Origin of the sequence: Paraglaciecola arctica (assembly GCF_018861065.1) — a bacterium.
In the GTDB taxonomy this organism is placed as follows: domain Bacteria; phylum Pseudomonadota; class Gammaproteobacteria; order Enterobacterales; family Alteromonadaceae; genus Paraglaciecola; species Paraglaciecola arctica_B.
Genome location: NZ_JAHKQO010000036.1, coordinates 664,580 through 779,922, shown reverse-complemented (window position 1 = coordinate 779,922; position 115,343 = coordinate 664,580). Strand labels below are relative to the sequence as shown.

The 115,343-nt window shown below is 41.5% G+C and carries 93 protein-coding genes (2 of these 93 running past the window's edge); 51 read left to right on the top strand and 42 right to left on the bottom strand.

Annotation, left to right across the window (positions count from 1 at the left end):
• The 12 genes from tssB to KO534_RS16595 all read left to right on the top strand — a co-directional run.
• Positions 1–97, top strand: partial view of a type VI secretion system contractile sheath small subunit gene (tssB, locus tag KO534_RS16650; RefSeq protein WP_215931063.1) — the end only. 410 nt of this gene lie to the left of the window's left edge; 97 of the gene's 507 nt are visible here — the last part of the coding sequence; its start codon lies off the left edge, out of view; the stop codon is at positions 95–97.
• Between the two features lie 3 nt (positions 98–100).
• Positions 101–1,594 carry a type VI secretion system contractile sheath large subunit gene (gene tssC, locus KO534_RS16645; protein WP_215931061.1) on the top strand — a complete coding sequence of 498 codons (1,494 nt, stop codon included), beginning with the start codon at positions 101–103 and terminating at the stop codon, positions 1,592–1,594.
• Positions 1,595–1,633: 39 nt separating this feature from the next.
• Positions 1,634–2,116: an Hcp family type VI secretion system effector gene (locus KO534_RS16640; protein ID WP_215931059.1), complete on the top strand. Its 483-nt coding sequence runs from the start codon at positions 1,634–1,636 to the stop codon at positions 2,114–2,116.
• A 72-nt stretch (positions 2,117–2,188) separates the two neighbouring features.
• Positions 2,189–2,977 carry a type VI secretion system accessory protein TagJ gene (locus KO534_RS16635; RefSeq protein WP_215931057.1) on the top strand — a complete coding sequence of 263 codons (789 nt, stop codon included), beginning with the start codon at positions 2,189–2,191 and terminating at the stop codon, positions 2,975–2,977.
• The gene (tssE, locus tag KO534_RS16630) at positions 2,977–3,477 is read left to right on the top strand and encodes a type VI secretion system baseplate subunit TssE (protein ID WP_215931056.1); all 501 of its coding nucleotides are present in this window, start codon (positions 2,977–2,979) and stop codon (positions 3,475–3,477) included. The genes KO534_RS16635 and tssE overlap by 1 nt, the downstream gene beginning before the upstream one ends.
• Before the next feature lie 6 nt (positions 3,478–3,483).
• Positions 3,484–5,355: a type VI secretion system baseplate subunit TssF gene (gene tssF / locus KO534_RS16625; protein ID WP_215931055.1), complete on the top strand. Its 1,872-nt coding sequence runs from the start codon at positions 3,484–3,486 to the stop codon at positions 5,353–5,355.
• Complete coding sequence (gene tssG / locus KO534_RS16620) at positions 5,319–6,335, top strand: type VI secretion system baseplate subunit TssG (protein ID WP_215931054.1); 1,017 nt, start codon at positions 5,319–5,321, stop codon at positions 6,333–6,335. The genes tssF and tssG overlap by 37 nt, the downstream gene beginning before the upstream one ends.
• A gap of 27 nt (positions 6,336–6,362) precedes the next feature.
• Positions 6,363–9,095, top strand: a complete 2,733-nt coding sequence (gene tssH, locus KO534_RS16615; RefSeq protein ID WP_215931052.1) for a type VI secretion system ATPase TssH — start codon at positions 6,363–6,365, stop codon at positions 9,093–9,095.
• Positions 9,096–9,308: 213 nt separating this feature from the next.
• Positions 9,309–10,730 (top strand): hypothetical protein, encoded by a 1,422-nt coding sequence (locus tag KO534_RS16610; RefSeq protein ID WP_215931050.1) that lies wholly within the window; start codon positions 9,309–9,311, stop codon positions 10,728–10,730.
• A 188-nt stretch (positions 10,731–10,918) separates the two neighbouring features.
• Complete coding sequence (locus KO534_RS16605; RefSeq protein WP_215931048.1) at positions 10,919–11,401, top strand: hypothetical protein; 483 nt, start codon at positions 10,919–10,921, stop codon at positions 11,399–11,401.
• A 62-nt stretch (positions 11,402–11,463) separates the two neighbouring features.
• Complete coding sequence (locus KO534_RS16600) at positions 11,464–12,861, top strand: type VI secretion system contractile sheath domain-containing protein (RefSeq protein WP_215931046.1); 1,398 nt, start codon at positions 11,464–11,466, stop codon at positions 12,859–12,861.
• Between the two features lie 123 nt (positions 12,862–12,984).
• The gene (locus tag KO534_RS16595) at positions 12,985–13,788 is read left to right on the top strand and encodes a hypothetical protein (RefSeq protein WP_215931044.1); all 804 of its coding nucleotides are present in this window, start codon (positions 12,985–12,987) and stop codon (positions 13,786–13,788) included.
• Between the two features lie 7 nt (positions 13,789–13,795).
• Here the strand turns inward: KO534_RS16595 and KO534_RS16590 are convergent, their stop codons facing one another.
• The 3 genes from KO534_RS16590 to KO534_RS16580 all read right to left on the bottom strand — a co-directional run bounded on the left by KO534_RS16590 (position 13,796) and on the right by KO534_RS16580 (position 16,342).
• Positions 13,796–14,290: a hypothetical protein gene (locus tag KO534_RS16590; RefSeq protein ID WP_215931042.1), complete on the bottom strand. Its 495-nt coding sequence runs from the start codon at positions 14,288–14,290 to the stop codon at positions 13,796–13,798.
• 131 nt (positions 14,291–14,421) lie between these two features.
• Entirely contained in the window at positions 14,422–15,876 is a 1,455-nt protein-coding gene (locus KO534_RS16585; protein WP_215931040.1) for a hypothetical protein, read from the bottom strand.
• A 28-nt stretch (positions 15,877–15,904) separates the two neighbouring features.
• On the bottom strand, positions 15,905–16,342 hold the full coding sequence (locus tag KO534_RS16580) for a hypothetical protein (RefSeq protein WP_215931038.1): 438 nt from the start codon (positions 16,340–16,342) through the stop codon (positions 15,905–15,907).
• Between the two features lie 493 nt (positions 16,343–16,835).
• On the opposite strand from KO534_RS16580, the gene KO534_RS16575 reads away from it, so the two are divergent.
• From KO534_RS16575 to KO534_RS16535, 9 genes are all read left to right on the top strand, one after another.
• Positions 16,836–17,027 (top strand): hypothetical protein, encoded by a 192-nt coding sequence (locus KO534_RS16575; RefSeq protein ID WP_215931035.1) that lies wholly within the window; start codon positions 16,836–16,838, stop codon positions 17,025–17,027.
• A 129-nt stretch (positions 17,028–17,156) separates the two neighbouring features.
• The gene (locus KO534_RS16570; protein ID WP_215931033.1) at positions 17,157–17,942 is read left to right on the top strand and encodes a putative hydro-lyase; all 786 of its coding nucleotides are present in this window, start codon (positions 17,157–17,159) and stop codon (positions 17,940–17,942) included.
• Positions 17,943–17,953: 11 nt separating this feature from the next.
• Positions 17,954–18,682: a 5-oxoprolinase subunit PxpA gene (locus KO534_RS16565; RefSeq protein WP_215931031.1), complete on the top strand. Its 729-nt coding sequence runs from the start codon at positions 17,954–17,956 to the stop codon at positions 18,680–18,682.
• Positions 18,670–19,368: a 5-oxoprolinase subunit PxpB gene (gene pxpB / locus KO534_RS16560; protein WP_215931029.1), complete on the top strand. Its 699-nt coding sequence runs from the start codon at positions 18,670–18,672 to the stop codon at positions 19,366–19,368. The genes KO534_RS16565 and pxpB overlap by 13 nt, the downstream gene beginning before the upstream one ends.
• On the top strand, positions 19,365–20,321 hold the full coding sequence (locus tag KO534_RS16555) for a biotin-dependent carboxyltransferase family protein (RefSeq protein ID WP_215931027.1): 957 nt from the start codon (positions 19,365–19,367) through the stop codon (positions 20,319–20,321). Before pxpB ends, KO534_RS16555 begins: the two co-directional genes overlap by 4 nt.
• Positions 20,322–21,182: a DUF4392 domain-containing protein gene (locus KO534_RS16550; RefSeq protein ID WP_215931025.1), complete on the top strand. Its 861-nt coding sequence runs from the start codon at positions 20,322–20,324 to the stop codon at positions 21,180–21,182. It abuts the gene before it with no gap.
• A gap of 16 nt (positions 21,183–21,198) precedes the next feature.
• On the top strand, positions 21,199–24,081 hold the full coding sequence (locus KO534_RS16545; protein WP_354667948.1) for an FAD-binding and (Fe-S)-binding domain-containing protein: 2,883 nt from the start codon (positions 21,199–21,201) through the stop codon (positions 24,079–24,081).
• A gap of 297 nt (positions 24,082–24,378) precedes the next feature.
• On the top strand, positions 24,379–26,172 hold the full coding sequence (locus KO534_RS16540) for an acyl-CoA dehydrogenase C-terminal domain-containing protein (protein WP_215931023.1): 1,794 nt from the start codon (positions 24,379–24,381) through the stop codon (positions 26,170–26,172).
• A gap of 59 nt (positions 26,173–26,231) precedes the next feature.
• A complete protein-coding gene (locus KO534_RS16535; RefSeq protein ID WP_215931021.1) occupies positions 26,232–27,797 on the top strand; it encodes an AMP-binding protein in 1,566 nt (521 codons plus the stop codon).
• Positions 27,798–27,841: 44 nt separating this feature from the next.
• Here KO534_RS16535 and KO534_RS16530 read toward each other — a convergent pair whose 3' ends face one another.
• Positions 27,842–28,777: a winged helix-turn-helix transcriptional regulator gene (locus KO534_RS16530; protein WP_215931019.1), complete on the bottom strand. Its 936-nt coding sequence runs from the start codon at positions 28,775–28,777 to the stop codon at positions 27,842–27,844.
• A 114-nt stretch (positions 28,778–28,891) separates the two neighbouring features.
• Here KO534_RS16530 and paaN point away from each other — a divergent pair, with 114 nt between their 5' ends.
• The 9 genes from paaN (at position 28,892) to KO534_RS16485 (ending at position 42,822) form a co-directional block, all read left to right on the top strand.
• Positions 28,892–30,565 (top strand): phenylacetic acid degradation protein PaaN, encoded by a 1,674-nt coding sequence (gene paaN, locus KO534_RS16525; protein WP_215931017.1) that lies wholly within the window; start codon positions 28,892–28,894, stop codon positions 30,563–30,565.
• A gap of 70 nt (positions 30,566–30,635) precedes the next feature.
• Positions 30,636–31,886 carry a thiolase family protein gene (locus tag KO534_RS16520; protein WP_215931015.1) on the top strand — a complete coding sequence of 417 codons (1,251 nt, stop codon included), beginning with the start codon at positions 30,636–30,638 and terminating at the stop codon, positions 31,884–31,886.
• A gap of 34 nt (positions 31,887–31,920) precedes the next feature.
• On the top strand, positions 31,921–33,105 hold the full coding sequence (locus KO534_RS16515) for a CaiB/BaiF CoA transferase family protein (protein WP_215931013.1): 1,185 nt from the start codon (positions 31,921–31,923) through the stop codon (positions 33,103–33,105).
• A gap of 582 nt (positions 33,106–33,687) precedes the next feature.
• Positions 33,688–36,039: a TonB-dependent receptor gene (locus KO534_RS16510; RefSeq protein ID WP_215931011.1), complete on the top strand. Its 2,352-nt coding sequence runs from the start codon at positions 33,688–33,690 to the stop codon at positions 36,037–36,039.
• A gap of 72 nt (positions 36,040–36,111) precedes the next feature.
• Positions 36,112–37,095 (top strand): NAD(P)H-dependent flavin oxidoreductase, encoded by a 984-nt coding sequence (locus KO534_RS16505; protein WP_215931009.1) that lies wholly within the window; start codon positions 36,112–36,114, stop codon positions 37,093–37,095.
• Entirely contained in the window at positions 37,092–38,753 is a 1,662-nt protein-coding gene (locus KO534_RS16500) for a class I adenylate-forming enzyme family protein (protein ID WP_215931007.1), read from the top strand. The genes KO534_RS16505 and KO534_RS16500 overlap by 4 nt, the downstream gene beginning before the upstream one ends.
• A 52-nt stretch (positions 38,754–38,805) precedes the next feature.
• A complete protein-coding gene (locus KO534_RS16495) occupies positions 38,806–40,293 on the top strand; it encodes a carotenoid oxygenase family protein (RefSeq protein WP_215931005.1) in 1,488 nt (495 codons plus the stop codon).
• Between the two features lie 35 nt (positions 40,294–40,328).
• Positions 40,329–41,570 carry an acetyl-CoA acetyltransferase gene (locus KO534_RS16490; protein WP_215931003.1) on the top strand — a complete coding sequence of 414 codons (1,242 nt, stop codon included), beginning with the start codon at positions 40,329–40,331 and terminating at the stop codon, positions 41,568–41,570.
• Positions 41,571–41,622: 52 nt separating this feature from the next.
• Complete coding sequence (locus tag KO534_RS16485; RefSeq protein ID WP_215931001.1) at positions 41,623–42,822, top strand: acetyl-CoA C-acyltransferase; 1,200 nt, start codon at positions 41,623–41,625, stop codon at positions 42,820–42,822.
• Between the two features lie 111 nt (positions 42,823–42,933).
• Here the strand turns inward: KO534_RS16485 and KO534_RS16480 are convergent, their stop codons facing one another.
• Positions 42,934–45,141, bottom strand: coding sequence for an endo-1,4-beta-xylanase (locus KO534_RS16480; protein ID WP_215930999.1), 2,208 nt, complete (start codon positions 45,139–45,141; stop codon positions 42,934–42,936).
• Between the two features lie 232 nt (positions 45,142–45,373).
• On the opposite strand from KO534_RS16480, the gene KO534_RS16475 reads away from it, so the two are divergent.
• From KO534_RS16475 to KO534_RS16465, 3 genes are all read left to right on the top strand, one after another.
• Complete coding sequence (locus KO534_RS16475) at positions 45,374–46,150, top strand: polysaccharide deacetylase family protein (RefSeq protein ID WP_354667954.1); 777 nt, start codon at positions 45,374–45,376, stop codon at positions 46,148–46,150.
• 82 nt (positions 46,151–46,232) lie between these two features.
• The gene (locus KO534_RS16470) at positions 46,233–46,853 is read left to right on the top strand and encodes a 3'-5' exonuclease (RefSeq protein WP_215930995.1); all 621 of its coding nucleotides are present in this window, start codon (positions 46,233–46,235) and stop codon (positions 46,851–46,853) included.
• Between the two features lie 111 nt (positions 46,854–46,964).
• Complete coding sequence (locus KO534_RS16465) at positions 46,965–47,888, top strand: DUF2608 domain-containing protein (protein WP_215930993.1); 924 nt, start codon at positions 46,965–46,967, stop codon at positions 47,886–47,888.
• Between the two features lie 179 nt (positions 47,889–48,067).
• Here the strand turns inward: KO534_RS16465 and KO534_RS16460 are convergent, their stop codons facing one another.
• The 5 genes from KO534_RS16460 to nagB form a co-directional block, all read right to left on the bottom strand.
• Entirely contained in the window at positions 48,068–50,746 is a 2,679-nt protein-coding gene (locus KO534_RS16460; RefSeq protein ID WP_215930991.1) for a family 20 glycosylhydrolase, read from the bottom strand.
• Between the two features lie 101 nt (positions 50,747–50,847).
• Positions 50,848–52,161, bottom strand: a complete 1,314-nt coding sequence (locus KO534_RS16455; RefSeq protein WP_215930989.1) for a sugar MFS transporter — start codon at positions 52,159–52,161, stop codon at positions 50,848–50,850.
• A gap of 35 nt (positions 52,162–52,196) precedes the next feature.
• Positions 52,197–53,324: an N-acetylglucosamine-6-phosphate deacetylase gene (gene nagA, locus KO534_RS16450; RefSeq protein WP_215930987.1), complete on the bottom strand. Its 1,128-nt coding sequence runs from the start codon at positions 53,322–53,324 to the stop codon at positions 52,197–52,199.
• Positions 53,325–53,439: 115 nt separating this feature from the next.
• Positions 53,440–54,333: a BadF/BadG/BcrA/BcrD ATPase family protein gene (locus tag KO534_RS16445; protein WP_215930985.1), complete on the bottom strand. Its 894-nt coding sequence runs from the start codon at positions 54,331–54,333 to the stop codon at positions 53,440–53,442.
• A gap of 507 nt (positions 54,334–54,840) precedes the next feature.
• Positions 54,841–55,647 (bottom strand): glucosamine-6-phosphate deaminase, encoded by an 807-nt coding sequence (gene nagB, locus KO534_RS16440; protein ID WP_215930983.1) that lies wholly within the window; start codon positions 55,645–55,647, stop codon positions 54,841–54,843.
• 490 nt (positions 55,648–56,137) lie between these two features.
• Here nagB and KO534_RS16435 point away from each other — a divergent pair, with 490 nt between their 5' ends.
• Positions 56,138–57,178 carry a LacI family DNA-binding transcriptional regulator gene (locus KO534_RS16435; RefSeq protein WP_252732187.1) on the top strand — a complete coding sequence of 347 codons (1,041 nt, stop codon included), beginning with the start codon at positions 56,138–56,140 and terminating at the stop codon, positions 57,176–57,178.
• Positions 57,179–57,186: 8 nt separating this feature from the next.
• On the opposite strand, the gene KO534_RS16430 is transcribed toward KO534_RS16435, so the two are convergent.
• Positions 57,187–58,014: an AraC family transcriptional regulator gene (locus KO534_RS16430; RefSeq protein ID WP_215930979.1), complete on the bottom strand. Its 828-nt coding sequence runs from the start codon at positions 58,012–58,014 to the stop codon at positions 57,187–57,189.
• A 129-nt stretch (positions 58,015–58,143) separates the two neighbouring features.
• Between KO534_RS16430 and KO534_RS16425 the strand changes: the two genes are divergently transcribed.
• Positions 58,144–61,242 (top strand): beta-galactosidase, encoded by a 3,099-nt coding sequence (locus KO534_RS16425; protein WP_215930977.1) that lies wholly within the window; start codon positions 58,144–58,146, stop codon positions 61,240–61,242.
• 128 nt (positions 61,243–61,370) lie between these two features.
• On the opposite strand, the gene KO534_RS16420 is transcribed toward KO534_RS16425, so the two are convergent.
• Entirely contained in the window at positions 61,371–61,727 is a 357-nt protein-coding gene (locus KO534_RS16420; protein WP_215930975.1) for an FHA domain-containing protein, read from the bottom strand.
• Positions 61,728–62,044: 317 nt separating this feature from the next.
• Between KO534_RS16420 and KO534_RS16415 the strand changes: the two genes are divergently transcribed.
• The 4 genes from KO534_RS16415 to KO534_RS16400 are packed head-to-tail and all read left to right on the top strand — an operon-like array spanning position 62,045 to position 67,668.
• Positions 62,045–64,294 (top strand): cyclic nucleotide-binding domain-containing protein, encoded by a 2,250-nt coding sequence (locus KO534_RS16415; protein WP_215930973.1) that lies wholly within the window; start codon positions 62,045–62,047, stop codon positions 64,292–64,294.
• Between the two features lies 1 nt (position 64,295).
• Positions 64,296–65,213, top strand: a complete 918-nt coding sequence (locus tag KO534_RS16410) for an efflux RND transporter periplasmic adaptor subunit (RefSeq protein WP_215930971.1) — start codon at positions 64,296–64,298, stop codon at positions 65,211–65,213.
• Positions 65,214–65,230: 17 nt separating this feature from the next.
• On the top strand, positions 65,231–66,379 hold the full coding sequence (gene devC / locus KO534_RS16405) for an ABC transporter permease DevC (RefSeq protein ID WP_215930969.1): 1,149 nt from the start codon (positions 65,231–65,233) through the stop codon (positions 66,377–66,379).
• The gene (locus KO534_RS16400) at positions 66,379–67,668 is read left to right on the top strand and encodes an ATP-binding cassette domain-containing protein (RefSeq protein ID WP_215930967.1); all 1,290 of its coding nucleotides are present in this window, start codon (positions 66,379–66,381) and stop codon (positions 67,666–67,668) included. Before devC ends, KO534_RS16400 begins: the two co-directional genes overlap by 1 nt.
• A gap of 80 nt (positions 67,669–67,748) precedes the next feature.
• Here the strand turns inward: KO534_RS16400 and KO534_RS16395 are convergent, their stop codons facing one another.
• Both KO534_RS16395 and KO534_RS16390 read right to left on the bottom strand, forming a co-directional pair.
• Positions 67,749–70,925: an efflux RND transporter permease subunit gene (locus tag KO534_RS16395; RefSeq protein ID WP_215930965.1), complete on the bottom strand. Its 3,177-nt coding sequence runs from the start codon at positions 70,923–70,925 to the stop codon at positions 67,749–67,751.
• Positions 70,926–70,935: 10 nt separating this feature from the next.
• Positions 70,936–72,084 (bottom strand): efflux RND transporter periplasmic adaptor subunit, encoded by a 1,149-nt coding sequence (locus KO534_RS16390; protein ID WP_215930963.1) that lies wholly within the window; start codon positions 72,082–72,084, stop codon positions 70,936–70,938.
• 216 nt (positions 72,085–72,300) lie between these two features.
• Here KO534_RS16390 and KO534_RS16385 point away from each other — a divergent pair, with 216 nt between their 5' ends.
• A complete protein-coding gene (locus KO534_RS16385; protein ID WP_215930960.1) occupies positions 72,301–73,161 on the top strand; it encodes an ATP-grasp domain-containing protein in 861 nt (286 codons plus the stop codon).
• Between the two features lie 220 nt (positions 73,162–73,381).
• On the opposite strand, the gene KO534_RS16380 is transcribed toward KO534_RS16385, so the two are convergent.
• Entirely contained in the window at positions 73,382–74,599 is a 1,218-nt protein-coding gene (locus KO534_RS16380; RefSeq protein WP_215930958.1) for an Nramp family divalent metal transporter, read from the bottom strand.
• A 165-nt stretch (positions 74,600–74,764) separates the two neighbouring features.
• Here KO534_RS16380 and KO534_RS16375 point away from each other — a divergent pair, with 165 nt between their 5' ends.
• Both KO534_RS16375 and KO534_RS16370 read left to right on the top strand, forming a co-directional pair.
• Positions 74,765–75,058 carry a putative quinol monooxygenase gene (locus KO534_RS16375; protein ID WP_215930956.1) on the top strand — a complete coding sequence of 98 codons (294 nt, stop codon included), beginning with the start codon at positions 74,765–74,767 and terminating at the stop codon, positions 75,056–75,058.
• Positions 75,059–75,271: 213 nt separating this feature from the next.
• A complete protein-coding gene (locus KO534_RS16370) occupies positions 75,272–76,018 on the top strand; it encodes a ferredoxin--NADP reductase (RefSeq protein WP_215930954.1) in 747 nt (248 codons plus the stop codon).
• 121 nt (positions 76,019–76,139) lie between these two features.
• On the opposite strand, the gene putA is transcribed toward KO534_RS16370, so the two are convergent.
• Both putA and KO534_RS16360 read right to left on the bottom strand, forming a co-directional pair.
• Complete coding sequence (gene putA, locus KO534_RS16365) at positions 76,140–79,925, bottom strand: bifunctional proline dehydrogenase/L-glutamate gamma-semialdehyde dehydrogenase PutA (protein ID WP_215930952.1); 3,786 nt, start codon at positions 79,923–79,925, stop codon at positions 76,140–76,142.
• 175 nt (positions 79,926–80,100) lie between these two features.
• Positions 80,101–80,448: a winged helix-turn-helix transcriptional regulator gene (locus tag KO534_RS16360; protein WP_215930950.1), complete on the bottom strand. Its 348-nt coding sequence runs from the start codon at positions 80,446–80,448 to the stop codon at positions 80,101–80,103.
• A 106-nt stretch (positions 80,449–80,554) separates the two neighbouring features.
• Here KO534_RS16360 and KO534_RS16355 point away from each other — a divergent pair, with 106 nt between their 5' ends.
• On the top strand, positions 80,555–81,328 hold the full coding sequence (locus tag KO534_RS16355) for an SDR family NAD(P)-dependent oxidoreductase (protein WP_215930948.1): 774 nt from the start codon (positions 80,555–80,557) through the stop codon (positions 81,326–81,328).
• 23 nt (positions 81,329–81,351) lie between these two features.
• Positions 81,352–82,014: a cupin domain-containing protein gene (locus KO534_RS16350; protein ID WP_215930946.1), complete on the top strand. Its 663-nt coding sequence runs from the start codon at positions 81,352–81,354 to the stop codon at positions 82,012–82,014.
• A gap of 43 nt (positions 82,015–82,057) precedes the next feature.
• Here the strand turns inward: KO534_RS16350 and cysG are convergent, their stop codons facing one another.
• Positions 82,058–83,446: a siroheme synthase CysG gene (gene cysG, locus KO534_RS16345; protein WP_215930943.1), complete on the bottom strand. Its 1,389-nt coding sequence runs from the start codon at positions 83,444–83,446 to the stop codon at positions 82,058–82,060.
• Between the two features lie 169 nt (positions 83,447–83,615).
• Positions 83,616–85,358, bottom strand: coding sequence for a DEAD/DEAH box helicase (locus tag KO534_RS16340; protein ID WP_215930941.1), 1,743 nt, complete (start codon positions 85,356–85,358; stop codon positions 83,616–83,618).
• Between the two features lie 343 nt (positions 85,359–85,701).
• Here KO534_RS16340 and KO534_RS16335 point away from each other — a divergent pair, with 343 nt between their 5' ends.
• Positions 85,702–86,958 (top strand): TMEM143 family protein, encoded by a 1,257-nt coding sequence (locus KO534_RS16335; protein ID WP_215931252.1) that lies wholly within the window; start codon positions 85,702–85,704, stop codon positions 86,956–86,958.
• 96 nt (positions 86,959–87,054) lie between these two features.
• The gene (gene prsT / locus KO534_RS16330) at positions 87,055–89,823 is read left to right on the top strand and encodes an XrtA/PEP-CTERM system TPR-repeat protein PrsT (RefSeq protein WP_215930939.1); all 2,769 of its coding nucleotides are present in this window, start codon (positions 87,055–87,057) and stop codon (positions 89,821–89,823) included.
• 126 nt (positions 89,824–89,949) lie between these two features.
• Here the strand turns inward: prsT and KO534_RS16325 are convergent, their stop codons facing one another.
• The 10 genes from KO534_RS16325 to KO534_RS16280 form a co-directional block, all read right to left on the bottom strand.
• A complete protein-coding gene (locus tag KO534_RS16325; protein WP_215930937.1) occupies positions 89,950–90,336 on the bottom strand; it encodes a DUF1304 domain-containing protein in 387 nt (128 codons plus the stop codon).
• 166 nt (positions 90,337–90,502) lie between these two features.
• Positions 90,503–91,387 carry a protease modulator HflC gene (gene hflC, locus KO534_RS16320; protein WP_215930935.1) on the bottom strand — a complete coding sequence of 295 codons (885 nt, stop codon included), beginning with the start codon at positions 91,385–91,387 and terminating at the stop codon, positions 90,503–90,505.
• 3 nt (positions 91,388–91,390) lie between these two features.
• Complete coding sequence (hflK, locus tag KO534_RS16315) at positions 91,391–92,548, bottom strand: FtsH protease activity modulator HflK (protein ID WP_215930933.1); 1,158 nt, start codon at positions 92,546–92,548, stop codon at positions 91,391–91,393.
• A gap of 83 nt (positions 92,549–92,631) precedes the next feature.
• Positions 92,632–93,921 (bottom strand): ribosome rescue GTPase HflX, encoded by a 1,290-nt coding sequence (hflX, locus tag KO534_RS16310; RefSeq protein ID WP_215930931.1) that lies wholly within the window; start codon positions 93,919–93,921, stop codon positions 92,632–92,634.
• A 19-nt stretch (positions 93,922–93,940) separates the two neighbouring features.
• Positions 93,941–94,186, bottom strand: coding sequence for an RNA chaperone Hfq (hfq, locus tag KO534_RS16305; protein WP_215930929.1), 246 nt, complete (start codon positions 94,184–94,186; stop codon positions 93,941–93,943).
• A 76-nt stretch (positions 94,187–94,262) separates the two neighbouring features.
• Entirely contained in the window at positions 94,263–95,216 is a 954-nt protein-coding gene (gene miaA, locus KO534_RS16300) for a tRNA (adenosine(37)-N6)-dimethylallyltransferase MiaA (protein ID WP_215930927.1), read from the bottom strand.
• The gene (mutL, locus tag KO534_RS16295) at positions 95,209–97,014 is read right to left on the bottom strand and encodes a DNA mismatch repair endonuclease MutL (RefSeq protein WP_215930925.1); all 1,806 of its coding nucleotides are present in this window, start codon (positions 97,012–97,014) and stop codon (positions 95,209–95,211) included. The genes miaA and mutL overlap by 8 nt, the downstream gene beginning before the upstream one ends.
• Before the next feature lie 34 nt (positions 97,015–97,048).
• On the bottom strand, positions 97,049–98,383 hold the full coding sequence (locus KO534_RS16290) for an N-acetylmuramoyl-L-alanine amidase (RefSeq protein ID WP_215930923.1): 1,335 nt from the start codon (positions 98,381–98,383) through the stop codon (positions 97,049–97,051).
• Positions 98,384–98,393: 10 nt separating this feature from the next.
• Positions 98,394–98,885 carry a tRNA (adenosine(37)-N6)-threonylcarbamoyltransferase complex ATPase subunit type 1 TsaE gene (gene tsaE / locus KO534_RS16285; protein WP_215930920.1) on the bottom strand — a complete coding sequence of 164 codons (492 nt, stop codon included), beginning with the start codon at positions 98,883–98,885 and terminating at the stop codon, positions 98,394–98,396.
• On the bottom strand, positions 98,882–100,429 hold the full coding sequence (locus KO534_RS16280; RefSeq protein WP_215930918.1) for an NAD(P)H-hydrate dehydratase: 1,548 nt from the start codon (positions 100,427–100,429) through the stop codon (positions 98,882–98,884). Before KO534_RS16280 ends, tsaE begins: the two co-directional genes overlap by 4 nt.
• Between KO534_RS16280 and queG the strand changes: the two genes are divergently transcribed.
• A complete protein-coding gene (gene queG / locus KO534_RS16275) occupies positions 100,429–101,574 on the top strand; it encodes a tRNA epoxyqueuosine(34) reductase QueG (protein WP_215930916.1) in 1,146 nt (381 codons plus the stop codon). The two genes, KO534_RS16280 and queG, sit on opposite strands and share 1 nt — an antisense overlap.
• Before the next feature lie 44 nt (positions 101,575–101,618).
• Here the strand turns inward: queG and KO534_RS16270 are convergent, their stop codons facing one another.
• The 4 genes from KO534_RS16270 to KO534_RS16255 form a co-directional block, all read right to left on the bottom strand.
• Positions 101,619–101,996 carry a hypothetical protein gene (locus KO534_RS16270; RefSeq protein WP_215930914.1) on the bottom strand — a complete coding sequence of 126 codons (378 nt, stop codon included), beginning with the start codon at positions 101,994–101,996 and terminating at the stop codon, positions 101,619–101,621.
• A gap of 72 nt (positions 101,997–102,068) precedes the next feature.
• Complete coding sequence (locus KO534_RS16265) at positions 102,069–102,782, bottom strand: tRNA1(Val) (adenine(37)-N6)-methyltransferase (RefSeq protein ID WP_252732185.1); 714 nt, start codon at positions 102,780–102,782, stop codon at positions 102,069–102,071.
• A 1-nt stretch (position 102,783) separates the two neighbouring features.
• The gene (locus KO534_RS16260) at positions 102,784–103,407 is read right to left on the bottom strand and encodes an NAD(P)H-binding protein (protein ID WP_215930912.1); all 624 of its coding nucleotides are present in this window, start codon (positions 103,405–103,407) and stop codon (positions 102,784–102,786) included.
• 88 nt (positions 103,408–103,495) lie between these two features.
• Complete coding sequence (locus KO534_RS16255; protein ID WP_215930910.1) at positions 103,496–103,870, bottom strand: PH domain-containing protein; 375 nt, start codon at positions 103,868–103,870, stop codon at positions 103,496–103,498.
• Positions 103,871–103,989: 119 nt separating this feature from the next.
• Here KO534_RS16255 and KO534_RS16250 point away from each other — a divergent pair, with 119 nt between their 5' ends.
• From KO534_RS16250 to KO534_RS16240, 3 genes are all read left to right on the top strand, one after another.
• A complete protein-coding gene (locus KO534_RS16250) occupies positions 103,990–104,985 on the top strand; it encodes a serine/threonine dehydratase (RefSeq protein ID WP_215930908.1) in 996 nt (331 codons plus the stop codon).
• A 73-nt stretch (positions 104,986–105,058) separates the two neighbouring features.
• Entirely contained in the window at positions 105,059–105,442 is a 384-nt protein-coding gene (locus tag KO534_RS16245) for a hypothetical protein (protein ID WP_215930906.1), read from the top strand.
• Between the two features lie 131 nt (positions 105,443–105,573).
• Positions 105,574–107,223, top strand: a complete 1,650-nt coding sequence (locus tag KO534_RS16240; protein ID WP_215930904.1) for an amidohydrolase — start codon at positions 105,574–105,576, stop codon at positions 107,221–107,223.
• 13 nt (positions 107,224–107,236) lie between these two features.
• Here KO534_RS16240 and KO534_RS16235 read toward each other — a convergent pair whose 3' ends face one another.
• Positions 107,237–107,737 (bottom strand): GNAT family N-acetyltransferase, encoded by a 501-nt coding sequence (locus tag KO534_RS16235; RefSeq protein WP_215930902.1) that lies wholly within the window; start codon positions 107,735–107,737, stop codon positions 107,237–107,239.
• A gap of 17 nt (positions 107,738–107,754) precedes the next feature.
• Complete coding sequence (locus tag KO534_RS16230; RefSeq protein WP_215930900.1) at positions 107,755–108,618, bottom strand: MBL fold metallo-hydrolase; 864 nt, start codon at positions 108,616–108,618, stop codon at positions 107,755–107,757.
• Between the two features lie 94 nt (positions 108,619–108,712).
• Here KO534_RS16230 and KO534_RS16225 point away from each other — a divergent pair, with 94 nt between their 5' ends.
• A complete protein-coding gene (locus KO534_RS16225; RefSeq protein WP_215930898.1) occupies positions 108,713–110,440 on the top strand; it encodes a Na+/H+ antiporter NhaC family protein in 1,728 nt (575 codons plus the stop codon).
• A gap of 17 nt (positions 110,441–110,457) precedes the next feature.
• Here KO534_RS16225 and KO534_RS16220 read toward each other — a convergent pair whose 3' ends face one another.
• From KO534_RS16220 to KO534_RS16190, 7 genes are all read right to left on the bottom strand, one after another.
• A complete protein-coding gene (locus KO534_RS16220) occupies positions 110,458–110,829 on the bottom strand; it encodes a LytR/AlgR family response regulator transcription factor (RefSeq protein ID WP_215930896.1) in 372 nt (123 codons plus the stop codon).
• Complete coding sequence (locus tag KO534_RS16215) at positions 110,822–111,946, bottom strand: sensor histidine kinase (RefSeq protein ID WP_215930894.1); 1,125 nt, start codon at positions 111,944–111,946, stop codon at positions 110,822–110,824. Before KO534_RS16215 ends, KO534_RS16220 begins: the two co-directional genes overlap by 8 nt.
• A 67-nt stretch (positions 111,947–112,013) precedes the next feature.
• Positions 112,014–112,223, bottom strand: coding sequence for a DUF1653 domain-containing protein (locus KO534_RS16210; protein ID WP_215930892.1), 210 nt, complete (start codon positions 112,221–112,223; stop codon positions 112,014–112,016).
• 11 nt (positions 112,224–112,234) lie between these two features.
• Complete coding sequence (locus KO534_RS16205; RefSeq protein WP_252732228.1) at positions 112,235–113,416, bottom strand: MFS transporter; 1,182 nt, start codon at positions 113,414–113,416, stop codon at positions 112,235–112,237.
• Positions 113,417–113,488: 72 nt separating this feature from the next.
• Complete coding sequence (gene dinB, locus KO534_RS16200; protein ID WP_215930888.1) at positions 113,489–114,550, bottom strand: DNA polymerase IV; 1,062 nt, start codon at positions 114,548–114,550, stop codon at positions 113,489–113,491.
• Positions 114,551–114,669: 119 nt separating this feature from the next.
• Entirely contained in the window at positions 114,670–114,903 is a 234-nt protein-coding gene (nqrM, locus tag KO534_RS16195; protein WP_215930886.1) for a (Na+)-NQR maturation NqrM, read from the bottom strand.
• A gap of 29 nt (positions 114,904–114,932) precedes the next feature.
• A protein-coding gene (locus tag KO534_RS16190) for an FAD:protein FMN transferase (protein ID WP_436836588.1) crosses the window boundary here: on the bottom strand, positions 114,933–115,343 show its final stretch. 615 nt of this gene lie beyond the right edge of the window; 411 of the gene's 1,026 nt are visible here — the last part of the coding sequence; its start codon lies off the right edge, out of view; its stop codon occupies positions 114,933–114,935.

Genomic DNA, 115,343 nt, shown 5'->3' with positions numbered 1-115,343 from the left:
AGGTGCTGAGCAATTGATTGCCAAGGCTCTTACAGATCCAACCTTATTAGCAACACTAAGTGCAGCACCAAAACAAGAAGAGAGTGGGGAGGAATAACAAGTGGCTGAACAAGAAACAACACAAGCAGAACAAACCGCGTGGGAAGATCTAGACCAAGATAGCTTTGCATCTTTGTTACAAAAAGAATTTAAGCCAAAATCCGATCATGCTAAATCGGAAGTGGAAAAGGCTGTAAACACTCTTGCTGGTTATGCACTGCAAGATGCAAATATGATTTCTGAAGACACGGTTCATTCAATCGAAGCCATAATTGCCGAAATTGATAAAAAATTATCTGAACAAGTTAATTTAATTTTGCATCATGAAGATTATCAACAATTAGAAGGTTCATGGCGTGGGTTACACTATTTAGTTAATAACACCGAAACAGATGAAACCCTTAAAGTACGTGTTTTCAATATTTCTAAGAAAGAACTCGGTAAAAACCTCAAAAAGTTTGCAGGTACAGCTTGGGATCAAAGTCCTATTTTCAAGAAGTTCTATGAAGAAGAATACGGACAATTCGGTGGTGAACCTTTTGGTGCCATAGTAGGTGATTACTACTTCGATAATAGTCCAGCTGATGTCAATTTACTTTCCAATATGTCTAAAATATGCGCGGCATCTCATTCTCCTTTCATCACAGCTGCGGCTCCGGGTTTGTTGCAGTTAGATAATTGGGATCAATTGAGTAATCCCCGTGATTTAACCAAAGTATTTTCGACACCTGATTTTGCATCATTTAGATCTTTGCGGGAAACAGAAGACGCCAAGTATGTTTCATTGACTATGCCTAGGGTATTGTCGCGACTACCCTATGGCGACAAAACAGATCCTGTAGAAGAGTTCGATTTTGAAGAGGATGTCAGTGGTCCAGATTCATCTAAGTATGCATGGACAAATGCAGCTTATTCAATGGCGGTTAATATTAATCGTTCATTTAAAGAATACGGTTGGTGCTCGCGTATTCGTGGAATCGAATCTGGTGGTGATGTTCAAGGTTTACCTGTGCATACCTTCCCAAGTGATGACGGTGGCGTGGACATGAAATGTCCCACTGAAGTGGCGATTAGCGATCGCCGCGAAGCGGAACTTTCAGCCTGTGGTTTAATGCCATTGATACATCGCAAAAATAGTGACATGGCGGCCTTTATTGGCGCCCAATCGTTACAAAAACCGGCTGAATATGATGATCCTGACGCTACTGCAAATGCAGCATTAGCAGCTCGTCTACCATACTTATTCGCATCGTGTCGATTCGCCCATTATTTAAAATGTATTGTGAGAGATAAGGTGGGTTCATTTAAAGGGCGTGATGAAATGAACAAGTGGTTGCAGGGATGGGTTAATAAGTATGTTGATGGTGACCCACAAAATTCGTCTGAAGCAACAAAAGCACGTAAACCGTTAGCGGGCGCAGAAGTAGTCGTTGATGAGGTAGAAGGAAATCCTGGGTATTATAGTGCTAAATTTTTCCTTAGACCCCATTATCAGTTAGAAGGACTGACAGCATCATTACGCTTGGTGTCTAAGTTACCTTCGGAAAAACAGTAAATTTAAAATACTTAATAGTAAAATCAAAGGAGAGTTATTATGGCTGTTGATCAGTTTTTAAAGTTAGATGGTATAGATGGCGAAGCCCAAGATAAGGTTAAGGCGAAAGAGATAGACGTTTTAGCTTGGAGCTGGGGTATGTCACAAAATGGTACGACCCACATGGGTTCTGGTAGTGGTGCTGGAAAAGTAAACATTCAAGATCTTTCTATTACTAAATATGTTGATCTGGCATCCACAGTATTAATGCAAAAGTGTACGTTAGGAGAGCACATCAAAGAAGGTACATTAACCGTTCGTAAGGCCGGCGGTGAGCAAATGGAGTATATCGTAATTACAATGAAAGATATTATTGTTACTTCTGTGTCCACTGGTGGTTCGGGTGGAGAAGATAGACTGACAGAAAATGTTTCATTGAATTTTGGCGAGTATAAAATTGTTTATACTGAACAAACGCCACAAGGTGGAAAAGGTAAAGAGCCTGAATTCGCTTACAACATCGCTGAGAATGCAGTGGTGTAATAGTATTACAGTAATAGTTGGCCGCTCTTTAAGAGTGGCCAAATTTTCTAAAAAACAATAAGAAGATTAACAATGAACGCAGAAAGCCTATTAAAATCTGGCGACTTGGCTTCGTGTAAAATCCAGCTATTCAACGAAATAAAGAAAGACCCAAGTAATTTACAGTTGCGCATATTTTTGTTTCAACTGTCTTGCATTAGTCGCGACTGGAAACGGGCAGTGACGCAGTTAGATGTTCTTAAAGATTTATCAGATTCTACATTGGCAATGGTTAGTACCTACAAACAGCTAATTGAATGTGAATTTAGGCGTGAAAAAGTACTTACTGGTGATATTCAGCCCATTTGTTTTGGGGAACCTTCAAACTGGTTAGCTAGTTATATAGAGGCTTACAAACAATACTGCGATAACAATATCGAACAAGCACAAACTTTGCTTCAGAGTGCCGCTGAGCTTGCTCCAGCGATTTCAGGAACGATTGATGATGAGCCGTTTGAATGGATAAGTGATGGAGATTTAAGGTTTGGTCCTGCAATAGAAGTGATGCTCAATGGCGGATATTATTGGTTACCTCTAGAGTATATTTCTGAAATCAAATTTGAAGCGGTCGAGGACCTTCGAGATTTAGTATGGCGTCCAGCCAATTTAACCTTGAAAAATAAAGGACAACTCGTCGTTTTTATGCCTGTGCGTTACCCTATAACCGAGCAAACGACTGATGCGCAATTGTTAGCCAGAACATGCGATTGGCAAGAGCCCTTAGAAAATTTTTATGTAGGTCATGGACAACGGGTTTTTATTACCGACAAAGCCGAATATCCGATACTCAATATCACATCAATTAAACTTCAGCACGACTAATGCCAGAGCTATCCCAAAAAGAGCGATTACAGCTTTCTTTGCTTGATCGCCTATCGGATGATGAACCTGATAAAACCAGTGAAGCTCGAGAAAAGCGGGTTATTTCGGTGTCTCGGTTAAAAGAATTGGTGCAAAGAGATTTAGCTTGGCTGTTAAATAGTGTCGCCGCTTCGGCAAATATGGATTTCACTGATTATCCGGAAGTCGAAAAGTCCACTTTAAATTACGGAATTATCGATTTGTCGGGTTATGCCAGTATGATATTTAATCCTAAACATATCGAAAGAGAATTAATTAAAAGTATCAAAAACTATGAACCGCGCATTATTCCTAAAACCTTAAAAATTAAAGTGTCGGTAGCGAAAAAAGAAATGAATAGTAATACCTTGTCTTTCGAAATTTCTGGTGATCTTTGGGCGCAACCTTTGCCGTTGCAGCTATTTTTAAAAACTGACGTTGATATAGAAAACGGAAGCGTAACGCTCAACAACTGGAATTAATAGAAGATGGAAGCCAAGTTCTTAGAGTTTTACAATCAAGAATTAAAGTTCATAAGAGAAACTGGTGCCGAATTTGCGAAAGAATATCCCAAAATAGCAGGGCGCTTGGGTTTAGAAGGTTTTGATTGTTCTGACCCTTACGTTGAACGTTTACTTGAAGGTTTTGCATTTCTCTCTGCTCGCATTCATCTAAAACTCGACGCTTCTTTTCCAAAATTTACCCAGCATTTAACCGAGCAGCTTTTCCCAACTTTTTTGCAGCCTTCACCATCAATGATAATTGCGCAGTTTAGTCCTGATTTTGAGGAGGGAAGCTTAGCTCAAGGTGTGACTATTCCCAGACAAACTGCTTTGCATAGTTTATTGGGTAAAGGAGAACAAACCTCGTGCGAATACCGAACATCAAGCGAAGTTACTTTATGGCCAATAAAACTAACTAAAGCGGAGTATATAAACGCTCAGGATTTGACCTCTTACATTTCTAAGACATCACTCAACTATACGCCTAAAAGCGGCGTAATGATTACTTTAGAAGCCGCGCCTGGTGTGAAGTTTTCTGATATGTCGTTAGATTCTTTGATGTTACATATACGTGGAACAGAGTCATTTCCACTTTACTTATTTGAAGCTATTTTTAAAGGCTTCCAGGGTTGTTTGTATAAAAGCAGTGGCAATGTATGGAGGACTCAACAAACACCTACAAAAGTGACCCCTCATGGTTATGAAAAAGAAGATGCGTTATTACCTTATTGTAATCGTCAATTTGATGGATTTCGGTTACTAAAGGAATACTTTGCTTTTGCAAATCGATACTTATTTTTGTCTTTGGATAATCTTCAAGCAACGATCAAAGAATGTAATGAAGAAAAGCTGCAATTAATACTATTACTTGACCACAATGAACCGCGACTAGAAAACTTGGTGTCAGTGGAGAATTTTTCACTACATTGTACGCCTGCTATCAACCTATTCCCTAAGCGCGCTGAAAGAATTAATGTTTCTCGCATAACTAACGACTTTCACGTTGTGCCAGATAAACTACGGCCATTAGATTTTGAAGTCTGCTCTATTACTAATGTTAAGGGTTTTACCTCAGGCATTGAGCCAACCACCGAGTTTTTACCGCTCTATGGTGCCGATGAAAGTCAGGATAAAAAGCACAACGCTTTTTATACAATAAATAGAAACACTCGAAACCTTAATGTTAATCAAAGAAAGTTCGGACACAGATCGAGTTATATAGGCACAGAAGTGTACGTTTCCTTGGTTGATCCTAAGAATGCTCCGGTAGCGGATAATTTACGGCAATTATCGGTAGATACTTTATGTTGTAACCGCGATTTACCATTGATGATGCCTTTGGGCAAAAGTAAAACAGATTTTACCATAGAAACAGGTGCCCCTTGTGAGTCGGTTCGCTGTGTGGGAGAGCCTACTCGTCCCAGTTCACCTTTAAGTGAAGGAAGTGTTTCTTGGGATCTTATTCATCAATTATCTATTAACTTCCTGGGCATTAATGACCACGACTCAACTTCAGCACTTACTAAACTCAAAACCTTGCTTGGTTTAATGATGAACAAAAAAGACCATGCTCAGCTTAAACAAATTGATGGCCTTATAGGGCTTAAAACACGTCAAATTACTAGCCGTTTACCTTTCGCTGGCCCTATTTGTTTCGGGCGCGGCGTTGCCGTAGAGATCACGGTTGATGAATTGGCGTATGAGGGGAACAGTACCTTTATGTTAGGTATGGTTTTAGATCAGTTTTTTGCTCATTACGTTAGTATTAATTCATTTACTCAACTAATCCTTAATTCATCAGATCGCGGGGAAATCTATCGATGGCCAATTCGAATCGGCTTGCGAAGCTCTATTTAGATGAGTTAACAAAAGATCCTGACGAACTTTATCAACAAGGATTCGCGCCCTTATTAAGATACTTGGACGCCAACGCGCCGCTCAGTGCTCGAATTGGCTATTCGGTATCACCCAAGCAAGATTGTGTTCGATTTGGACAGTCGGCTTTATTACACTTCCATTCATCAGCTTTTACAACGGTAAGATTTGAGCCTAAAACCGGCGATTACAAGCTTAAAAATAGTTACTGGGGAATGCTTGGAATAAATGGTCCACTACCGAGCCATTTGACTGAATATGCAATTGAAAGAAATTATCGCCTTAAAGATAAAACATTCACTGAATTTTTAGATGTCTTTAACCACAGATTCATCTCTTTGTTCTACCGAGCTTGGGCCGATTCAGAACCTACAGTCAGTCACGATAGACCTGATAACGATACCTTTAAAAAAAGGCTCAATGCTTTCTCAGGTGAAGCAAATGTTTACCGAGACACTTTCGGTCAAAACGGAAACGTGCATCAATATTTGTCAGGCCTATTTAGTCATAAAAATCGCAGTAGCAAAGTATTGAGTCAATTGTTGTCAGAACATTTGCACCTAGAGGTGTCAATTTCAGAGTTTCAGGGGCAGTGGTACCAGTTAGAGGAAGGTGAACAAACTCAATTAGGTAAAAATAACTCTGCACTAGGTGTAAACAGTATAAGTGGGAATCGTACCTTTCAACGAAGCTTCAATTTTGCCATCAACATTGGACCTGTAGATTATTCTGATTACATAAGCTTACTGGATAATAAACAACGATTTGAAAGTATTGTTGAACTGACACAAAAGGCTGTTGGACAAGAGTATGAATTTACAATAAACATAATATTAAAGCCTCAGCAATCTCGACCTAGTCGTTTGGGCTTAGCAAAACTCGGAATCAATTCATGGTGTCAAGATAAGTCTAGCCACTTAGCGCAGCAAGACCCCATTTTAGTCTATAACAAAGCATGTTAATAACTACGGAATAAGGGAGTAAACACTATGGCTGAAATTAGTCGCGTCAATCTTTTTGGAAAACTAAACCCTATTGGTTATAAAGCGGTAGAGAGTGCTACGGTTTTTTGTAAACTCAGGGGAAATCCTTATGTTGAACTAGTACATTGGTTTCAGCAAATCTTGCAACTCCAAGACTCTGATTTACACAAAATCATCCAACACTTTAATCTTGACCCATCTGTTTTAGCCAAAGACATGACCAATACTCTCGATGCCTTACCTAGAGGAGCAAGTTCCATCTCCGACCTGTCTAGCCAAATCGAAGATTCAATCGAGCGTGCTTGGGTTTACGGAAGTTTGGTTTACGGTGACACCAAAGTCAGAATGGGCTACGTTGTCCTGGGTATGTTAAAAACGCGAGAACTAAAAAACAGTTTGCTCAACATGTCTGGCGAGTTTGCGAAAATTAAAACTGAGCAGCTAGGCGACGAACTCGTAGATATATTATCAGGTTCCAGTGAAGACAATACAAACGCCACAGACGGTTCGGGTGTGGGCGGTGGAGAACCTGGTACCTCAAGCGATGCAATGGCTCCTGCTGCTATGGGCAAACAAGAAGCCTTAAATCAATTTACCACTGATTTAACTGAGCAAGCTGCAAAAGGTGAGCTAGATCCCATTATTGGTCGTGATGAAGAAATAAGACAGCTCATCGATATATTGATGCGTCGTAGACAAAATAATCCGATTCTAACAGGCGAAGCTGGTGTCGGGAAAACGGCAGTAGTAGAAGGTTTTGCTCACCGCATCAACAAAGGGGATGTGCCGCCAGCCTTACAAGGGGTAAAACTGCTCTGCTTAGACATAGGTTTATTGCAAGCCGGTGCGAGCATGAAAGGGGAGTTCGAAAACCGCCTCAAGCAAGTTATCGAAGAAGTGAAGTCTTCCACTACACCTATCATCATGTTTATTGACGAAACCCATACTTTGGTTGGAGCCGGCGGTGCAGCTGGAACCGGAGACGCCGCCAACCTATTAAAACCAGCTTTGGCTCGAGGCGAGCTGCGTACTATAGGCGCTACAACATGGGCTGAATATAAAAAACACATTGAAAAAGATCCCGCATTAACCCGTCGTTTCCAAGTGGTTAAAGTGGATGAGCCAAGTGAAGAAAAAGCTATATTAATGATGCGAAATATAGCGGGAATGTTAGAAAAACATCATAAAGTAGAGATGTTAGATGCGGCAATTGAGTCGGCTGTGAAGCTTTCTCACCGTTATATACCTGCCCGTCAGTTGCCTGATAAAGCCGTTAGTCTATTAGATACCGCAGCCGCCCGTGTGGCAGTGAGCCAATTTGCTACACCAGCAGAGTTAGAAGACTGTAAACAGCGTATAGAGAATCTCACAGTCGAACAAAATCTATTGGAAAAAGAAGCGGCTATTGGTGTGGTTAATCAAAAACGTATGGACATGATAGTAGAATGTTTAGTTGCTGAGCGAGAGAAGGAACAGGCATTAACTGAAAAGTGGCAATCTGAAAAAACAGTGGTAGATGGTGTACTACAAGCTAGAAAAACTCTGCGTGACTTGATTACAGAACAAAAATTATCAGAGCAACAAGTAGCAGAAGAAGCGCTCAATGATGATGGCACTGCCGTTGAACTAGTAGACAACTCAGATGCAATAAAAGAAGCAAAAGCTGCGTTAGAACAGCAACACCAGCAACTTGTTGAGTTACAAGGTGAAACTCCGCTAATTCTGCCAGCTTGTGACGAGCAAGCAGTGGCTTCGGTAGTCGCCGATTGGACCGGGGTGCCAGTCGGTAAAATGGTCAACGACGAAGTGAAAACTGTACTTAATTTAGCCAATGTCATGAAACAACGGGTAATAGGTCAAGATCACGGTATGGAAATGATTGCTAAACGTATCCAAACGTCTAGGGCAGGGTTAGATAATCCTAACAAACCCATAGGTGTGTTTATGTTATGTGGTCCGTCAGGTACAGGTAAAACAGAAACTGCATTGGCTTTAGCGGAAGCCTTGTATGGTGGTGAACAGAACGTCATCACCATAAATATGAGTGAGTTCCAAGAAGCCCACACAGTATCCACCCTTAAAGGGGCACCTCCAGGTTACGTGGGTTATGGTGAAGGCGGTATTTTAACTGAAGCGGTGCGCCGCAAGCCTTATTCAGTGGTTTTGTTAGATGAAGTAGAAAAAGCCCATTCGGATGTGCATGAAATTTTCTTCCAAGTATTCGATAAAGGTGTAATGGAAGACGGAGAAGGTCGAATGATCGACTTTAAGAATACCCTTATTTTGCTTACTTCTAATGTAGGTAGTGAGCTAATTATGAACATGTGTAAAGACCCTGATCTTATGCCAGAACCAGATGGCATCGCAAAAGCATTACGTGAGCCTCAACTTCAAGTATTCCCGGCAGCATTGCTTGGTCGCATAGTGACTATTCCTTATTATCCATTGTCTGATGAGATGATTAAATCCATCACTAAATTGCAATTGGATCGAATTAAAGATCGTGTTGAAAGTGGTCAAGGTATCGACTTTGTTTACGACGATTCGGTAGTCGACTTAGTCGTCAGCCGTTGTACTGAATTAGAAAGTGGTGGACGTATGATCGACTCCATACTGACCAATACTTTATTGCCTGAAGTCAGTCATAAGTTCTTGACGCATATGCTAGAAGGCCAACCCATTAGTAAGGTTGAAGTGAGTGCTAAAGACGATGAATTTGTCTATGAGTTAAGTCATTAGTTGCTAAAAATCTACAAGTAACCCTCGAGCATTTGGTTGTTTGAGGGTTACGCTTTAATCTAGATTACTCAGGTAGTACACACACATTTAAATTAAAGTAAATATGCCCTGTTAATATGATTCTGCCAAATTGTCTCATTTTACATGAAGTCACGTTTGTAAAAGTTGTTATGGCGAAACTTAATTGGTTCTTAATACCAAAAGGAGAATACCGTGTCTTTCAACTCAAAAACTTGTCTGGACCAGTTCTATACTGCTATGGCAAAACCCCCCTTCGATTTTCAGTTCCATTGCCAAAATAAATTTTTTCCCGAATTGAAAAAATCGTTTTTAAAGGGCGGACCTTATAAATCTACCCGCAAAAAAGTCATTCAAGAGGCGATAGACGCTATGCAGGTCTATGGCAAGCTCAGCCCTAAAGCAGCAGCTGGAATGCGTTATACTTTTGAAACAACCTATCGAAGTTTCTTTACGAGTCACCTGCCAGCCAATACCCCAAGTGCAGCTGTGCAAGCCACAAAGATGGAATTAATTGATGCGAAATACTATGTGCTCACAGAGAAATTTTTGCTACTTGATTACTGGCAGGCAGTAGCCGCAGGCACTACCGAACCCAACTACCCAGATGACGGTGGTCATTGGGCTATGCATGAACTTATGCAATTTGATCCCGTTAAAGTTCGTCCAATACTCGAAATATTACTTGCTGATGCCGCAGTTGTGCTTAAAAAACAGCATTTTACAACTGAGATGAGCCTGTGGAAAGGTGCAGATTACCAAGTCAAAAAGTCCTATACAAAAACAGGAATGGCTAAAACATTATGTTTCGATGCTAGTGCGCGAGCAGGAATGGAAATGAAGGGCCAATTGGACATGCAATATTCAGGGTTAAAGGTGCATGCCGATGCAGAACTGTTTGCAGGTGCCCGAGGCAGAGTGCAAGGCAATGTCAATGTCTCACAAAGTGGCTTCAGCGCTAAAGGGAAAGTGGAAGCCGAATTGAGTATACATTTCAAGACCAATGTGAGCTGTGACGTATTCGATGTGCTGGAAGCTGGGATAGAAATCGACGCGTTAGCAGGGGCGCTCGCTAGCGCCGAAGCTGAATTCACAATTGACTACAATGGGGTCAAAGTTAAAGTAGGTGCCGAGGCTTTCGCTGGAGTCAAAGTAACCGCAGCAGCCCACGGTACCCTAAAGCTGGGAGGCCGTGAAATAACAAAAGCTAAAGTAACTGCTACGGCTATGGCAGGCATAGGTGGTAGCGCTGGGGCACACTTTGAATGCAGCCTTTTCGGCAATGTTAGTTTCGGCGCTAAGGCAGGCGCTGTCATGGGAGTGGGAGCTTCAGTCGACACCGCCATAAGTATTGATTTTCACAATATTCATTGGGGTGCTGCCAACCTTTTTTGGACCTATGTCAACGAACATGGATTCAAGAACAAGGGAAAAATATGGTTCTTGCCGGTAAAAGAAAATGTGGAAATGTGCCTTTTGGCGCGACAAGCACTATTCAAAATGATGGGCGACTTATACGCAGAAAATGAATCAGAGCTCGTTCTTCTCGAGCGCTGGAAAATGATTGAACGAAACGTACCTAGAAAATTAAACAACCCGCATTTATCTATTGTTTAAGCATTTTCTATTGAATTTACGTTGCTTATAAGTTGCAATGAATGCCGCCCGAATAGGAAACAAAGGTTTAATTTGACGCGGCATAAACACCATGGCTTTTGGTAAATGCTGCTGCGTTTAGTTTTATCTGAATTACGACTACTAGCAACTACCAAATAGATCACTAGTTATTTTCAAGGATAAACAAAATGCTTCGTAACCCAGTCACTATTGCGCCTTTAGCTGATGAAGACATAACGGCAGTGCAAGGGTTGTCCGTTAAACCATTCCAAAACGTTTTTGCCGATCTGAGTTTCGATATTTCGGCCGGACCAGAGGCTGGTTTTAGTGTGCATGTAATTAAGAAAAAGGGCTCTGTTGTTGGCATGTTTCGTGTCGATACTCGGTTTCATTTTAATCTTGCTTTTGCTTCAGCCGACACGCCTGGGATTCGCTCTTTTATTATTGACCAAGATAAACAGGAGCAGGGGCTGGGGACTGAAACTTGCCGCATGATGTCTTTTTACCTACGTGGTGTTGTTCCTATGGCGCGAGGTGCCTACATGTTAGTTAACGTTAATAACACAGGGGCCTATAAGTCATGTTGTCGAGGCGGCTGGTCTGATACTGGAGAGAAATATATCCTAGGTCACACAGGGCCACAGCATATCTTGTGGTTGCCATTGAGATAGTAAAGTGAGTGCTCAATTGCAGCCAATAGTTAATTACATACATTACTCTTTGGGGAATAAAAATGTCAGGTAGACTCGATTTTGAATTTGGATTTAATAGTAACAACGCTCAACCTATTGGTGCGAGCAAACCCATGAGAATGTATTTTTTAGGTGATTTTAGTGGCAATTGTTCACAGGAGTCCAATAGCTCCGGTAACAAAATACTAAAAATTGACATCGATAACTTCGATCAAGTGATGGCTAAATTATGCCCCACTATTACACTGCCTTCTGGTCAGCAGCTTAGTTTTAGTGAATTAGAAGATTTTCACCCAGATAGTTTATTTGAAGAGCGTATTTTCAGTCACTTACGCCGTTTAAAGAAGGAATTAAGCAATTCAACTACCGCAGAGAAAGCGGCACAAGAGATTATTTCAACCTTCCAAATTGGCGCTGAATCACAACCTACAGATGATATTGACTCTGATAAAGCATCAGGGCTAGAAAACAACGACGATATGTTTGAACGTCTCTTAGGTCAAAAACAATCAGCACCCACACCCAGTTCAACTCCTCAAACCAAAGGAAACATAGATAATTTCTTAGCTAGTATACTTAGCCCACATATTATTAAAGATGCCAAGCCAGAGCACCAAAGTTTGCTGGTGTTTATTGATACCGCAATAGAGGAACTGATGCGTTCAATAATACATGGCGAGGAATTTCAAGGATTAGAGGCCTTGTGGCGGTCCGTTAGAGATGTCATCTTCAATGAAGAGTACGATGATGAAGAGCAACTTTTTTATATTATCAATTCTAATAGTGAATCTCTCAAAAATGCCGTTTCTGGTGATCCGGATTTGCTAGCAAAATTAAGCCAACATATAAAAGATTGCGATATTGACACTTACGATGTCATCATTAGTGATCATCAGTTTGCAGACAGTAGTGATGACGTAACTACCTTGAATTATTTAGCGAGTGTTGCCGAATCCCTTAATTGCCAACTTGTGGCTGGCGCAACAGATAGTCTTGTTAATGCTGATGAAGCGTCACTGTGGCAGCAATTTCGTAAGACGCCTCAGTCCCGTCATGTTGCACTAACTTATCCTCGAATGTTATTCCGCATTCCTTATGGCGAAAAACATGAAGAAGTTGATGTTTTTAGATTTGAAGAGTTTCAGCATCAGCATCAACACAGTCAATTGTTGTGGGGGAGTAGCGCCTTTGCCTGCGCGCGATTATTGATCCGCCAATACCATGGCAATGTCCCATTTGATTCCCATATAACTGAACTTCCTGCATTTGTTTACGAACAAGACGATGAGCAAAAACTACACCCTTGCGGTGAGTATTTGTTGTCTGAAAAACAGCTCACGAGCATTCAAACACAAGGAATCAATCCTTTTGTTAGTTTCAGAAGTAAAAATTGCGTTCGGATATTCGGTGATAAGATCAAAGTTGTCCATGAAATGTAAATTGTTGACTAGCTTTTTGATTGTGTATCGATAAGGAATATCGATTAATAGCCTAGCTGTGGTTTTTAAAGCTTAGGTGGGTATTGGGTAAAACGTCAGCTCGATAAAAAGGAATATTTTGTTATGCCAGACTACCAATGTCATCATTGCAATGTGGCTTTATCTAATACCCAATATGCTAGAAGCCACTATTGTGAAAAGGGTGCTTGTCAGCGTGCTAAGGTTCGCAAGTATTTGGTCGCAAAGAAACAGCGACTATCAGAACAATTAAACACACAAATCCAAGATTTCACCCAAAGCGCTGCGACTAACGACCTACCTTCAAGGCTTGTTATTGATATAGAAAACATCACTCCCGTAGTCGCGCTATTACCGGCAAACACCAATATATTGGAAGATTCAAATCCTGAAAGAAAACAGATGTTCTTGCATCATTTAAGTGCTATTTATGAGGATAGTAAAGAAAATAATTCACAAGGGAGTGAAGTTTATTGCGAAACCTTATTGCCCCCGACACCAGAAAAAGAAGCGGAGTTAATTGGGAAAGCATGCGCTACTTGTATGGGAAATTGTTGTAACCTTGGAAAAACACATGCTTTCTTGGACTATCCATCGCTAAAACATATTTTAAGCTTACAATCAGCAGCACTCACCGAAAATGAACTTCTAACACTATATAGTGAGCATTTTCCTGACCAGAGCTATGAATATTCTTGCGTGTTTCTCGGTAAAAATGGGTGTACGTTACCAAGGGATTTACGTTCCTTCACATGTAATAATTATCTATGTGATGAGATTGCCAACTACCGTATTGCTTTATCACAAGCCGATTCAGACTTGACCTTTGCCGCTGCTATTCATAACGATACCATAGTGCATAGCAGTGTTTTTGATGAGGATAGTTTTATTCGAGTAGTAGAAAAATAACCTTCCACTATTTGCGACTTATTTTGACTTCTACAACATTCGATTTTACCTGCCCAATCTGCACCAAAATTTTGTAAGTGGCCTCTGCTATTGGCAAATCTACATACTGAACCAAGTTTGGATTAAAATAAGCAGAAAGCAATTGCCCCTCGAGATCTTGTGGTTGTAATTCTGGCTCATCAAATGGCATAGGTTCTTCTGTACCCGCATCTTCTTCGATTAGATTGCCGCGATACACTTGTTGAGTTTCAACGTTCATGGCAAACAATTGTATAACAGAGTCTTTGCTTAGTTCGGCTAAATCTAGTTGGTAAAATCCACATATTGGAATAACAGTAAAACTGCCATCCTCGGCCGGTTTTGCTGCTTCAAATTCAACCTCAGTTGGTACGTTAATGGCTACGCCTATAAAATCAGATTGAGTACTGATATCAGGTGAACAAAGGTTTTTTGAATCTGAATTTAATTCAATACTTTTGAAATCCGCATTGTTATTTGCCACGAATTGGCTCCTTGGAGTTGAATATGCCTGACATGCTGACAGTGTTAATAAGCTAAATGCTAGACACGCACAATGAAACTTAATACTCATTTATAGCGAGTCTGTATTGGTCAATTTAGGGTTAGTCATACCTAGAGCGCCGGCCAGCCCGAATTGATGTCTTGTTTCTTGGCAGCAACACTACAGTGTTCACAAAATGCTGAATGACTATTGGTTGAGCCATACATCACACAATCAGACAATGCAGCATCAGTCGCCGAATCATAACGTGCTTGTCCTGCAGGTATACCATGATGACAGTGGGTGCCCACATGACCCTTACTGGAGTCATAAAAAGTGTCAGTTTTGTCTGGTAACTTGCCGGTTCCTCCTGGAACCATGCCAATTTTGTGGCCAATCTCGTGAATGATGACCTCGTTTTGTTGCGCTGAGCTTTTGTTTTTCCACCAAGCTTTAGTGCAAACACATATAAGATTGCTGCCCCCAAAAGACAAACCCGCACGCATTCTGTCTACCCAAGTGACCTTTAAGGTAACAGTGCCGGTTCCCCTAGGTAATTTACTCACATCTATCTTTACTTTAGAGCTAGCGTTGGGATTGGCCGCGTTAACAGCAATAGCGGTGCAATATTTTTCATCAATAGCGGTGACTACTCCACTAGTCGCATCTTTAAATGAAGCACTTTCAAACCAACTTTCACCGCTAACGATTTCTTGCCATAGGTACTTTGTTCTTACGGCTGGATTGGTTTTACCTGGGCCGGCAACATTGATGGTAATAGCTGAACTGCCTGGACCAACTGATACATTGGTTTTTGATAACTGCCTACCGCTGGTTTTTACCGCTAAGTGACTGGTATACCCCACTACTAAACTATAAGGCTCTTTTTTCTTGCCGTCTGAGCTTTGGTACGCTTTTTTTACGGCACTTTTATAAGATGCAGAATCGTTGGCTCCAATATTTTCCATTTCAGGCATGGTTTTTTCTGGCAACGATTCAATAACAAAACCTTGTTTTTTATACTCGGACTCAACAGTACCAATAGAGCCCGCTGCAGACTTTCCAGCATCACCGGTCATTTTAATTTGCTGTACAAATATTTTCCGTAGTGTCTCGAGTTTTTTGGTTTGAAGCGTTGTTCCTTGAGTGTCTTTAATCTCAAAATGAAAAGTGCTTTTACCCCCGACGCTAAGAAAAGCATCGCTGATAACTAGTTCACCGGAACTTTCTGTTTGATAGGTTTTTTCTTCTTCAATAAATTTAAACAGACTGTTGCGGGTTTTTTCGTCGTCTGTATAGCTAGGGTTTTTGCCATCAGGTATGGCTTTTAGCGTAAATTCGCTAACACCTGGTAAGTCAAATTTTACATAAATTTTGGGTTTAAACCCTAATCGCCCCAAACTCGTTACAGATTTATTGTCGACCCACTTATTGTCGCGGTCTAAGTTAACAAATTGAGATCCGTTATTGGGCAGAAACTTGTCTTCTGCGCCATCCAATATTTCAACTTGAATAAGCTTAGCTTGTTTAACAACGAAGGTATGTTCTTTACCAGAGGCACATTCGAAGCTTTTTTTTCCTGTCATGTTATTGCTTCCCTAAGGGCATTCATTGCTACTGCGCAGAAACGCTGTCGTCTTCTAAGTTTGGAAAACGGACCTTACATTGACCCGCTTCAAAACCCTCTACCTTAGCTGTTCCATCTATATCCAATGTTCCGCTGGACACACTGCCATCTGGCAATACAACTTCATATTTTTCGCCTACTACCGCGTTACCTTTCTCATCAGATAATTTAATAGCAATAAAAGTTGTCTCTTTTTCTTCTTTCTCCGACTCTTCTTCTGCGCCTTTATTGTCTTTTGCAGAACTATCAGTCTCTTTAGGCTTAAAAGCTGTAATTTTCGTTTGGCCGTATTTACCTTTTTGAGCTTTTATTTCTTTGGCTTTAACTTTTGCAACCTCGCCAGGATTGGCGTCATCGGCAACAAATGCTTCTGCAGGTTTGGTTGGCTTTACAGCTTCAATTTTTTTTCCGCTTTTCGGTTTCATACTTACTTATAGTTAGTTGCAAAATTAATCAAAACATATGGAATGAATCGCTTCTTTTTTAGAATCCTTAACAAACTATTTAAAAGATATCAAAGTCGCTATAATAATTCCGGCATTGGGTAATGAAACCTCCCAAAGGTAACCAAAACCTAGCCCACTTACACCAACACTCTACTACATTATGCCAAGCAGGTTTAGCTAGAAATACAATTTCGCTTGTTAAATGTACAAATTTTAGATTCGGTTATCCATACCCAAGTCGTTAATATTCTTAACTTAAATTGATGATAGGTTTAATCAAAAATCGCTGTGACACCTAATCGGTACACCACGAATTTTTAAGAAAGCAAGATTCTAAAATCGAAGAAATGGCTTTGTTTTCGACACCAGCTGTTCATCCGGGAATTGATATTGACCCAAATGGTAGAGAGCAGTAAAAAATCTCAATCTAAAAGCAAAGGCTTATCAATTTGAAACACGCAAAACCCTGATCATGTCAGGTAAATACATTGGTTATATGCCACAAAGTCAAATTCAAGAAGAGTTAAGAGTTAAGAAAATTCGATTAATCAATCCAGATAAACACTACTACGAATTTAAACTCGATTTTGTCACAAAAAAAAAAGCTAAAGATCCGAATAAAGTGAATTTCATTCGCTCCAAGTTTCAAGATGTTTTCAAATAAGCTTGGTATTTGACCTCAAAATTATTTAAGTGTAGGTATGATTACCACAGTTACGAAACTATTCCATTTTGAATAAAGCACAATTGCTCTTACACTAGAGTTTCAATCATTATCAAGTAAGACTCATTAATGAAACAAGACACAGCATACAATTTACGTCAGCAGATACGTAGAGGCGAATTACAGCAGAATACCTCGGGTCTCGCACCTGGTTACGTGCAATGTAATTTGGTTATTTTACCTAAACAGTTCGCCGATGACTTCCGAGAGTTTTGTAAACTTAACTCACAATCTTGTCCGCTTATTGGAAGTAGTGAATTTCCCGGCGATTTTTGCCTTAAAATGTTAGGTGAGGATATCGATATTCGCACTGACATCCCATCATATCAGGTCTTCAAAGATGGCGTCTTTTCAGTAGAAGTCACTGACATCAAAGATATTTGGAAAGATGACTTTGTGGCATTCTTGTTGGGCTGCTCTTTTTCTTTCGAAGAAGCATTGATAGCGGCAGGGTTAGAAATTAGAAATATTACCGAATCTAAAAATGTGCCCATGTACAAAACTAACATTGATACTCAGGGAGTGGGACAATTTACTGGTAAAATGGTGGTAAGCATGCGCCCTTTAAATCCTACAGATGCCAATAAAGCCATTGAAATTTGTAATCAATATCCTAAAGTTCATGGCGCTCCGGTTCACCTTGGTAACCCATCGGCAATTGGTATTGACGACATTACTCAACCCGATTTTGGCGAGGCAGTTACCATTAATGCTGGTGAAGAACCCGTATTTTGGGCCTGCGGTGTCACTCCGCAACTTGCCATTGCCAACGCAAAACCCACAATTTGTATTACTCACAGTCCAGGTCATATGTTAATAACAGATATATTAAATAGCAGTCTACGAAGCGCTTGAGGAAACAAAGAATGAAACTAAATTGTGATTTAGGAGAAAGCTTCGGTATTTGGCAATTAGGTCAAGATGATAAGTTGATGCCGCATATCGATATGGCCAATATTGCCTGTGGCTTTCATGCTGGTGATGCCCACGTTATTAACAAAACTTTGCAATTAGCTAAACATTATAATGTTGACGTTGGCGCCCATCCAAGTTACCCAGATAAATTAGGGTTTGGGCGTAGAAGTATGCTTTGTTCATCACAAGAAATTATTGAGTTAGTTCATTATCAAGTGGCGGCCCTTGATGGCATGGCGAAAAACTTAGGTATCAGTATTTCCTACGTAAAGCCTCATGGAGCCTTATATAACGACATGATGAGTAATGAAAATGTCTGTGATGCCATTTTTGAAGCTGTCAGTAGTTACCATCGCCCGTTAAAGTTGATGTTGTTGGCCACAACTAATCAACAAAGTTATCGAGACAAAGCTGCAGCTAGTGGTATCTCACTTTTATTCGAAGCGTTTTCTGATCGACGATATACAGAAAGTGGCTTTCTTATGTCACGCAAAGAGCCTCAAGCCGTATTAAATCAAGAAGAAATGATTCAGCAAGTGAAAAGTTTAATGTCTAGTGGCGATGTGGTTTGTGCTTCTGGTAAAAAAATCAATCTTCAAGCGGATTCCTTATGTGTTCATGGAGATAACGAACAAGCTATCAATGTAATAAAAGAGCTAAAGCAACTATGCAGCAAGTAGTTCACTACCCTCAAATAGAAATCGCAGGTGAGGGAGCGGTAATTATTTATCTAGATAAAGTGGCGAATAACACCACCATTAAAAAAATTTCCCAGTTAAAACATAGTATTGCTAGGGTTCTCGCAGACTCTGTGGTTGAGTTAGTGCCGTCATATGCGTCATTGTTAGTGATATTCGATCCAATTAAAACCGATTATTACGCAGTCAAAAAAGTGTTAAGTGCGCTGTTAGAAGAAGACACTAGTGAGATTGAAAGTACCCATAAAACTATTGAGCTTCCGGTGTATTACTCCCTAGAAAGTGGTCCTGATTTGCAATCATTGGCGAACCGTTCAGGTTTGAGTGTTGAAGATGTTATTGAAATTCATCAAAAAACAATTTACCACGTGTATGCCATAGGTTTTGCACCCGGATTCGCTTTTTTGGGGGAAGTGGACGAGCGTATTGCTTGCCCAAGATTAGCGTCTCCAAGAGCAAAAGTGGCCAAAGGTTCAGTGGGGATTGCTGATCGACAAACTGCTATTTATCCCAATGTATCTCCAGGAGGATGGAACCTAATTGGTCTATGTCCTCAGACTTTGTTCGATCCTGACGTGGCGCCTTACCTAACCTATCAAGTTGGTGATAGCGTTAAATTTGATGCCATTACCCGACATGAATTTTTAGCGCTGGGGGGCCAACTGTGAACCCAAAAACCACTAGCTACTTTGACGTTATTCATCCTGGTATTTTAACTACCATTCAGGATTTAGGGCGCTATGGACAAAGTCATTTGGGCTTAACCTCTGGTGGTCCAGCAGATAAACAAGCATTTCTGTGGGCCAATCGTCTTTTGAATAACGCTGAAAATTGTCCAGTATTAGAAGTTAACGTTGGTGGTCTAAAATTGATTGCCACAACCGCCACCACTATTGCAGTAACAGGAGCAAATGCACCTTTGACTATAAATGGCCATAGTAAAGATACATGGCGAAGTCATAGAGTTAACCCCGATGATGAAATTGAGATTGGTTTTGCCACACAAGGCTGCAGAATTTATTTAGGTGTAGTGGAGGGATTTGTTGTTGAATCCCAATTTAATAGTGTTTCTACAGTTATTAGAGAAAAAGTCGGGGGGATTAATGGTGGTGCATTAAAAGCGGCAGACCGATTGTTTTATGAATCAAGCCCTAAGCAACCTCTTTATGCGTTATATGCGAACGACATACCTCGTTATGCAAATTTGATAACGGCACGAGTAGTGACGGGATATCAATTTGATTTATTTGAGCGCTCAGAGTTAGCTAAGTTTTTCTCTAATGAGTATCAGGTAAGCGCCCAATATGACCGTATGGGTTATCGACTCAGCGGGCCTGCTATTCAATCAAATATCTCACAATTACTTTCTGAAGGTATTTGTAATGGCGCGATCCAAATTCCGCCCGATGGTCAGCCTATCGTTTTGTCTGTAGATCGCCAAACCATTGGTGGCTATCCAAAATTAGGTTCGGTGTTATCATTGGATTTAGATTTACTGATGCAAACTAGCCAAGGCGCAACAGTACATTTTGAACCTATCTCTATTCATTACGCCCATACGCTGCTGCATTTAGCAAAAGCAAAGTATACCGAAACAAAACTCATCAAGGTTGCCCTGTAAATGACAAGTCATTTAGCATTACTAACATTAAGTGAAAAAATTGAATCTTTGTTGGTGCAGCGCAACTTACGGGGCATGAAAAAGGTACAACCTGCTCTAAAAGTCGGTTATTACTTAAGAGCTGCCCAACAATTGATGGAGACAAATGGCTGTATTTTAATTGGTACAGGTTTTCCCGTAGCTGGCACATTTGAGACTGACGGCCCAGTTGGTGCCATTGCGCTATATAACTGTCTAACGTCACTTGGGAAAAAGCCAATTTTAGTCTGTGGTGAACCGCTATACAGCGCATTACAAAACGACTTTGCTTGTTATCCTATCCCGATAAATGATATCGATAATGCGCCAACTTATACTCAAAAAGCCCTCAAAGAATTGCAGCCTGAACTGATAATTTCAATTGAGCGCCCCGGGCTCAGCCAACAAAACTGTTATTACAATATCCGTGGTGAAGATATCTCTGAAAAATGCGCCACCTTTGACTTTTTTATGTCCCTAGCGAGCTGCCCAACCATTGCCATTGGAGATGGTGGCAATGAAATTGGAATGGGTAATATTTATGAGGCAATTGGAGCATTGGATATTGTGCCTTCCGTAACACGATGTGATGAATTATTAGTTGCTGATGTGTCAAATTGGGGGGCTTATGGCTTAATCGCGTTTGTTTCGTTGTGGCGTAAACAAAACCTATTAGCTGATATTAAGCCAAAAAATATTCTAGCGTATTTGTCTAAATTAGGCAGTGTCGACGGTCTCACTCGTAAAAACGAACTGACTGAAGATGGGTTATGTTTTAGCTGCGGTGAAGAGGTTATTTTGCAATTGGAAAAAATATGCGGGTTGGAAGCTAACAACTTATGAGAATTGCGATTTTACTATGATGTCGGCCCAAGTATCATTGTTTACCAATGCAATCGCGCAATTCGTCGCGCCTGAAAGTATTATTACTGAATACAGCAAACGTTATGCCTATGGCATAGATGCCAGTTTTTATCAGCTTACACCGCAACTGGTGTTAGTGGTTAAAAGTAAAAAGCAGCTCGTCAAAATTGTAAAACTTGCCGCTGAACATCAGGTAGCCATAACTTTTAGAGCCGCGGGTACAAGTTTATCGGGGCAGGCTGTCACAGATTCTGTGCTCATTCTTTTGTCTGATGATTGGACTGATTTTGAAATATACCAACAAGGTCTAAAAGTGACCTTACAACCTGGTATTATTGGTTCAAAAGCCAATCAACTACTTAAACCTTTTGGTCGCAAGATTGGACCCGACCCTGCTTCAATAAACAGTTGTAAAATTGGTGGCATTGCTGCGAATAATTCATCGGGCATGTGTTGTGGTGTACACCAAAATAGTTATCACACAGTCGCAGATATGACGATTATTTTTGCAGATGGCACTGAATTAAATACTGCGTCTGAGCAAAGTTGCGCGGCGTTTTTAACTAGTCATCAACCCCTAGTAGATAAACTCTTAGCCTTGTCTGCGAGCATTAACAATAATGAGGTACTTAAACAAAAAGTTATTCAAAAGTATCGATTAAAAAACACCACAGGTTATGGCATTAACGCATTAGTCGATTTTAGTGATCCTATTGAAATTATTAAACATCTAATGATTGGCTCTGAAGGCACCTTAGGCTTTATCGCTGACATTACTTTTCATACTGTGGATGATAATCCATTTAAAAGTAGTGGCTTTTTCATTTTTGATAATACTAATCTGGCGTGTCAGCTGGTGGAGCAATTGGCAGACTTAGACGTCAATGCTGTGGAATTATTAGATAAACGGGCGCTGCTGTCGGTTGCAGAACATGACATTATGCCTCGAGGTATCGAATCCTTTCCAGATGACGCTGTGGCGTTGTTAATAGAAATTCAGGAGCCTAGTGCACAATTTTTAACTGATAAAGTTGCGATTGTTACTCAGGAAATTTCAAGATTTGAACAAGCGTTAGTCGCTGACATTGCCTTTGATATTGACCCACTGCGGAATCAAAAGTTATGGAATATTCGCAAAGGTACATTTCCCGCTGTAGGTGCAATGCGCGATTCTGGCACCACTGTAATCATCGAAGATGTGGCATTTCCACTACCATCACTTGCTCATGGCATTGCAGAATTACATCGATTGTTTCAACAGTTTGGTTACAGTGAAGCGATTATTTTTGGTCATGCTCTAGCGGGAAATTTACACTTTGTGTTTACCCAAGCATTTGATAGCCAAGAAAAAATCCAAAGGTACGATGCTTTTATGGCAGCTGTTGCAGACCTAGTGGCTGTGCAATTGCAGGGGTCCTTAAAAGCAGAACACGGCACGGGGCGGAATATGGCGCCTTTTGTTGAGCTTGAATGGGGGGCTGATGCCTATCAGATAATGAAAGCCCTTAAATCAATATTTGACCCCAATAGTATTCTGAATCCGGGTGTGATTATTAATAGTGACGATAAGATTCATATTAAAGATCTTAAAGTTATGGCAACCACTCACGACATAGTTGATAAATGTATCGAATGTGGTTTTTGTGAATCTGTATGCCCATCCCAGGGCCTCACTTATACTCCCCGGCAACGAATTAGTGTCGCTAGGCGGATTGAACATTTAAAAAATTGTATAAGTTCAGCCGAAACGCAGCGTGAAAAAACGCAACTAGAAGAGCAGCATCAGCAACTAGTTCATGACTATCAATACTTAGGAATTGATAGTTGCGCCGCAACCGGAATGTGCGAAATACAATGTCCAGTTGGGATCAATACTGGCGAATATATCAAAGCATTACGAACACAAAGTTTTCAGCAATCTAGGGTTAAAAAACAACTTGCTAACCTGAGTGCCAAACATTTGTCCAAGGTGACCAAAGTTGCCAGATTGGGCTTGAATGCCGTTAATGCAGGTAGGTCTCTGGTCGGTGAGTCCGCAGTCACAAATAGTTTCAAAGTTTTAAATAAATTAAGCGCTGGTTATGTGCCTTTGTATTTTTCTAACTGGCCTAAAGGTGAGCGAAAACTCGAAAGCGGGTTTTATGCATCTCAGCAAAACCAAAGGCGTGATTCTACTCATAATAACAAAGTTATTTATTTTCCAGCTTGTGCCAGTAGGGTGTTTGCTGCGACTCCGGGTAATGCTAAGTCTTTGCCACAAGTAATGGTCTCAGTATTAAACAAAGCTGGTTTTGACGTGGTTATTCCATCTGAAAGTGCGTCACTTTGTTGTGGTATGGCTTTTACCAGCAAAGGTGATGCAAAACATGGCAGCGAAAAACTCAATCAAGCCCAAGACGTTTTGTTGCGCTACAGTGAAAATGGAAAATATCCCATCATAACCGATGCAAGTTCTTGTGCGTTGCCATTAAAACAAGGCAATCATGGCTTGAGCTTTTATGAATCAGCGGAATTTGTGAGTAAGTTTATTCTGCCACATTTGCACATTAGCGAGAAAAAAGCCCACGTAATGTTGCATGTTACTTGTAGTAGTAAGCGCGGAAATATTCAGGAACAACTTGTGAATATTGCCCATCATTGTGCCAAAAAAGTGGAGATCCCTGCGGATATTGCTTGTTGCGGGTTTGCAGGTGACAAGGGTTTTTATCAGCCAGAGTTGAATCAACATTCGCTAAGGCATTTGAAAAAACAACGCCCTGCCGATTGTAGTTTTGGCTACAGTAACAACAGAAGTTGTGAAATAGGTTTAACCCACCACAGTGATATTCCATATCAGTCAATTTTGTATCTGCTTGATGAAGTGAGTCAATCTAAGTGATTCAAGGGTAGTGAGTAGTTACTAATTTATTTCCACTAGCTAGTGGTTTATTTGTACCCTATTCATGCTTGCCTCTTCCCAGTCCCCGTTGTTCTAACGAATGTAACAAGCATAATCTTCTGCCATTGTCGAAATCCAAATAATCATACTTGCTTTATAAGACCCTCTGATTTATTGTAACTTTCATTAATGAACCGTGGGGTTCAATGTGAACTCGACATGAGTTCAACATGAGTCGATTTGTGGGTTCTAGCAATACTCATGTTCTTAAAAATAGATGTAATGGAGAACAACAACATGCCAGCATATAAAGCACCACTGCGCGACATACGATTTGTGATGGACGACCTACTTGACTTCACAAGCCATTACCAAGAATTGCATAGTGCCACTGAAGTCGATCATGAAACTCAGTTTGCCATTATAGAAGAAGCCGCAAAGTTTTCTGAAAACGTATTGTCGCCGCTAAACGCCATCGGAGATCAAGTCGGTTGTACTTGGCATGCAGACGGCGTAACCACACCTCCGGGATTTAAAGAGGCGTACCAACAATATTGTGAAGGCGGGTGGCCAGCCTTAGCCATGCCCGAAGCTTTTGGTGGTCAAGGCCTTCCTGAGTCTATGAATATAGTGGTCAGTGAGCTTGTTTCTAGTGGTTGTGTGGCATGGTCGGGTTATCCGGGCTTGCGAGAAGGCGCCATAAAAACCTTGCTGAGTTATGGTAGCGAAGGATTACAGAATACTTATCTGCCCAACTTAGTGAGCGGTAAATGGACAGGAACAATGTGCCTGACAGAGTCTCATTGTGGTACCGATTTGGGGCAACTTAAAACTAAGGCGATACCTGTTTCAGAAACTGAATATGAACTTTCAGGTACAAAAATATTTATATCATGCGGCGACCACGATGTTGCTGAAAATATTGTGCATATTGTGCTGGCTCGTTTACCAGATTCTCCCCAGGGAAGTGCCGGCATTTCTTTATTTGTTGTCCCTAAATTTGAGGTGAACTCAGATGGTAGTTTAGGAAATAGAAACCAAGTTAATTGTGGTTCGATAGAGCATAAAATGGGGATCCATGGTTTTGTGACTTGTGTCATGAACTTTGATGGCGCTAAAGGTTTTCTAATAGGCCAGAAAAATAAAGGGCTTGAGGCCATGTTTACCTTTATGAATTCAGCTCGTTTGACCACAGCGTTACAGGGGTTAATACATGCTGAAGTTGCTTATCAAGGTGCGGTTCCTTATGCACAAGAAAGGCTCGCCATGCGCTCTCTCAGTGGCAGCAAAAATCCAAACGGCCCAGCGGACCCAATTATCGTGCATCCAGACGTACGCCGTATGTTATTAACTATCAAATCTTTCTCCGAGGGTTTTCGCGCCTTTGCCTATTATGTCGCGCAACAACTTGATTTGTTAGAGCACGGCAAAACAGACGAATCAAAAACACAGGCAAAACAGTTACTTGCACTGTTAACTCCGATCTGCAAAGGGTTTATGACTGAACTGGGTTTTGAGGCTGCTCATCATGGCGTTCAAGTCTTTGGTGGACATGGCTATATAAGAGAATGGGGTATGGAGCAAAACCAAAGGGACAGTCGTATTTCAACTTTGTATGAGGGCACAACAGGCATACAAGCGTTGGATCTCATTGGTCGAAAAGTATTGGGCACCAAAGGGGTTTTATTAAGTAATTTCAGTACTATTATCATGGAATTTTGTGAATCTCAGCAAAACAATCAAAACATGCTGGAATTTACCCAACCGCTAAAAGAAGTCACCACACAATGGTTAGTACTCGCTAAATCCATAGGCCAATCAGCCGCCGCTGATCCAGAGGAACTAGGCGCTGCATCAGTAGACTTTTTGATGTTTTCTGGCTACGCCACTTTAGCCTATTTTTGGGCAAGAATGGCCCAGGTATCCTTTGAAAAACTGCAACAAGAGGGAGCTGACACAGATCTTTATTCTACCAAAATCAACACTGCCAAGTTTTATTTTCAGCGCATATTACCGCGCACCGCTACGTTGAAGTTAACGATCCAATCGGGTGCTGAAAATTTAATGCAAATCAACGCTGAGCAATTTTAAGGCGCGTGCCTGCTTGCCAACTCAAACACTTATTATAAAAATTAACGAACGAGGCAATAATGACAAAAAGCAACAGTGCAAAACTACCATTAACAGAAACACTGCAAAGTGTGTTCGATAGTGGCTGTGAGCAATATAAAGGTAACTCAGCCTTCAAATGTGGCGCGGATAGTTTAACCTACGGCGAGTTACAGCAAAGCTCGAGAGATTTCGCTGCTTATTTGCAGACCCAAACAAATTTAAAGCCAGGGGATAGAATTGCACTGCAACTGCCAAACTGCCTGGCTTATCCAGTACTAGCTTGGGGGGCAATAAGAGCAGGTTTAGTGGTCGTTAACGTTAATCCGTTGTATACAAAAAATGAGCTTGCACACATTTACAAAGATTCTGGTGCAAAAGCGTTAGTGTTATTAAGTTCCTCAATTGATTTGGTGACATCTTTGGTAGATGAAACTGACATTTCGTTAATGGTTTACCTTAAAAATACGCCAGCTAAAGATCCAAAATTAACGGTAGAAACCTTTAACTACCATGAGGTGTTAGAAAAAGGTAGCCAGTGCGAATATATACCATTTGTGGTTCACCCCAGTGACATTGCCTTGTTGCAGTACACTGGCGGCACCACAGGGTTATCCAAAGGGGCAGTGTTAACTCATGCAAACCTTATCAGTGCGGCGCGTAGTTTTTGGAATACCACATCGGTGTTTGAATCAGGCAATGAAACCTTTGTGGCTCCATTACCGCTATATCACGTATACGCATTTGTGGCCCACTTAGTGGTAGGTGTCACTTATGGTGTGACCAGTATTCTGATTAGCAATCCAAGCGACCTTAATAGTTTTTATACCGCGTTACAAAAGCAACCTTTTAGTTTATTTGTGGGCATCAACACCTTGTTCAATGCTCTGTGCCATGATGAGGACTTTAAGACCTTAGATTTTAGCGGCCTAAAGTTTACCTTGTCTGGAGGCATGGCTCTTAACCGAAGTGTTGCTGACAAATGGCAAGCACTCACTCATTGCGTTATTAACGAAGGCTATGGTTTAACCGAGTCCTCAGCGGGAGTCATCATTAATACTGATACCCAAAGGCGTTTGGGTTCAGTCGGCAAACCTATGCATGGAGTCGAAATCAAAGTTGTCGCTGATGAGGGATATTTGGCAAAAGACGGTGAAAAGGGTGAGTTACATATCAAGGGGCCGCAGATAATGCAACAGTATTGGCAGAAACCAGAAGCGACAAAAGCCGTCTTGAATGATGGATGGTTAGCAACGGGAGACGTTGCAACAATTGATGAAGATGGCTTTGTATATATTGTTGATCGCATCAAAGATATGATCATTGTGTCTGGGTTTAATGTGTATCCGGCAGAGATAGAACAGGTAGTGAATCGCTTAGAAGTCATACAAGAGTGCGCAGTCGTAGGAGTTGAATCATCGGATACAGGCGAAGCGATTGAGCTTTACGTTGTACTTAAACAAAATGGTTTGACTGAAAACGCCATTATTGCACATTGCCGTGAAAATCTAGCCGCCTATAAAATACCCAAAAATGTGATATTTATTAAAGAGTTACCTAAATCACCCGTAGGTAAGATACTCAAACGTAACCTAAAGGCGAGTTAAAGAGTAAAGCTGACAAAAAGCTGGTAATAAAGATATAAGCTTAGCTAAGCACTAAAACCTACTTTTCCTGCCAGTGGCTTGTGTAAACATTCACCGCAAATGACGTCAACATCGAGGTCATTGCCACAGGCAGTGTGGATCAGTTTGTAGGGGCGATCCATGGCAGGGAAATAATCTAGCACCCACTGCCTTAAAGCCAGTGTCATGCCGTATAGTGATTCGCCTTTTTCGGTGAGGTTATACTCATAACGAGGTGGGGCTTCTTGATAAAGGTTACGAGTGAATACGCCTAAATCCACCATCAATTTAAGCCGGTCAGCTAAGATGTTGGTGGCAATTCCGAGCTGCTGGTGGAAATCGTCATAGCGACTTAAACCAAGGAAAACACTGGCCACAATCAAAGTGCTCCACCTATCACCTATAATTTCAATGATATGCCCTAAGCGATAATCAGAATCAGTCAGAGTATTGACCCGAGAGCGTCGTTGCGCGCTGATACTATCAACGACATTTTCAATTTCGCTTGTTTGTATGTCTGGATCATGGATGCGTTCAACATCTTTGTATGTGACTTCAGCATGGCAATGGCGACATACACAAATGGGTTTTAAGGGGTGATGTGGCTCTAATTTATGGATCAGTACCGACGGCATATTGGTGCCAGCTTGATCAGCCCAGTGAGTTTCCCACTCCCAAACCATCAATGCCCAAGGATATAACGCCAGTCCTTTTTCAGTCAGTTTATATTCATAACGCAAAGGTGATTGGTTATAAGGCACCTTGTGTAGCACGTCTTGCTCAATCAAAAAATCTAACCTGTTGATCAGGGTGCCTCTGGCTATCTTAGTAAATTCTCTAAATTCACTAAAGCGATGACGACCTAAAAATGCATCCCGCAGAATCAGTATGGTCCAACGATCACCCACAATTTTCAAAGCCCTAGCAACAGGATTTGAGGCTATTTGATATTCAATATTCATCAATAAATGTTATCCCATCTTAAAGTCAAAACATAGCTATCAAACAATAAACCTTGATCAAGTCTCGGTTCGCTGCTAGTTTAACACACTAACTTTCACTATAAGACTTACAATATGCAAGATTGGTTCAATACACATTTATCTAAATTAAATAAAGCACTTGATGCCTGCCAACAGCGTTATTCTTGGAGCGCATATACTGAAAGCCCTAGTAGTAAAATCCACGGTAAAGAGATCCCTAAAATAGGTAAGCAACGTTTTGAAGCCATGTTGAATAAAGACTACCCCATGGACTTACCTGGAGAAAAAGGCAGAACGGGAGCAGAGGTTTCACCTTATACCCGAGAGCCCCTAGGCATTACTTATCCTAAGGTGGATGTTGCAGAATTATATTCTGAAATAGGCCAAGGAGTCCCAGCTTGGACGAATGCTAGTGTGGACACTCGTGTGGGTATTTGTATGGAAATGTTAGAGCGTTGTTCCAAGCAACTGTTCGAAAACGCCCATGCAACTATGCATACCGCAGGTCAAAGTTACATTATGGCATTTGCCGGTAGCGGTGCTAATGCCTTAGACCGAGGCTTAGAAGCTTTAGTGTATGCCTATAAAGCGATGAAAGATGTGCCCGAAACAGCCCAGTGGACTCGCACCTTTGGCGCCGCTGGGGATGCCAACTTAGTAAAAGAATATCGCCTAAAACCTCGAGGTGTAGGTGTGGTTGTATGTTGTGCAACTTTTCCTTTATGGAATGGATATCCAGCGTTAACTGCTAGTTTAGCTACCGGTAATCCAGTAGTGTTGAAGCCCCACCCGAGTGCAATTCTACCAGTCGCACTGATGGTAACAGTGTGTAGAGAGGTGTTAAGTGAAGCAGGATTTGACCCAAATCTAGTCACTATGGTGGCAGACACCAAACAAGAACCCGCCACTATGGCGTTGTTAGAGCATCCAGACACCGCCATTATCGATTTTACGGGTAGCCCTACTTTCGGTAATTGGATTGAGAAAAATTGTCAAAATGCATTAGTTTATACCGAAACCGCGGGTTGTAATTCTGTCGTTATTGAATCGACTCACGACTTATCACAAATGGCCAGCGCTATTGCCCAATCGTTATGCCAAGCGTCAGCACAAATGTGTACTAGCGTTCAAAATATTCACATTCCCGAACAGGGCATTGTAGTTGCTGGCCAATCAGTGAGTTTTGATCAGGTGGCTGAGGCCATAGTTAACGCAGTCGATGCGCAACTTGCCGATCCCAAACATGCGTCCTTTTTATGTGGCACCTTAGTCACTGAAGATATCTATGCCACCATTGATAGACTGACTCAGGTTGGAAATGAAAAAGGCAAAATTCTGAGACATTCTGATTCTTATGACAATCCAGAATTCCCCAAGGCGCGCACCGCCACCCCACTGATTATTGCCTTGTCTGAGGACCAAAGAGCTTACTATCGAGAAGAATTGTTTGGCCCGATTTCTTTCATTATCAAAAGTGCAACAGCGGAACAATGTTTAGCTGAGGCGACACGTAACGCCCGCGAATGTGGGGCGATTACTTCCCACGTCTATTCTACAAATGAAGACTTTTTAGAAAAAGCACAAGACGCATACAACGATGCTGGCGCGTCGGTAGCCTGTAACTTAGTTGGCATGCCGATTAATTTTGCTGCGGCTTACAGTGATTACCATGTAACGGGAATGAATCCAGCCGGTAACGCCTGTTTGACTGACTTGGCCTTTGTCGCCAACCGTTTTCGTATAGTGCAGCGAAAAAGAATGAGCTAGCCGCGGCTTACTTGTGGTTCTGGCTCCGTTTACTGTTGCTCAGTGATGTAAAGAAAGTAGAGAAAAATGAATGACTGATGTATTTATTGCCGGTATTGGCATGACCTCCTTAGGTAAATTTGTTGATAGAAGTGTTAAACAATTAAGCGCTGAAGCGGTGTCGTTAGCCTTATCTGATGCTGATGCCGAAAAATCTGATATTCAAGCCGCGTGGTTTTCGAACACCAGACAAGGTTTGTTAGAAGGGCAAAACGGTATCAGAGGCCAGTGTGCTTTAAGACCGCTGGGGTTTGAAGGAATTCCCATCACCAATGTTGAAAATGCCTGTGCATCTGGCTCCAGTGCGTTATTACAAGCTGTGGCACATATACGTGCACAAATGTGTGATATCGCCATAGTAGTAGGCGCTGAAAAAATGTTCTTTCCAGAAAACCGCGACGGCATGTTTCGAGCATTTCTTGGCGGTACTGACATTCATCGACTACAAGAATTCCAAAATATGGTGGAGCAACAAGCCATAGAGCAAATTCCCGAAGCGTTTAGAGGTGTAGATACAGGGCAAAAAAGTTTCTTCATGGACAGTTACGCCGCCCAAGCACGTTTGCATATGCAACGTTTTGGTACCACACAAAAACAGCTCGCCATGGTAGCGTCTAAAAATCATTGGCACTCGACTATGAACCCCGCAGCGCAATACCAACAAGAATTCAGTGTTGATGAAGTGCTCAATGGGCGACTCATCAGTTGGCCATTTACGTTACCTATGTGTGCGCCGATTTCTGATGGTGCGGCAGCCGCTGTGGTGTGTTCCGCAAAAGGTTTGTCGAAGCTCAATGCCAAACGAGCCATTAAAATTAGGGGAATAAGTCTCGCTAGTAGTTCAAACCGAGCACCAGACGAATTTGAGCGTCATATCGGGCGAGTTGCGGCAAGCGCTGCTTATGAACAAGCATCCATCGACCCTGCCGATGTTGATGTAGTTGAAGTCCATGATGCAACTGCCTACTCAGAAATCCAACAAATCGAAAATCTAATGTTATGTCCTCTAGGTGAAGGCGGTGGATTTACCGAAAAGGGAGAAACCAAATTAGGTGGCAAGGTGCCAGTTAACCCTTCTGGGGGATTAGTGTCTAAAGGCCACCCAGTGGGAGCGACAGGCATTATGCAGATCCATGAGTTAATGACGCAGCTGCGCGGAGAGGCGGGTAAACGGCAAGTGTTAGATTGCAAAGTAGCGGTCGCGGAAAATGGTGGCGGGTTTTACGAAACCGAAGAAGCAGCAACAGTTGTTACTGTGCTTGAACGCGCCAATAGAACTTAGTCATTAAAATATTGCCAGCTTTGGAGTTGTAAAATTGAACACATTATTAAGCGGTATACGGGTATTGGATTTTGGTCGATACATTGCAGGGCCATTTTGTGCCACCTTGTTGGCTGATCTTGGGGCCGAGGTTATTCGCATCGAAAAACCTGCTGGTGGAGAAGACCGCTATACCGTGCCTGTGACCTCAGAAGGTGAAGGTGCCTACTACATGCAAATTGGTCGTAATAAACAATCCATGACCTTAAATCCCATGAGTGAAGAAGGACAAGAGATTGTAAAACGTTTGGTTAAAACTGCAGATGTGGTAGTGGTGAATGTACCACCAAAGGCTCTCAAGAAAATGGGGCTCGATTACGAGTCCTTATGTGCGATTAATCCCAGTATCATTCTAACCTTAAATACTGCATTTGGATCTACTGGCCCATATGCCGAGCGTGGTGGCTTTGACACTATTGCGCAGGCGATGTCTGGAAATATGCATTTGAGCGGTACTCTGGGTAATCCAGCTAAATCATTTACGCCTTATTGTGATTTTGGTACAGCTTCACTGAGTGCGTTTGGCACGCTTGCGGCAATAATGCATCGCATCCAAACGGGTGAGGGGCAGGTGGTTGAAGGTAGTTTGCTAAGTACCGCTCTAACCTTCAATAACGCCGCATTAATTGAAGAAGCCTTGCTGCAGAAAAACCGCCAAGGAACGGGTACCAGAGGGCAATACAATGCCCCTACTGATACCTTTGAAACCCAAGACGGCTGGCTTTCCATCCAAGTTGTGGGTCAGGGGTTGTTTAAACGCTGGTGTAATTTATTAGAACTTAATCAATGGCTTGAAGATCCCAAATTCAGCAGTGACCAACTCCGTGGTGATAACGGACAACTCGCCAGTCAAAAAATGAGAGAATGGTGTTCCCAGCGCACTAGTCAAACTGCCATGGCGGAGCTGTCAAAAGCAGGCATACCAGCGGGAGAATTATTAACTCCGGCGCAAACCTTGAAGAATGAACAGGTGATAAAGGGTTATTTATTACATCCTCTTGATTATCCAAATAGTCCTCAAGCTGCGCCAATAGCCAATCATCCAATAAAATATTCGAAAACTGAAACCGCTAAGTTTACGCGGGCGCCAACTCTTGGTGAGCATACTGAGATCATTTTGAAACAGCTAGGCTATCAGCAAAATCAGATACAAGAGTTTCAGCAAAGAAAAGTTATCTAGGGTTTGATGTGAACTAGCTACAACTTTTAGGCTGGCACGTTATTATACCAATCCATCCTAACAATTGATCGCTCAGCGAGATTTAAAATCACCTAATCAAGGCGCTCGAATGAAGCAATAGTTATTCTATTGTAAGTTCGAGCAACGCGGAGTAGGTGCTTTTAAACCTCGCCCAAAGGGAGAATACCAGCGACTTTCACTCTTCGTTCTAGCCCTTTGAAAGGGAGTGGCCATTCCTGCAGGACTACGCCTCGATTGAAAGTCGCTGGTGTTCTCTGAGTGACTAATTGTTAAGATGAATTGGTATTAAAACTATCACCTTCGAACTTCTCGTGAGTTCGAAGTATCTACTGCTGTCTCAAGTTAATTGCTCACCCCCCTCTTATTTCCAACCACTAACATTTTTGATGTTATTGCCCTAAACCCTCTAAAAACAAAGCTACACAATTAGTAAACAATTTATTAACAATAAAGCTTGCATTAAAGGACTCTTAAATATACAGTTTTATCACTTGCGTTATTAGACCATGTGTAAGCCGTCTTAAAACGTGTAATTTAGTTCTGAATTTTCAGGAGCAAACGATGCAAAAAAATTATAAAAAGAAACGCGTAGCCTTATGCATATCAGCGTTATTAATGGGCAACAGTATCAATTCAATCGCCCAAGAAGCCACTGAATCGGATTCAGAACTATCTTTAGAGGTGATACAAGTCACCGCGCAAAAACGCTCGCAAGGATTGCAAGATGTGCCTATTTCAATTAGTGCTATTTCTGGAGATGTACTCAAAAATAGCAATATGAACTCTCTCACAGACATGGCTGCCTCAGTACCTAACCTGACAATTACGAAATCTGGTATTACTAATCAGATTGGAATACGGGGTATCTCTTCAGGTGGCAATAAAGGTTTTGAGCAATCAGTTGCCATGTATGTTGACGAAGTGTATTACGGCCGTGACCAACTGATACAACTGCCGCTGGTTGATTTGGAGCGAGTCGAGGTGTTACGTGGCCCGCAGCCTATTTTATTCGGAAAAAACGCCATTGCAGGTGCAATAGGCCTGACTTCGGCGCGCCCAACTGAAGATTTTGAAGCCTCGATTACCACCTTATATGAGTTTGAACAGGAAGAGTTTAAAACTGTAGGCATAGTGTCTGGCGCCCTAACAGATAACGTCAATGGCCGTTTTGTGGCGTCTTATCGTGAAATGGACGGTTGGATTGAAAACGTGACCTTAGATCGCATGGAGCCCAACTTAGAGCAACTTTATTTAAGAGGTATGCTTGAGTGGGATTATGACAACCTGAATATACTTCTAAAAGCAGAGACTTCTACCTTCGATACCATAGGCAGAGCCATTGAAAACCACTCTCCTATAGGCAGCTATTCGACCATATTCAGCGGCGGACTCTTTGTTGAAACCGACCAAGATTATAAAAGCCAAAGTAACGGTCAAGAGAGTGCTAACCAAGTTGATAACCTGATGGTTAAATTTGATTACAACTTAAATGGTTATACCTTAACGTCTACCACCGCTTACTTAAAATACGATACAGATGAACTAATAGACGTCGATTATACTGGGTTGGATTTGTTTAATGGTTCAAACCAAGGTGAAAGTTTCAAACAATGGAGTCAGGAGTTTAGAGTTGCATCACCTACAGATGGCGATGTCGATTATATTGCAGGCGTTTATTTACAAGATAACGAATTAGTTACCTATGACAATGTATTGTTCGGCAGTACTTTTGCCGCAAACCCCGCTTATGTACCAATTGTAAACGGTAGTTGGGATAGAGATTATTCCCAAGATTCTCAGGTATTTTCGGCATTTGCCCAGTTAAATTGGCGCATCACCGATAAGTTGTCACTTACTGCCGGTGCTAGATACAGTAGTGAAGAAAAAGACGCACACCGAGTTTTAAATTTATTGGGAGCCGATACCACTGGCATACCCGCTAACGCACTTTTCGAGGGCTCGCCAGCCTTTGGACCCCAAGCTGGATTTGAAGTGATGATGGGAGCTATAAAAATCTATGCTCACGACTTAGAGGGCAATCGTAAAGAATCACAACTCGACCCTCTGGTAAACCTTCAATACAAAGTCGACAAAGATACCTTGCTTTATGCGTCATATACCCAAGGCAGCAAAGGTGGCGGTTTTGATATCAGATCCAATAGTTATCCTGAAAACCCAGTCAATCCCGGTTCATTTGAGTTTGAAGATGAACAAGCAACCAGTTATGAAGTGGGTGGCAAATTTGGATTTGGTGTAGTGGAAGTGAATGCCGCTGCATTCTATACCCAGTATGACGACCTCCAAATAACCCAGTTTGATGGCACGGTTGGCTTTAACGTACAAAATGCTGCTGAAGCCGAAATCCAAGGTATAGAAATTGATGGTCGATGGTTGATAGCTGAAGCATTAGTACTCTCAGGCTCAATTGCTTATTTAGACTTTGAATACCTTGATTTTGACATCGCACAATGTGCCCCAAATTTAGTGTTACCTGATCAGGTACTAAGCTCAACAGTTGAAGGTTTATGTAACCTTTCAGGCGAGCGCGCTATCTATACGCCAGAACTTAGTGGCAGTTTGCGGCTGCAATATCAGCAAGATATTAGCGATTGGGCCTATGTGACATACGGTTTGAATATGGAATATAGCGACGAATACAACGCAGGTGTCACCCTTGATCCCAATACCATGCAAGACAGCTACACTCGATGGGGTGTGCGAGTCGCATTAGCCGATTATGATGATAAATGGCAAGTCGCGCTTATTGCCAATAACATCACTGATGAAAGAGTCATGACGCTTTCAAATTCATTACCTTTTGCGACTACCCTTACTGGCGGAACCGGCGTTGCCTATTACGGTATATACGACCGTCCAAGAAGTGTGGCGCTGGAGTTGACCTATAATTTCTAAACCCATTTTCTATAGTTTTTGCACCACCTCTTATGAGGTGGTGTTAGGTCTCGTTAGACAGGAATCAGAATTATGATCTTAGCTTCATCGCTAGCCGAAAAATTAACTTTGCCAGTCATGCAAGCGCCGATGTTCTTAATCTCGGGGCCAGACATGGTAGTTAATGCTTGCCGTGCAGGGATCATTGGTAGTTTTCCGACCCAAAACGCGCGTACTCCAGAAATCCTTGACCAGTGGCTAAGCGAAATCAGTAACCGTTTAGCACAGCAGCAAATCTCGACACCTTGGGCAGTTAATCTCATTACCCATCCTACCTATGCTAGAGGTAAGGATGATTTTGAGATGATTCTCAAACATAAGCCGCCAATAGTGATTACTGCGTTAGGCAGTCCGGCTGCGCTAGTGGAAGAGGTGCATAATTATGGAGGTATTGTACTGGCTGATGTGATTAACCCGAGTTATGCAAAAAAGGCGGCGGCTGCCAAAGTGGATGGACTAGTGTTAGTGAGTACTGGAGCCGGTGGACATACAGGTTATCTTTCACCTTTTGTATTTGTACAAGAAATACGTAAGTTTTGGCAAGGCTTAATAGTACTAGGTGGCGGTATAGGCAGTGGTAAGGCCGTTTTAGCGGCTCAAGCTATGGGGGCGGATATTGCGTATTTAGGCACACGCTTTATACCTACCCATGAAAGCCTATGCCAAACAGAATACAAACAGATGGTAGTGGACTCTTGTTCAGACGACGTAGTGGTATCTGACGCAATTACTGGTGTAAAGGCCAATTGGTTGCGTCAATCTCTTATTAATGGTGGTTACAACCCTGACAAGATGCCAAGTGCTGCAAATATCAACTTTGCCAGTGCAGCAGGGGCAGAAAACAAGCGTTGGAAGGATATATGGGCTGCTGGTCAAGGAGTGGCTAGCTCAACAGAAATTCAAACCATTTCCGAGATAGTTGCAACTTTGAGTGAAGAATATCAAAGCTCTCTAACAAATTTATTAGATAAACAAAAACATTCGGCACAGCCTTTGAATACCGAGGAACTGCAATGATCATTACCGATAAAAATAGACTAAAGCAATACCACAGTAGTGGTGAATGGGATCTTAGGCGGCTAGATGACTTATTTTACGACACCGCTAATCGCTTTCCTCAGCGTGTTGCTTTGGTGGACCCCGCTGATAAAGAAAGTCTCACCGGCCAAGCAACACAGCGTCTTACCTACCAAGAATTGGCACTCAAAATCAATCAATTAACCGAAGTATTTCTAAGCAATGGTTTGGTCAAAGACGACATTGTATTAGTGCAAATGCCAAATGTAGTGGAATTAATCTATACCTATCTGGCAGCATCACGGTTAGGAATTATTATCAGCCCTGTACCAGTGCAATATCAGGAAAATGAATTGTCGGGTATCTTAGATATTCTTGAACCTAAGGCAATCATTCTGACACCTACTTTTAAACAAACGTCTTTGTTAGAAAGAGTTCGCAATAGTATTAAGTTGTCGTCGATGCACTCACAGTCACCCAAAATTTTATCCTGGGGACAAGGTGACGCAGATTGTAATTTATCATCAGCGATAGAAGAGGTGAGTTCGTTTACGCAATATGCTGATTACTCTGAGCAACACGAGATTAGTGCAGATGATCTGATTACTATTTGTTGGACATCAGGCACAGAAGGTACCCCTAAAGGTGTGCCTCGAAGTCACAATCAGTGGCTAGCCATAGGCAAAGCTACCTATCTAGGCAATCAAATTCAGGACAATGAAACCTTACTTAACCCATTCCCATTGATCAATATGGCGTCCATAGGTGGGATGTTTTTAAGTTGGCTGTACAGCGGTGGGAAATTAGTATTACATCATCCTCTTAACCTAGCGGTTTTTCTGCAACAAATTGTCAGCGAAAAAGTCAACTACACCTTGGCACCACCCGCATTACTTAACGCTTTACTAAAAGATGAAAAGCTCAAAAATGCTATTGATTTTTCTAGTATCAGAGCCATAGGTTCTGGTTCTGCCCCTCTTGATGTGTGGATGGTGGAAGGCTATAAAAATTTGTTTGGGATAGAAATAGTGAATCATTTTGGTTCCAACGAAGGGGTCAGTTTACTCTGCGGACCAAATGAAACCCAAAGCCCAGAAAAACGTGCCCGATTATTCCCTTGTAAAAGTGATTTGTTAGAAACCCGTTTAGTGAACGTCGAAACGGGGCAACAAATTTCAGAAATGAACACCTCTGGCGAATTGCAAATTAAAGGTGCTGGGGTGTTTGATGGTTACTACAAATCACCGTTAAAAACTGCCGAAGCATTTACTACTGATGGTTATTTTAAAACAGGTGATTTATTCCAAATTTCGCTCCAAGACCCGCAGTTCTACACTTTTATAGGTCGTTGCAAAGATTTAATTATTCGCGGCGGAATGAACATCGCACCCGCTGAACTGGATAACCTACTCAGTGCTCACGAAAGTATCTTAGATGTCGCCGTGGCGTCGTATCCTTGTGACATTATGGGTGAACGCATTGCTGCATTTGTTGCCTTCAAGCCCGGAGAATCACTAACTCTTGTTGAACTTACTGACTATCTAAAACAGCAACATGTGGCGTCATTTAAACTCCCAGAAAAATTGGTAATAGTGCCTGACATTCCTCGTAACCCATTAGGGAAAGTGTTGCGCTATCAGCTTTCTGAACACCTGTGATTCAGTGAGTTAAAACAATTAACGTTTAAAATTAAGTTAAAAAGGAAATCCTATGAGCACTAAATTAATCAAAGAATATGAAGCTCTTGATACACCCGAGTGGACAGGCTTGGAAGAGCACTATCACAATGTTAATCCGTATTTGCACGGCGCTCTCGGACCAACAAAGTTTGAACATACTGAAGATGAATTAGAAGTATTGGAAGGGCAGGTGCCTGATGACCTGACGGGGGTGTACATCAGAAATGGAGCCAACTCGCGCTTTGCGAGTAAAGGTCCACATCATTGGTTTGATGGTGATGGTATGTTGCACGCTTTGGCATTTAAAAATGGTAAGGCGAGTTATCGAAACCGTTGGATACGTACCAAACATTTCAACATGGAAAGCGAAGCACAAAAAGTACTGTGGCCAGGTTACGCGATGCCAAGACCCGATCCGAACTCACCGGTAGGAAGCGGTAGCGATTTCTCTATTAAAGATGGCTCAAATACCGATGTTGTGTGGCATAACGGAGCCTTGCTCACAACTTTTTATCAAACAGGTATCCCGTATAGAGTTAATCCGGTGACACTAGAAACGGAAGGGCAAGAAACCTTTAATAGTAAACTTCCCAGACAAATGTCGGCCCACTGTAAAGTAGATGATGCTACCGGTGAATTAATGTTCTTCGACTACAACATGGAACAACCGTATTTAACTTATGGGGTAGCCGATAAAAACGGCCTGTTAACTGACTACGTTGAAATACCCTTGCCTGGGGCACGGTTGCCTCATGATATGGCAATCACAGAGAACTATTCGATATTGATGGATTTGCCTTTGCATTGGAATGAAGGCCGCCACGGATTACATTACTTTAAAGACCGTCCGAGTCGCTTTGCGGTTATTCCGCGCCATGGAAAACAAGAAGATATTCAATGGTTTGATGCAAGCGCCTGTTATATCTACCACACCGTTAATGCCTATGAAGAAGATGGCAAAATCATCATGGATGGTTGCCGTCAACCTGATCCTATTATGCCTAGGCAGCCCGGTGATGGCGTAATAGAACGTATGAAATCTGCTGGTACTTGGCACGACGTAAAATTGTATCGATGGACCTTTGATTTAGCCACAGGTGAAACCACTGAAGAACAGCTGGATGATACCAATGTAGAATTTCCAATGATTAATTCTGATTGGGTGTTAGGTAAAAAATATCGATACAGTTATTCGACTTTGATGCCAAGCGATTCATTAATTAACTTCAGTGGCATATTTAAGTTTGACCATGAGACTCGTGAAAACCAAACATACCAATTCCCTGCTGGAACCTGCGGTTCTGAAACGCCTTTTGCTCCAGCCGATAACGCCCAAAATGAAGATGACGGTTATCTTATTAGTTTCCTCACCGACAACGAAAGCGGCAATAGTGAAGCGCTAATTTTTGACGCCCGTAAGGTAAGTTCCGGCCCTGTTTGTCGATTAAAAATTCCAGAACGTGTACCTGTTGGATTTCACGCATGTTGGGTTAGCAGTGATAAGGCCGTAGGGTTGTAAGAACGGTTAAAATCAAATGTCAGTGTGGGAAATTTATGAATAATCAAGATATTTACGTACTAGGTGGCAGCCAGACAGACTATAGCCGTAATTGGGCTAGAGAAGATAAGGGCATTTACGAATTGTTTGAGTCATGTTTGCAACAAGGCTTGAGCCAAACAAAAATCCCCGCTAAGGATGTAGATGTTGCTCATGTCGGTAATTTTGTGGCTGATTTATTCACGGGACAATCACAGCTAAATGGCTTTTTTGCTCACGCTGAACCTGCCTTTGGCGACATTCCAACTTCTAGGCATGAAGCGGCCTGTGCTTCTGGTTCTATGGCTTTGCTAGGTGCGATGCGCGACCTTGAAGCAGGCCATTACCAGCTGGCCTGTGTTATGGGCATAGAGTTAATGCGCAATGTCGATTCCGCCACTGGAGCCAGTTATTTAGGCTCCGCCGCTTGGGTAGGCAAAGAAGCGCAAAATTGTCGTTACGTTTGGCCCAGATTATTTGCAGATTTGTTAGAGCATTATCAACAACGTTATGGGTTAGATACTCAACATTTAAGCCGTATATCCGAGATCAACTTTGCTAATGCTAAACGTAATCCCAACTCGCAAACTCGTAATTGGAAGTTTACCTCTGACAGCTTTAGTCAGCAGGATGAATTTAACCCTATTGTTGAAGGGCAACTGCGTAAACAAGACTGTGGTCAAATAACAGACGGTGCCGCAGCGGTGTTTTTGGCAAACAAAAGTTACGCCTCCGAATACGCAAAAAAACACAATATCGCGCTATCTGCTATTCCAAGAATAAAAGGTTGGGGGCATCGAAGTGCACCTTTGTTAATGAAACGCAAGCTTCAGCAAAGTTCTGCAGACGGGTTAATCTTTCCACATGTTCAAGGCACATTTAACGACGCCTTAAAACGCGCCGCAATAGAAAATATTCACTCGTTAGATTTACTAGAAGTACATGATTGCTTCTCGATGACTGAATATATGTTAATCGACCATCTGGGATTGACCGCACCTGGTGAGTCTTGGAAAGCCATAGAAAACGGCAGCATAGATTTTGCTGGGAGTTTGCCTATTAATCCAAGTGGCGGGTTGATAGGTTTGGGTCACCCAGTCGGTGCCACGGGAGTACGTATGATGTTAGATGCCTACAAACAAGTCACGGGGCAGTGCGAGGATTATCAAATCGAAAATGCTAAAAACGTTGGCATCTTTAACCTTGGTGGCAGTGCGACGACTTGCGCATCTTTTATTGTTGGTGCGGATCGTCATTGAGAATCTAGCTTAAATCCCAAAGTCATCTTAAAGAATTCAGGAAAAACAAAACATGAATCAAGCATATATATACGACATTATTCGCTCGCCAAGAGCAAAAGCCAAACCCGAGGGTGGTTTACATGACGTTTCTCCGTTTGAATTACTCAGTACTCTATATTCAACATTAGAAAAGCGAACCGGACTTAACCCAACAGATATTGGAGATGTTATCTTAGGCTGCGCTACTCAGGTGGGTGAACAAGCTGGCAACATCGCGAAATCATCGGTTATGTATCATGGCTGGCCGAGTAATGTTGCTGGATTAACAGTGAACCGCTACTGTTCATCGGGTATTGACGCGGTGAATATTGCTGCGATGAAAGTGATGACAGGAATGGACTCTTTGGTGGTTGCTGGTGGTATTGAAATGTTATCTCGGACTCCTATGTTTGCTGATAAACCCAGTCCATTTATGGATATTAAATTGGCCTCAAAAATGGGTATGTTTATGATGGGAAGTGGTGCCGATTTAGTTGCATCACAATATAAGGTGAGTCGTGAAGACGCTGACAAGGTGGCCTTGTTAAGTCATCAAAGAGCGGCCCACGCTAGAGATAGTGGTTACTTTAAGTCTATTGTGCCAATCAATAATGCGGCAAAAAATACCAGCTTCAAGGATGACGAACTCATTAGGCAGAGCACTTTGGAAGGGCTGGCTCAAATGAAGCCTTCCTTTGCAAAAATAGGTGAGCAAGGAGTCGATGCAGTATATTTACAAAAATTCCCTGAATTAGAACATATTGAACACGTGCACACCCCTGCCAATTCACCATCTATGGCCGATGGTGCTGCTGTTAGCCTGATTGGTAGTTTAGATATTCAAAACCAATTAGGTGTTGCTCCGAGAGCGAAAATCACCGCAATGTGTAATACCAATGCGGATCTTTATTCGGTAATTACTGGTGCCGTTATAGCGGCCAAAGAACTAATGCGTCGAGAAAATATCACGGCTAACCAAGTAGATTTATTTGAAATTCACGAAGCTTTTGCAGCCACTATGATCATGTGTAAACAAGAGTTGGGAATCGACGATGATAAGCTGAATGTTAATGGTGGTTGTATCGCTTTAGGCCATCCATTAGGCGCTACCGGTACTATTATGCTGTCAACCTTGCTTGATGAGCTAGAACGCCGCAATCTGAAAACTGGGATAGTAGCGGCAAGTGGCGCTGCCGGAACTGGCACGGCATTATTGATTGAACGTGTTTAAGTCACCCAAGCAATTTCATCATTGGGTGACAAGCGCCGTTTACCGAACAAGCTTTACCGCTAGTCTTTGCATAAAACACTAACGGTAAACTCCTATCTTTGGCGACGAGGTTTAGGGTGTAGTGAGTACAATATTGTTCTCTACACCTTTTTCGACATTAAATGTCATGCTGTGTTCTGTACCTTGATGATTGAATATCACTTCATATTCTCCGTAAAAACCGCGGCCGCTGAAGCTTCCCTCGGCGCTGGTTTTCGCTTTAAACTCACTGTGCCATTGATTAAATATTAAATCTTTCCATACTCGAGCGTTGGGTTTCTCGCGCCAATCTAGGTCGTATAATGCGGCTTCTGGCACCCAGTGCCTACCCGCCCAAAATCCCCATAGCTGGACACCAACAGTTGCAGGGTGACTAAAGAAAATAGTAATAAAGTCACGGGTGTAGTCAGCTTGTAACTGCTCATCTTGTGTTGCGACGTCGAACTCAGTAGAGCGAATATCGGCATTTGGGAATGCCGAGTGAAAACGCTCAATAATGCTATAAACCTTAGTAATATCAGTGAGTACGTCACTAAAATGACTTTGTAACCCAATGCCATCAATAGGCGCATTGTGGGTGTATAAATATTCAATGGTATCTTGGTAGTGTTGTTGATGAGCCGTATCTAATCCCGCGGACGATAAAATACTGTAGTCATTGATATAGAGTTTATGTTCAGGCAAGTTAGTGCGGGCTCGCTCAAACCAATCAAGCATAATGTCATCACCAAATGCATCCATTAAATAATGATTGTCGTAGGGTTCGTTTAGTACGTCCCACTCAGAAGTTAGACTCGCTGTTTTTGACGCAATATCATCGATATGATTAGTGACTGCAATTAAAGCTTGGGGATCTGCACTGCTAGGGTCATCAGGCAAATATTGCTGCATGCTATCAGGCATGTTGCGTTTAGAGGGCCAAACTAAAACATGACCTCGGGTGTAGAAATCGTTATCTTTTAACCATTGCAAACCGGCTAGGGTGGTGTCTTGGTCAAAACTGCTGCCCCATTCTCCAATCCATGGTCCCCATTTTAAGTCGTTTTCTGGACCTGCTTGATTGAAAAGTTCCAATACTTTATTTTGGTAGGTTTTTGCGTCTGCATCTTCACCTAGTAACAAATTGGACACTACGGCAGAACCGAAGTGATAAGCATGTTTACGCATAGTGATGTCGATATCCATATCGGACAATTTGTCACCGCTAGAAGTTTGCATGGTTAACGTAAAATCACCTTTGCGATATTCTTCAATACGCGCTGCAGCTGCAGCTCGCCATTCAGCATCTTCACTTTGGCCGCCGTAGGTTGCCTCGGTTTGTGGTAGGTCTGCAAAAGCAATATTTTGCTGATAGTTGTATAATTCAATGCCGGCCAACTGAAACTTTTGAGGCCTGTCTCCCGCGCCGAGTTCAAACATTAGGCTCAATTCCCCCTGAGCAAACTCTTGGGTAACTGTTGCGGGAATGAAAAATTCCTGCCATTCACTGGCACTATTGATGTTGCGACTAATCAATTTAACGTATTCCGGTTCTGGACCTTGCAGCAGAACACGGGTAAAGCCCGTTCCGGTTTCGTATTGGCTGGTGATAGTGCGAAAATATAAATGCAGTAATAGGTTATCACCCACTTTCACACCTTCACTAAGACCAAGACTAATGTTGCCATTCCATGTAACGCCCGAAGGATTGGTGATATCCACTTCCAAGGCTTGGTTAAATTGAGGGTGCGTCAGGTCAACTATTCGGCTAGTACCTACGGGTTGACTGCCATTACCTTCCCAAAACGACGCAGCAGACAAAGGGTTGGAGGCTAAGATATAAGTGCCACCTTCTGGTACTTGCATCTCACCGGTTTGAGGTGGAGTAGGCGAACTGACATTAGTGATGGTTACTGTTATTGATTCACTACTTGTCGCGCCATCGTCGTCGGTAACAGTAATAGAAAACGTTAGTATTTGCTCGCTGTCTACTTCAGGGGCGACAAAGCTTGCTGTGGCGGTGTCTGCAGCGACCAAGGTCACGGTTGTGTTGGTTGAGGTTAACTCCCAATTGTAGGAATTTATCGTTCCATCAGAATCTGAAGCGCTACTAGTAAGTGTTACCTCGCTTAGCTCCTCAACAATCTGGTCACTACCTACATTAACGGTAGGCGCAACATTGACTGCGGGTGCAGGTGTTGTAGGAGAATTTGTAGAGGAACTATTTCCTCCGCCTCCACCACATGCACTCAAATAGAAGCAGGACAGAAGTATGAAGAAGGTTTTTTTACTTATGTACATCACGCAAACCTTGTAAAATTAATGTTAATTTCAACAAGGTTGTCATCAGATTTTATAGAATTCAATTCTGAAAATAAGTAAACGCATTATGTATCATGGTTTCGCTACTTTATCTGAAGTATCAGTAGGTTAACTTTCTATTATTAATCAATAAGGCGCATTTTTAACTAGAGCTTAGAGAGAGTATTTGTTTACACTAGTATGTAAATAAATTGCAAACGGTGACAACTTGGTGCGAGTAGCGGGTGTTTTTCATAATTTAGCGTTTTTACTAGTAGGTCTAGTCATTTTTCAGCCTGCTTTATTGGCAGCACTGCAATGGCCTGAGGGTAAAAAAATAGCAATCAGTCTGTCATATGATGATGCGCTTAGCAGTCAACTTGATAACGCGGTGCCAGCATTAAATCAACGGGGTCTTAAAGCGTCATTTTATATTGTGCCTTTGTCGGATGCATTTAAAAATCGTATCCAACAATGGCGCCAGTTAGCTCAACAGGGTCATGAACTGGGTAATCATTCGTTATTTCATGCCTGTCATAGTGGTAAACCCGGCCGAGAGTGGGTGCAACCATGGAATGCGTTGGATGATCGAATGGTACAAGCTATGGTGAATGAAATAACTTTAGCGAATACCTTGCTTACTTCACTAGATGGAAAAAGCACACGCACTTTCACACCACCTTGTTTCGATCAAATGGCAAAGGATGGCAATTATGTAGAAGCAGTAAAAGCGCAATTTATTGCAGTGAAAAGTTTAGAAGATCCAAGTTTTGCTGCTTTAATTGCACCCAATAAAATTAGCAGCGCAGAGATCATCGAATTTATTGAAAATCAGCCCGTAAACATCAAGTTGATTAACGTGCTTTTTCACGGGGTGGGCGGCGATCACCTAATCACAACCACAGAGGAACACGCCAAGTTCTTAGATTATTTGCTAGCGAACAAAGATAAATATTGGGTAGATACCTATCGCAATATTATGTTGGCCAAGAAACAACAAAGCCAGTAGTCATCAAATTGAGAAGCATGCTTCCTGACAAGGCGTAATTTTTATAGAATTAACTACGCAATTTACACAGGTAACCTTTTAGATGACGCAAAGCTGCGCCGACTCCCTTATTGTCCTCGACTTTGAAACCACTGGCTTATCACCGGATATGGGAGATAGAGCTATTGAAATTGGCGCGGTGCGCTTAGAAAAAGGACAAGTGGTTGAGCGTTTTCAGGCGTTAATGAACCCTGGGAAACCCATCAGTGGTTTTATCGAAAATTACACGGGTATCACTAATCGAATGTTAAACCAAGCGCCGCCATGTGATGAGGTTATGGATAAATTTGCTGATTTTATCGAGGGCAGTAACCTAGTCGCTCATAACGCATCCTTTGATAAACGTTTTTTGGATGCTGAATTAGGCCGTATAACGCGCAACTACAATGGCCACTTTGCCTGTTCTTTGCTTATCGCACGGCGTTTATATCAACAGGCTCCCAATCATAAATTAGGCACTCTCATTAGTTTTAAAAACATTTCTTCAGAGGGCGATTTTCATAGAGCTTTATTTGATTCTGAAATGACAGCCAAGTTGTGGATGACAATGTTAGCAGACATTTCGCAATTGACTCGCGTAGACGACGTGCCTTTTGAATTAATTCAAAAACTCACTAAAACCCCGAAAAAAGCGGTAAACCGGTTATTGCAGGCATTACCATAGTCTATGAGGCATTTGATACTAAGGGTTGTAATTATGTGTATCGACAATAGGGGCTAATGTGTTGATAATGGACCATTCAGTCTGATTATCTACAATTCTACAGGAATGGTTGTGAAAATTACCTCATCAATTTACGTGTCGCTCGTATTTACTGCTATGTTGATTTCATCATGTTCAGCAGTTAATCCAAAACTTGAGTCTAGCCCAGTTGCATCAACAGCTATTTCAAAAAGTACCCTTAAACAAGAAGTTCACTCCTTTGCGGATGTGGTGGCTGTTACTTCGAAATTGAGTCAGCAATACGGTGAAGATAAGGTGCTAATTGTCATGGATATTGATAACACTATTCTAACCAGTACTACTGATATAGGTAGCGATGTTTGGTATCAATGGCAAAGAGGAAAGCTTGATATTAAACCTAGCCCATCACAAACAGTTGGGTGTTTATTTGAAGATTCAATTGGTTTGCTATACGAATTAGTACCGATGACGTTAACCGAGCCTCAGCTCGATAAGACGATATCAAATTGGCAGAAATCTGGGCACACTGTTATGGCGTTAACCTCGCGGGCCCCTAAATACCGCGCCGCAACAGAACGCGAGTTAATCCGCAATCAAGTGGATTTGAGTGCTAGTGCCCTTACGCCTGTAGGGCAAAATACCTTTATGTTCAGAGAAGTAAAGGGACGTGAATTGAGTTACATGCAAGGGGTAATGATGACTTCAGGCATGAATAAAGGCGAAATGCTGCAACATATTCTAAATAAAGCCAACAGAGAGTTCCCGGCAATCATATTTGTGGATGATTCCCAAAAGAATATCGATGATATGTACAACACTTATCAAGATATAAAGAATGTAGATATGCGTATTTTTCACTACACCCATATTGAAGAGCAACGTGAAAAGCAATTTGGCCAAGTATTAACTCAACAACAAGCTGATCTAATGGGCCAGCAATGGCAACAATTGAATGCGACCCTTGGGCAGATTTTTCCTGCAAGAAATTTAGAGCAGGGTTGTTTGTCGCAATAATTGCTTGGGGTTAATCAGGCGCGGTGACAGATAAATAATGCCCGCTTCGAGTATGAGTTTGCAAGGATATAGGGGCTGAAGTGAGTGCACCACTGACTGGAGAATACCGGTCATAACCACCACAATCAGCCCTTTTGTTTATTCATAACCTTTATCTTAGAGTGAATGTGTTCCAATATTTAGACTTTAGTTGCCGTTGTTTCACGGCTACTTACTTGTGAATTGGAAATGGTTGCGCGTACCTTAATTGCGTTTTGCGATTGCAACTTAACGGGCCCTTGGTAGGTTTGCCAGACACCACCGGAAATTTTATATTCGAGTTGTAAGCCACTAAAGGCAGAATGCATATGTAGCACTCCCTTTTTTATTACTGCGCCTGGCAAAGGTACTCTAGGTACAACGCCATCTTTGACCAGTTGTGGCATGGCTTTATGACTCAATACCTTGCTAAAGTTAACCCAGTCTGAGTTCATTGAATTCATTTGCGCTGTGTCAAAATGTTTGCTGCTAGCAGAATAGGCCACTCCCTTATTGTAACTCTCGGCCCATTGGGGAGTATGCCAAGCGCGTTCAGCCACAACCAATAACCTAGGATAAAGCATGTAGTTGGCTTTGGCATTAGAACGCACCGTTTCCCCCCATAGCTGTGCCTGAATACCTAAGACTTGCTGATCGTTTTGAATATCAATATTAGCAGGCGCTCCATAGTCATTGCCAAATTTATCTCTCCAAATTTCGGCATGCACAGCTAAGTTAAGAGGCATAAATTGAAATACTTGATAACTGTCGGTATATCTTGAACCCCAATAGTAGCCAGGTTCGATTGGATCTGCTTCGTAAGGAAAGTCAAAATAGAGCACGTCTGGGGTAGATAATACAACCTGCCATCCTTTATTAAGCATTTCATGGACTTTAGTGTGGCCGCCGGAATATAGGGTTTCCCAAGAGTTTGATTGTAACTTGTCTGGTAAATTTTCAGAATTTGCGTGGGAGAGTCCGTCGCTCCATGCTGCAGGTAAAACATCCAATTCACTTACATTGTTAGCAACTTTTTCTACAAAGTAGGAACCAAGCTGTTTCACTTCATTAAGACTGTCGTTATTGGCAATCAGCGCAGCGCAAGCCGGCGATTGTGTCCATGCTCCAGCCGTTTCATCGGCACCTATGTGATAGCGGTTCAGTGGCACGCTAGCAGTATTGTGCATGTCGACTAACTGTTCGAGCACTTCACCAATAAAAGTATAGGTGGCCGGTAAACACGGGTTGAGGGTGTTGTCGTTGTAATGTTGAATTGAGCGATACTCACTTTTATCGTCCAGCTCAGTTAAGAAATATCGCTCTGCTTCTTCAGGTTGTTCTTGCTTCATTAAGCGCTGGTATCTTGCATTCATTGCAACAATTGCGGCGCGGGAATGCCCTGGCATGTCCAACGAAGGAATTACCTCGATTTGGCGAGCATCAGCATATTTCAAAATTTCTATGTAGTCGTTGATGCTATAAAAACCACTGTTTTGTTTTGCGGTGGCTAACTTGCCATTACCGCCTGCAAGTTGCGGCATTAAGCAGTGTTGTTCTGATTCATCAAAACATCGAAATGCCGCTACTTCTGTGAGTTCTGGTAGGGAAGCAATTTGTAATCGCCAGCCTTCGTCGTCCGCCAAATGCAAATGTAGCTTATTGAGTTTGTAATAAGACATCTGATTTATCGTGTCTAAAATAAACTTTTTACTACGGAAATTCCGAGAAACATCAAGGTGTAGCCCCCGAAACGCCATACTGGGTTGGTCATTTGCAAAACCCAGAGGCAATGTTTGATGTTGTGGGTCATACAACTGGGCAATTGACATCATTGCATAATAAAGACTGGCAGAATCAGCATAGGTAATTTGAATGTCATTGCTGGTAATCAATAACGAATAACTCTCAGGTGAAGCGTTATGCTTGGGGGCGATCTTGATGGGTAAACCTTGTTGATTTATTTTTAGTGAATTGGCTTTAAATCTTTGGATAATCGCAGTTTGAAACTGACTATTTTTGATGTGCTGCATATCGGGTAATTGCAGCCCAGATAAAAGTTTTATGGTGTCGCCCGACCAATTAGCTTTTTGGAGCTTAGGAATAATTCGTGATTGTTGGTCTTCTGTGTTGCCAGCCACACGAGATAAGAAGCGATAATAACGTTCCTTGGCATCTGCTATGGCAACCTTATCGCCAGCATGCCTAAGTTGCTGTTGCGGGAGGCTGAAGGGATTAACGTGCTGAGGGCGCGGAATTTGATGACCATCGAACCACTTTTCTATTGTTGAGGTGATAACACTGCTATTACCATCGCCTGCTACAAGAATGTAGTTTGGAAACAACACCGATTCAGAGACTAAGGGAGTATTACCATAAAACCTAATATGATAATCAGTATCTGCTTTTATTTCCGCACCTAATCCTTCAACTTTCGGCGAAATTTTATGTAAATCGCCATTAATATGTACCAGATCAAATTCATCGCTATCGGCTTGACTAATAGGCGATAAGTTACTGAATAAAATATGCCAATTTGCAGGCATTACTTTGGGAAATTGCAATGTCATAGTGGCTTGATAACAGTTATTCGTATGTTTGGGGCAGCCGGTTTTCGTGTAGTTATGGTCAATACCTAATTTGACTTGTATTTGCTGCGCTGCAAAACCTACGGTGTTAGTCGGGACCTCGGGTGTCGAAATTTTTGATTGATTTTCTTTTCCACATGCGACCATAAAAAAAGCAAATATTAGGGTTAACCCCGAGAATATTTGAAATCTCTTCAAACTTAAAAGTGAGACTAGTTTGATTTGCTGCAATATGTAATTGAGGAACTTGGTCATGATTACTTCCGTTTGAAGTTTTGTGCAGCTATGCATCGGAAATTATGGGTTTTACAAGCCTAAGGTGTTACATCTTAGGCTATTGTTTTTGTGAAGAAAGTCTAGGACCATTTTCTTATTTTGTGGCCTTTTAAAGCGTAAAATAGAATAAAACCATAACAGGGCAGCATCATCCAGTAAGCAGATTGGGTATCAAAATGTTCAGCTAAGAAGCCATATAAAACCGGTAGTACTGCGCCTCCAGAAATCCCCATGATTAGCCAAGCCGAACCGCGAGCGGTGAGGTTATGTAATCCATCTAAGGCTAATGGCCATACAGCAGGCCATACTAAGGCATTGGCGAATCCTAAGATGGCAATAAGGGTAATCGCATTAGGTAACTCAGCTATGCCCATCCACCCCCATAAAACACTGGAAATAGAAGTGGATTGCACATCAGCAAATACCACGGCAACACTCAGTACTAAACCTAAAATAGCAGATCCAGCAAGAGCCTGGGCTTGATCAACAAAACGCGGAATAATGACCAAGCCAAGCAAATAACCGAAAACCATAAAAGCCATAGTGTATGAGGTCAAAGATGTGGCATTAGCCACACCCAACTGAGAGCCAAACAAACCTATGGTGTCGCCTGCTATGACTTCGACCCCAACATATAAAAATAGCGCCACTACACCCAAGATGAGTTGTGGATAGGCTTTTAGACTTCCTGCCTCAACGTCCGCCGTTTCTGGTTTCTCTAAAACTAAATCAGGCAAAGTAGAGAACTTCAGTAACACCGCCAAAGCGAATAAGGCTAGCGCCATATAGGTATAAGGTAAGACTAAACCATCAGCCAAGGCAGCGATTTGTGTGCTACGCTCGGACTCAGTTAACGACGCTATTGACTGGGCGTTGACTCCAGCGAACTCACCCAGAACCAAAGCAGTAAATACAATGGGGGCGAGAAAACCAGCAAACTTATTTAATAAGCCCATGATAGAAATACGTACCGCGGCGGTTTCTTTTGGCCCTATCTTTACAATATAAGGATTAGATGCGGTTTGTAGAATAGTCAGGCCTGTACCCACAATAAACTGTGCAATCAAAAATACTGCAAATTCATGTGAGTAAGCTGCTGGTATAAACAATAAACACCCTAGTGCAATGCCCACCAAGCCCAAACACATAGCGTGTTTGTAGCCAACTTTGTCTAACACCCAAGACATAGGTAATGCCATTACGACGTAGGCAATATAAAAAGAAAAGGCCACCAATAATGCTTGTGATTCAGTTAAGTCACAGACTATTTGCAAAAATGGGATCAAGGCCCCGTTAAGCCAGGTAACAAAACCAAATATGAAGAACAACATGCCTATAATAAGCATAGGTATGAGTGTCCCTGATTTAGGCTGCTGGGATGTTTTTGTTTGCATTATTCACCTTCTTATTGTTTTTAGTTATTTCCGCTTTACCCGAATACTTGCTCACCAGCTATATAAGTGGCGACCACATGATATTGACTATTTAGCACTGTCCAATCAGCTGCAAACCCAGCACCCAAATAACCCTTTTGATGTTGCAAGCCTAAGAAGGTAGCGGGAGTACTAGAAGCCATTGTGATTGCTTGCTGCATTGTGCAGTGTAAATTTTCTACGCAGTTGCGAACTGCACTTGCCATATCAAGGGCTGAGCCGGCCAATCTACCCCCTTTTATTGTCAATTTATTGCCTTGGCGATTGATCTGCATTCCCGCAAATTGCAATTCGGTTTGGTCACTTCCTACATGGGACATTGCATCGGTAACTAGCATTATGTGTTGTGGCGTTTTACATTTTATCGCCAACTGGCAGCTTGTTGTATCCACATGTTCTAGATCAACAATCAAACCACAATAACTAGATTGATCTAACAAAGCGGCACCTACCATGCCTGATTTTCGACTTTGAAGTGGTGACATTGCATTAAATAAATGGGTAAAACCTTGAGCGCCTGCATCTAATGCTGCCAAGGTTTGTTCCGCACTCGCGTTAGAATGACCTAAACAGACTTTTACGTTTGCCTTAACTAGCTCACTAATTACCGCTACAGAGACATTTTCTGGCGCCAAAGTCACACACACTAAACCGAGATCTTTGCGTTTAAATAAAGCTAATTCTTGAGGGCTAATTTCACGAATATGTTGGGAAGGGTGAATCCCCTTTTTAGGCTGACTTAAATGAGGGCCCTCAAAGTGAATGCCAACAATGCCTTGTACACCTTGAGCAATGGCCGTAGCAACTGCATCCGCTGCCTGCTGCATAGTTGAAAAGTTATCGGTAATTAAGGTTGGCAAGATGGCAGTGCTACCAAATTGTTGGTGGGCACGACTCATCGTTAGTAACGTCTCTAAGGTGGGTTGATTGTTAAACAACACACCGCCGCCACCGTTAACTTGTACATCGATAAAGCCGGGTGTTACTAGACCTAACAGCACAATGGCATCACCTTGTGAACCAGCTGTTTCGATTGATTGTATTGTGCCGGCCTCGACAGTTATCATTTGATTTTTCTGAACTGTCTTTCCATCAAACAAGTTTTCTGCAAAAAAACGCTGCATCTTTACCTCGATAATCTTTTCGTTGCTGTTTTGATATGTGCCGCATATTGATTCTCGATTCTTCGAGCAATCATATCGGTTGATTGTGACTCACTAATTAGCACTGAGCTGCTATTCATGAGCAAACACTGCCGTTTAACCGATATTTCGAATATAGGATAGCGCCTTGCTCTGGAGAGGCCTTAGCTGGCTGAATTATATTTTGTAGTTGGCTATCCAGATAGGGCATTAAGGGCTGTGTTATGCCACCAATCAGCGATAAGCGCTGCGTATTGCCGATCAATAGTCGATGGCAAAGCTTGTTAATATAAGTCGCCGCCTGATTGACTAGCTCTAATGCATCTTGTTGTTGATTTGCCGCAAGTTGCAATATGAGTGGTGCAATCGTAGCGTAAAAAGCAGGCTTGGCATCTAAGGTTAAACTAACCAAGTCATAGGGCTTTTCACAGTCAAGTTGCTGCATTACTTGTTCACAAAGCTGATTGTTAGGAACGATGCCATCTAGCGTTTCAAGGCAATGACTAATTGCCATCTTGCCCAGCCAAGCGCCACTTCCCTTATCGCCAATCACAAACCCGTGGCCACCTACTTCTAGCTGTTGGCCGTTAAAGATAGCTATTCCGGATGAACCAGTACCAACTATTACTATGGCTCCTTCTTGTCCCAAATGGGCTCCTAAGCAAGCAATATGTAGGTCTGTGGTTAAATGCCAGCTTGCAAAGGGCAAAGATTGTTCTAAAAACGCTTGTTTAACTTTTGGGATATTAATACCTGCTAAGCCAATTCCTGCATGGATGTGGTTTAGGGTTAATCCTTTAATATTGGCTTTGGCGACGGCTTTTTCACTGGCTTCAAGTACGGCGTTAACTGAGCCCGTTAGATCACGCGCAGCGTTGGCTGGACCTGCGGTTGCTTCCGCTAAAAAGTTTCCCTGCGCATCTTCTAGGCGAACTTTACATTTAGTGCCGCCACCATCTATGCCGAGAAAAATGTCCGTTGAATTAGTCAAAAATCAATCCTCTGTTTTGAAAACAATACATACTTAGTTGACTGCAATTTTACTTCGCCTTTTTTTTCAAACCCTTAGCTGCAATCTTCGCCAACATATCAACAACTAGTCACTCGTTTACTTATTCAGTATTTCTAGTTATGCGCCGCCTAAAACCTGTATGGGCAAAAGTCTTTATCAATTACTCTATGAACCATCATTGATGACAGCGTTGTCATTTTATTCTACATATTCTTAATTTATTTGCAACAAGATGAATCTGTGATTAATTAAGCGGGTCGTCAACTTGCAATTTTGTGAGGGGCTTAGGAAGCGAAAACCGGCACTCAGTTCTTCTAGAAAAAAAGAGCCGGAACAAAGAGTGCTCCGGCCAAGACACACATAAAACTTGAGTGCTACAACTATGCAGAGAACTTAAAAAAAACACTGGTTGACAGCGTTGTCAATTTTAGTGCAAATAGGTGTCATGAGCAACCCTCAATGCTATAGATTAAGCCCTATCATTAGTTAATAATTATGAAAATAGCCATAATCTTCAATTAACTTTCGATTTTCATTATCAGCCCATTGATAGTAGTTTTGTTCACTTAATTCACTAGCCGCTGCTTTATCTAATAATATAATGGCATTTTCATGCATTTGCAGCGCTGATGCGGGGCACATAGCTGAAACACCGCCTGTAATCATATCTTTAACTGCATTGGCTTTGTTCGTACCCGTTGCCATTAATAACACATAACGTGCGTTCATAATGGTGGCAATTCCCATAGTCATAGCCATAGTGGGTTGTTTTTCGTTAGGCTTAAATAGGCGGCTATTATCGGTAATTGTTTGCTGGGTCAAAGTTTTAATTCGTGTCCGCGAAGATAAGCTCGATGTGGGTTCATTAAACCCAATGTGGCCATTGGCACCAATACCTAAAATTTGTAAATCAATACCCCCGTGTTTTTTGATGTTGTCTTCATAAGCTAGACCCTGCACCCGCGGATTTTCGCCGGCGGCGCAGGTAGGTAAAAAAGTATTTTTCATATCAATATCGACATGGTTGAATAAATTTTCATCCATAAAACTACGATAACTTTGTGGGTTGAGCGGATCTATTTGATGGTACTCATCCAGATTAAAGGTAGTAACATTTTTGAAACTAAGGCCTTGATTTTTATGTTGTTCAACTAGCTGTTTGTACAAGCTAATTGGAGTACTGCCCGTGGCTAACCCCAACACTGGAGCCGGCTTTTTTTTGATAAGCTCTTTTACCCAATTCGCAGCACTTTCTGCAACTTGTTGAGCACTATCGTAAATAATAATCTGCATTTAACTTCCTATAATCCAAGGTTAAATTTGTTTTATAAATACTATCCATCGCCGAATAAGGTGGCTAATAACACTGACGTTTCAGTTATTTTATTTAAGGGTAATATTGTAGTAATTAGTATCAAAAATACACGGTTGACAGCGTTGTCATTTGTGGCTAATTTAAACGAAATTTCAAAATTCTGCAATGTCTTTTATTTAAGTCACTGACTAACCGCATGAGTATAAGCATCTCATTACTCAAAAGTTACAGAAAAGATAACAGCAAGACTTAGGCAATTTACTTGAGATCACAAACTATAGAACTGATGTGGGTTACAAGCTTACTTTTTAGAGACGAAATTTAATAGTAATATGAGGAAACTTATTGATGGCGAAAAGTAACACAAGGTATGTTTAGTTTTATCTATTACAATGGTTTTTTATCGCTATGGGAAAGTCTCTAGTTAAGTGAAACTGACAACCTACATAAATGGTGCTTAAAGCAAAAATGAAAACAAAAACTACCATTAAAGAAGTGGCCGAATTAGCAGGCGTATCCTTTAAAACAGTTTCACGAGTGATTAACAACGAGGGTTCGGTTCGTAGCGAAACCTTGAAAAAAGTTAATGACGCCATTAAAGAGTTGAATTACCAGCCTAATAACGCGGCGCGTAATTTAGCAGCCAGTAAATCTTATTCTTTAGGGTACGTGTACGACAATCCAAATGCGTATTACGTTCTTGATATGCAAAATGGGATATTGGCAGAATGCAGAGATCGCGGTTATGAATTGATAATTCACCCTTGTTCAGCACACAACAAAGATATAGTTGCTGAACTGGCTACTATGATTAAACGTTCGCAATTGGCTGGTTTAATTATTTCGCCGCCACTTTCTGAAATGCCTGAAGTACTCAGTGGTTTGCATGAATTGAATATTCCCTTTATTCGAATTATTTCTTCAAGCGAATTGAATCAAACATCTTCACCTTGCGTTTATATCAATGACCGAGATGCAGCGTTTGATATCACTGAACACTTAATCGAACAGGGGCATACTAAAATCGCTTTTTTACGAGGGGACGACAATCACCGTTCTAGTCATGAGCGCAAAATAGGGTATTTAAACGCACTTAAAAAACACAATTTACCCATAGTTGCAGACTATCAAATTGATGGCTCCTATTCTTTCGAATTTGGCGTTCAAGGCGCTAAGCAGTTATTGTCGTTGGATGTTCCACCAACTGGAATTTTTTCGTGTAACGATGAAATAGCAGCTGGAGCGTTATTTGCAGTGCGCTTACAAGGTCTCAATGTGCCTCAAGATATGGCAATAGCAGGTTTTGAGGACAGTCCGTTCTCCCGTCAAACTTGGCCGATGTTAACAACCGCGGCTCAGCCAACTAACATAATTGCACGTAAAGCTGCCGCATCTTTGATACAACATCTAGTGAATCTACGTTCTCAAAAAAGCACTACAGACAATGTTCCGGTTCTGCATTTTAGGCCGCAACTAGTGACACGTGAATCAACCCAATCGGTTTCTTAAGGCACAGGTTAATTATGATTTCGTCTAAATTCACTAGGTGATTGACCTTGTAATTTTTTAAAACTTTTTGAGAAATTAAAAATATTAGTGTAGCCAACATAGCCAGCAATATGCTGAACAGGCCAGCGGGTATTAAGTAGCAAATTTTTTGCCCGCTGTATTCGTAATTCAATGAGTTTTTGTATCGGGCTTTGAGCAAATTGGTTTTGGCACAAGCGATGTAAATGGGGAGGCGAATAATGTACCACTTTACACATCTCGTCTATCGTCCAGTCATACTGGAGGCGTTTTTCAATATCCTGAAACAAGTGCTGTAGTCGAGTATTTGCCTTGTTTTGATTATCTCCTAAGATTGCTGTGTTCAGATATTTGTTCAATATGGGAAACACGCTTTGGCGTAAGGTTGCGTCAGGTTCACTATATAAAATCTCCATAGCGTAGTGTAGCGGTTCGAGTTTTTGAGCGACTAATACTTGTGCTTGCTCTAAATTGACATGCTGCCAACGCTTACTATTAGCGAGGTTTAGCCAAATAATATCCCATTGCTTTGCAGCTATACTTACCTCAAAACTCTGCTTAGTTGGCAATATGGCTAGGGTATTAGGCAGCAATGAATATTCGTTTTCTGCAGTGATTAATTTACCTTGTCCTTTAAGGGTATAAAATAAGGTGATTTCCACAGGAGATGTGCGTCCTACGCAATATTTCCCGCTTAAGTTAGAGCATCCTGCTAAGGTGATATCTAGCGATTCAATTTCTGCTAATACCGTCGATTTAATGAAGCGTTCATAACAATTGGGGCCAATATCAAGGACGTCTTTGATGTGATTGTTCATGAGTGCTAATGATAGTTTTGGATAAAGATTGGATAGTTTTAAGCATAATCTAAAAGTAGAGTTTTAGCTATATTTGGTACCCTATACAAAACAAACTAAGTGCCCTTTTTGAAGCCAGTGGAAAAAACTATGAACTCATTAGATTACATCATTCAACGTCGTGACTGGGAGACTCCTTTAAGCACTCAGATCAATACAGTCAGAGCACACAGTCCGCTTAATGGTTTTAAGAGTAGTGAAGAGGCACGTCAAAAGTACAATTCGCAAAGGCGACTGCTCAATGGCAATTGGCAATTTAAGTTATTCCCTAAACCTGAAGAGGTAGATGGGGCTTTTCTTACAAAGCAACCTTGTGACGACTGGGAAAAAATTCCTGTGCCTTCTAATTGGCAGCTTCATGGTTTCGATAAACCCATTTATTGTAACGTTAAGTATCCTTTCGCAGTCAACCCTCCATTTGTTCCAAAGGATAATCCCACTGGCTGTTATCGAACGGAATTCGAGATTACTCAACAACAACTTACGCAACGTAATCAGATAATTTTCGAAGGAGTTAACTCGGCTTTTCATTTGTGGTGTAACGGGCAATGGGTTGGATACGCACAAGATAGTCGTTTGCCGAGTGAGTTTGATTTGCAACCCTTTTTAGTAGCTGGAAAAAATCGAATTGCCGTTATGGTGATCCGCTGGAGTGATGGTAGTTATCTTGAAGACCAAGATATGTGGTGGTTGAGCGGTATTTTTAGAGACGTAGTGTTACTAAGTAAACCTCAATATCAAATTAGCGATGTATTTATTACGCCTGATTTAGATGGGTGTTATAAAGATGCGAGTTTGGCCGTCAAAACCACTATTGATGCTCCTGAAAATTATAAAATCAGTGTGCAGATTTTTGATGGTGATATCGCAATTAATGAACCACAAATTCAAAGCACTAATAATAAACGTGTTGATGAAAAAGGTGGCTGGCAAGATGTGGTTTTTCACAATTTCACCATTAAAAATCCACAAAAGTGGAGTGCAGAAATACCATATTTGTATCGATGTGTGGTCAGTCTTTTAAACGAGTTAGGCGAAGTGTTAGATGCTGAAGGTTATGACATTGGTTTTAGAAAAGTAGAGATCATTCAAGGGCAGTTATGCATTAATGGCAAACCAATATTGATCCGCGGTGTTAATAGGCACGAACATCATCCGGAAAATGGTCATGCGGTATCGGAAACAGACATGATTACTGATATCAAACTGATGAAACAAAATAATTTCAATGCAGTGCGCACCGCCCATTATCCAAATCATCCTAGGTGGTATGAGTTATGCGATGAGTATGGCCTGTATGTGGTAGACGAAGCCAATATCGAAACACATGGTATGTTCCCAATGGGGCGTTTGGCATCAGATCCCCAGTGGGCAGGGGCATTTATGTCACGCTACACACAGATGCTTGAAAGGGATAAGAATCATGCTTGTATTATTATTTGGTCATTAGGAAACGAATGTGGCCATGGTGCAAATCATGATGCTATGTACGCCTGGTCAAAAAGTTTTGATCCTTCACGTCCGGTGCAGTATGAAGGCGGCGGCGCTAACACTAGTGCTACAGATATAATATGCCCTATGTATTCACGGGTCGATTCTGATGTAAACGACGAAGCAGTACCTAAGTATTCCATTAAAAAGTGGTTGAGTTTACCTGGAGAATCTCGACCACTTATCTTATGCGAATACGCGCATGCGATGGGCAATAGTCTCGGCAGTTTTGAGGATTACTGGCAAGCCTTTAAAGAATACCCGCGTTTGCAAGGTGGCTTTATTTGGGATTGGGTTGATCAAGGTTTATCAAAAACAGATGCACAGGGTCGTCACTTTTGGGCATATGGCGGTGATTTTGGCGATACAGTGAACGACCGCCAATTTTGTATTAACGGATTGCTGTTTCCCGATCGCTGTCCACACCCAAGCTTGTTTGAAGCTAAATATTGCCAACAACATTTGTCTTTTAGCATAGAGTCTAAACCGAACCACAATGAATATAGCCTGACTATTTCAAGCGATTATGTATTTAGATCAACAGACAACGAAAAGTTGCTTTGGCGACTTTTAGAAAATGGGATTGAAATAGAAAAAGGTGAGTCCAGCATTTGCATTGCGCCGCAAAGCAGCATGACTATAAGTATTGTACCAAAAGCAACATTCCAACAAGGTGCCACTTACCATCTAAATCTAGACGTGGAGTTAATTGACGAAAATCGCTTTGCACCAGCCGGGTATGTTCTTGCGACAGAGCAGTTTTCATTGATAAATAAACAAAGTTTAACGAGCCAAAACTTTGCAAAAGCAAACAACCAAGCTGTTCTTATCTTAAATAAAAATGAACAATCTTTTAGTATTCATGGAGAAGGTTTAGAGCTTGTATTTGATCGTAAAACTGGACTTATCGAACATTGGTTTCTAGACAACAAACGAGTGATAACCAGTCCGCTGGTGGATAATTTTTATCGCGCTGCATTGGATAATGATATTGGTGTTAGTGAGGTGGATAACCTTGACCCCAATGCTTGGGAAGCTCGCTGGATAGCTGCAGGACTGGGGAATTGGCGACGTAAGTGTCGTCATATAGATGCCGTTTCTTCAGAAATGGATGTGCGCATCAACTGCGTTTTTGATTATGAGTTTAACGGTAAGTTATGCTGTCAAACTCAATGGATTTATAACGTTAATAATAGCGGTGATGTAAAACTGGATGTTAAGGTGTTATTGAATCAAGAGTTACCTCCAATTCCAAGAGTTGGAATAAGTCTGAGTCTCGACAAACAGGAGGATTTAGAGGTTAAATGGTTAGGTTTGGGGCCATTTGAAAATTACCCAGACCGCAAGGCAGCTGCGCGAATTGGTGAATACACTTTACCCATTAATGAGCTGCACACACCTTATATTTATCCGACCGACAACGGCTTGCGAAGCGACTGTCAATTGTTAGAAATTGGTGAGTTACAGGTTGCTGGTGAATTTTTATTTGCGGCAAGCGAATATTCCCAAGCCCAATTAACAGCGGCAAAACATACTCACGAATTGCGTAAAAGTGATGTGTTACATGTCCATATAGATCACCAACATATGGGAGTAGGCGGAGATGATTCTTGGAGTCCAAGTACCCACCAAGAATATCTTCTAGAGGACAAAGCATACAGTTATTCATTGTGTTTTAATAACAATAGGAAATATTAACAACGGCGAATTAGTACGTGTATGTTAGTAAGCAGCTGTTTAGGTTTAGCCCGCTGCTTGGGGAGACTTGCTCTTTTCTCTAATAAATATTGTTAGCTAAGGCATTCACAACGAGACAATTTTATTGACTACAATACAAGCTTTTTAGCGGGTGAACGGCTAACAATGGTAGTTGAATCAAGATCTGCTTTGGCATTGTCTTCTGGTTGATAGACTAATATATAGCTAGCAATAAATATTGCATCTCCGGCTTGCAGCGTATAGTCGTCTTTTAAGGATCTACCATTAACTTTGGTACCATTAACCCCCAGGTTTTGAATGATTCTGTTACCTTCAACTGTTTTTATAATGGCGTGTTTACGAGATACTTTTGAATCTGGGATAATCACCATACAACCCGCATCACGACCTAAAAGAAAATCACTATCATCGAGTTTAAATGAGGCTTGCAATTCATAGTTAGCGTACATGTCTAGTCGAGCCATAATTTCTATATACCTAGTAAAATCAAAGTTATATTCAATAAATTGGGTAGCGAAATCATCATTTTACCGTTATCAAACTTAGTCAAAAACTCATACCACGGCTACCAATCCCTTAACAAACTATTGTACTATTTAGTATGGAATTCGTACAGCCGCTTGTATACAATCAACCGATAAAATTATAAAAAAGTTCCATAACTGCAAGATTTAAAGTCTATTTTTTAAGAACTGTTAGTCTTAATCCAATTAGGCTTCTCAATTTTCGCTGTATTGGGGGAAGCCAAAAGTTGGCCTAAGAATGACGGAATATTAAATAATTGGATACTTTCTCACCTCAAGAAAATGCAGATCTCGATTATGGATCAGCGCAAACCATTACCTTAAATGAAAAAGAACGCCAAATTTTCACTGAATATGCGCAAATACGAACTGTCAGTGCCGATGATTATTTAGTTACAGAAGGAGACGGCGATACTTGTTTCTATTTGTTGATAACAGGTAATCTGGTAAAAGAGCAATCAGGTAAAGCTAAAATGTTAGGCATGTATGAGCAACTCGAAGAAGGGGAGCTAATAGGCCTATTAAGTTTTTTTACTGAAGAAAAACATCTGAATTCCATTCTCGCTCGTGCTGATAGTCAAGTAGCGATAATTACAAGAGAAATCTACGATAGTCTGTTGGCTGAGCAGCCACTGTTGTGGGAAAAACTACAAAGTATTGGCCTGCATATGATGCGCAAGCATCGATTATCAATTCATCTCGATAAATTGTTTGGCCCTTTTGGGGTGATGTTGCCATTTGTATTAGCAGATATAGAGCACGAACTTGAGTGGGTGACGCTGCCAAGCGGCCAGACTTTGTTTCGACAAGGTGATGTGCCAGATGGCGCTTATATTCTGGTGGCAGGTCGTCTTCAAATGACCACAAAATTGCTAGACGGTAGAGAGGTGGTGAATGATGCAATTTTAGCAGGTGAAACCATTGGCGAAACCGCACTTTTAACCGCCCAACCCCAAGCACATACTGTGTACGCTGTTAGGGACAGTGAATTAGTTAAATTGTCAAATTACAGTTTTGAACTGATGCTACAGCGCAATACCCGAGCCATTCACAATATTGCCCATATACTCGGTAAACGGCTCACCGATTTACCCATCGAAAAAGGTACATCTAAAGCGCCGGTTAGATGTATTAGTTTGCTTCCTGCCAACGCTGATTTAGAACTGTCTAATTTTGCCCAACAGCTATGTTCCACTTTATCTGACTACGGTTCTACGAAACATTTGAGTAGTGACATAGTCAATGCTGAATTGGCTACAGAAGGTATCGCCCAAAGTCACGAAAACGAAGCCACTAGTTTGCGACTGGTTGAATGGTTGCACTCCCAAGAAGATGATTGCCAGTATTTAGTGTATCAGTCTGACCAGAAATGGTCTCAGTGGAGTGCGAGGTGTGTTCGACAAACTGACCAAGTGATAGTGGTAGCTGAGGCTAATTCAGAGCCGGATCTGTCAGCTTTAGCTCCTCACTTGTCTGGAGAACGACAACGTTGGAGTTTAGTGTTGTTACATGAGTTAGACACCGACCGACCTAGAAATACCGCAGCGTGGCTTAATCCCGTGTCTCCAGACGCCATTTATCATGTGCGTAAAGGACACACTGCGGATATGGCAAGAGTCACAAGGATCTTATCTGGCAATGCTGTCAGTTTGGTTCTAGGAGGGGGGGGCGCCCGTGGATTTGCTCATTTGGGTGTTATTAAAGCAATGGAAGAATTAAACATTCCCATTGATATGGTGGGGGGAACCAGCATGGGTGCCCCTATTGCCGGCATTGTTGCCCAAGGTGCAAATGCAGATCAAGTGATGCAGCGCGCTAAACAAGCCTATTACAAAATTATCGACTTCACTTTTCCATTGGTCTCTGTAATTGCGGGCAAACGCATTAGTCAAACCATAAGGGAGCAAACTCAAGGTTGGGATATTGAAGATTATTGGTTACCGTTTTTTTGTGTTTCCACAAATTTGACCACCGCTTTACCGGTGATTCATCAACGTGGTGATTCTTGGATAGCGATCCGCAGTAGTGTGTCTATACCTGGGGTTTTACCACCTGTTCCCCATGGAGACGAACTCTTAGTCGATGGTGGTGTACTAAACAATTTACCGGTGGACATCATGCGTGAAATCAATCCATTTGGAGTCGTGATTGCAGTCGATGTCGCACCGCCAGTAGGACCTAAGGCAAAATCCGATTATGGAACTGAGTTATCGGGATGGCAGTTGCTAATTCAACGTTTGTTCCCTTGGTTAAAAGCGCCTTCCGTGCCGAGTTTAGGTTCCACCATTATGCAGGCTATGGTGGCGGGATCTGCCCTTAAGCGACAGCAAATAATTCAACAACAACAAGCCGATCTATATCTGAATATTCATGTGAAAGGTGTGGGTATGCTGCAATTTGATGCGCAATCCAAAGCAACCAAAATTGGTTATAAAGCGAGCTTTGCAAGACTTAAGGCGCATTTTAATTCGACCGATAAAAAGTCTGAAATCAAGCAGGGGGAATAACATGAAGGATTCATTAATAGTGGCTATGACTGTTACTTTGAGTTTGTTTAGTCAGTTGGTAATGGCCGACGGTATTAGCTCAGTTGCCGCCTTAGGTAGAATAGAGCCTGAAAACGGCATCATTATTATCGGCGCACCTTCCACGCCAGAATCGACTGCCGGTTCATTAATAGCGAAGTTACACGTAGCCGAAGGAGATAGTGTAACTGTGGGGCAATTAATCGCTGAAATCGATTCTGCAGCTGTAGCGCAAGCGCTGGTGGTTGAAACAGAAAAGGAATACGAATTTGCGGTGCGACAATTTGATGCCGACACCAGTGTCGCAGAAGCAGCTTGTGTGCAGGCTGATACCGCTAAAAGCGAGGCGTTAAGACGGGAAAAATTGTTAAGTCAGGGCTTGGCACCTGCAGAAGAAGTAGAACAGGCTCAAGGTGATGCCAAATCGCTTAAGGCGTCTTGCCAATCGGCTAGAGTGTCGGCCACTGCGGGCGAGATGGCGATTGAAGTCGCAAAAGCTAGATTGGAAAGGCGAAAGGCGGAATATCAGCGTAAGCTCATTTATTCACCCATTGACGGCATGGTACTTCAAGTCAATGCCTATCCTGGTGAGTTTGTGCACCTTGACGGCGTAGTGGAACTGGCCGCGGTTCAAAATATGTATGCGGTAGCGGAGATTTATGAAACAGATATTAACCGCGTGCGTATAGGTCAAAAGGCAACAATAAGTAGTGATGCGCTAGAAGAAAAACTCACTGGAAAGGTTAGCTATATTCAGCCAAAAGTACAAAAACATGATGCTATAGGAACCGATCCTGCGGCTCGAAAAGACGCACGAATCATTGAAGTTGATGTATTACTGGATAATCCACAAGCTGTGCGGCGTTTAATCAATTTGCAAGTCGAAATAGTGCTTGAGTGATTCATAACATGATACCAATGCAAACTAAAGTAGCCTGGTTACAGCTTAAACATCGACCGGTTAGACTAATTGTTGCGCTGTGTGGAATTGGCTTTGCTGTATTGTTAATTCTCATGCAATTGGGTTTTCGATCAGCCTTGTTTGAAAGTGCGGTGCGTTTTCACGAAAAACTAAATTACGATATTGCTTTGTTTAGTCCAGATAGCGTGTTTATTGTGCGCCCTCAGGCCTTTTCACAGCGGCGACTCTACCAGGCTAAAGCGTTGCCAGAAGTAGAGCAAGTGATGCCTGTTAATATTTTCCCTGGAGTCTGGAAAAATCCTTGGAACAATGGCCGTAGAAGCATCAATACACTGGGGTTTGACCCTGGTGATGCTATCTTTGACAATCCTGAGTTCGATAAACTTCGCCCTATGCTGAAAGCCCGTGATGCTATGGTCTTTGATTCAGCCTCTCGGCCTGAATTCGGCCCTGTGAGTGAATCCGTGACTCGTGACAAAGTATTAGTGACCGAAATCAATAATCGAGAAATAAGCGTGGTGGGTTTGTATAAGATGGGAACCTCATTTGGCTTGGATGGCAGTGTATTTATGAGCTCCGATAATTGGCTTCGCTTGTTTCCGGACCGTTCAAGGGAAGATATACAATTGGGTTTAATTACACTCAAAGCGGGAGCCAATGCCAATGAGGTAAGAGACAAGCTCAAAGCTTACCTTCCTGGCGATGTGTTAGTGTTGACCAAGCGCGATTTTGTTGAGCGAGAAACCGCTTATTGGAACTCGGCTACCCCAATCGGCTATATATTTACTTTTGGCGCAATAATGGGCTTTGTTGTGGGGGCGATTATTGTATATCAGATTTTGTTTGCGGGAGTGTCTGAGCATCTGAGTGAATACGCAACCTTACGTGCTATGGGATATTCCAGCACCTTTGTGTCGGGAATTGTTGTGCAACAAGCGGTATTACTGGGCGCTCTAGGTTACATACCAGGAGTGGCTGTAGTGATGTGGTTATACTCGTTAGCTGCAGGAGCCACTAATTTGCCACTGTATTTAACTCAAGATAGAGCCGTAACTGTTTTTATATTAACCATGATAATGTGTGCCATTTCCGCCTTGCTGAGCGTTAGAAAGGTTGCTCGTCTCGATCCCGCAGAGGTGTTTTGATGACCACAGATATTTCAATTAGTGTTAAGAATTTGGATTTTTCTTTTGGTAGTGGCGACCTCAAAAAACAAATTCTATTTAATATCAGTACCGAAATAAAAGCCGGAGAAATTGTCATTGTCACTGGGCCTTCTGGCTCTGGAAAAACCACGCTCCTAACTATAGTGAGCGCATTAAGAGCGGTTAAGACTGGCAGCGTGCAAATTTTGGGTAATGAATTGTGCGGTGCAAAAAGCAGAGAGCTCGAGCAAGTTCGCAAAAATATTGGGTTTATATTTCAGCAACATAACCTTATTGGTGCCTTAACGGCGCTGCAAAACGTAGTCTTAGGTATTCGAATTAGCGGTAAATTTAAAGGCCGACAAATAGAACAACGAGCCATCGAGTATTTGCAAATTGTAGGTTTGGGAGAGCGTATTCATTATTACCCTGAACAATTATCAGGTGGGCAACGACAGCGAGTGGCCATTGCGCGAGCCATGGCAGCAGAGCCAAAAATTCTGATGGCTGATGAACCCACGGCCTCGTTAGATAAACAATCGGGTCGCGATGTGGTGGACCGTATGAAAAGTATGGCTAAGGAGCAAGGCTCCACTATTTTGCTAGTGACCCACGATAATCGAATTCTTGATGTGGCAGATCGCATCATTTATTTAGAGGATGGGCATATAGCCAGTTTCAATGAGGCAGTTATTGATAACAGTCAACAGTTGATGAAAGTGGTGGCTGATACCCCTTCTGAACGACCCAACAATCAAATTGAAAGCGATTTTGACTTTCAATACTTTATGGTTGACCTTTCACTGCAATCACAACGTATTTTGGCACTTAAAAGTAAGATTAATCCCATCGCATTTAAAGGAGTCTTGAGCAACGCATTATCTGATTTTACCGCTCAGGCTGCTGAGAAATTTGCGACACAAGGATTTCCATTATATCTAGCGGCTGATGGACAGTGGAGCGCCTCTCCTTTGGGAGACACTAGTGGTGATCACGTGATTACTTATCCTAATCAAGGCGGCTTAGTCAATTATGTCAGAGATTTAAAAGAATCTGTTTTGATAGACAATTCGCTATTGCATGAACACACAGATCCAATCATTGATAAAAATGACGAAGCACAGATGATTATGGCGGTGCCTTTAAAACGAAGAACCGGAGAAGTTTTCGCAGTACTTCAGTGTCGTCGAGTCTTAAGCACACCGGGTTTTACTGAACGTGATTTGAAGTTGTTCGAACTGTTTTGTACCAGTATTACCGGATTGTTGGATGTGTATACTACGTTGTAAGCTTCGATTTTTAAGAGTGCTTGATGAGTTCTCATTAGTAAACAAGCGCCATTTCGGCGCTTGTTTGCATTGTTCAAAAACTAAACTTGTGAAGCTGAACTTTCAATTGCCCCGGTTTTTTTACCCTTAAACACTTTGCCAAATAGACCAAACAACCTTACAAAACCGGCTTTAAGATCTTCGAGTATCATATACAAACAAGGTACCAAAACTAGGGTGACGACTGTTGCGTAAAGTACCGCAAAACCCAAGGCAACGGCCATAGGGATAACAATTTTTGCTTGTGTACTGGTTTCAAACATTATGGGTAACACACCCACAAATGTGGTGATTGAAGTCAAGGTGATAGCTCTAAAACGTGCACAACCGGCTTCAGTAACCGCTAACAACAAAGCGACTCCTTGTTTGCGTCTTTGATTAACAAAGTCGGTCATAACCAAACTGTCGTTTATCACCACACCAGCAGCGGCAATTAAACCAAACAACGAAAGCATGCTGAGATCTATGCCAAAGATAAAATGCCCCCAGATTGCTCCAGTTAAACTGAATGGGATGACTGACATGATGATTAATGGTTGACCATAACTTTTTAAGGGAATGGCCAGTAATATGAAAATCATCAATAAACCAACAATAAAGAAGGTCAACTGTTCACTTTCTTGGGCTTGCTCTTCTTCGATGGAACCGCCTAATTCAGACTTTACTCCAGGGAAGTTAGACTTCAATTGTGGTAACAAGGTTTCTTCCACTTGTTCAATTACTGCATTAGGTTCAACCACTTCTTCGTCAATGGAGCCATATACATAGACACTTCTGTATCCTTCTTCTCGGCGAATATAGTTAATACCAGGTGTTTCTGTAAGTGTGACGACGTCACCGAGCATAACTTCTTTGCCTTCGGGAGTGGTTAACACTGCATATTTTAGTTCGGCAAAACGCTCACGAGTCAGCTTAGGATATCGCACCATTACCCGCACTTCTTCGCCGTCGCGTATCACCCTTTGTGCTTCGCCACCAAAAAAGCTGGCGCCCACTTGACTGGCGATATTACTTAAATCTAGACCTAAGTCATAAGCTACGGGTAATAAATCGATTTGAATCTCTTTGCTGGCTGGGTCGATACTCGAGCTAATGTCAAATAACCCTTCTTGTTGTTGCAGCATGGAAATGAATTCACGGCCAGCAGCATTCAACAACTCAATATCAGCCCCAAATAACATGAAACCAAATTCACCATTGCCGTCACCACCACCCATTAGATTATCTTGGATAGTAATAGATTTCATACCTGGAATAATGGGCATGTCGGCGCGCCATCTTCTGGCTAATTCAAAGGCATCAAAATGACGGTCTTCTTCGTTAACCAAAGGCACCAAAATTCGCCCCGATGTGCGGCCTTGGTTAAACACCATGATATCTTTCATCATGCTGCTACCGTATTCATCTTGAATGTCTTTATCTACTTTATAAACCATGGCTTCAATGGTTTTAAGCGCTTCTAAAGTTGATTCGTCTGACACATTTTCATTCATATCAATATTGATACCTGGGAAGTCATGAGCCACTTTAGGAGTCATAACTGTCCTAACATAGCTACCTTGAATTAAACCAATACTGATGAATAAAAGCGCCAAGAATGTGGTTAGTACTAACCAACGCCACTCAATGCAGCGAACAATGAAATTTCTATAGGGACCGTTAACAAAGCTAAAGAAATTTTTGTTAAATCTGGCTCGCCAACTACTTTCTTTAATCGGGGTAAATTTCATGTGGGCTAAATGTGCCGGCAAAATCCACTTTGACTCGATTAAACTGAAAACTAAACATAAAATCACCACAACTGAAATGTTGGTGAAAAACGACGCCTGCGGACCTGAAGCAAATAGTGATGGAGCAAATACTGCTATAGTGGTCAATACTCCAAAAGTAGCCGGTGTGGCGACTTTTTTGGCACCTCGAACAACACTTTCTACACCGCCTCCTTTTTCTTCTATTTCGGTGTAAGCCGATTCACCTATAACAATAGCGTCGTCAACTACTATGCCTAACACCATGATAAAAGCGAACAGAGATAAAACGTTAAGAGTGACACTAAATATTGGCATCATCATTATCGCGCCCAAGAAACAAACCGGTAAGCCCAGCATTACCCAAAAAGCCAGTCTAAAACGCAAAAATATTGTAAGCAGCAAGGCCACTAAAAGCGCACCTTGAAACAGGTTTTTGAGCATCATGTCTAGGCGTGAATTTAAATAAAATGTCATGTCTACTAGGATCTTAAGTTTTAATCCCTCAGGCAGTGTTTTATTGCGAGCTTCTACATAGGTTTGCACAGAATTAGCTATAGGAACTGTACTTTGGTCTTTAGTGGCTTTGACACTTAGAGACATGGCATTGACGCCAGAATATTTGAAGTAGCGTTCACCTTCGGTAAATCCATCGTATATTTGCGCCACATCTTCAAGCAATACTTTAGCGCCATTGGCGCCAATTTTGACAGGTATCTTCCTAAACTCATCACCGTTATACAGTTGATTCTCAACTCTTACCGCGACAATGCCTGAGTCTGTGCGCAATTGACCCGCTGAGATATCGGCGGAAAAACGACTGATAGCTTGGGTCACGTCGGCAATAGACAAGTTATACTTGCGCAACGTATCTGGTTCAATTTCTATGGCAATTTCATCTTCGGGTGCTTCTAATTGAACAAGAGACACATTTTGAAGTGCCATTAATTCATCTTCAATTTGTTTGGAAATAGGTTTTAGTTCACTAATGGGTAAATCACCCACCAGTGCCATCTCAATGACATCTTGCTGAAATTCAATTTGGGATATATTAGGTGGCTCCATATCAGCAGGAAAGGTAGCGATGCTGTCGATCCTTGCTTTTACTTTATCTAATACGTCAGTTAATTTTTTCTTTGGGTCAATTTCTAGCGTAATAGAGCCACTGCCGCGGACCGCACGTGACGTGCTTTCTTTGATTTCAGTAATGTCTTTAAGTGCTTCTTCCATCTTAATGAGAATGCTCTGCTCAATTTCTTGAGGAGACGCGCCACGGTACACCGCACTGACACTGATATAGTTAATTTCAATATTGGGAAACATTTGTCGCTGGACAGTAAAATAACTATAAATACCCATGATGATAATAAACATCATCATTAAGTTAGCAGCAACGGAGTTATTGGCAAAATAGGCGATTATGCCGGTTTCTTTCGGCTCAATTAGGGTGTTTGGGTTTTCACGGGACATATTTAAAACCTTAAAGTGATTGCTGAACGACTAGGTCTTTAGCCGGCTCGGCAATTTTTACTTTCATACCTTTTTGAGGATACTCAGGTAAGGTCATAATCAACTTATCGCGGTTTTGTAATCCGTCACTAATTAAGAAATAGGCTCCTTCTTCGCGTAAAATTTCGACACGCTTAGGTTGCATTGCTTGGTTTTCATCTAATACCCAAATAATTCTGTTGTTGACTAATTCTTGGGGCAAACGATAGACCTGATTAAGGGTTTTTCCAGAGAAACTGACTTCCACATAATGTCCAAATTTAAGTGGGGGTAGCGAAGATTTTAAACTGTATGGATCGTCTATTCTCACGACCAGTTGACTCATACGGGTACTTTGGTCAATGATGCCTAAGTCTCGAGAAACCTTACCCTCACGCACAATAGCGTTGTAACCCTTGGTGCTGATGGTGGCAATTTTTTGAGTAATGTCGCTAGGTAAAAACTCTCTGTCAAAACCAGCTATAGGGAATGATATTTCTGCAGACTCGATGTTATACAGTTCACCTACTTGTGCGCCTTGGTTAACATATTGTCCTACACCTAAATCTCGTTTCACGACTAAGGCATCGTAGGGCGCTTTAATCGTACAGTTATCTAAGTCTCGTTGCGCAATTTTTATTCTTGCTTGAGCTGATTTTACCGCTGCTTGGGCACTGAGTATTTGTGGTTTACGTAAATACAAGTCAGACACTTTAGTGCCTTTGGCTTCACGCTCGGCTACTTCAGCTCTAGCTTGTTCTTCAATTAAATTAGCCTGAGCGAGACTAAGATCTGCTTCAGCTTGCAATAAGGCGGCTTCGTAGGTATCAGCTTCAATCGTAAATAGGGTATCACCTCGTAAAACCAAACCACCAGGTACAAAATTTGGGTGCCAGGTGAGGACTTCGCCAGAAACTTGCGCCGCAACCAAAGTACTCTCTAGCGGTTTAACTTCGCCGTAGCTAGTAATTCTCACTTGGTAATCTTCAGCTATGGCTGTTTCAATTTTGACTGTAGGACGTGTATCAACGGGATCTTTTTCTTCATCTACTTCACCAGACGCTTTAATAACCTTCATTCCGCTAAAACCAATTACCAAAATTACTAAAGGTAATATTCCTCTAAACCACTTCTTTTTCATGTCACTTTGCCCTAACCACAAATTCCAGTTGCTACATAATAACTTACGATAACAATGATACATAAGTTCATTTGTAAAAATGTGTGATTTTTCAATGCTATTGACCAGAACAGCCCCCTTTATTGAGTATCTGAATATTTCGAAAGGGCTAGTGCCAAAGCTTAGCTAATTGACTATAGTGATGAGCAGTCAAACATCAGGCAATCAAAAAAGTTTATGAAACGTTGTGCATTTTTATCAATGGATAGTCTTGAAGATTTTTTTTCTTACGACACCTTATTATTTGAACCACTTAAAAAGCATGGGTGGTTAGCCGAAGAAGTCTCTTGGCGTAACGCGGATGTTGATTGGGATCTGTACGATGTTGTGGTGATCCGCTCTACCTGGGATTACCAAGATGATGTTGAAGCGTTTTTGGCGTGTTTGCAACGTATTGAAGCCTCGTCGGCGCAACTGCAGAATAGTTTAAAAATTGTGCAGTGGAATATCAATAAGCGCTACTTAAATGATTTACAAAACCAAGGTATCAACATTGTACCAACTCTTTGGTTTGATTCATTTTTGTTAAATGAAGTACAGGCTAGTTTTGTTCATTTTGATTCACCAGAGGTGGTCATTAAACCTTTGGTGAGCGCTAACGCTGACCATACTTATAGATTGACACCAGAGCGTCTTGTACAACAAAGGGCACAGCTCGAAGCTATTTTTGCTAACCGAGAGTTTATGGTGCAACCTTTTTTAACAGGGATTATTGAAGAAGGTGAATACTCACTGTTCTTTTTTGCGGGGCAATACAGTCATAGTATTTTGAAGCAACCACAGTCCGGGGATTTTAGAGTGCAGGAAGAGCACGGTGGGCAACTCAAAGCGGTGCAACCCAATGAAGAAATGCTAACAGCTTCAAGACATTGTTTAGCCGCTTTACCTGAAGACGTGTTATATGCGCGAATAGATTTAGTCAGACACAAAAACGAATTTTCAGTAATAGAAATAGAGTTAATTGAGCCCTCTTTGTATTTTAATATGGATCCCGAATCACCTCAGCGTTTTGTCGACGCGTTTTTAGAAATGCTGTGATCAACTAGTTCATGTAAGGTTATGAATCTTCGTGAACAGGCTAGTTGAAATCTGTAAGGTGTGCTCAAAGGTTCACCAAAATACTTAATATCTCGTTAGGTTGTTAATTGCCGCTTAAATACGAGTAAGCTACGCAAGCATTGGCTCAAATCAGCCATTGGCTCTTTATTCACAAATAAAAGCGCTAGATTGCGTCCTTTTGTCATCACTCTATTTCAGTTTATAACATTCCTGTCGCGCTCATTATTAGCCGTACTCCTAGCCCTGCGGTGACCATCACAACTATGATTCCCAGAGTATTGCCGAGCCATTTATTGGTAAATTGACCTAGCTGTTTTTTCTGATTCATCACAACAAGCAAAAAGATGGCGATAATAGGCAATAATAAACCGTTGGCGAATTGCGCCGCTAAAATAATGCTAATAGGTTTTATACCGGTTAAAGCCAAACATGCGCCACTGACAATAACACTGAGTGCAATCCACTTGAAAACGGGTGAAGAAGTACCGCCTTTGATTCCCAATATTTCGGTCATGGCATAGGCGGTAGCCAAAGGTGCTGCGATTGAGCTACTTAAACCTGCGGCAAAAAATCCTATTCCCAGCATGATTTTTGAAAACGAGCCAAAAAGTGGCTCAAGTTGTTTGGCCATGTCGCCAGCCCCTGAAATGTTCAAACCACTGCCAAAAATACTGGCAGCAGCCGTGGAGGCTATCAAAATGGTTATTAAGCCGCCTAACCCAATGGCAGTGGCCGTGTCGGCTCTAGCGTGATTTAGATTGTTTACCGATGCCCATTTGGTTTTGGCTGCTGAGGCATGTAAAAAAAGGTTGTAAGGTACAACAGTTGTGCCGATTAGGGCTATAACAGTTAATAAACTGCCGTCGGGTATGGTTGGCGAAGTGAGTCCAGTAAAAAGCGCACCTAAGTCAGGCCCCACGGATACAAAAGTACTAATAAAAGCCAGTGCCATTAGTGCTACCAATATAAGCAACATACGTTCAATATGTTTATATGATCCGCGCCACAATAACGTGGCCGCTAACAGTGAAATGACCAAAACAGCGCCAAGATACAGGGTTTGATTCTCATCAGTTAAGGCTTCAATGCCTAAGGCCGCCCCAGACAGATTGCCTGCTTCGTATGCCGCATTGCCCAAATATAAAGCTATAATAATGACTGCAAATAACGGCCATTTCCAAATAGATTGATTGAGCAATATCGCCAGAGTCTCTCCCAATCCTTTTTGGGTCACTAGCCCTAGTCGGGCTGACATTTCTTGCAAAATAATAGTGGCAATGGTGGCAAATAATAAGGCCCACAGTAGAGTATATCCGTAATTGGCCCCTGCTAAGGTACATGCGGTAACCGTTCCTGGGCCAATAAATGCGGCTGCAATCAACGCTCCTGGACCGATATTTTTAATACGTTCTAACATTGGTTTGTACCTATTTTTACTGGAAGTCATGCAGCACATTCTGTGTATTCCAGTATGCCTGACAGGGTCATCAACGAACATTCCCTTGAGATCAATTTTAATTACTGTATTTACAGAGCCTTATGTTCTAATCGATTTTCCTAAACAAGACAATATATTCTGAATATGATTATTATTACCGGTGACCTGTTAATCAAAAAAGGCAATATGCCGTTAGCTTTGCAATACGCTCAAAAACATGTGGCGCAGTCGCGGACAGAGGCGGGTTGTATCAGTCACGGGGTATATCAAGATCCCGAAAACCCGTTACGTTTGTTTTTTTATGAACAATGGGCTGATCAAGCTGCAATTGACGCCCATTTTGCTTTACCGAGTTCACAAAATTTCGTGGCACTAGTTAGCGATTTAGTTACTGAAGTACCCAATCTTCATATATTTAACGCTGAGCAAATAAAATAGTTGGTTGTTTAAATTATTCGTAACTATCAGCCTGACTTAAAGTTGTATATTTCAGCGTTGACACTAGCCTTTATTTCTTCAATTTAAAGAACTAGTACATTGGTTATATCAAGTAGCGCGGTGTTTTAGTGTAATCGGTCTCCTCTCACTTTAATTAAGATACTCATATGATATTGTGGTTTATATCTTTAAATGTGAATGGGGATAACTAACATGGCGCAGTGGTTAGATGCAAAATTGGTGAGTAGAACTGATTGGAACGATCATTTGTTTAGTTTACGTTTTTCATGTGACGACTTTCCTCAGTTTAAGGCTGGGCAGTTCACTAAGGTAGGGGTTGAACAGGATGGCAAAGTAGTTTCACGGCCTTACTCATTAGTTAATGGGCCAGATGATAATGAGTTAGAGATTATTGCGGTGCCTGTAGCAGAAGGAGTCTTGTCCCCTAAATTACATACTCTACAGATTGGAGCATCTTTAAAAGTAATGTCTCCGGCCACTGGATTTTTGGTGCTTGATGAAGTGCCTAAAAGCCGCGATTTATGGTTAATGGCTACAGGTACTGGAGTAGGGCCGTTTTTGTCGATTCTTGCAAGCGGACAAGCTTGGCATAGCTTTGAAAATATCATTTTGGTGTATGGAGCACGTTATCAACAAGACTTAGCCTATATGCCATTAATAGAAACATGGCTGCAGCAGTATCCTGACAAATTTCGGTTTGTCGCTGTAGTCAGTCGTGAAGAGCCAGCTTCGGGGATGCAAGGCCGTATTCCAATACTGCTGAAAACCCTAACTATTCAAGAACAGGTTGGCTTAGATATTCATCCCGAGCATAGCCAAGTGATGTTGTGTGGTAATCCAGCCATGATAGAAGATGCGACTCAAACATTAGTTGAATTAGGTTTATCTAAACATCTTAGGCGGTCACCTGGACAGATATCCATGGAGCGTTATTGGTAGTGAAACTCGGTCATTTTTGTTAAAAACGCGCAAAACGCAAAACTGCTAAATGCGCGTTTTTATTATCTTCAACTCTGTATGAATTTTTTAATATCTATACAGGGTTGAGGTTTGTTCCGCTTTATTCGTCGTCTTCAACCAAGGTCATCAATGAGGTGTTACCTCCAGATGCTGTAGTATCAATACTGACAGTTTTTTCAGTCAACAAACGCTGTATCAAGTGATCGTAATATTCTGCGGTGATAACCGGTAGTATCGCACCAGTGCGCTTAGCTAGCATTTGCACCATATAGCTAGAGCGGTCACTTTCACTGTCGATAACCACACCTGCTAGGTCTTGTTCTGCTAACAAGGATTGCAGATGATGCAATTTGGCAACCTGAAATACATGTTTAGGTGCGCCAGTTGCCAAAAACTGCTCACGAAATTCTGTTGCTTCTGCGTAAAACAATTCTGACACTACAGAAATGACCACGTTACCAGTTGCTAAGGCGGTTACAACAGATAAAAGCCAATATTCAAAGGTAACGTTTTTGTCTGCGAAACATACCAATATGCCTCTAGGCTCTAAGTACAACACATTTGATTCACCAGTTGGCCCCGGCAATACTTGGGGTTTTTTGAGGCGTTTTTCTATACTGATCAACTGCGAGCGTGCCGCTGCTAGTGTAGAGTTTAGATCGTCGGCAAGATCTTCAACTATATCGACTTTTGCAATAGTGGCGAGCAATTGACGCACCGAGGATATACGGGTATTTAAATCCGTTAAACGCCATTCATGTTCGATAGAGCACGCGTTTTTCATGCATTGAATCGCTTGTTGCTCAGCTTCAGTGCCACTTTCAAGGGCTTTATCTACGTTAGGCAATGATTCACTCTCGTCTCGTGGTGTTGATTTTTCAAGCATAAGACGGGTTAAATAATGTGGTCCGCCGGCTTTAGGGCCAGTACCAGATAATCCACGACCACCAAAAGGTTGCACGCCAACTATGGCACCAATCATATTGCGGTTGACATAGACGTTGCCGGCGCGAGACAGTTTGATTAAGTCCATGGCCCTAACATCGATACGGGTATGAATACCCATAGTTAAACCAAAACCTGTGCCATTAATTTTTTCGACAGTTTGCTCAAGGTCATCGGCTTTGAAGCGCACTATGTGTACACAAGGACCAAAAACTTCGCGCTTGAGTACCGAAATATCATCAATTTGATACAGTCTAGGCGCAAAAAATGTTCCGTTATTTTCTGGTACTTTGCACTCGTATAACAAGGTGCCATTGTGTTGCATATCTTCGGCATGGGCTTGTAAATTAGTTAACGCTTTTTGGTCAATAACTGGGCCGATATCGGTGGCTAAATAGGCGGGGTCACCCACACTTAGTTCACGTAATGCGCCAATTAACATTTCGGTTACTGTGTCAGCTATCTCTTCTTGTAAAAACAGTACCCGTAGTGCTGAACATCGCTGCCCGGCACTTTGAAAACCTGAAGCAATGACGTCGTCTACCACTTGTTCCGGTAGAGCTGTAGAGTCGACGATCATACAGTTTTGGCCACCGGTTTCAGCGATCAGCGGAACTTGTTCTCCGCCCCTTTGTGCTAACGTATTAGCAATCAGGTTTCCGGTAACAGTTGAGCCTGTAAACATCACTGCTTTGATGCGCTCATCTGGCAGCAACACTTCGCCTACATCGGGTCCTGCAGCAACAACAGATTGCACCACACCTGCAGGTAAACCTACATATTCCATTAACTGTAACGCGCGTAGTGCGATTAAACTGGTTTGTTCTGCGGGTTTCGCAATTACGGTATTGCCAGTCACTAGGGCTGCCACTACTTGGCCTAGGAAAATAGCTAGTGGAAAATTCCAAGGGCTAATACATAAGATTACACCCCTTGGGGCCAAACGAGAATAATCTGCCAACTCTTCAGCACGTGCCGCATAGTAACGACAAAAATCTACCGCTTCGCGGACTTCGTCCACTGCGTCTGATGTGACTTTGCCCGCTTCTTTAATACATAGCGCTATGAGCTCATCAATATTACGTTCTAAAATATCTGCAGTGCGGCGCAGTAAATTAGCTCGTTCTTCAATAGGTGTCTGTGACCAGGTACTAAAAGTGTCGTGGGCAACAGTGAGTTTATCCGCCATTTGCTGCTGATTATCAAAACGGTGGTAACCAATTATTTCATCCAAGTTCGCTGGATTACGTACCGCATGACATCCCTCTGGCACTTGTTCCTGATTCAACAGATTGTCAGTAAACCAGCGTTCCAACGAAGCTTTTAATGGGGTAATTTGATTGATGTCGGTAACATCAAGCCCTTTAGAGTTGTCCCTTTCGGCACCGTACAAAGCAATGGGCTTTTGGATTTGATCGTTATATTTAAACTTTAACCTTTGGGTTTTTTCTACTGGGTCTTCGAGTAAAGATTCAACTGGCCTAGTTTCATCAACTATGGCATTCACAAAAGACGAGTTAGCACCGTTTTCGAGCAAGCGGCGCACTAAATAAGCCAAGAGATCTTCATGTTCTCCCACAGGGGCGTAAATACGACATTGGATATTTTCTAAGGAAACTATCTGATCATAAAGGCTGTCACCCATGCCATGTAGACACTGGAATTCAAACCCTTCTTTGTCATCACCCGCCAGTTCAACTATGACCGCGGCAGTGTAAGCGTTATGAGTCGCAAACTGTGGGTAGATAGTGTCACGGTAATCTAATAAACGGTTGGCGCAGGCATGGTATGACACATCGGTAGATGATTTACGGGTAAATACCGGAAAGTGTTCTAGGCCATCTTTTTGGGCGTTTTTAATTTCTGTGTCCCAATAGGCACCTTTAACAAGTCTAACCATTAACTTGCGGCCTACTTTCTGGGTTAATTCTCGTAACCAGTCGATAACATACATGGCACGTTTTTGATAAGACTGAACTGCCAAACCAAAACCATCCCAACCGACTAGGTCAGGATCACTAAACACTTGTTCGATAATATCCAAAGAAATATCTAGTCGCTCTGATTCTTCCGCATCAACGGTTAAGCCGATGTTATATTCTTTGGCTAGCAGACATAGCTGTTTCAATTTGGGAGGAATTTCTGCCATGACTCTTTCTCTATGGGTAAATTCATAGCGAGGGTGAATGGCAGATAACTTCACTGAAATGCCCGGGCTTTTTCTCGGTCCTTTGCCCTGCGCTGCTTTACCTATGACTTTAATCGCCTGTGCGTAAGCGTCAAAATATTCGTCGGCATCTTTTTGAGTTCTGGCACCTTCACCTAACATGTCGTAAGAATACACATAACCTTTGCGTTCTTTTTCTTCGGCACGTTGTACTGCGTCCTCGATGGTTTCACCCATTACGAATTGTTGACCCATTACTTTCATGGCGATATTCATTGCCTTGCGAATAACAGGTTCGCCCACTTTTCCTAAGGTCTTTTTGAGGATCCCAAATTGGTTACGTTGATTGGCATAATTAACTAGTCCACCGGTCAACAATAATCCCCAAGAAGATGCGTTTACAAAAAGAGATTCGCTGTTGCCTAAATGTGAGCTCCATTGACCTTTAGACAGCTTGTCACTTATCAATTTATCTTGGGTTTTTTTGTCAGGTACTCTTAACAAGGCTTCTGCCAAACACATCAAAACCACTCCTTCGGAAGACGATAACGAATATTCGTTGAGCAAGGCTTCCACTACTCCAGTGCCTTCTTGATCCTGACGAATTTGCAATACCATTTTACGGGCGCGCTCCCAAGCTCGACTGCGTGCGCGCATATTCACTTCTGCATCGGGCAGAATATGTTCGACGGCTAGATTTTCGTCAATTCGATAAAAATCGCGGATTTTTTGACGAGTGGGTGATTCTGTGACTAAGTTACCGTCAAACAACATATGCAGCTCCAAATTGGTTGGAAAATAAGATTCTAAATGGACTTTTTATAGGCCCAGTCAATAATCGGTGGAGTATATAGACAGCTACTTGTGGCGACAACTTTTGTAGAATGTCTGGCGCTGTAAAATTAGAAAAAAGTGCAAAACTCTTTACAGTGTGAAACTTCGATAACCTTTAGCTCTGATTATCATTGTCTATTTCGTTCTGTAATTTTTCAATTTCGTCCAGTACCCGCATAAATTTAGAGCCAAATTTTGTGACTTTGTACTCTACTCTTGGGGGAACTTCGTTATAAGAAATTCGCTGTAAAATACCGAACTCAGTATTTTTTCTTAAACATTGGTTTAGGACTTTTGTTGTTAAGCCTTCTACATTTCGTACCATTTCGCCCGGACGGTTAATACCATTTTCAAGAAGTTGGTATAGGGTCAATGACCATTTGCATCCGTAAATGGTTTCTAACATGCGCGCACTTTTATGTGGCGCTATTTTTCTTTCAAAATTATTTTCTTTTGTTTTCATAAAGATGTACCTAAAAGTACCTACCTTACCTATTGGTACTTACTTTTTAGCCTAGAGGCGGTTTGTTAAATTATCGACACACACTAGCAGACTACGGAAAAATATTATGAATAATTCACCAATCGCACTCGTTCTTGGCGGCTCTAGCGGCATAGGATTGTCTACAGCAAAACATCTGATTACCCAAGGTATTAGTACCCTTATTATGGGCAACAATAATGATAAACTGAAAGCCGCACAAAGTGAGCTTAATAAACTGTGTTCACAAGATGCCGTCGCTGAAACGATGCAAGTTGATTTACAGCAACAGTCAGATGTCGAAAGAGTGATTAGCCACATTAACAATGAAACGCGACATATCAAATACTTTGTTAATGCAGCAGGCTATTTTAATCCTAAACCTTTTATAGAACATCAACTTAGTGACTATGATACTTATGCTGCTATGAATCGTGCTGCATTTTTTATTAGTCAAGCGGTGGCCAATAACATGATTAGAAACAGGGGTGGGGCAGTAGTACATATCGGTTCAATGTGGGCTAAACAAGCGATTAAAGCGACTCCGTCTTCAGCTTACTCAATGGCCAAAGCGGGATTACATGCGTTAACCCAGCATATGGCGATGGAATTAGCGGCCCATAATATTCGTGTGAACGCGGTTTCACCCGCAGTGGTAAAAACACCTATTTATGAAACCTTTATCGATCCCGCACAATTAGATGATGCATTAGCTAACTTTAATGACTTTCACCCAATAGGACGTATTGGTACTCCTGACGACATAGCCAAGAGCATCAATTTCTTATTGCAAGATAGTTCTAGCTGGGTAACTGGTGCTATTTGGGATGTAGACGGTGGTGTGATGGCTGGAAGAAATTAAACTGAAAAATAAGGAATGCGAGCATGACCACGCGCTTAAATGCAGATTTTACTCAGCGTATTGTAGTTCGGCCCGAAGATTATCAATGGGTTGAATCGCCTATGCCGGGTGTTGAACGTATGATGTTAGACAGAATTGGTGATGAAGTGGCTAGAGCCACGTCTATAGTGAGGTATGCACCTTTTAGCGAGTTTTCATCACATACTCATTCTGGTGGTGAAGAATTTTTGGTACTCGATGGTGTATTTGCAGATGAGCACCAAGAATATCCTCAAGGAAGTTATGTGCGAAATCCTATCGGTAGCGCACACACACCTAAAATTGGAAAAGAAGGCGCTGTAATTTGGGTTAAGTTACATCAGTTTAACCAAGACGACAGGCTGCAAAAAGTCATTGCCACACAGAGTCAACCGTGGCGTCAGGGGGTGGCCAATGGCTTGAGCGTGATGCCTTTACATGAATTTGAAAATGAACACGTGGCATTAGTTAAATGGGAGTCGAATACCCAATTTAGCAGCCATCAACATTGGGGAGGTGAAGAGATTCTTGTATTAGAGGGGACCTTCCATGATGAACATGGTGCTTATCCTAAAGGTACTTGGATACGTAGCCCTCACTTAAGCCGCCACACGCCTTTCACCAAAGAAGATGGCGCTTTGATTTATGTTAAAACCGGGCATCTTTAGATGCTCTGATTTAGGTAGCGACACTTGTGCAGAGTCGACTTAGTTAAAGCTGTTTACCAAACCAATTTAACTTTTGTTGCAAACTCACCACTGAGCCTACAATAATTAACGCTGGGGGTGTAATACCGGCAGCCTCTGCCAATTGTTGAATATTCTCTAAGGTGCCCGTGACTACTTTCTGCTGCGAAGTTGTAGCAGATTGCACCATGGCGATAGGGGTAGTGGAAGCAAGTCCGTGCTTGACGAGCTGTTCGCAAATAATAGGTAAACCAGTTAACCCCATATAAAACACTATGGTTTGGTCTGGTTGCGCTAAGCCTTTCCAGTTTAGGTTGATGCTATTGTCTTGTAAGTGACCTGTTGCAAAAACCACCGATTTGGCGTGATCTCTATGGGTTAAGGGTATGCCTGCATAACTAGCCGCGCCGCTGGCTGCGGTTATACCAGGAACGACCTGAAAGTTAACGCCATACTCGATTAGGGTTTCAAGCTCTTCACCGCCTCGACCAAAAATGAAGGGATCTCCACCTTTTAGTCGTACCACGCGATTACCCGCCAGTGCCTCTTTCGCAAGTAATTCATTAATTTCGTTTTGGGGTACTGTGTGTTTACTTTTTGCTTTACCAACATAAATTTTTTCAGCATCTCGTCTAACGAGCTCAAGTATTTCTGGGGAAACTAGACGATCGTAAACCACCACATCGGCTTTTTGCATTAGGCGTAATGCCCTAAATGTCAATAAATCTGGATCTCCGGGACCTGCACCGACTAAATATACTTCACCCACTGTTTTACTGGCTTGCTTGGAATCTAATTTTTCTAAAAACTTCCGTTCGGCGAGTTGTTGGTTTCCTTGTAACACGTTTTCGGCTATGTCGCCGTCTAGAACGTCTTCCCAAAAATAACGTCGTTCAGTCACTGACTTGAAGCGCTTTTTCACGGACTCTCTGAATTTTTCAGAAAACTGCCCAAGTAAACTAATTTTCTGGGGGATAACAGACTCGAGTTTTTGTCGTAAATATCGAAGTAAAACCGGCGCTACACCACCGCTACTCATTGCAATAATGATAGGTGAACGATCAATAATAGAAGGAGTGATAAATTGGCAAAGTGGGGTATTGTCTACCACATTAACTAAGATTTTTTGTGCTCGAGCTTGGTCGTGAACCTGTATATTTAATTCACTGTTATCGGTAGCTACGAAAACCATCTGTTTGTCGCTCAGATCTGATTCATTGTATGGCCTGACAATGAGTTGGATTTTCTCTTGTTTCGCAAATTTAAGTAAGGTGTCGCACACCCAAGGTGCAACAACAGTAATATCTGCAGATGTTTTTAACAGTAATTCCACTTTACGTGCGGCGACTTCTCCTCCGCCCACGACCAAACAGTTTATGTCTGTGGTGTCTAAAAATATCGGGAAATATTGCATGACTCAGTACTCGATAAAATGAAGGCTCCAGTTTGCCCTGCTTCAATAGATGTGAAAACCATTTAAAACTAAATTAATATTCCATATGGTTATTAAAAGGTGTTTTCTACATGAAAAAAATTATAAAAAAAGGGGCTTAATAGCCCCTTAATAATATTAGCAACTTGGATTAGCCACGGTTCGCTGGATTACCACGTTTTTTGGGTGGTTGATCTGACCATTCTCGCATGCCTAAACTACGACCGGCAACGCGGGTTCTTTGAAGCGTGTCGTGTGTAGCCTTAGGCATATCTTTAGGTAAGTCGACTGTGCTGAAATTATCATAGATTTCAATTGAGCCGATGTTCTTACTGCTGATATTGGCTTCGTTAGCAATCGCCCCTACTATATTACCTGGTTTGGCTCCATGGGTATGACCCACTTCAATACGGTAACGTTGCATGCCTTCACTAGGTGGTCCAGACTTGCGTTCACGTTTAGCACGTTCACCGCCACGTTCATTACGACCGCCGCGCTCCCTTGGACCTCTATCGTTTCTATCAGAACGATCATTTCTAGGTGGTCTTGCGTTTAAATCAGGTCGGTCGCTTTCTCGAAGAATTAGTGGTTCGTCGCCCTGTGCTATTTTTGCTAATGCAGCCATTATCACTTCAGGCGCTGCGTCAGTTTCTTCTTGAATTGATTCAACGATAGGAATGAGTGTCTCAATAGAAGAGTCACCAATTGCTTCTATGACGCTATTTTTGAAGCGAGACAAACGTGTTTCGTTTAATTCTGAGATGGATGGAATAGTCATCGCATCAATAGATTGTCTTGTTGCGCGCTCAATAGAAAACAACATACGCTTTTCACGGTGTGAGATAAATAAGATCGCATCACCTTGACGACCAGCACGACCGGTACGGCCGATACGGTGAACGTAAGACTCAGTATCGTAAGGCACGTCAAAGTTTATGACGTGACTGACACGCTCAACATCAAGTCCTCGGGCCACTACATCGGTAGCGACCAAAATATCTATTTTGCCTTTCTTTAAACGATCAACAGTACGTTCGCGAGAGTTTTGCGGTATGTCACCGTTAAGAGGTTCAACCGCATAGCCACGTGCCGATAATTTTTCAGCTAATTCCATTGTGGCGGTTTTGGTTCGCACAAAGATGATTGCACCGTCAAAGCTTTCCACTTCCATTATCCGTGTTAGGGCTTCCATCTTATGGTGCCCAGCAACTTGAACATAACGTTGGCGGATTGTGCTCGCAGTGGTAACTTTAGATTCAATTTTGACCGATTTAGGATCATTTAGGTATCGTTTGGTTATTTTACGAATTGGGTCGGGCATAGTCGCCGAAAACAGTGCGGTTTGTCGCTCTTTTGGAGCATGACTGAGTATCCATTCTACGTCGTCAATAAAACCCATTCGCAGCATTTCATCAGCTTCATCAAGCACTAAAAACTTCAGGTTATCGAGTTTTAATGTGCCTTTTTTAATATGATCTATTACGCGTCCAGGTGTCCCAACAACTACCTGCGTACCGCGTCTTAATTGACGAATTTGATTATCATAAGAAGAACCGCCATAAATAGGCAGCACGTTAATTTTCTTAGAAAAACTCGCATAAACTTGAAAGGCTTCTGCTACCTGTATCGCTAATTCTCTTGTTGGTGCCAAAACCAATAATTGAGTGTTTTTGACGTCAGGATCAATGTTTGCCAACATAGGCAAAGCAAAAGCAGCGGTTTTACCCGTTCCTGTTTGTGCGGTGCCTAATAAATCGTGGCCGTCAATAATAAGTGGAATACACTGTGCTTGAATAGGGGTTGGTTTTTCATAGCCGACTTTTTCTAATGCTTGCAGCAGTTCTTCGGGTAGGTTTAAATCTCTAAATGTTATTTCAGATGTGGTGGTTGTCATCAATTTTCCCAGGGTACAGGCAGGCACAGCGTTATTTGAATCGGTAATACAATTTCTAAAATCAGTAAAACAATTATTTAAGGCGAAGCCGGCACGGTTTCAAAGGTCAAATTATATTCGATTTTCAGCATTTACTCCATGTAATGCTTTGTTTAATTGCATTATTTTTAGAAAATGCCATTTTGTGGTGCAGCACTTTGTGGTTTATTGTCAATAATGTTGCAAATATGTCATTTAGTTATGTGTTGCGATTAACATATGTCGACTAATTTATTCATTTGGTGATTTTTTAAATTAAAACGAAGTTTTATCAAGATAACAAAAGGCAACTATGAAACCCAGTATCAAGAAAGATCGATTTATCCCTTTGCGAAAAACAGATTTAATCCAAGCGTGTATAGCAGATGATCGATTAACTTGTGAGCAACAAGGTGAATTCAAAACACTTTGCCATTTAATCGTCAGTACTTTGCATTTTGAGTATCACCAAGTCCTTGAGGAATTAAAAGACAGTTATGCACCTTTCGATCCAAATTCCGACACCTTAGCAGTAACTCAATTAACAGCTAATGATTTGGAAACGAAACAGACAAATTTTAGCGCTAGATTTATTCAAGTTTTAAATGCTGCCAACTTTGAACAGGTTACAGATAAAGACTTACAAGAAGCCTTGCAAGAAGAGTCGTTGTTTAAGGTCAGGCTAGCGGTTGAATTTGAAGATTTTGAAGATGTGGTTTTTTATCGGCGTGGTGAATATCAACAATCAGAAACAATAAGTAAATTTGCTGGATTATTTAAGAAAACCATTAGTTTTACTAATTACGACAAAGTAGCAGTGTATATAAAATTTAAAGATGAGAATTACTTCAAATACAAAAAAACCAAAATCGCAAATTTTGAAGCGGGGTCCACGATCATTAAGTTATTTCAAAATGTACCTAAGGCGGATTTGGAAATGTTATTTCCTAATAGTGAGGTGCGAATGCGAACTATTGATAAAGCCATAATAGGAGGCTCCGCGTTGGTTGGTGGAGCGGTTGTATTCGTTACAAAGCTTGGGGCCTCGTTAATAGTTCTCGCGGGTATATTGAGTTATTGGTTTGGGTTAAGTAATAAAGAGGTGGCTATTACTACTCAAGAATTGCTAGCTTTAGGGGTTGGGGCTGGGGTGTTAGGTGGTTTTGTTTTCAAGGAATGGAGTAAGTTTAAAAATCGCAAATTGCGGTTTATGAAAGCCTTGGCGGATAACCTGTATTTCAAAAATCTAGACAATAACTCGGGGGTATTTCACCATCTTATTGACGCTGCCGAAGAAGAAGAGTGCAAAGAGACTATCTTAGCTTACTATTTTCTCTTGTCTGAAGGTAAACCCATGACTAGTGAGCAATTAGACACAAAAATAGAAAAATGGTTTGAAGACAAATTTAATTTCCCAATCGATTTTGAAATTTCTGACGCTTTGGGTAAATTACAACGATTTGGCATCGTTAATTTAAATGCGGGTCTATATACCGCTTTAGCTATTAGTGCTGCGCAGGCACAACTTGATGCGCGATGGGATGCGGTATTCAACGTTGCGAGTACACCACAAACCCGATAATTAGCGTCATTTTAATAAAACTAATAGTGCTAGTCGCATAAGATTAAGACACATGTCATTATATAACCACATGAAGTAAAACAAGGAATAATCTACATGAAAGGCTTTTATTCAACGCAATTAAAATATGCTTTGGCTGCTGTTGCATTAGGTACGTTATCAGGTTGCGGCAAACAAACCAGTGACGAGTATATAACGGAAGCTAAACAATACATTGCTGAAAATGATCCTGCGGCTGCAGTTGTTGCGTTGAAAAATGCGGTGCAATTAGAGCCTAGGTCGGCTCAAGCTAGATTTGAACTTGGTCAACTTTACATGCAACAGAATCAGTTTGAAAGTGCAGAAAAAGAGCTGAATCGTGCTTTAGAATATGGCTATGAAGCATCCAAGGTATTGCCGCTCATTACCCAAGCTTACCAGCGCACCGGTGCCTACTCTGCTATCAGTAAATTGGAACATTCTGAAGTTGGATTAACTTCAGTCGAGCGAGCTGAAATTGGCTATTTTAAAGTAGTCTCTTTGGCCCGGTTAAATAAGCTTGATGATGCTCGTATATTGATTGAAGAATTATCTGAGTTGGAAACCAGTTCTGTTTTTAAGGGATTAACTACAGCGTATTCGTTGGTGCTCGATCAGGAATACGAAGCCGCCTCTACCGAAGTAGCAAAACTAAGGGAACAAGCTCCTCAGAACGCTGAAGTTCTGAAATTATTAGCGCAGTTAAAATTGTCACTTAATAAACCTAAAGAAGCCGCTGACATATACAAAGACTATGTGCAGTTTTATCCTGAAGACTTACAAACAACGTTTGTATTGGCTAAGTTATTAGTCGATATAGGCGATTTAGCAGCGGCTGATCCCTATTTAGATGAGTTACTGGTAGTCAACGACCTCAATCCTCTTTTAAATCAACTTAAAGCTGCCACTTATGCTCAAAAAGGTGACTATGCTAACGCCTTAAAACGCGCCGAAATTGCTATCAATGCTAATGTTGAAGATCCGTCTATTCGTCTGATTGCTGGTTATTCGGCGTATCAATTACAAGATTACGATAGCGCCAACCGGCATTTGACCTATATTGCGGCATTGTTGCCAGATAATCACCCAGGATTGAGATTGCTGGCGGCTAGTCAATTGCAATTAGGACTCACTTCTGAGGTGGGGGATGTATTAAATCGACTGGACACACTATCTGAAGAAGATGCACCTTTGTTTTCTAAAGCCAGTTATGAATTGTTACGTGGTGGCTATGAAAAAGAAGCCAAAGCATTTATTGAGAAATCTACTGACATTAGCCGCACTGCCGAAGACTTAACCCGTCTAGGATTGCTGCAACTTTCACTAAACAATCTAGATGGCATAGTTAATTTAGAAGAGGCAGTAAATAAATCACCTGAGTTGGTGAGTGCACAAACCACGCTAGCAAAAGCTTACATAGTGACTAAGCAATATGACAAAGCGTTAGAATTGGCTAGCAATTGGAAAAATACCAGCCCCAATGATGCGAAACCCTATATGTTGGCAGGTGATGTATATACTCGGCAACAGAAATTTAATGAAGCAAAAGTGGAATTTGAGAAAGCATCAACTTTGGACAAAACGAGCCCGTCACCTAAGCTAGCGATGGTGAATTTGGCGCTAGCTCAAGAGAATGTGCAGCAGGCAAACTCGCTACTAGATGATTTATTAGTTGAATATCCTAACAGTTCATCTGCTTTAGCAACCTATTATTTGGTCAGCAAACAACAAAATAAACAGTCTTCAGGAATCGAGAAAATTCAAGCTGCTTTTAAAAGTGATCCAACCAATCTAACTACTAGGTTACTACTGGCTAGGGTTGAAGTTGTTGAGTCTAATTACCAGAAAGCTATAGAGTTATTGAATGAAGTAAAAGATCAGAAAGACTTGCCCAAAGCCTATTGGAAAACACTTGGCCAAAGCTTGATTAAAACCAATCAATTGCGTCCAGCGACTCAGCATTATGACGCGTGGTTACAAAAATCGCCGAATGATAAAGATGCGGTAGTTGGAAAACTGCTGCTACTCGATAGCCAAAATAAGTTTGAAGAAGGCGCGAATTTAACCCAAGGGTTTCTTAACAATCGTGACGATGTTCAAATGCAATTGTTGAATACTCACTTCTTACTTATGCAAGGAGATTATCCAGCTGCACAAACTGCTTATGATAAATTACCGGAAGACTTACTTGAGTTGCCAATTACTAAAGGTTTCTTAGCGCGATTTCAATTGAACAATAAACAACCAGAGTTGGCGTTAGAAAATGCATTAATCGCTTATAATTCTATGCCAAATATTAAAAATGTGATGTTGCTAGTTTTTACCTATGAAACCTTGCAGCAACCTGAAAAAAGCATTGATTTGCTTAGTCAGCATGTCGAGCAACATCCCAATGACTTAGCCGCGAAAATGTTACTGGCTGAAAGACAGATAGGTGATGATGTAACGAAAGCCATGTTAACTTATGAAGTGGCACTGCAACAAAATCCGAATAATTATATTGCAAACAATAATTTAGCATATTTGCATTTACAAAATGGTGATCTTCAAAAGGCAAAAAGCTTCGGCGAAAAAGCCGTTGCGCTGAAACCCGATAACTCTGCTGCATTGGATACGTTAGCGCAAATATTAGTAGCTGAGAAAAACTATACTGAGGCGATAAAGTTATACGATAGAGCGGTTACCGATGAGATGGATAATGAAGAAATTTATCTAAATTATGTTGAAACTTTGTTGTTAGCAGAAGAGTCGTTCCTTGCTAAACGTAAACTCGGGCAAAGGGAAATGAAACAACAAAAGTCTATCGATAGGATAAGCAAGCTAAAAGCAGATTTTGGATTAGAATAATAATTGAAGATCAGTTGTTTTTGTTTGGCTGCTAGGTTGGTAGCAGAGCTAAACGAAACGCTATGCTAGATAGAGAGAAAGGCTACTTTAGTAGCCTTTTTTACAGGTGTTGTGGATAGTCTTATATTATGAAAAAAGTCTAGCTTCGCCAGCTTGGCGTCTCTTAGATTTTAGTACCAATAAAAGTGTTATAAATCCAGGCAATGCTTGTACAAATAAGATGCTTGTTTTAGCGGTGAGACCGCCAAAAATACCGGCAATAGTGATACATATAAGTAGGAATACTTTAAGGCTTTGATTTCCGCTAATTAACGCCCAAAGCAGTCCAACCCCCAAAAAGCTATTATACAAACCTTGATTCATGGCAAGTACTTCAGACGACTTGGCGACTTCGGCCGACATTGAGAATATTTTTTGCCCCACTGGATGATTCCAAAAAAACATCTCCAACACCATTATACCTATATGTAAAAGGGCGACCATAAAGGTCATAAAACCAGCTAAAAACTTCATTAATATTACCTTGGTTAGGTTGTTGTGGCAGATGGATATTTTATAGTGTGGGAAATTGCCTTGAGTTGCAAGGCTTGCTATTGATACCACTGTCTTAAATGACAAACACTGTAGGCGCAAAAAAAGCGCCTATTGGCGCTTTTTTATATGGTTTACCAACTAGACATTATTTATTGCCTTTTTGGCCCTTCATATAACGGAAGAAGTCACTGTCGGGTTCGACCACCAAGACATCTTGTTTGCTGCTGAAACTTTTCTTATAGGCGTCCATGCTGCGTAGAAAGCTATAGAACTCAGGATCTTTTGTATAGGTTTCTGCATAAATTTGAGCTGCTTGAGCATCACCTTCACCTTTGAGTTTACGCAAGTTTCGTTCTGCATCGGCTAACATTACCGTTATTTTGGCATCAATGTCTGCTTTGATAATTTCGGCTTTTTCTTTACCTTCAGAACGATGCTCTCTGGCTACCGCTTCACGCTCTGTGCGCATACGTTCGAAAATAAAGTTACGCACTTCTAGCGGCAAATTGATTTGTTTAACACGTACGTCAACAATTCTTATGCCTAACTCATCTGAGCTTGTAGCAGCTTGCTCCATCGCTTCGTCCATCAATTCTGAACGCTCACCAGAAACAATTTGCTGAATAGTACGTGTACCAAATTCAGAACGCAGTCCATTATTCACTTTTTGTTGTAACAGTATTTCAGCGCTGGCTTTGATACCGCCAGTTGCCAAATAATACTTGGCAAAATCTTCAATTCTCCACTTAACATACAAGTCGACAATTAAATCTTTTTTCTCTGAAGTGACAAAACGATCCGGTACCTCATCTAAGGTTTGAATACGAGCATCAAGGCTAACTACGCGATCGAAAAACGGCAGTTTTAAATGTAAACCGGGCTCGAAAACTTTGGTGTCGCCAGTATCGCTATCTCTTTGTACCTTACCAAATTGGATAACTATGGCTTTGTTGCCTTCTTCTACAACAAACAACGAACCAAAAATAAGTAAGCCTAAGGCTACGATTATTAGTGCAATAAAATTTTTCATCGCTTAGTTTCTCCCACTTCGAACGCCGCTAGTACGACTGGTTCTGGAATTGGAGCTAACCGCCTGGGTATCATTGTCTTGATTCCGCAATCCTTCAATTGTACTTCTAATGTTTGCAGGAATAGTTGGTCCCGATTGGCTACTCAATATTTTATCTAAGGGTAAGTACATCATGTTTCCAGTGCCTTGTGTATCGACCAAAATTTTACTGGTATTGCCGTATACTTCTTCCATAGATTCAATGTAGATCCTGCTACGTGTCACCTCTGGCGCTGCTTTGTATTGCGGTAATAATTCTTCAAAACGCGCTATTTCACCTTGAGCTTCTAACGTTACACGTTCTTTATAAGCTTGTGCTTCTTGCGCCATACGATTAACTTGGCCACGGGCACGAGGCTCGATTTCTCGAGAGTAAGCTTCAGCTTCATTGATAAAGCGTTGTTCATCTTCTTGCGCTGCAATGGCATCATCAAAGGCTTCTTTTACTTCCTCTGGTGGTCTTGCATCCTTGAAGTTCATATCAACAATAGAGATACCCATATCGTAGGATTCGATAATACCGGTTAATTCATCACGCACTGCTTGTCTAGCGTCTTCGCGGCCGCTAGTTAATACGTCATCCATTTTTGAATGACCCACTACATAACGAATGGCGCTATCAAAAGCTTGGCTTAAACTTTCTTCTGGACTAGTCACAGCAAAACTGTATTTGTATGGTTCGAGGATGCGGTACTGAACTTCCATTTCAACACGTACTACGTTTTCGTCTTCAGTTAGCATTGAACCAGACGAAGGCATTGAGCGGATAGTCTGTACATCAACAGGTTTGACGGTATCCACAAAAGTGGGTTTCCAGCGTAAGCCTGGATCGACAAAGTGACTAAATTCACCAAAACGCAATACTACGCCGCGCTCGGCTTCACGAATAGTGTAAAAACCACTAAACACCCAGCCAATGACTATTATGCCAATAATAACGGCCATGCCAATGCCACCAAGGCTTTTACCGCCAGATGAACCGCTATTGTTACCACCACCAAACTTGCCAAACTTATTCATCAAGTTTTTGAATACCTCGTCTAAATCAGGCGGGCCTTGATCTCGGCCGCCCTTGTTTTTCCAAGGATCATTATTGTTTCCACCGGGCTCATTCCAAGCCATTATTTCTCTCCAACTAGTTAATTCAATAAATTAGGTCTAGGACCAATACGCGTATTTTAAAGTTTTTGATCTGTTAGGTTTTGCTAATGTTTCACTATATACGACTCTAAATCTGCGTCGATACGTTTTATAAGTCTGTTCCAGTCGCTTTGCTCCATTCGTACCTCGACCAACCAATTACCATTGTCCGCATAGTCTTGTGAAGCAATACAATTCATCTCAAAAAATACACCTCGCAAATTACTTTTCTGCGGCGGGATAGACAAACTATGTTGTACCATGTTTTTTGATAAACATTCAGTAATTGCTGCGAGTAATAAATCAATCCCTATTCCTTGCTGGGCAGATATCCAAACGCGGATTGGCATACCTGATTCATCACGATCTATTTTTGCACTCACACCATCCATGCGGTCAATTTTATTACAGACTATTAATTGTTGAATATCATCAGCTTCTATTTCTTCTAGTACTTCATCTACTTGTCCAATGTTCTCTTGAAACTGCTCATCAGAATAGTCAACAACATGTAATAGCAGGTTTGCTTGTTGAGTTTCCTGCAGTGTTGCTTTAAAGGCCGCAATAAGATCATGGGGGAGATGTCTAATAAAACCAACCGTATCTGCAAAAATTGCTGAGCCCACATCTTGTAACTGAATTTTTCGGAGCGTTGGATCTAAGGTTGCAAATAACTGATCTGCTGCATACACCGCAGATTGTGTCATGGTATTAAATAGCGTTGATTTACCAGCGTTGGTATAGCCTACTAATGAAATAGTTGGGATTTCAGCTCTCACTCTAGAGCGACGCCCTTGTTCTCGCTGTTTTTGTACTTTAGCGAGACGCCGCAAAATCGCTTTGATTCTTTCTCTTAATAGCCTTCTATCGGTTTCAAGTTGACTTTCACCAGGACCGCGCAGACCTATTCCACCTTTTTGTTTATCTAGGTGAGTCCAGCCACGAATCAAACGGGTACTAATATGCCTAAGCTGCGCGAGTTCAACTTGTAACTTTCCTTCATGAGTACGTGCTCGCTGCGCGAAGATATCTAAAATTAGTCCTGTGCGATCGAGTACTCGACACTTACAAAGTTGTTCAAGGTTGCGTTCTTGAGAAGGGGATAAACTATGGTTAAAAATTACCACATCAGCTTGCTGAGCTCTGACTGCATTGGCAATTTCTTCAGCCTTGCCACTACCAACAAAATAGCGGGCTTGAGGCGCTTGACGTGTGCCGGTGACAACGTCTATTGCGTTTACACCAGCTGACGACACTAGTAATTGTAATTCTAATAAATCTTCTTTGCTATTTTCATCAGCAAAATCAACATGTACTAAAACAGCTTGCTCACCTGCTGCATAACGGTCAAACAAGCCAATCTCCTAAAACCATCTAGTTTTCGTCAGCTTCCGTCTGACCAGCAGTAGGCATAGGAATAGCACGTGATGGAACAACGGTTGAGATTGCATGTTTATAAACCATTTGGCTTACAGTATTTTTGAGTAAAATTACAAATTGATCGAACGACTCTACTTGTCCCTGTAATTTAATACCGTTTACAAGGTAAATAGACACGGGAATACGCTCTTTTCGCAGCGCATTGAGGAACGGGTCTTGTAATGATTGCCCTTTTGCCATGATTTATCCTTTTTATTATTATAAATTTACCCTAATTCGGGATTATACAGAAATTCATATAGCTGTATAGACCGCTTTAGGATTGAAGTTGACTCAGTTTAATGACTTTCGACAGATTGTCAGTCGAAAACGTGTCTAACGGGTTAATATTTTCCCATCCTCTTAGCCAAGTCAACTGTCTTTTAGCTAGTTGTCTTGTAGCGGCGATAGATTTTTCTCGCATTTCGTGAAAATCGAATTCCCCATCTAAGTACTGCCACATTTGCCGATATCCTACACACCTTATAGAAGGCAAATCTAAATGTAGATCACTACGACCCTTTAATTTTTCAACTTCAGCCTGAAAACCGTTATCGACCATGCTTTGGAATCGTTGAGCAATACGCTGGTGCAATACTTTGCGATCTTGCGGAGCAATACAAAACTGCTTGATATTATACGGTATGGGGGTGGATTTAGTTTTCATCAAGTCTGTCATTGAGCGATTTGTTAGAAGATAAACTTCTAAGGCTCTGATTAAACGTTGCGGATCATTGGGGTGAATTCGCTTTGCAGACGTAGGATCGATTTGCGCCAACTGTTGATGTAATACATCCCAACCCGATGTTTCGGCTTGTTTTTCTATTGCTCTCCTAACGTCTTGATCTGACTCCGGTAACGGTGAAAGTCCATCAACTAGGGCTTTGTAATACATCATAGTACCGCCTACCAACAAAGGAATTTTGCCTTTGGCGACGCTCTCTTGCATCGCCGAAAGTGCATCTCTTCTGAATTCAGCAACAGAATAGCTCTGTGCGGGATCTAAAATATCAATTAATTTATGTGGCGCCTTTTGTAACTCAACTACACTTGGCTTAGCCGTACCTATGTCCATGCCTCGGTATATCAATGCCGAGTCAACACTGATTATTTCACAAGGTAGGTTTTCGCATAGCTCAATTGCTAAGTCCGTTTTTCCAGATGCTGTGGGCCCCATCAAAAATAGTGCCGTCGGCAAGGATTCGTTGATATCTTTGCTGACGTTATTCATAGGTAGCAAGCCACTTTTGTATATCTACTGGTTTACCTATTTTCACAATCTCTTCTTGTAGGTTAGTGGTTGAACTAATAAATTGTTGCCATAACTCCTGCGTCTGTAAAGAATCAACCTCTCCCGCAGAGGCTATGCATGTTAGCAAGTGTTCACGTACTGCAAGAGTCTCTGTTTCTTCGCAATTTAAAATCTCTTCTAAACATTCTATCCAACACAACTGCCTTAATCCTGCTGGCACTTTTCTCAAAATAATTCTATTTGGTGTCCAACCAATTTCTACACTATTGTCTAAAAGAGGTTGATATAGCGCTTTTGCTTGGGCCTGCATTGTGGCAGTAGACGCAATGGAAATCGGCATTAACAAAGGTTGACTCACGGGCATTGCGTTTGCATAACGCTTAGACATGACACTTTGTCGCAAAACATTTAATTCGACTAGGAAAAAATTTTGCACAATATTAACCAATATCTTGTTAGCCGCCACCTGCAACCATTGCCCAGTAGAGGCTGAGTCATTATTTGATTGCCCAGAGCCTGACACTGTCATTAGCTGTTGGTATTTCTTTGTTGCCTGACTTACTACTGCGGAAGAGTTGACTAAGTAATCAGATTTCGCTTTGTTCACCACAGAGTTTGAATAGCTCGCCGGTTTGACATTAGATTCACTGTAACCTGAGGCTTGTTCGTCTACTTTGGGTTTAGAGGGGTGATTTTGCAATGGCAAAATATAATCGTGCTTCGGCTCAGCTTGAGGCAATATCGTTACTTCTTGGTTTTCCTGTTGCTGACCCTGTTGAAAATATTGGTTCAAGGAATCCGTCAATGCTCTGTAGATAAAATCATGCACTAATCTAGCTTGATGAAATCTGACTTCGTGTTTAGCTGGGTGCACATTTACATCAACTTGGCTGGGTTCAAGGGTCAAATACAATACATACGTTGGAGCTAAGTCAGCAGCTATCAACCCTTCAAACGCTTGGCGAACCGCATGATTGATTAACTTGTCTCGCATCATACGACCATTCACATAAAAATATTGGAATTCACTGTGGGCTTTCGCGTGTTTAGGTTCTGCTAACCAGCCATGTAATTCAAATTGCTGGTATTGACTATTTAACTCAATGCACTGCTCTGCAAAGTCTTTACCGCAGATTGCGGCAATTCGCTTTAACTGCAATTCTGGTGTTTTCACCGCGGGGTATTTACGGAGTAATTTACCATTATGTTTAAGTTTAAAGCTCACATCAAAACGCGACAACGCAATACGCCTAACGACTTCATCGATATGCGCAAATTCAGTTTTTTCGGTGCGCAAAAACTTGCGTCTTGCGGGAGTGTTAAAAAATAAATCGACGACATCAACACTGGTACCGTCAGGATGCGCTACCGGATTGAGCTGCACTTGCATATCGCGACCCTCACAATGGGCTTGCCAAGCTTGGGATTGGTCTGCAGGTTTAGAGCTGAGACTTAATCGCGAAACTGAGCTTATACTGGCCAACGCTTCACCACGAAACCCCAAACTACATATGGCTTCTAAATCATCGAGCTTAGTTATTTTACTGGTGGCATGGCGACTTAGTGCTAAGGCGAGTTCTTCATGTACGATACCGCTACCGTTGTCTCTGATCAAAATGCGCTTATGTCCGCCTTTTTCGATATCTATTTCTATTGAGTTTGCCCCTGAATCTAAGCTATTTTCCACTAGCTCTTTCACTACAGATGCTGGACGTTCAACTACTTCTCCAGCGGCTATCTGGTTGGCTAATCTAGCGGGTAAAATTTGAATCGGCAAAAGAAGACCTTGGAATAAGTGTTTGTGAGATGGGTTAGGTGCTTGGTATGGTTAACACTTGCCCAATACGCACCACATCGGTACTGAGATTATTGGCTTTTTTTAATGTACTAACACGAACATTATAACGCTGTGCAAGTAACGATAAGGATTCTCCACTACGAACTCTATGAGTGCGTTTTTCTTGTTTCCATTTAGCCCATAACGAACCATCAGGTGGTGAACCTTTAAAGTGTTGTTTCAGTCCGTTGAATACAGACACGGCTAGTTTTTGCCTATATTGAGACCAATTAAGATTTTTTTCTTCTTGAGGGTTAGAGATAAATCCTGTTTCCACCAAAATAGAAGGTATATCTGGAGAGGTTAATACTGCAAGGCTCGCCGCTTGGGGGATTTTTTTATGTAATTTTGTCACCTTACTTAAATGTTTGATCATATCGCGACTCACGTCGTAACTAGTAGTAAGGGAGTAATCCATTGACATATCGAGAAAGGCTTCGGCAAGATAACGTTCATTAGCGGTATCTTGGATAATTTCAGCAGCCCCACCCAAAAGTTCTGAATGACGTTCAGTACGTTCCATCCAACGGCCCAATTCAGTATTGGCTCTTTTCATAGACAAAACCCATACAGATGCTCCACTTGGTTGTGGAGTGGTAAAGGCATCGGCGTGGATAGATACAAACATATCAGCTTTATGTTTTCTGGCAATTTGAGGCCGTTTGTTGGGCGAAATATAATAATCTCCGGTACGAGTCATTATCGGTTTCATACCTTTTTCTTTGGCAATCAGCTTCTCTAAACGTTTAGCTATTCCCAAAGTGACATTTTTTTCATAACTGCCAGCGCGTCCTATCGAGCCGGGATCTTCACCACCGTGGCCAGCATCGATAACAATTATTATGTCTCTATCAGTGGTGGATTTTGAATTTAATACTATTTGTGGTGCTGCAGCATCAGGATCATTTAGGTCAATCACTAATCGATCCCCATAGGGAGCGGTAGGGGGTAAAGCGAAAATATTTTTCTCAAGTTGTTTGGATAATTCAATCACTACGCGCACAGATTGAGGATTTTTAGCGGTACTGTAACGGACTTTTTTGACTAACTTACTGTCATTTACAACTTTTGAAAAATCGAAATTTTTAGGGGTGTTTTCGATGTCGATAACTAATCGTTGCGGGTTTTTTAATGTGAAGTAGGTGTAGCTTGGGGTGTTCTCCAAATCAAAAACTAAACGTGTGGTATTCGGCGAAGGCCAAATACGCAAGCCTTCGATGCTATTTTTAGCAAAACCAACAGAGCTAAAAGCCATCAGTAAAAAACTGATTAAGGTTAAATTGAGTTTTTTAAAGCTACACGTTTGCATTATTATTATTCTAGTCTAAAAGTCTAAGCAAATCCGAACCCTTTGCCGATTTTGCTTGCATCGATAACGCGCGTCCTGTTTGCGTATATTCAATACTAATGTGTAAATCCGCTAATGCCAAGAGCCCAGCGCCTTTGTCTGGCCATTCAATTAAACAAATGCAATCTGCATCAAAATAATCACGAATACCCATAAATTCTAATTCCTCAGGATCAGACAAACGATATAAATCAAAATGAAACACTCGCCAATCTGCTAATTCATAGGGCTCAACTAAAGTGTAAGTAGGGCTTTTGACCTTGCCTTTATGCCCCAATCCTTGAATAAAGCCGCGGCTAAATGTGGTTTTACCAGCGCCCAAATCGCCCTCAAGGTAGATCACCATACTTTGATGACACTGGCGTGCCAATTCTCCAGCCAATGCAACAGTGGCTTGTTCATCTAATAAGTCATAATGTCTAGAGGGCAAATCCTCAATCGTAGAAGTAATTGAATTGCTCATAGTCCGTTAACAATGGCTCGCAAAGGTTGAAATAGGTCTGTGGTAATCATACCACGTTGGCCGTATTGTAGTGCAATTCTGTCTGCTGCTTCGGCATGAGCACTCACGGCATAAACCGCGGCCTGATGGGAACTCATTCCTTGTGCTAAAAAAGAGCCGATAATACCGGTTAATAAATCTCCCATTCCTGCTGTTGCCATGCCAGGGTTACCTCCTGTGCACACCCAGCACCTTTCTTTTGAATTTGGATTATTCGATTGAATTATAGTGCCTGCGCCTTTTAGTACACATATAGCGCTAAACTTTTGAGTGATAGCTTCACTAGCCAAATACCTGTTATTTTCAATTTGTGGAATATTACAACCAAGTAAACGACTTGCTTCTCCAGGGTGAGGCGTTAGGACCAGCGCGGGTAATTGCGTAAACGTATCCAAGAGTGCTTTAGTATCACTTTCAGCCGCTAATAAATTAAGTCCATCAGCATCAATGACCAAAGGTTTAGGTTGTTCTTTAAGATGAGCCATCACATCACGGAATTGTCGCTGTGCCCACTCATCTTGACCTAATCCTGGGCCAATAATAATGTCGGTACACCATTGCAAAGCAGTTTCAAGATCTTTATCTACAATCATTATTTCTGGGCGACCTGAAGTAATAGCTAAACTACTTGCACAGTGGCAATAAACTTTCACTAACCCAGTACCGCAACGCAGTGCCGCTTCTGCACTGATTCGAATTGCCCCTCCCATTCCTTGGTTGCCGCCAATACACAACAGTTTTCCAAAAGAACCTTTGTTGGCATTGACAGGTCTTGGTTTTATTGGTTGCAACATATTCCAATCGACAAGTTGCGCGTTGCTTTTAGCAACACTAAAAAACTCAGAAGCAATGCTCAAGTCAGCATAACTAAGTTTGCCGCATATCTCTTTACCGACTCCAGTAACCAATCCAGGTTTAACTGCAATGAAAGTGACTGTCACATCCGCAACAACAGCAATTGGTAATACTTGCCCGGTGTCGGCATGCATCCCAGAAGGTAAATCTATACTCAATACAGGTTGCTTCGACTGGTTGATTTTCTGTATGACGGACTGAAAATTAGGTTTAACTTCACCTTGCACTCCGGTGCCCAACAATGCGTCCACTACTACATCAAATTCGCTAAAATCTAGCTCAGTAAATTTTAGTGTTAGACCCCCAGCGTTATTCCATTCTGATTGTGCTTGTTGCGCATCACCTTGAAGTTCTGTGTTAGGATCTTGACATACCACAATCGCCTTCATGCCCTTATTCAAAGCCAACTTAGCCAACACATAGCCATCGCCTGCATTATTACCATTGCCAGCAACTACGATAATATCTTGTGCTTTAGGCCATTGTTGTCTTAATTTTTGAAATGCGGCTTCGCCAGCTCGTTGCATTAACTCGAACATACTACACCCAGCCATTTGGGCGGCTTTAGACTCCAATAATTTGACTTGTTCTGAACTCACAATTTTATGTGCTAGAATTTCAGCCGCTTGCTCGGTTAACAGGTTTGTCAATGTCGTCTCCTAACACTTCTGAATTGTTCTCTTTGGCTGAAAATATCAAGGCTTGGGGGAAAGCGCTAGGTTTTCAACAAGTAGGTATTTGTGATGTTGATCTGGAACAACATGAATCTCACCTACAATCATGGCTGGAAAAAGGCTATGCCGGGGAAATGCACTATATGTCGGAGCACGGCATGAAACGTGCGAGACCAACAGAACTGTTGCCTGGAACCATGCGTGTTATCAGCGTCAGAATGGATTACCTACCTCCCGATGCAAAGTTTGCAGAAACATTAAAGAACAAGCAACAAGCATATATCAGCCGTTATGCTCTTGGTCGTGACTACCATAAGTTACTGCGCGCACGTCTAAAAAAGTTAGGTGAAAAAATAAAGGAGGAATGCGCAGAATTAAACTTTCGGCCCTTTGTAGATTCGGCGCCTGTGTTAGAGCATGCCATTGCCGAAAAGGCCGGGATAGGTTGGACAGGTAAGCACTCACTTACGATTAATAGCCAAGCTGGTTCGTGGTTCTTTTTGGGGGAGTTGTTTGTAGATATCCCATTGCCAGTGGATCAGGCAGCGGTTGAAAATTGTGGCAGTTGCACCGCCTGTCTGACAATTTGCCCCACGCAAGCAATTGTCGAGCCTTATGTGGTGGACGCTAGGCGTTGTATTTCTTACCTGACCATTGAGCAAAAAGGCGCGATCCCAGAACAATACCGAGCTTTAATTGGCAATCGGGTATACGGCTGTGATGATTGCCAACTGATTTGTCCATGGAATCGCTACGCTAATATTACCGATGAGGCAGATTTTCACCCTAGACAAAAGTTGATGAGCCAAGAACTTATTGAGTTATTCACTTGGGATGAAGCAACGTTTCTGAAAAATACTGAAGGATCACCCATTAGGCGTATTGGGTTTGAACGCTGGCAACGCAATTTAGCCGTGGGTTTAGGTAACGCTGAGTATTCAGAAAGCATTGTCAATATTTTGCAGGCCGCCTTGTCCGAGGCATCAGACTTAGTTAAAGAACATATTCACTGGGCATTACAACAGCATCAAAACAAAACCATACAAAAACCAATCAACCCTAGTCGCTTAACTCAAAGATTAGTCCGCAGCATCGAAAAGGGGTTAGTTCGGGACGCGTAGTCAGGAGTGCTTAGCTCGAAAAGTTTAGGTTTATCATGGCTTAATTACACATAATCTCGCACAATTTTGCGTACAGCACCGTGTGAACAAGCAATTCCTATATTTGTCTCTATATGGTCAGCGGGGTAACCATATAGACCAAAACGATTGCCTTGACTATGGCTGATTATCACAGCAAAGTTTGGATGAAAATCAATGTCTGCGCGGAAAGGATCAATAACAGGTACTTTGTATCGACCAAAATGTAACAGTCCTATTTGTCTACCATTTCGAAATATAATCTGATCAAATAATGGATTTTCAATGAGCGAATACACTGCAAATTTGGGGATTTGAACTGTGACACCTTGCCAGTCCATCTGAACTATTTGCAGCTCCTCGGCCAGTGAAGATATTGATTTGGGTAATTCAAATGTTTTCATCATTTCCCCCAGAGATCTGCAATTACTGATTAAAGCCTATAAAACAAAGATAGAAGAAAACGACAAAAACAGTTAAAAATTAAGATAGTAGTCCTTGCAAAGTACCCTATATTCTTTGGAATACTGACTTAATTCATTGTAAATAATAAGTTTTTCAGAGGTTTTATTAGTTTGGATTCGACTAAATTCTAATAAGAGTCGAGTGACAGCAGAGGAGGGTTTAGGTTGTACTTGAAGTTCCCTGTTACAAAACAACCCAACTGACTCCGCATAGTTTGTAAATAGCGGTGCTATTTCCATCGGCAGCACACAACAAAATTTGCCGTCGGTAGTAAGAAACGTGTTGACTGCTCGCAAAAGTGTAGGGTGATCTAACTCAATGGTTTGCCGTGCACTTACTCGATTTCTAGTCGAAAGAGTTTTATTGGCGCTAATATTAATCGGAAAATATGGCGGGTTACTGACAATTAAGTCATAAGCCATGGTACTAGAAAAACTTTGTAAATTAATATTATGGAAGGTTAGTCGTTGCTCCCATGGGGCATTTTTAGCATTGTTTTTCGCTTGTGAAATAGCCACTGCATCTATATCTATACCGGCAATTAAACAAGTATGCAGTGTTTTTTGCGCTAGCATAATTGCTAATAAACCACTTCCCGTGCCAATATCTAAAATTCTTTGAGAATCTTTGGTTTGAATCCAACTGCCTAACATAATGCTGTCAGTACCCACTTTCATTGCACAAGCATCATCTTCGATAGTGAATTGTTTAAACTTAAATCCCATTTTAGAAAACCTGCAAACGTATCATCTGAGCCGCTACTTCGACTGCGTCAACAGGCTTGTATTTTCTTAGACTACCAAGTAGCAACGGAGACAAAAACGGGCTTAATATACTTGCAAGTTTTTCGGCGGGCCTCATCTCTTCACGTTCACCTAATAATAAAGACGGTCTAACAGCGGCTGCATTGTTTAAACCTGACGTTCCCAATATGGCATTTTCTAATTCACCCTTAACTCGCAAGTAAAAATTAGTGCTCTTAGCATTGGCTCCAACGGAAGAAATCCAGACAAAACTAAGGGCACGTTGCGCTCTAGCGAGTTGAGCTGCAATATGCACGTACTCAAAGTCTACTTTTCTAAATGCACTTTTGTTTCCTGCTTTTTTAATTGTGGTGCCTAAACACACAAAAATATGATCACAGCCAAAGTAGCCTTGATAATCTTGTAATTTTTCAAAATCGATTACTATCGGCTGTACTTTAGCCGAACTTTGTTGGAAGAAATCATTCGTTAGGGGTTTACGCAGCAGACATGTGACAGTTCGATAGCGGTGGTCTCGGCAAAGCTGCTCGACCAATGTTTTCCCAACTAAACCTGTTGCACCTAACACCAGAGCGGTCTTTGACATTTCTAACCTGTATTTTTAAACGCGGAAGGTCTAGCTTTTAGTCTTAGCAAAGGAGCTAAGACTAAAAGTATTCAAGTTCATAGCGCTGTTACGCAAACATATGAGTAGCTAAAGTTTGTTGAATACCCACCACAGTATCTTTCTTCAACTCTTTTTCAATAGGCTTATCCTGCCCTGAAACCCAAATTTTAAGTTCGGCATCTAAATCGAAGTGCCCTGCAGTTTCGATTTTAAATTGTGTGATCGCACGGTAAGGAATTGAATGGTAATCCACTTTACGGCCTGTCATTCCTTGCTTATCAATCAAGATAAGGCGTTTGTTAGTGAATACGTACATATCTCTCACTACTTTAAAAACTTGCTGAATGTTTTCAGTTTCACCAATTATCGGCGCTAATTCTTCTGCCACTTCATTGACATCAATTTCTGAAGCGTTGCCGAGTAGAGCATCAAGTAATCCCATTTCTAAATCCTTCAAATATTTAATAGGCAATCAGCATAATTGTTGATGCGAAAATAGCAACTACAAGCTACCATCATGCAACGTTATTTATCCCTGATGATGATCCTAAATTTATGCCCATGTCCAATCTAACTTTTGCTGATGTGCAAGCTGCCGAGAAACGTATTAGACCCTATGTTAAAAACACACCCATACTGGAATCTCAATTATTAAATAGTTGGTTAGGTCACAAAATTTTGTTCAAAGCAGAATGTTTCCAAACCACTGGGGCGTTTAAGTTACGTGGTGCGTTAAATATGATGTTAAAGGCCAAAGAGGATGGAAAACTAGGCACTAAAGTCATTGCAAGCAGTTCGGGAAACCACGCCCAGGCAGTGGCTTACGCCGCTAAAGTGTTAGGTGTAAAGGCAACAATTTATAGTGCCCAGAATATTTCAAAAGTGAAAGCCGCAGCCACACAATATTATGGCGCGACTCTGGACTTAAGTGCTTCTCGCAAAGAGGCGGACGAAAAGGTCGCAGTGGCGGCAAAAAAGGCTGGAGTGTTATGGATGCCGCCTTTTAATCACAAAGATATAATCGCAGGTCAAGGTACGGTTATGCTCGAGGCTCTCGAACAAACAGATGCAGTTGACAGTGTTTTTACACCAGTAGGTGGGGGCGGCTTAGTATCGGGCACTCTGGTCAGTACAAGATCTGTAAGCCCAACCACCAAGGTTGTTGGAGTTGAACCTTTACTCGCCAATGACGCTGCAGAATCTTTACGTATTGGGGTTATTCAGTCTTTATTGGCGCAGCCAAATACCCTAGCTGATGGTGCCGCTACCTTACAAGTGGGAGAAGAAACCTTTCCTCACTTACAAGCGTTAGATGGTTTTTATGAAATTGATGAAGAAAAAATTGCCTATTGGACTCAGTGGTTGCAGCACTTGCTAAAGGTGCACGTTGAACCCACTAGCGCGATGAGTATGGGGGCTGTTATTGAATGGCTTAAGTCACAATCTAAACCACAAAAAGTATTGGTAGTATTATCTGGCGGTAATATAGATCAACAAAAGATGTGTCAAATATGGAAACACGACCACTTGCAACATGTACCTAGTTTATTGATTTAACGCGAAAATTTGATTTGGCTCTATGCTTAGTATAATTTGTATTCACCATAAGGTTTTTGGAGGGAGTAGCACATTGCGGAGTTATTTAGCGATCATAATACTTTTTCTTCTAGAATTTACTCCAACTATAGTTACTGCCAAAGAAGGCGTTTTTTCGAATGCTAACTGTACTATTGTTTATTCTTTAAAACGTTCTGCTGACAAATATTTCAATGACGAAATTTCCCAATTGCAAACACAAATCAAAGAACAAAAGATCCAATTTATTGATTTGAATAATTGGCGCAAACTAGCTCCTCATATAGAAATAAGCGGTAGGTATCGTAATTTATTACGTCATCAATACGACCTACCAAAAAACATGAACCAAGCAATCGTTATCGATTCAAAGGGGCAGGAATTGAGTCGTTATAGCGGTTCAGTCACACTTGTTAATGGGCTAATGGATTGCAACTAGAACATATCTTGCTCGATAATTTTTATCTCAATGACTAACTCTTTACAGTTTATTTTTGCTAATCGCGTGAATTTTTTGCATCTAGATTGATTCTAGGGCAAGTTAAGTAAAACTCTTATTTGGATTTGCTCGTGAAATTAATAGTCACTATTTGTTTGTTATTAGTCAGCTCCATAACCTTAGCCGCTCAAACTCATATCAAAAATATTAAGGGCTATACCTTAAATAATTCCGGCGAGCTAATTCGCTTTTCAAATCTGGTTTTTGATGGCGGTAAAGTAGTGGCTATTGGTGGCTTAGAGCTCGAACAAAATTTCCCAAATGCTACTCAAATTGACGGTAAAAATAAAATCTTGTTACCAGGCTTAATCGACTCCCATGGACACGTAATGGGGTTAGGTGCAAGCATATTACAAGTCGATTTGCGTGAGAGTCAGTCAGCACTAGATGCCGCAAAAATGGTGCAGGCATATGCCAAAAGCCAACAACAATCACCTTGGATAATTGGCCGAGGTTGGAATCAAGTCTTGTGGCCAAGTAAAGCGTTTCCTAATGCCAATTTATTAGATGAATATGTTAAAAACAAACCAGTGATGTTGTCGCGGGTAGATGGTCATGCCAGTTGGGTGAATAGCAAAGCCCTTGAAATTGCGGGTATTACTAAAGATACATTGGATCCACCGGGCGGGAAAATCATGCGTGACGAACGCGGTAATCCTACCGGCATTTTAATTGATAATGCAGAAAATTTGTTACTTAAACATTTGCCGAAAACCTCTGAAGCAACCTTAGCAGCACAACTAAATGCTGCAGGTAGTCACCTTCTGTCTGAAGGCATAACGAGTGTGCATGATGCAGGCATGGGGAAAGCCGTTTATGACTACTACAAAAAACGCGTAGCGCAGCACTCACTACCGATACGTATTTATCCTATGATTGCGGCAACGTCTCCGGTACTCAAGCAACTATTAAAAACTGGTCGTGTACAGGATCAATACGATTGGTTGTCTATCAGGAGTGTTAAGGCCTACGGTGATGGCGCTTTGGGGAGCCGCGGCGCTGCATTGCTTGAACCATACTCTGACGCGGCAGATAACAGTGGGTTGTTGCTGACTCGAGAAAGTGATCTACAGCCTCTGTTTGATTTAGTTTTGGGTAGCGGATTCCAACTTAATTTCCACGCCATTGGAGACAGAGCCAACCGCTTAGCTTTAGATCAGTTTGCGGATAGTTTTAGTCGTGTGGGAGGTCGTTCATTGCGAAACCGCGTTGAACATGCCCAAGTTATCAATATTAATGACATTCCTCGTTTCAAAACGCTAAACATTATCCCAGCTATGCAGCCTACTCACGCGACTAGCGATATGAATATGGCGCAAGATAGGTTGGGAGCTACAAGACTAAGAGGGGCCTATGCATGGCAAAGCTTTTTGAAGCAAGGTTCTCCGGTTGCTTTTGGCTCTGACTTTCCTGTAGAGCTTTCTAACCCGTTTTTTGGTTTACACGCAGCTGTCACTAGGCAAGACCGCAATAATCGCCCAGATGACGGTTGGATACCTAGTGAATCAGTCACTGTCAAACAAGCGTTTCGAGGATTTACATTAGATGCCGCTTACGCTGCTCATCAAGAAAATATATTAGGTGGATTAACTGTTGGTAAGTGGGCAGACTTTATTCTGATAGATCGCGATATATTTTCAATTGCACCGCAAGATATTTGGAAAACTCAAGTGCTTGAAACCTGGATTGCTGGCGAAAGGCGGTTTTTAAAGGGGCAATAGTTTTAAAATAGAACTAACGGGTTATGGGTTGTGAGTTAGAGGTATTTGGTTTTCTCATATACGCGCAATTTTCCATGTTACCTGGAAAATGGGGTTCGGGATAATCTGTTTCAACAAAACCCAGTGACTGATAACAACGGTAGGCAATCTCGTTATCTCTGAAAACAAAAAGTGAAGCGCCTTTGGCTGATGAGTCATGTAAATAGGCTTGTTCGAGAAGGGCATTGATAAGTATTTTTGCTAAGCCTTTACCGCGAAATATTGGGTTAACAGCAAGCCTCCCAAGATGATGATGTTCTAATCGTCGATAGTATTGGCCAAATGCTAGTAATTGTTGCTTATCATTTAGTAGGCAAAACGAATTGAAATGTTTGTCGGTTAACAATTTAAGAAAGGTTTTGTTAGACATAGGGTAGGTCATGTTTGGACCTCCCCATGTATAAACTGCATGATGATCAGCAAACCAATTCTTAACCTGCAAACATTGTTGTTCGTTAGCGGGAGTAATGGTCACTGGTTTAGCCTTTTGAACTATTGTCCATTATATAAAGTCGTGATCCACTTTTGTTCAGTGATAAAACTCCATGACCAATCTTTGTATTTCTCGCCTAGGCCAAGTTTTACTGCATCTTCAACACTTACACCTTTATCTTTCATGCCTTTAACCATAGCTGCGGTAGCAACAATCATATCCAGCGCTTTTTGATAATCAGCTTTAGAGGCTAAGTTACCATGGCCTGGGATGATTTTTGTGTCGTCTTTTAGCATACCAATCAGTTGCGTGACGTTCTTAATATAGCCAGAAACCGTACCCCCACCATTTAAGTCAATATAAGGAAAGCGGCCTTCAAAGAATAAATCTCCAGAATGCAAAACATTGGCTTTTTCAAACCAAATCACGCTATCGCTATCGGTGTGACCAGCGGGTAAATGCATGACTTTTATCGTGTCGCCATTAAAATGAAACGTTATGCCTTGCTGGTAAGTGACTACAGGTAATTCACTATGGGTATGGTCTTTTTTATTCGCCAATCTTTTTCGTACATTATCATGTGCGAAAATGGTGCTACCCTTAATTTCCCTAAAGTATGCATTAGAACCAGTGTGGTCACCGTGATAGTGAGTATTTACAACATATTTCATAGGTGTTTTTGCAATATCGCCGATAGCATTCGCGATTTTTTCGGCCAGTGGTGCAAACTGATCATCAATAATTAAGATGCCTTCTTCACCAGCAGATACACCGATATTTCCGCCCATGCCATTCAAAATATGTACTGAACCACTGACAGGTTGACTGGTTATTTCAACATTTGCAAAGTCGTCTTGGGCAAATGTTGAGCTACTAGCAAAAAGTACACTAATAGTAGTAAACATCAGAAATTTAGAGATCATGAGTAATATTCCTTCGTTAATAATAAGTAAATCTAGACGTTTATAACAACTAGATACAAACTATGTTGCAAATAAGAATTTTAAGATAACCCGCATGTATCAAATTACAAAACGTATTAGCTTTATTTTCTTTGTCATTAGTTTATTAACCGCGTTTTATATCAATTTTAATGTCAATCCAACTTGGGTTGAAACACAGTTGCAATATCAAACTTACAACAATGAAAATGGGCAACTAGCGTATCGCGCAAGTGGTCAAGAAGTATTGATTGAAGATGTGATTGCATATGGAGATTCACCCCTTAGGCAATCAGTACTAGATACGCAACAAACTCAACCATCAATTAGTGAACATTGGGTATATAAAAATAGTCCCGACGATCTAGCGTTAATAAAAGCGGATTTTCATTTTGGTTTTTGGTCATTATTACCGGCGTTCGTGGCGGTGGTATTGTGTTTGATGACTCGAGAGCCCTTAGTGGCTCTGTTTGGAGGCATAGTAATTGGTGCGGTGATGTTGGGACGATTTGATATCACTCATGAAGTTTTTATTCCAAACATGGCTACATCGAGCGCGGCCTCCATTTTAATTCTATATCTGTGGTTACTTGGGGGACTAATGGGGATCTGGGCCAAAACGGGCGCGGCTAAGGCATTTGCTGATCATATGAGTCAGCATTATGTTAAAGGACCACGTTCGGCCAAACTGGTGACGTGGTTCTTAGGTTTGGTGTTTTTTCAAGGTGGCACCATGAGTACAGTATTGGTGGGTACAACTGTCAAACCCATAGCTGATAAGGCTGGCGTTAGCCATGAAGAACTCAGTTACGTGGTTGACTCTACCGCATCCCCCATAGCGTCTATCATTGCGTTTAATGCGTGGCCTGCTTATATACAAGCTTTTTTGTTCATACCCGGGGTGGCAATATTGGCTACAGAAAATGATAGGATCGCTTTCTTTTTCTCCAGTATCCCCTTTAGTTTTTATGCCATTTTTGCGGTTTTAGGTACATTGTTATTGAGCCTAAATATTACCACTTTTAGTGGTTCACCTCTTAAAAATGCAATCAAACGTGTGCATGAAACGGGAGAATTAGATGCCCCCAATGCCTCACCTATCAGTGCTAAAGAGTTGCATCAAAGCCAAGTTCCCGCAGGATACAGTGCGCACCGTTTGGAATTTATTTTACCTTTGGCTAGTTTGATCGTTATTGTGATCGCTTCCTTTTTTGTCACAGGTACTCCACAAATTCATTGGGCATTTTCGGGCGCATTGTTTCTGTCAATTTTTGTAGCTTTAGCAAAGGGAATGGCGCTCAAGCATGTATTGGAAGGTTTTGGGAATGGATTAAAAGGCGTGGTGGTTGCCTCGGTTATTTTGATGTTTGCTTTAACCATAGGTGTGCTTAGTAAGCAGCTGGGAGGAGGAATTTATTTAGTTGAATCTTTAGGTGAGCATATTCCGTTTTGGTGTTTACCGATAATTTTACAGCTAATGACTATGGTTATCGCATTTTCAACTGGAACCAGCTGGGGCACTTATGCCATAGCGTTTCCATTAGGGTTGCCCTTAGCTTGGACCATAGCCCAGACGCAAGGACTAGATAATCCCGAGCTCTTTATGATGGTGTGTTTTGCGACAATTTTGAACGGTAGTGTCTATGGGGACCAATGTTCACCTATTTCAGATACCACTATATTAAGCTCAATGACCACGGGGTGTGACCTAATGGATCATGTTAAATCTCAAATTGTGCCTGCCTCTTATGCTGCGTCGCTCGCAGCCTTATTGTGGACAGCTACAGTGGCAGTGTTTGCTTAAAGAAAACTCAATTAACTTTAATGTTGAGAAAGTGTGCGTTGAATGGCGCAGGCTTTTTCAAAACATTGATAGAACTCTTGGTCTTTAAAGGGTTTCAATAGATAATCAGAATATTTTCTGGCGCTCATTTTATCTTTGAATTGATTAAAAGCAGTGATAAACACTATGCTTGTTTCTTCTGGCAGTTGTTCGGCTACCGTTATGCCATTGATAATCGGCATCTCAATATCCAATAGGACTATTTGAGGTTGGTATTGGTTGGCTAGCTGCAATGCCGACTTTCCATTGTCGGCTTCATATACTTTATCTACGCCAGTGCACTGCGCCAAAAGATATTTTATGGTTTCTCTGGCTAACTGCTCATCATCAACTATCAAGACGTTAAACATTAGCAACACAAATAGGAATAACTAACGTGGTTTCAAAAAAACCTTCGCGGTCGCTGCATAAATCTAGGCGATAGTCTTTATACAATTTTTTTAAACGGTCTTTGGTGTTTGAAACACCGATACCAAAGCCTTTGTGTTGGTCATTCTCTGCAACTCTATTAGTTAACTTTACCAGTAATTGGTCGCCATTACGGCTAACCTTTAAATCTACAAGATTTTGATTGGACTCGAGTTGAGAGCCATGTTGTACCGCGTTTTCAACTAAAGGATGTAGCAGCATATTAGGAATTTCGACCTCTAAACAGCAGTCTTCGACAGATATTTTTACATCTAACTTATCAGAAAAGCGCATTTGTTGGATACACAGGTAGTTTTTGATAAACGCAATTTCTTCTTTAACCTTAGAGTTCGTATTATGCTTATGTTCGAGAATTTTCCGTAACATACTACTCAATTCTGCTAATGCCTGTACCGCTTCTTCATCGCGTTTTAATCTAATTAGGCTGACGGCAGTATTGAGTGCATTAAATAAAAAATGCGGGTTCAGTTGGGTCCTTAGTGTTTTAAGTTGCTCATCAATAAGTGCTGTTTGAAGGTTTTTAAAGTCTAGTTTCTCTTGAATCCGTTTATCGTGAAAACACAAACCAAGAATCATGCTTAGTAAACCAAAACAAATCAAAAGATCAAGTTGCATAGTAGTGGATAACATTTGCAATAAAAACGGAATAAAAGTAGCGAAGTCAGCTTGCGTAATAACAAAATAAAGCGCTGTAGAGCTGAGCCAATTAGCTACAAGTAATAGTCCCATACTAATGGTGTGCAATATTATCCGTTGCTTTATTGGTCTTTGTTTGGACTCGATAATTTTTGTCAATGTATACAAGGTAATGGTGTGGAATATGTATGCAATAAACCAAGGACTTAATTCATACCAACCAACTAGCCAACCAAGAGCGTCTTCATTACCTTCGAACGCTCTGAATTGAAGGTGCGCATATATAGCATGTACTGCAAGCCAAATTAATGTAGCGCTCATGGCAAAAAAGCGGCTTGGTAAGTTCGCTCTGAAGAGTGTTGCCGTATCTGCGTAAAATTTGCCTATTGTATGATTCAACATATAGTGAACTGGCAGTTATCTAACTAACGTTGCTAGTGCTATTTTGCAGTTGGGAATAGCGTGAAAATCACTTAATAAACTTGAATCTTGGTACATATTGTTCTCCTAACTTAACGTCTTCAGTAAACATATCTAAAGGCCTAACCCATAGATTTCTTTCACCATAAAGTGGTCGATAGACTACTAACTCTGTTTCATCTTCAGAATGTTTGGCTACCCCTATAACTTCGTACTCGTTACCTTTGTAGTGGCGGTAACGCCCATTTGCTAAAGACATTTTCACACTCCTTATTGTTGATTTAGTGCATGACTTTTCGTGATCCTATACTGCTGCCTACCCACCACTATAAGTTGAATTACAATAATGACAAAGCTCGCAAACAGTAATCCTTGCCATTCAACTAAATTGAGAAATAGTCCCGCACTCAAAGCGGCAGTGGCTTGACTACCGAACACCAAAAACTCATTTAAGCCTTGTACTTTAAATCGTTCTACTGGTTGGTAACTTTGGGCCAATAAGACAGTTCCTCCAACAAATAGGAAATTCCAACCAATGCCTAAAAGTACTAATGCTCCCCAATAGCTCAACCACTCGTTACCAGTAAGTGCGACCAATATAGTGCAGGTATAGGCGAATAGACCAATATAGATGATTCTTGACGTTCCCAATATGTTAATCAACCATCCACTAAACAAAGAGGGGAAAAACATCGCAAATATATGGCTCTGTATTACCCACTTTGTATCCTGCAACGAAAAGGCTTCATGAACGTGCATATGTACCGGGGTGGCAGTCATAATAAAGCTCATTAGAGCATACCCTACAACTGAAGCTGATACTGCAAGAACAAATACAGGCTGTTTCACTATTTGACTAAGTTCTCGGCCTGTATTCGCAGACTTTTCTGAAACTAGATGTGTATTGGTAATCTGCGTAAACAACAAGCTACATAACAATAGAATGCCCGCCATAAGAAAAAATCCGCCGACAAAGGATTGTGCTGTGAATATTTGACCAATAGTAATTAATTCTGGTCCCAATATGGCCGCAACTAGGCCACCCAATAACACAGTTGATGCAGCTTTAGGCATCATTTCAAGACCCACTGACTCCATTGCAGCAAATCTAATTTGCTGAATAGCTGACAACATCAACCCCAACAAAAAAGCGCAGAATACTAGTCCTGTAAAACTATGGTGAATAATGCTAAACGCAGCCAAAAGTGTTGCTAGAGCACCCACTAAGGTTGCGGCAATAAAGATAGGTTTACGACCGAAGTGTTGCATCAAACGGGTAATGGGTAAAACGCCGATTGCAGTTCCAACTATGCTCATTGCTAAGGGTAATGTAGACCATGCAGGATCAGGGGTAAGCTTGGCTCCTAGTACGCCACCTGCTAATACCATCATAGTGCCGGTGCTCATCGCTAGCGCTTGGATTAGGGTTAATAGCCATACATTCGCGGGCATTTTCGACACTTAAATCATTCCTTACGACTATGAGGTTGAATTTGGTGAGCTAGTGTAACGATTTGTCAGATATTAATCTTCAGTAGATGGAAATGAAAAAACTAATTGCCTGTTATCTTCAGGATCGGCTAAACCTACATGTACTCCTACTAGTCGAATTCCTCTGTTGTTTTGTCGTGCGAGGCCTTCCGTTAAAAGTTCTATGAAATAGTCTTGGTCCAATTGCTGGCATTTATGTTCGACAGTTGTTTGTTGAAAGTCACTGAATTTTAGCTTAATTCCCTGACTTTGAATCGGGCTCTTAGTTTTGCTCAGCCGTGTTTTTAAAAGAGGGTAAAGGCTATCGAGCATTTTAATACACTCCTCTTTGCTATGGATATCTTGCGCTAAGGTTCGCTCTACCCCCACAGACTTGCGTTGTCTCGATAGGCTCAGGTTTCGGTCGTCTAAACCATGGCTACGGTCCCATATTATTGAACCAAATTTACCGAATCGTTTTATTAAGTCTTCGAATGGAAAGTGGCGTACATCGGCACAAGTATGTAGGCCAATGTCGTTTAATTTACCTAAAGTCACTTTACCTACCCCAGGAATTTTACCTAATGGTAATGCAATTACAAATTCGTCGAGTAGGTCAGGGGGAACGACACAAATCCCATTAGGTTTATTCTCATCACTGGCAATTTTAGCGACAAACTTACAAGGGGCTACTCCGGCAGAGGCAGTAAGTTGCGTTTCTTCGAAAATTGCACGGCGTATATCTTCAGCTATTAAAGTAGCGCTGCCAGAGAACAGTTCACAGTCAGATACGTCTAGGTAGGCTTCGTCTAGTGATAAGGGCTCAATTTTGTCTGTATAGCGACTGAATATTTCACGTATTTGTTGGGATATTTCGCTATATAGGTTCATTCTCCCTGGCACCAACACTAACTCAGGACAGAGTTTCAGTGCATGGGCTGTGGCCATTGCAGAGCGTACCCCAAACTTCCGTGCTTGGTAATTACAAGTAGAAATGACACCTCGTCTGTCGGTACTACCTCCGATTGCTAAAGGCACATTGCGATATTCAGGATTATCGCGCATTTCAACGGCTGCATAATAACAATCCATATCTATGTGAATGATTTTGCGCAAATTATTCCTGAGAATATAACTGTATATAAAGTCAGTATTTTGCCGAAATAATTTAAAATATCAACATAAAAAACGTCAGACTAGCTGGCGTTGATAGGGTATTTTAGTTTTAAAACTGTTTATAGAATTTGGTTCTTTTTCCATTCATTCAATTTTGTTTGTCGAGCTTGTTCCTTTTCAATGCGCATCTTCTTGCGGTCACAAGGTTCAGGGCAGTCACAGGCCTTATCGATTCCCAATGCGCCTAAGCCACCGCAACTTCCGGCAATGGTTTTTTGTTGAACGATATACCCCACGGCCATTGCAACTACGACTACGAGAAAAAACACAAATGCGAGTATAAAGGTACTCATAATTAGTCTCCAATTAATTGAAAATGGGGTTAGTGGATAGTAACAAGCTTGTCAAACATCGCGCTAGTATACTCTTTAAACCCCTCTTTTTCCTTAGTGATCAATAGAACGGCTAAGTCATATTTTTCTGACAAAAGTAGTGCTTTTTCTTTTCCCATCACATTCAAAGCTGTCGCTAGACCATCAGCAGTCATTGAAGAGGGAGCCACCACAGTAACCGACACTAAATTATGGTTAATGGGTGCACCTGTATTGGGATTAATTAAATGGGAATAGCGCACTCCAGCATCTTCATAATAGTTTCGATAGTCACCTGAGGTAGCGATAGCATTGTTGCCAACACTGATGATACGTTCTACAGCTCGTTCTTTGGTTAGCGGTTTTTCGATTGCCACTCGCCAAGGTTGACCATTGCTTTTTCTCCCTGATAGTCGCATTTC

Bases quoted from the DNA above. Each gene is read 5' to 3' on its own strand.
- KO534_RS16430 (WP_215930979.1), bottom strand. From the start codon at position 58,014: ATGAACAATCACATCAAAGACGTCCTTGATATTGGCCCCAATTGTTAT.
- KO534_RS16370 (WP_215930954.1), top strand. From the start codon at position 75,272: ATGGCGCAGTGGTTAGATGCAAAATTGGTGAGTAGAACTGATTGGAAC.
- KO534_RS16635 (WP_215931057.1), top strand. From the start codon at position 2,189: ATGAACGCAGAAAGCCTATTAAAATCTGGCGACTTGGCTTCGTGTAAA.
- paaN (WP_215931017.1), top strand. From the start codon at position 28,892: ATGCAAGATTGGTTCAATACACATTTATCTAAATTAAATAAAGCACTT.
- prsT (WP_215930939.1), top strand. From the start codon at position 87,055: ATGAAAGGCTTTTATTCAACGCAATTAAAATATGCTTTGGCTGCTGTT.
- KO534_RS16225 (WP_215930898.1), top strand. From the start codon at position 108,713: ATGTATCAAATTACAAAACGTATTAGCTTTATTTTCTTTGTCATTAGT.
- KO534_RS16215 (WP_215930894.1), bottom strand. From the start codon at position 111,946: ATGTTGAATCATACAATAGGCAAATTTTACGCAGATACGGCAACACTC.
- nqrM (WP_215930886.1), bottom strand. From the start codon at position 114,903: ATGAGTACCTTTATACTCGCATTTGTGTTTTTTCTCGTAGTCGTAGTT.
- KO534_RS16385 (WP_215930960.1), top strand. From the start codon at position 72,301: ATGAAACGTTGTGCATTTTTATCAATGGATAGTCTTGAAGATTTTTTT.
- KO534_RS16570 (WP_215931033.1), top strand. From the start codon at position 17,157: ATGAAACAAGACACAGCATACAATTTACGTCAGCAGATACGTAGAGGC.
- KO534_RS16395 (WP_215930965.1), bottom strand. From the start codon at position 70,925: ATGTCCCGTGAAAACCCAAACACCCTAATTGAGCCGAAAGAAACCGGC.
- tssE (WP_215931056.1), top strand. From the start codon at position 2,977: ATGCCAGAGCTATCCCAAAAAGAGCGATTACAGCTTTCTTTGCTTGAT.
- KO534_RS16410 (WP_215930971.1), top strand. From the start codon at position 64,296: ATGAAGGATTCATTAATAGTGGCTATGACTGTTACTTTGAGTTTGTTT.
- cysG (WP_215930943.1), bottom strand. From the start codon at position 83,446: ATGCAATATTTCCCGATATTTTTAGACACCACAGACATAAACTGTTTG.
- KO534_RS16605 (WP_215931048.1), top strand. From the start codon at position 10,919: ATGCTTCGTAACCCAGTCACTATTGCGCCTTTAGCTGATGAAGACATA.
- KO534_RS16205 (WP_252732228.1), bottom strand. From the start codon at position 113,416: ATGCCCGCGAATGTATGGCTATTAACCCTAATCCAAGCGCTAGCGATG.
- KO534_RS16255 (WP_215930910.1), bottom strand. From the start codon at position 103,870: ATGGGATTACTTGATGCTCTACTCGGCAACGCTTCAGAAATTGATGTC.
- KO534_RS16290 (WP_215930923.1), bottom strand. From the start codon at position 98,383: ATGCAAACGTGTAGCTTTAAAAAACTCAATTTAACCTTAATCAGTTTT.
- KO534_RS16455 (WP_215930989.1), bottom strand. From the start codon at position 52,161: ATGCAAACAAAAACATCCCAGCAGCCTAAATCAGGGACACTCATACCT.
- tssH (WP_215931052.1), top strand. From the start codon at position 6,363: ATGGCTGAAATTAGTCGCGTCAATCTTTTTGGAAAACTAAACCCTATT.
- devC (WP_215930969.1), top strand. From the start codon at position 65,231: ATGCAAACTAAAGTAGCCTGGTTACAGCTTAAACATCGACCGGTTAGA.
- KO534_RS16250 (WP_215930908.1), top strand. From the start codon at position 103,990: ATGTCCAATCTAACTTTTGCTGATGTGCAAGCTGCCGAGAAACGTATT.
- KO534_RS16595 (WP_215931044.1), top strand. From the start codon at position 12,985: ATGCCAGACTACCAATGTCATCATTGCAATGTGGCTTTATCTAATACC.
- KO534_RS16540 (WP_215931023.1), top strand. From the start codon at position 24,379: ATGCCAGCATATAAAGCACCACTGCGCGACATACGATTTGTGATGGAC.
- pxpB (WP_215931029.1), top strand. From the start codon at position 18,670: ATGCAGCAAGTAGTTCACTACCCTCAAATAGAAATCGCAGGTGAGGGA.
- KO534_RS16340 (WP_215930941.1), bottom strand. From the start codon at position 85,358: ATGACAACCACCACATCTGAAATAACATTTAGAGATTTAAACCTACCC.
- KO534_RS16375 (WP_215930956.1), top strand. From the start codon at position 74,765: ATGATTATTATTACCGGTGACCTGTTAATCAAAAAAGGCAATATGCCG.
- KO534_RS16505 (WP_215931009.1), top strand. From the start codon at position 36,112: ATGATCTTAGCTTCATCGCTAGCCGAAAAATTAACTTTGCCAGTCATG.
- KO534_RS16495 (WP_215931005.1), top strand. From the start codon at position 38,806: ATGAGCACTAAATTAATCAAAGAATATGAAGCTCTTGATACACCCGAG.
- KO534_RS16510 (WP_215931011.1), top strand. From the start codon at position 33,688: ATGCAAAAAAATTATAAAAAGAAACGCGTAGCCTTATGCATATCAGCG.
- KO534_RS16575 (WP_215931035.1), top strand. From the start codon at position 16,836: ATGTCAGGTAAATACATTGGTTATATGCCACAAAGTCAAATTCAAGAA.
- putA (WP_215930952.1), bottom strand. From the start codon at position 79,925: ATGTTGTTTGACGGTAACTTAGTCACAGAATCACCCACTCGTCAAAAA.
- hflC (WP_215930935.1), bottom strand. From the start codon at position 91,387: ATGAAAAATTTTATTGCACTAATAATCGTAGCCTTAGGCTTACTTATT.
- tssF (WP_215931055.1), top strand. From the start codon at position 3,484: ATGGAAGCCAAGTTCTTAGAGTTTTACAATCAAGAATTAAAGTTCATA.
- hfq (WP_215930929.1), bottom strand. From the start codon at position 94,186: ATGGCAAAAGGGCAATCATTACAAGACCCGTTCCTCAATGCGCTGCGA.
- KO534_RS16545 (WP_354667948.1), top strand. From the start codon at position 21,199: ATGATGTCGGCCCAAGTATCATTGTTTACCAATGCAATCGCGCAATTC.
- KO534_RS16350 (WP_215930946.1), top strand. From the start codon at position 81,352: ATGACCACGCGCTTAAATGCAGATTTTACTCAGCGTATTGTAGTTCGG.
- KO534_RS16265 (WP_252732185.1), bottom strand. From the start codon at position 102,782: ATGGGATTTAAGTTTAAACAATTCACTATCGAAGATGATGCTTGTGCA.
- KO534_RS16400 (WP_215930967.1), top strand. From the start codon at position 66,379: ATGACCACAGATATTTCAATTAGTGTTAAGAATTTGGATTTTTCTTTT.
- KO534_RS16640 (WP_215931059.1), top strand. From the start codon at position 1,634: ATGGCTGTTGATCAGTTTTTAAAGTTAGATGGTATAGATGGCGAAGCC.
- hflK (WP_215930933.1), bottom strand. From the start codon at position 92,548: ATGGCTTGGAATGAGCCCGGTGGAAACAATAATGATCCTTGGAAAAAC.
- KO534_RS16490 (WP_215931003.1), top strand. From the start codon at position 40,329: ATGAATAATCAAGATATTTACGTACTAGGTGGCAGCCAGACAGACTAT.
- KO534_RS16420 (WP_215930975.1), bottom strand. From the start codon at position 61,727: ATGGCTCGACTAGACATGTACGCTAACTATGAATTGCAAGCCTCATTT.
- KO534_RS16260 (WP_215930912.1), bottom strand. From the start codon at position 103,407: ATGTCAAAGACCGCTCTGGTGTTAGGTGCAACAGGTTTAGTTGGGAAA.
- KO534_RS16550 (WP_215931025.1), top strand. From the start codon at position 20,322: ATGACAAGTCATTTAGCATTACTAACATTAAGTGAAAAAATTGAATCT.
- tsaE (WP_215930920.1), bottom strand. From the start codon at position 98,885: ATGAGCAATTCAATTACTTCTACGATTGAGGATTTGCCCTCTAGACAT.
- KO534_RS16435 (WP_252732187.1), top strand. From the start codon at position 56,138: ATGAAAACAAAAACTACCATTAAAGAAGTGGCCGAATTAGCAGGCGTA.
- KO534_RS16480 (WP_215930999.1), bottom strand. From the start codon at position 45,141: ATGTACATAAGTAAAAAAACCTTCTTCATACTTCTGTCCTGCTTCTAT.
- KO534_RS16325 (WP_215930937.1), bottom strand. From the start codon at position 90,336: ATGAAGTTTTTAGCTGGTTTTATGACCTTTATGGTCGCCCTTTTACAT.
- KO534_RS16230 (WP_215930900.1), bottom strand. From the start codon at position 108,618: ATGATCTCTAAATTTCTGATGTTTACTACTATTAGTGTACTTTTTGCT.
- KO534_RS16220 (WP_215930896.1), bottom strand. From the start codon at position 110,829: ATGTTTAACGTCTTGATAGTTGATGATGAGCAGTTAGCCAGAGAAACC.
- KO534_RS16390 (WP_215930963.1), bottom strand. From the start codon at position 72,084: ATGAAAAAGAAGTGGTTTAGAGGAATATTACCTTTAGTAATTTTGGTA.
- KO534_RS16470 (WP_215930995.1), top strand. From the start codon at position 46,233: ATGACGCAAAGCTGCGCCGACTCCCTTATTGTCCTCGACTTTGAAACC.
- KO534_RS16500 (WP_215931007.1), top strand. From the start codon at position 37,092: ATGATCATTACCGATAAAAATAGACTAAAGCAATACCACAGTAGTGGT.
- nagB (WP_215930983.1), bottom strand. From the start codon at position 55,647: ATGCAGATTATTATTTACGATAGTGCTCAACAAGTTGCAGAAAGTGCT.
- KO534_RS16535 (WP_215931021.1), top strand. From the start codon at position 26,232: ATGACAAAAAGCAACAGTGCAAAACTACCATTAACAGAAACACTGCAA.
- KO534_RS16485 (WP_215931001.1), top strand. From the start codon at position 41,623: ATGAATCAAGCATATATATACGACATTATTCGCTCGCCAAGAGCAAAA.
- KO534_RS16585 (WP_215931040.1), bottom strand. From the start codon at position 15,876: ATGACAGGAAAAAAAAGCTTCGAATGTGCCTCTGGTAAAGAACATACC.
- KO534_RS16270 (WP_215930914.1), bottom strand. From the start codon at position 101,996: ATGAAAACATTTGAATTACCCAAATCAATATCTTCACTGGCCGAGGAG.
- KO534_RS16580 (WP_215931038.1), bottom strand. From the start codon at position 16,342: ATGAAACCGAAAAGCGGAAAAAAAATTGAAGCTGTAAAGCCAACCAAA.
- KO534_RS16355 (WP_215930948.1), top strand. From the start codon at position 80,555: ATGAATAATTCACCAATCGCACTCGTTCTTGGCGGCTCTAGCGGCATA.
- KO534_RS16425 (WP_215930977.1), top strand. From the start codon at position 58,144: ATGAACTCATTAGATTACATCATTCAACGTCGTGACTGGGAGACTCCT.
- KO534_RS16520 (WP_215931015.1), top strand. From the start codon at position 30,636: ATGACTGATGTATTTATTGCCGGTATTGGCATGACCTCCTTAGGTAAA.
- tssG (WP_215931054.1), top strand. From the start codon at position 5,319: ATGGCCAATTCGAATCGGCTTGCGAAGCTCTATTTAGATGAGTTAACA.
- KO534_RS16210 (WP_215930892.1), bottom strand. From the start codon at position 112,223: ATGTCTTTAGCAAATGGGCGTTACCGCCACTACAAAGGTAACGAGTAC.
- KO534_RS16565 (WP_215931031.1), top strand. From the start codon at position 17,954: ATGAAACTAAATTGTGATTTAGGAGAAAGCTTCGGTATTTGGCAATTA.
- nagA (WP_215930987.1), bottom strand. From the start codon at position 53,324: ATGCAGCGTTTTTTTGCAGAAAACTTGTTTGATGGAAAGACAGTTCAG.
- KO534_RS16460 (WP_215930991.1), bottom strand. From the start codon at position 50,746: ATGACCAAGTTCCTCAATTACATATTGCAGCAAATCAAACTAGTCTCA.
- KO534_RS16600 (WP_215931046.1), top strand. From the start codon at position 11,464: ATGTCAGGTAGACTCGATTTTGAATTTGGATTTAATAGTAACAACGCT.
- KO534_RS16380 (WP_215930958.1), bottom strand. From the start codon at position 74,599: ATGTTAGAACGTATTAAAAATATCGGTCCAGGAGCGTTGATTGCAGCC.
- queG (WP_215930916.1), top strand. From the start codon at position 100,429: ATGTCGTCTCCTAACACTTCTGAATTGTTCTCTTTGGCTGAAAATATC.
- KO534_RS16530 (WP_215931019.1), bottom strand. From the start codon at position 28,777: ATGAATATTGAATATCAAATAGCCTCAAATCCTGTTGCTAGGGCTTTG.
- miaA (WP_215930927.1), bottom strand. From the start codon at position 95,216: ATGAATAACGTCAGCAAAGATATCAACGAATCCTTGCCGACGGCACTA.
- KO534_RS16360 (WP_215930950.1), bottom strand. From the start codon at position 80,448: ATGAAAACAAAAGAAAATAATTTTGAAAGAAAAATAGCGCCACATAAA.